The sequence below is a fragment of the Acinetobacter sp. KAM396 genome (assembly GCF_021602765.1).
Classification (GTDB): Bacteria; Pseudomonadota; Gammaproteobacteria; order Pseudomonadales; family Moraxellaceae; genus Acinetobacter; species Acinetobacter towneri_A.
Genome location: NZ_BPPH01000002.1, coordinates 170978 through 271039 on the forward strand (window position 1 = coordinate 170978; position 100062 = coordinate 271039).

Annotated in this window: 86 protein-coding genes, 1 tRNA gene, 1 pseudogene and 1 riboswitch; of the genes and pseudogenes, 51 read left to right on the plus strand and 37 right to left on the minus strand. The window is 41.2% G+C overall.

Translation table 11 applies throughout. The features are described from left to right. The first annotated feature begins 87 nt into the window (after positions 1-87). The gene (locus L6C30_RS02260) at positions 88-741 is read left to right on the plus strand and encodes a 4'-phosphopantetheinyl transferase superfamily protein (protein ID WP_019836389.1); all 654 of its coding nucleotides are present in this window, start codon (positions 88-90) and stop codon (positions 739-741) included. A 94-nt stretch (positions 742-835) separates the two neighbouring features. On the opposite strand, the gene secF is transcribed toward L6C30_RS02260, so the two are convergent. From secF to tgt, 4 genes are all read right to left on the minus strand, one after another. Further along, complete coding sequence (secF, locus tag L6C30_RS02265) at positions 836-1813, minus strand: protein translocase subunit SecF (RefSeq protein WP_171066635.1); 978 nt, start codon at positions 1811-1813, stop codon at positions 836-838. 8 nt (positions 1814-1821) lie between these two features. Further along, a complete protein-coding gene (gene secD, locus L6C30_RS02270; RefSeq protein ID WP_019836391.1) occupies positions 1822-3717 on the minus strand; it encodes a protein translocase subunit SecD in 1896 nt (631 codons plus the stop codon). Between the two features lie 51 nt (positions 3718-3768). Beyond that, positions 3769-4098: a preprotein translocase subunit YajC gene (gene yajC, locus L6C30_RS02275; RefSeq protein WP_004974939.1), complete on the minus strand. Its 330-nt coding sequence runs from the start codon at positions 4096-4098 to the stop codon at positions 3769-3771. 102 nt (positions 4099-4200) lie between these two features. Next, positions 4201-5331, minus strand: a complete 1131-nt coding sequence (tgt, locus tag L6C30_RS02280; protein ID WP_019836392.1) for a tRNA guanosine(34) transglycosylase Tgt — start codon at positions 5329-5331, stop codon at positions 4201-4203. Between the two features lie 366 nt (positions 5332-5697). Between tgt and L6C30_RS02285 the strand changes: the two genes are divergently transcribed. Next, entirely contained in the window at positions 5698-6648 is a 951-nt protein-coding gene (locus tag L6C30_RS02285) for a sensor domain-containing diguanylate cyclase (protein WP_019836393.1), read from the plus strand. A gap of 61 nt (positions 6649-6709) precedes the next feature. Here the strand turns inward: L6C30_RS02285 and L6C30_RS02290 are convergent, their stop codons facing one another. From L6C30_RS02290 to queA, 3 genes are read right to left on the minus strand one after another with little or no spacing between them, the layout of a single operon-like run. Further along, positions 6710-7276 carry a LemA family protein gene (locus tag L6C30_RS02290; protein WP_230245371.1) on the minus strand — a complete coding sequence of 189 codons (567 nt, stop codon included), beginning with the start codon at positions 7274-7276 and terminating at the stop codon, positions 6710-6712. Positions 7277-7299: 23 nt separating this feature from the next. Then, positions 7300-8328, minus strand: a complete 1029-nt coding sequence (locus L6C30_RS02295) for a hypothetical protein (RefSeq protein ID WP_236162580.1) — start codon at positions 8326-8328, stop codon at positions 7300-7302. Positions 8329-8353: 25 nt separating this feature from the next. Next, positions 8354-9391, minus strand: a complete 1038-nt coding sequence (queA, locus tag L6C30_RS02300; RefSeq protein ID WP_070152800.1) for a tRNA preQ1(34) S-adenosylmethionine ribosyltransferase-isomerase QueA — start codon at positions 9389-9391, stop codon at positions 8354-8356. Positions 9392-9567: 176 nt separating this feature from the next. Here queA and L6C30_RS02305 point away from each other — a divergent pair. Next, positions 9568-9654, plus strand: a tRNA-Leu gene (locus L6C30_RS02305). A 261-nt stretch (positions 9655-9915) separates the two neighbouring features. Here the strand turns inward: L6C30_RS02305 and L6C30_RS02310 are convergent. Together L6C30_RS02310 and L6C30_RS02315 are read right to left on the minus strand one after the other, a co-directional pair. Then, a complete protein-coding gene (locus tag L6C30_RS02310; RefSeq protein WP_236162581.1) occupies positions 9916-10215 on the minus strand; it encodes an HNH endonuclease in 300 nt (99 codons plus the stop codon). Positions 10216-10406: 191 nt separating this feature from the next. Continuing rightward, positions 10407-12641, minus strand: coding sequence for an NADP-dependent isocitrate dehydrogenase (locus tag L6C30_RS02315; RefSeq protein ID WP_236162582.1), 2235 nt, complete (start codon positions 12639-12641; stop codon positions 10407-10409). Positions 12642-13455: 814 nt separating this feature from the next. Between L6C30_RS02315 and L6C30_RS02320 the strand changes: the two genes are divergently transcribed. Further along, positions 13456-14724 carry a sensor histidine kinase KdpD gene (locus tag L6C30_RS02320; protein WP_236162583.1) on the plus strand — a complete coding sequence of 423 codons (1269 nt, stop codon included), beginning with the start codon at positions 13456-13458 and terminating at the stop codon, positions 14722-14724. A gap of 96 nt (positions 14725-14820) precedes the next feature. Here L6C30_RS02320 and L6C30_RS02325 read toward each other — a convergent pair whose 3' ends face one another. The 3 genes from L6C30_RS02325 to L6C30_RS02335 are packed head-to-tail and all read right to left on the minus strand — an operon-like array spanning position 14821 to position 19589. Continuing rightward, entirely contained in the window at positions 14821-16257 is a 1437-nt protein-coding gene (locus L6C30_RS02325) for an efflux transporter outer membrane subunit (RefSeq protein ID WP_236162628.1), read from the minus strand. Positions 16258-16279: 22 nt separating this feature from the next. Next, complete coding sequence (locus tag L6C30_RS02330; RefSeq protein ID WP_236162584.1) at positions 16280-18253, minus strand: MacB family efflux pump subunit; 1974 nt, start codon at positions 18251-18253, stop codon at positions 16280-16282. Position 18254: 1 nt separating this feature from the next. Beyond that, positions 18255-19589, minus strand: coding sequence for an efflux RND transporter periplasmic adaptor subunit (locus L6C30_RS02335; RefSeq protein WP_230245365.1), 1335 nt, complete (start codon positions 19587-19589; stop codon positions 18255-18257). Between the two features lie 414 nt (positions 19590-20003). Here L6C30_RS02335 and L6C30_RS02340 point away from each other — a divergent pair, with 414 nt between their 5' ends. Then, positions 20004-20453 carry a bacteriohemerythrin gene (locus L6C30_RS02340; protein WP_236162585.1) on the plus strand — a complete coding sequence of 150 codons (450 nt, stop codon included), beginning with the start codon at positions 20004-20006 and terminating at the stop codon, positions 20451-20453. A gap of 54 nt (positions 20454-20507) precedes the next feature. Here L6C30_RS02340 and holA read toward each other — a convergent pair whose 3' ends face one another. The 4 genes from holA to L6C30_RS02360 form a co-directional block, all read right to left on the minus strand. Then, a complete protein-coding gene (gene holA, locus L6C30_RS02345; protein ID WP_236162586.1) occupies positions 20508-21506 on the minus strand; it encodes a DNA polymerase III subunit delta in 999 nt (332 codons plus the stop codon). A gap of 21 nt (positions 21507-21527) precedes the next feature. Beyond that, positions 21528-22058, minus strand: coding sequence for an LPS assembly lipoprotein LptE (lptE, locus tag L6C30_RS02350; RefSeq protein WP_004974973.1), 531 nt, complete (start codon positions 22056-22058; stop codon positions 21528-21530). A 196-nt stretch (positions 22059-22254) separates the two neighbouring features. Next, positions 22255-24876, minus strand: coding sequence for a leucine--tRNA ligase (gene leuS / locus L6C30_RS02355; protein WP_236162587.1), 2622 nt, complete (start codon positions 24874-24876; stop codon positions 22255-22257). Positions 24877-25030: 154 nt separating this feature from the next. After that, complete coding sequence (locus L6C30_RS02360) at positions 25031-25378, minus strand: DUF4124 domain-containing protein (RefSeq protein ID WP_236162588.1); 348 nt, start codon at positions 25376-25378, stop codon at positions 25031-25033. A 715-nt stretch (positions 25379-26093) separates the two neighbouring features. Between L6C30_RS02360 and L6C30_RS02365 the strand changes: the two genes are divergently transcribed. The 3 genes from L6C30_RS02365 (at position 26094) to ilvC (ending at position 29452) form a co-directional block, all read left to right on the plus strand. Further along, positions 26094-27821, plus strand: coding sequence for an acetolactate synthase 3 large subunit (locus tag L6C30_RS02365; RefSeq protein ID WP_236162589.1), 1728 nt, complete (start codon positions 26094-26096; stop codon positions 27819-27821). After that, a complete protein-coding gene (gene ilvN, locus L6C30_RS02370) occupies positions 27818-28309 on the plus strand; it encodes an acetolactate synthase small subunit (protein ID WP_004974986.1) in 492 nt (163 codons plus the stop codon). The genes L6C30_RS02365 and ilvN overlap by 4 nt, the downstream gene beginning before the upstream one ends. A 126-nt stretch (positions 28310-28435) precedes the next feature. Further along, positions 28436-29452 carry a ketol-acid reductoisomerase gene (ilvC, locus tag L6C30_RS02375; protein ID WP_004974988.1) on the plus strand — a complete coding sequence of 339 codons (1017 nt, stop codon included), beginning with the start codon at positions 28436-28438 and terminating at the stop codon, positions 29450-29452. 284 nt (positions 29453-29736) lie between these two features. Here ilvC and L6C30_RS02380 read toward each other — a convergent pair whose 3' ends face one another. Next, positions 29737-30906: a nucleotide sugar dehydrogenase gene (locus tag L6C30_RS02380; protein ID WP_236162590.1), complete on the minus strand. Its 1170-nt coding sequence runs from the start codon at positions 30904-30906 to the stop codon at positions 29737-29739. A 193-nt stretch (positions 30907-31099) separates the two neighbouring features. Between L6C30_RS02380 and L6C30_RS02385 the strand changes: the two genes are divergently transcribed. The 4 genes from L6C30_RS02385 to L6C30_RS02400 are packed head-to-tail and all read left to right on the plus strand — an operon-like array spanning position 31100 to position 34632. Then, entirely contained in the window at positions 31100-31870 is a 771-nt protein-coding gene (locus tag L6C30_RS02385; protein WP_236162591.1) for a glycosyltransferase, read from the plus strand. A 27-nt stretch (positions 31871-31897) separates the two neighbouring features. Beyond that, complete coding sequence (locus L6C30_RS02390; protein ID WP_008303438.1) at positions 31898-32893, plus strand: Stealth CR1 domain-containing protein; 996 nt, start codon at positions 31898-31900, stop codon at positions 32891-32893. 14 nt (positions 32894-32907) lie between these two features. Next, complete coding sequence (locus L6C30_RS02395) at positions 32908-33666, plus strand: glycosyltransferase family 25 protein (protein WP_236162592.1); 759 nt, start codon at positions 32908-32910, stop codon at positions 33664-33666. Positions 33667-33720: 54 nt separating this feature from the next. Then, complete coding sequence (locus L6C30_RS02400; protein WP_100834014.1) at positions 33721-34632, plus strand: glycosyltransferase family 32 protein; 912 nt, start codon at positions 33721-33723, stop codon at positions 34630-34632. Between the two features lie 3 nt (positions 34633-34635). Here the strand turns inward: L6C30_RS02400 and L6C30_RS02405 are convergent, their stop codons facing one another. The 3 genes from L6C30_RS02405 to L6C30_RS02415 all read right to left on the minus strand — a co-directional run bounded on the left by L6C30_RS02405 (position 34636) and on the right by L6C30_RS02415 (position 38555). After that, a complete protein-coding gene (locus tag L6C30_RS02405; RefSeq protein ID WP_236162593.1) occupies positions 34636-36564 on the minus strand; it encodes an acyltransferase family protein in 1929 nt (642 codons plus the stop codon). Between the two features lie 74 nt (positions 36565-36638). Continuing rightward, positions 36639-37586, minus strand: a complete 948-nt coding sequence (locus L6C30_RS02410) for a hypothetical protein (protein WP_004697717.1) — start codon at positions 37584-37586, stop codon at positions 36639-36641. Between the two features lie 60 nt (positions 37587-37646). Continuing rightward, the gene (locus L6C30_RS02415; protein ID WP_236162594.1) at positions 37647-38555 is read right to left on the minus strand and encodes a glycosyl transferase; all 909 of its coding nucleotides are present in this window, start codon (positions 38553-38555) and stop codon (positions 37647-37649) included. 158 nt (positions 38556-38713) lie between these two features. On the opposite strand from L6C30_RS02415, the gene L6C30_RS02420 reads away from it, so the two are divergent. Then, complete coding sequence (locus L6C30_RS02420) at positions 38714-39529, plus strand: glycosyltransferase family 25 protein (protein ID WP_125280189.1); 816 nt, start codon at positions 38714-38716, stop codon at positions 39527-39529. A 76-nt stretch (positions 39530-39605) separates the two neighbouring features. Here L6C30_RS02420 and L6C30_RS02425 read toward each other — a convergent pair whose 3' ends face one another. From L6C30_RS02425 to L6C30_RS02440, 4 genes are all read right to left on the minus strand, one after another. Further along, complete coding sequence (locus L6C30_RS02425) at positions 39606-40487, minus strand: lysophospholipid acyltransferase family protein (protein WP_236162595.1); 882 nt, start codon at positions 40485-40487, stop codon at positions 39606-39608. Between the two features lie 5 nt (positions 40488-40492). Continuing rightward, the gene (locus tag L6C30_RS02430; protein ID WP_166139008.1) at positions 40493-40714 is read right to left on the minus strand and encodes a hypothetical protein; all 222 of its coding nucleotides are present in this window, start codon (positions 40712-40714) and stop codon (positions 40493-40495) included. 113 nt (positions 40715-40827) lie between these two features. Continuing rightward, on the minus strand, positions 40828-42612 hold the full coding sequence (gene aspS / locus L6C30_RS02435) for an aspartate--tRNA ligase (protein WP_004975017.1): 1785 nt from the start codon (positions 42610-42612) through the stop codon (positions 40828-40830). Between the two features lie 195 nt (positions 42613-42807). Continuing rightward, positions 42808-43572, minus strand: coding sequence for a DUF4184 family protein (locus L6C30_RS02440; protein WP_236162596.1), 765 nt, complete (start codon positions 43570-43572; stop codon positions 42808-42810). Positions 43573-43720: 148 nt separating this feature from the next. Between L6C30_RS02440 and znuD the strand changes: the two genes are divergently transcribed. Both znuD and L6C30_RS02450 read left to right on the plus strand, forming a co-directional pair. Then, entirely contained in the window at positions 43721-45856 is a 2136-nt protein-coding gene (gene znuD / locus L6C30_RS02445; RefSeq protein ID WP_236162597.1) for a zinc piracy TonB-dependent receptor ZnuD, read from the plus strand. 105 nt (positions 45857-45961) lie between these two features. Next, positions 45962-47425 (plus strand): phospholipase D family protein, encoded by a 1464-nt coding sequence (locus L6C30_RS02450; RefSeq protein WP_236162598.1) that lies wholly within the window; start codon positions 45962-45964, stop codon positions 47423-47425. 68 nt (positions 47426-47493) lie between these two features. On the opposite strand, the gene L6C30_RS02455 is transcribed toward L6C30_RS02450, so the two are convergent. Next, a complete protein-coding gene (locus L6C30_RS02455) occupies positions 47494-47946 on the minus strand; it encodes a hypothetical protein (RefSeq protein ID WP_236162599.1) in 453 nt (150 codons plus the stop codon). A gap of 179 nt (positions 47947-48125) precedes the next feature. Between L6C30_RS02455 and L6C30_RS02460 the strand changes: the two genes are divergently transcribed. Further along, the gene (locus L6C30_RS02460; protein WP_236162600.1) at positions 48126-48596 is read left to right on the plus strand and encodes an RcnB family protein; all 471 of its coding nucleotides are present in this window, start codon (positions 48126-48128) and stop codon (positions 48594-48596) included. Positions 48597-48673: 77 nt separating this feature from the next. Here the strand turns inward: L6C30_RS02460 and L6C30_RS02465 are convergent, their stop codons facing one another. The 4 genes from L6C30_RS02465 to L6C30_RS02480 form a co-directional block, all read right to left on the minus strand. Continuing rightward, complete coding sequence (locus L6C30_RS02465) at positions 48674-49183, minus strand: phosphate-starvation-inducible protein PsiE (RefSeq protein ID WP_236162601.1); 510 nt, start codon at positions 49181-49183, stop codon at positions 48674-48676. 138 nt (positions 49184-49321) lie between these two features. Next, positions 49322-51103, minus strand: a complete 1782-nt coding sequence (locus tag L6C30_RS02470) for an acyl-CoA dehydrogenase C-terminal domain-containing protein (protein ID WP_236162602.1) — start codon at positions 51101-51103, stop codon at positions 49322-49324. 219 nt (positions 51104-51322) lie between these two features. Further along, on the minus strand, positions 51323-53125 hold the full coding sequence (locus tag L6C30_RS02475; RefSeq protein ID WP_230245652.1) for an acyl-CoA dehydrogenase C-terminal domain-containing protein: 1803 nt from the start codon (positions 53123-53125) through the stop codon (positions 51323-51325). Positions 53126-53434: 309 nt separating this feature from the next. Beyond that, positions 53435-54052: a hypothetical protein gene (locus L6C30_RS02480; RefSeq protein ID WP_236162603.1), complete on the minus strand. Its 618-nt coding sequence runs from the start codon at positions 54050-54052 to the stop codon at positions 53435-53437. Between the two features lie 140 nt (positions 54053-54192). Here L6C30_RS02480 and baeS point away from each other — a divergent pair, with 140 nt between their 5' ends. Further along, positions 54193-55848 (plus strand): sensor histidine kinase efflux regulator BaeS, encoded by a 1656-nt coding sequence (gene baeS / locus L6C30_RS02485; RefSeq protein ID WP_236162604.1) that lies wholly within the window; start codon positions 54193-54195, stop codon positions 55846-55848. Positions 55849-55868: 20 nt separating this feature from the next. Continuing rightward, positions 55869-56555 (plus strand): response regulator, encoded by a 687-nt coding sequence (locus tag L6C30_RS02490; RefSeq protein WP_236162605.1) that lies wholly within the window; start codon positions 55869-55871, stop codon positions 56553-56555. 213 nt (positions 56556-56768) lie between these two features. Here L6C30_RS02490 and L6C30_RS02495 read toward each other — a convergent pair whose 3' ends face one another. The 5 genes from L6C30_RS02495 to L6C30_RS02515 all read right to left on the minus strand — a co-directional run bounded on the left by L6C30_RS02495 (position 56769) and on the right by L6C30_RS02515 (position 63217). Further along, positions 56769-58214 carry a YdiU family protein gene (locus tag L6C30_RS02495; RefSeq protein WP_236162606.1) on the minus strand — a complete coding sequence of 482 codons (1446 nt, stop codon included), beginning with the start codon at positions 58212-58214 and terminating at the stop codon, positions 56769-56771. Between the two features lie 122 nt (positions 58215-58336). Then, positions 58337-59503: an acyl-CoA desaturase gene (locus L6C30_RS02500; RefSeq protein WP_236162607.1), complete on the minus strand. Its 1167-nt coding sequence runs from the start codon at positions 59501-59503 to the stop codon at positions 58337-58339. Positions 59504-59794: 291 nt separating this feature from the next. After that, complete coding sequence (locus L6C30_RS02505; protein ID WP_236162608.1) at positions 59795-60508, minus strand: glycerophosphodiester phosphodiesterase; 714 nt, start codon at positions 60506-60508, stop codon at positions 59795-59797. 168 nt (positions 60509-60676) lie between these two features. Next, positions 60677-61261, minus strand: a complete 585-nt coding sequence (locus L6C30_RS02510) for a cob(I)yrinic acid a,c-diamide adenosyltransferase (RefSeq protein ID WP_236162609.1) — start codon at positions 61259-61261, stop codon at positions 60677-60679. Between the two features lie 96 nt (positions 61262-61357). Then, on the minus strand, positions 61358-63217 hold the full coding sequence (locus tag L6C30_RS02515) for a TonB-dependent siderophore receptor (protein ID WP_236162610.1): 1860 nt from the start codon (positions 63215-63217) through the stop codon (positions 61358-61360). 35 nt (positions 63218-63252) lie between these two features. Continuing rightward, a riboswitch (cobalamin riboswitch) is annotated at positions 63253-63477 on the minus strand. A gap of 192 nt (positions 63478-63669) precedes the next feature. Here L6C30_RS02515 and L6C30_RS02520 point away from each other — a divergent pair. The 23 genes from L6C30_RS02520 (at position 63670) to der (ending at position 89151) form a co-directional block, all read left to right on the plus strand. Further along, positions 63670-64323: a phosphoribosylanthranilate isomerase gene (locus tag L6C30_RS02520; RefSeq protein ID WP_019836282.1), complete on the plus strand. Its 654-nt coding sequence runs from the start codon at positions 63670-63672 to the stop codon at positions 64321-64323. Further along, positions 64295-65539: a tryptophan synthase subunit beta gene (gene trpB / locus L6C30_RS02525; RefSeq protein ID WP_004975067.1), complete on the plus strand. Its 1245-nt coding sequence runs from the start codon at positions 64295-64297 to the stop codon at positions 65537-65539. The genes L6C30_RS02520 and trpB overlap by 29 nt, the downstream gene beginning before the upstream one ends. 174 nt (positions 65540-65713) lie before the next feature. Continuing rightward, positions 65714-66235, plus strand: a complete 522-nt coding sequence (locus L6C30_RS02530) for a DUF1543 domain-containing protein (RefSeq protein ID WP_230245341.1) — start codon at positions 65714-65716, stop codon at positions 66233-66235. 201 nt (positions 66236-66436) lie between these two features. Continuing rightward, positions 66437-67429 carry a DUF2804 domain-containing protein gene (locus L6C30_RS02535; protein WP_236162611.1) on the plus strand — a complete coding sequence of 331 codons (993 nt, stop codon included), beginning with the start codon at positions 66437-66439 and terminating at the stop codon, positions 67427-67429. 179 nt (positions 67430-67608) lie between these two features. Further along, complete coding sequence (locus L6C30_RS02540; protein ID WP_004975071.1) at positions 67609-68415, plus strand: enoyl-ACP reductase; 807 nt, start codon at positions 67609-67611, stop codon at positions 68413-68415. Between the two features lie 176 nt (positions 68416-68591). Next, positions 68592-71336: a bifunctional [glutamate--ammonia ligase]-adenylyl-L-tyrosine phosphorylase/[glutamate--ammonia-ligase] adenylyltransferase gene (gene glnE / locus L6C30_RS02545; RefSeq protein WP_236162612.1), complete on the plus strand. Its 2745-nt coding sequence runs from the start codon at positions 68592-68594 to the stop codon at positions 71334-71336. A gap of 34 nt (positions 71337-71370) precedes the next feature. Beyond that, positions 71371-72297, plus strand: a complete 927-nt coding sequence (locus L6C30_RS02550) for a branched-chain amino acid transaminase (protein WP_019836287.1) — start codon at positions 71371-71373, stop codon at positions 72295-72297. Positions 72298-73049: 752 nt separating this feature from the next. Continuing rightward, positions 73050-73595, plus strand: a complete 546-nt coding sequence (locus L6C30_RS02555) for a hypothetical protein (protein WP_236162613.1) — start codon at positions 73050-73052, stop codon at positions 73593-73595. A gap of 96 nt (positions 73596-73691) precedes the next feature. Then, entirely contained in the window at positions 73692-74408 is a 717-nt protein-coding gene (locus tag L6C30_RS02560; protein ID WP_236162614.1) for a molecular chaperone, read from the plus strand. Between the two features lie 3 nt (positions 74409-74411). Beyond that, complete coding sequence (locus L6C30_RS02565) at positions 74412-76730, plus strand: fimbria/pilus outer membrane usher protein (RefSeq protein WP_236162615.1); 2319 nt, start codon at positions 74412-74414, stop codon at positions 76728-76730. 31 nt (positions 76731-76761) lie between these two features. Continuing rightward, positions 76762-77187 (plus strand): hypothetical protein, encoded by a 426-nt coding sequence (locus L6C30_RS02570; RefSeq protein WP_236162616.1) that lies wholly within the window; start codon positions 76762-76764, stop codon positions 77185-77187. Between the two features lie 219 nt (positions 77188-77406). Then, positions 77407-78690, plus strand: coding sequence for a glycosyltransferase family 1 protein (locus L6C30_RS02575; RefSeq protein WP_236162617.1), 1284 nt, complete (start codon positions 77407-77409; stop codon positions 78688-78690). Positions 78691-78715: 25 nt separating this feature from the next. After that, positions 78716-79267, plus strand: a complete 552-nt coding sequence (locus tag L6C30_RS02580; RefSeq protein WP_004975087.1) for a phosphatase PAP2 family protein — start codon at positions 78716-78718, stop codon at positions 79265-79267. Positions 79268-79367: 100 nt separating this feature from the next. Further along, positions 79368-79568: a Fe-S cluster assembly protein IscX gene (iscX, locus tag L6C30_RS02585; protein WP_104852473.1), complete on the plus strand. Its 201-nt coding sequence runs from the start codon at positions 79368-79370 to the stop codon at positions 79566-79568. 162 nt (positions 79569-79730) lie between these two features. After that, the gene (gene ndk / locus L6C30_RS02590) at positions 79731-80162 is read left to right on the plus strand and encodes a nucleoside-diphosphate kinase (protein WP_004975092.1); all 432 of its coding nucleotides are present in this window, start codon (positions 79731-79733) and stop codon (positions 80160-80162) included. A gap of 138 nt (positions 80163-80300) precedes the next feature. Next, a complete protein-coding gene (rlmN, locus tag L6C30_RS02595) occupies positions 80301-81533 on the plus strand; it encodes a 23S rRNA (adenine(2503)-C(2))-methyltransferase RlmN (protein WP_168461613.1) in 1233 nt (410 codons plus the stop codon). A 54-nt stretch (positions 81534-81587) separates the two neighbouring features. Then, positions 81588-82397, plus strand: a complete 810-nt coding sequence (pilW, locus tag L6C30_RS02600) for a type IV pilus biogenesis/stability protein PilW (RefSeq protein ID WP_019836295.1) — start codon at positions 81588-81590, stop codon at positions 82395-82397. After that, a complete protein-coding gene (locus L6C30_RS02605; RefSeq protein ID WP_236162618.1) occupies positions 82388-83197 on the plus strand; it encodes a RodZ domain-containing protein in 810 nt (269 codons plus the stop codon). The genes pilW and L6C30_RS02605 overlap by 10 nt, the downstream gene beginning before the upstream one ends. A gap of 22 nt (positions 83198-83219) precedes the next feature. After that, entirely contained in the window at positions 83220-84341 is a 1122-nt protein-coding gene (gene ispG / locus L6C30_RS02610; protein WP_070154818.1) for a flavodoxin-dependent (E)-4-hydroxy-3-methylbut-2-enyl-diphosphate synthase, read from the plus strand. Between the two features lie 3 nt (positions 84342-84344). Then, on the plus strand, positions 84345-85640 hold the full coding sequence (hisS, locus tag L6C30_RS02615; protein ID WP_236162619.1) for a histidine--tRNA ligase: 1296 nt from the start codon (positions 84345-84347) through the stop codon (positions 85638-85640). 30 nt (positions 85641-85670) lie between these two features. Continuing rightward, the gene (locus tag L6C30_RS02620) at positions 85671-86372 is read left to right on the plus strand and encodes a tetratricopeptide repeat protein (RefSeq protein WP_236162620.1); all 702 of its coding nucleotides are present in this window, start codon (positions 85671-85673) and stop codon (positions 86370-86372) included. Continuing rightward, positions 86372-87520 (plus strand): outer membrane protein assembly factor BamB, encoded by a 1149-nt coding sequence (bamB, locus tag L6C30_RS02625; RefSeq protein ID WP_019836300.1) that lies wholly within the window; start codon positions 86372-86374, stop codon positions 87518-87520. Before L6C30_RS02620 ends, bamB begins: the two co-directional genes overlap by 1 nt. Before the next feature lie 218 nt (positions 87521-87738). Then, entirely contained in the window at positions 87739-89151 is a 1413-nt protein-coding gene (gene der, locus L6C30_RS02630) for a ribosome biogenesis GTPase Der (protein ID WP_236162621.1), read from the plus strand. 91 nt (positions 89152-89242) lie between these two features. On the opposite strand, the gene L6C30_RS02635 is transcribed toward der, so the two are convergent. Continuing rightward, entirely contained in the window at positions 89243-90016 is a 774-nt protein-coding gene (locus L6C30_RS02635) for an SDR family oxidoreductase (RefSeq protein ID WP_236093952.1), read from the minus strand. Between the two features lie 107 nt (positions 90017-90123). Here L6C30_RS02635 and mazG point away from each other — a divergent pair, with 107 nt between their 5' ends. From mazG to L6C30_RS02685, 10 genes and pseudogenes are all read left to right on the plus strand, one after another. After that, on the plus strand, positions 90124-90885 hold the full coding sequence (gene mazG, locus L6C30_RS02640; protein WP_236162622.1) for a nucleoside triphosphate pyrophosphohydrolase: 762 nt from the start codon (positions 90124-90126) through the stop codon (positions 90883-90885). A 16-nt stretch (positions 90886-90901) separates the two neighbouring features. Beyond that, entirely contained in the window at positions 90902-91369 is a 468-nt protein-coding gene (locus L6C30_RS02645) for a ComEA family DNA-binding protein (protein WP_236162623.1), read from the plus strand. A gap of 129 nt (positions 91370-91498) precedes the next feature. Continuing rightward, positions 91499-92965 (plus strand): polynucleotide adenylyltransferase PcnB, encoded by a 1467-nt coding sequence (gene pcnB / locus L6C30_RS02650; protein ID WP_236162624.1) that lies wholly within the window; start codon positions 91499-91501, stop codon positions 92963-92965. Beyond that, on the plus strand, positions 92962-93450 hold the full coding sequence (gene folK, locus L6C30_RS02655) for a 2-amino-4-hydroxy-6-hydroxymethyldihydropteridine diphosphokinase (RefSeq protein ID WP_178318752.1): 489 nt from the start codon (positions 92962-92964) through the stop codon (positions 93448-93450). The genes pcnB and folK overlap by 4 nt, the downstream gene beginning before the upstream one ends. Before the next feature lie 49 nt (positions 93451-93499). Further along, entirely contained in the window at positions 93500-94309 is an 810-nt protein-coding gene (gene panB, locus L6C30_RS02660; protein WP_236162625.1) for a 3-methyl-2-oxobutanoate hydroxymethyltransferase, read from the plus strand. Between the two features lies 1 nt (position 94310). Further along, positions 94311-95156: a pantoate--beta-alanine ligase gene (gene panC / locus L6C30_RS02665; RefSeq protein ID WP_019836308.1), complete on the plus strand. Its 846-nt coding sequence runs from the start codon at positions 94311-94313 to the stop codon at positions 95154-95156. Positions 95157-95180: 24 nt separating this feature from the next. Continuing rightward, positions 95181-96032: an RNase adapter RapZ gene (gene rapZ, locus L6C30_RS02670; RefSeq protein ID WP_180111768.1), complete on the plus strand. Its 852-nt coding sequence runs from the start codon at positions 95181-95183 to the stop codon at positions 96030-96032. Next, positions 96029-96298, plus strand: coding sequence for an HPr family phosphocarrier protein (locus L6C30_RS02675; protein WP_026438354.1), 270 nt, complete (start codon positions 96029-96031; stop codon positions 96296-96298). Before rapZ ends, L6C30_RS02675 begins: the two co-directional genes overlap by 4 nt. 2 nt (positions 96299-96300) lie before the next feature. Then, positions 96301-96834, plus strand: coding sequence for a ribosome biogenesis factor YjgA (gene yjgA, locus L6C30_RS02680; RefSeq protein WP_236162626.1), 534 nt, complete (start codon positions 96301-96303; stop codon positions 96832-96834). 110 nt (positions 96835-96944) lie between these two features. After that, positions 96945-97806: pseudogene (locus L6C30_RS02685) on the plus strand (IS982 family transposase). Positions 97807-97931: 125 nt separating this feature from the next. On the opposite strand, the gene L6C30_RS02690 reads toward L6C30_RS02685, so the two are convergent. Both L6C30_RS02690 and L6C30_RS02695 read right to left on the minus strand, forming a co-directional pair. After that, the gene (locus tag L6C30_RS02690; RefSeq protein ID WP_236162627.1) at positions 97932-99578 is read right to left on the minus strand and encodes an acyl-CoA synthetase; all 1647 of its coding nucleotides are present in this window, start codon (positions 99576-99578) and stop codon (positions 97932-97934) included. Positions 99579-99917: 339 nt separating this feature from the next. Next, positions 99918-100062 (minus strand): transposase domain-containing protein (locus L6C30_RS02695; protein ID WP_236162629.1); only part of this gene is annotated, 145 nt, incomplete at its 5' end.

Below are 100062 nucleotides of genomic sequence, written 5' to 3' on the forward strand. Positions count from 1 at the left end.
AGCATTGAGCTGGTTTTTTTCTATATGGCTTGGGGTGTAAATTTCAATTTGCTGTGGGTTAAAGCGAAAGGATTAGGTATATTCAGGATGGGTAAAACAGCTAAAAAAATTCATATAGATGTGTGCCGTATTCATAAAATTTTTGTTCCTGCTGCAACAGATTCACGAACAGAACAAATTCAGCAGCTAAAGCAGGCGATTTACCGTTATCGGAATCAATTGCTCTCAAAATATTTAGCACAGAATATTCAAAATAGTGATATTCAGCGCAATGTGCATGGCAAACCATTTTTGATGACATTCCCTCAATTGCAATTTAACCATAGTCATAGCCGCCAACATTATGCATTGGCAAGCAGTTTTGAGTTGTCAGATGTTGGGATAGACATTGAAGATTTAGACCGTAAGGTGCGTTTTGATGCCTTGGCGCAACATGCGTTTCATCCCAACGAACTCAAATACTGGCAAGATTTGGAACATGACGCCGATTATTGGTTTCGTGTCTGGACAACCAAAGAGGCGGTGCTGAAAGCATCGGGGTTGGGGATTCGTTTAAGCCTAAATGAGTTAGATACCCGGATGCATCCCAGTGCACAGGGCGGTCTTTGTCATCATCCACAGATTGGACATTTTGCTTATCAAAACTTTCGTTTACCAGATTGTATGCTGACTGTAGCATGGCGAGCTGCACCCTCCTGCGCAGGCTTTCAGTTTCCACAGATTGATATTATTCGGCATTAGCATCGCAATATCAGAGCAAATGTCGCAACGTCTAGCCACAAAAAAGCCTATCCAAAGATAGGCTTTTTTTTTTGTTGGTGTCAGTAGAAATATATTAAGGAATTTCTTGCTCTTCACCCTCAAATTCTGGTTTAACTTGAACAATGAAGTCCTGACGGTTCAAACCGCGCCATAAGGCAAAGGCTGTACCAATGTAAATAGATGAATATGTTCCGACAAATACACCGACAAACATGGCAATCGAGAACCATTTCAGACCATCACCGCCCATGAGCATCATTGCGACTACAACCAATAATAAGGTCATAGAGGTGTGAATGGTACGACGTAAAGTTTCTGTCAGTGCAATGTTCACCACTTCAAGCGGTGTTGCACCACGGATTTTACGGAAGTTTTCACGAATACGGTCAGATACAACAATGTTATCGTTAAGTGAGAAGCCAATAATTGCCAATAACGCTGCCAATACAGTCAGGTCAAATGGCCATTGCATCATGGCAAAAATACCCAGTGTCACAATAATATCGTGGAACAATGACAGTACCGCACCCATTGCCAGTTTGAATTCAAAGCGAATGGTGACGTAAACCAGCATCAATAATAGCGCTAAAGCGACAGCGCCTGCAGAACGGACATATAGCTCATTACCGACTTGACCACCCACCACATCTACCTTTGGCACAGTTGCTGTGTTATTTGGTAGTTGTACTGCAGCAGTAATTGCTTTGGTTAGGTCTTCGGCTTCTACATCGTCTTGCACAGGCATACGCACCATGAGGTCGCGGTCAGAGCCCAGTGTTTGTACCACAGGGTCATTGAAGCCTGCTTTGACCAATGCGTTAGAAACATCGGTGGCTTTAACAGGGTTGCTATAGTTAAGTTCTGCCGCAATACCGCCAGTAAAGTCCAAACCTAAATTTAAACCTTTAGTGGCAATAAAGAAGATGCTAGCAACCGTAAGTAGAATAGAAAGCAATGCCGCTGGCAAAGCAATCTTCATAAACGGAATCACGCGCTCATCATCAGGGCGACCGTATTTTTTTGAAGGCAGTTGAGTATTCTCAGTCATCAGTGATCTCCTTAAATGCTCAACTTTTTCAAGTTACGTTTTTTGCCATAAATGATTTGTACAATTGCACGGGTGACTGTAATAGCAGTAAACATCGAGCAGACAATACCAATCATGAGCGTCACAGCAAAGCCTTTGATTGGGCCTGTACCAATCGCAAACAGAATGAATGCCACCAAGAATGTGGTTAAGTTCGAATCAAAAATAGTGTTATACGCTCGGTCATAACCTGCCACAATGGCTTGTTTTGGCGAGGCGCCCCACTTAATTTCTTCTCGTATTCGCTCACAAATCAAGACGTTGGCATCCACCGCCATACCAATAGTGATCACGATACCCGCAATACCTGGTAAGGTGAGTGAAGCACCAATCCAAGACATGACGGTTAAAATCATGGCTAAGTTAAACACTAAAGCGAAGTTGGCAATCAAACCAAACAGGCGGAAGAACACCACCATCCAGATTGCCACCAAAATGAAGCCAATTTGAGTCGACAATACACCTTTATCAATGTTTTCTTGACCCAAGCTAGGACCAATCACACGTTCTTCGACAAAGTACATTGGCGCTGCCAAGGCACCTGCACGAAGCATTAAGGCTAATTCAGAGGCTTCTTGTGGAGAATCTAGACCTGTAATACGGAACTGTGAACCCAATACCGCCTGAATGGTTGCAGCATTAATGACGACAGATTCGGTGTAAGGGGTACGCACTTCAGTTTGTGTACCATTTTCATCGGTCACATAGCTAATGCGTTGTTTGTTTTCAATAAACAATACCGCCATACGTTTACCCACAGCGTTACGTGTTGCATCTGCCATGAGCTTGCCGCCCGCAGCATCTAGGGTAATGTTAACTTCTGCACCGCCTGTATCTTGGCTAAAGCCACTTGACGCATTTTGAACACGTTCGCCCGTTAAAATACGGCTACGGTTCAATAATAATTGGCGCCCACTGTCTAATGATTCAAAGGCAAAAGCTTCTGTGCCAGGTGGTACTGGACCTGTAACCTGACCTGTGTATGGATCAATATATTGATCATTTAAGTCAGACACCAAGCGGAATTCAAGGTTCGCAGTTCGACCGAGTACACGCTTTGCTTCAGCTGTATCTTGTACGCCTGGCAATTCCACTACAATACGGTTACTACCTTGGGTTTGTACCAAAGCCTCAGCTACACCTAACTCGTTAATACGGTTACGTAAAGTAGTTAAGTTTTGATTGACTGCATACGACTGAATTTCCTGTTTGCGAACATCGGTATAGTTCAAACGTAAGCTAGAGCCTTCTGTGGTGGCTACAGCTTGCTGCGTGTACTCATTGCCATTACGGCGCAAGAAATCCATCACCGCATCACGGTCTGCATTATTGGCGAACTGTAGGGTGATCGTGTTGTTATTCAGCGAAAGGCTATTAAATTTCAGCTTGTTGTCACGCAATTGACGGCGTAAATCTGTGGCTGAAGTTTCCATACGTTGGCTGATGGCCTTGTCCATATCCACTTCTAATAAGAAGTGCACACCACCACGTAAGTCCAGACCGAGCTTCATTGGTTTTGCACCAATTTTTTGTAGCCATTCGGGTGTGGTTGGCGCAAGGTTCAGCGCTACGACATAGTCATCACCTAAACCGCGACGTAAAGCTTCTTTAGCTTTGAGCTGCGCTTCTGAGGTGTCTAAACGCAACAATGCGGCATTGTTGGTAAAGCTGTTGTCATGACTGGCAATATTTTCTGATTGTAAAATTTGCTCTGCTTTTTGTATGATGCTTTGATCAATTTGGGTACCAGCTTTGGCACCTGAAATTTGAACAGCAGGTTCATCTGGATACAAGCTAGGCAGGGCATATAATGTACTCACCACAAGAACAACGAGGATGAGCAGATATTTCCATGCTGGGTAACGCATTTATTTTCTTCTTAAAATGAAAGAGTCGTGCGTGAGCACGACTCTTTTTGATTAGAGGTTGTTTAATGTGCCTTCAGGAAGAACTGAAATGACACTCGCGCGTTGTACTTTTACTTCTACACCACGGTTCAGCTCTACCACTGCAAAATCACCTTCAATTTTAGTGATTTTACCCATAAGACCACCTGCGAATACCACTTCACTGCCTACGCCTAAGCTTTCAATTAGTGTGCGATGTTCTTTGGCACGCTTTGATTGTGGACGCCAAATCAGGAAGTAGAAAATTGCAATAAATACTGCAATCATTAAAAGATTTGCCACAAGGCTTGGTTGTTGTGCAGCTTCACCTGCTGCGTGAGCGGTCGAAATAAAAAGGCTCATTTCATTTTCCTAAACTAAAAACTGGCGATCAGTGATCTGATAATAAATGGGTTTGTTCTGCAATTTACCTTGTCTTTTTACTCAGCGCAAATACTGAAAAGACTAATCTTCAGGACAAGGTGGTACTTCTAGGCCACGGCGGGCATAAAAGTCCTGCACAAATTCATGGAAAGTGCCGTTATCTAAGGCATTGCGAATATCTTGGGTAAAGCGTTGGTAATAACGTAAGTTGTGAATCGTGCCCAACATTGAACCCAACATTTCGCCACATTTTTCTAAATGGAACAAATAGGCACGGGTGAAATTCTGGCAAGTATAGCAATCACAATGCGGATCGAGCGGGCTTTGGTCATGACGATACTTACTGTTACGAATACGCACTAAGCCATCGGTGACAAAGTAATGACCATTACGCGCATTGCGGGTTGGCATTACGCAATCGAACATATCCACACCACGACGAATTGCTTCAACAATGTCTTCTGGCTTGCCCACGCCCATCAAATAACGTGGTTTATCTTCTGGCATTTTAGCGGGTAAATAATCCAGGACTTTGATCATTTCTTCTTTCGGTTCACCCACCGAAAGACCACCAATGGCATAACCATCAAAACCTATTTCAAGTAAGCCGTTTAAAGATTCGTCACGTAAATCTTCATACATACCACCTTGAATAATCCCGAACAGTGCGTTGCTGTTTTGTAGTTCATCATGGTGATGGGTTTTACAGCGTTTTGCCCAACGTAAAGATAATTGCAACGATTTTTGTGCTTCTTCATGCGTTGCAGGATAAGGCGTACATTCGTCAAAAATCATCACGATGTCAGAGTTTAAGGTTTTTTGAATTTCCATCGAGATTTCAGGCGAAAGAAAAACCTTTGAGCCATCAATAGGCGAGCGGAAGGTCACACCTTCTTCTTTAATTTTACGCATTGCGCCTAAGCTAAACACCTGAAAGCCACCAGAGTCAGTCAAAATAGGCTTATCCCATTTGATGAATTCGTGTAGACCGCCGTGTTGCTGAATCACTTCAAGTCCTGGACGCAAATATAAATGGAAGGTATTGCCTAAAATAATCTGTGCCTGAATTTCTTCGATATCACGTGGCAGCATGCCTTTGACTGTGCCATACGTTCCGACAGGCATAAACACAGGAGTTTCTACTACACCATGAGCAAGCGTTAAACGACCACGACGGGCACGCCCCGACTGACCTAATTTCTCAAACTTCATATATGTTCCAAATCAAGGCGAAAAAACAGTTCGCTGATTGTTCATGCTAAAAGTGCACTATTTTCCTAGATTCTGCACGGAATTGCCAGTTGAGATACGTTTTCCTTGGTAAAAATTACGAGTAAATATTTTGCTCAAATCCATTGCGTTGACATGGCGTTAAATTGCTGAATATGCGGGTAATTTATTCTTTATCGGCTTACTCTTTATTTTGGATTTTATATTTTGAGCAAGTTTCTTTATTTTTGCTCAACTACATGGTTGTATCAAAGCTGAAGAAGAAAATGTCAATAAGACAGAACAAATTGTAGTCAAAGCTCACTTAAGTTGTTACATTGTAATTAAAATAAATTCATAGGGTAGGCTATGAGTGAAATAAACAGTGCATTAAAAGAAGACCAATTCTATAAAACGCTTTTGGAAACCACGAATGCAATTCCGTGGCAGATTAACTGGAAAACCAAAGCTTTTAGCTACATCGGTCCACAAATTGAGTCTTTACTGGGTTGGACGCAAGACAGTTGGAAAACTGCACAAGATTGGATTGATCGGATGCATTCTGAAGATCGAGACAAGACCGTAAATATGTGTGTGAGTTTGTCTGATCAAGGTACAGACCACGAAGCTGATTATCGTGCCTTAACCGCTACAGGAGATTATGTCTGGATTCGTGATGTGGTGCATGTGATTCGTGAAAATAACGAAACTGTGGCGATTATTGGGTTTATGTTTGATATTTCTGCACGTAAACAGATGGAGTTGGAACTTGAAGCGCTGAGTCGTAAAAATCTGGCTTTGAGCTTACAAGACCCGCTGACCTTGGTTGCTAATCGAAAGGCGCTCAGCGAGTGTATAGAGAATGAATTTAAACGTGCTTCACGTCATCAACATGACTTGTCTATGCTGTTTATCGACATCGACCATTTTAAGCCTTATAACGACAATTATGGGCATTTACAGGGTGATCACTGTTTGATTAGCGTGGCGCAGTTGCTTAAACAACACTTTGCGCGTGCATCTGACTTTGTGGCTCGCTTTGGTGGTGAAGAATTTGTGGTGCTATTGCCTGAAACGCCGCTGGCAGATGCCGTGCAACTTGCTGAAAACTTTAGGCAGGCAGTATATGCACTGGAAATTCCACATACCAAGACTGGGGAAATCACCCAAGTCACTGTGAGTATTGGCGCAAATAGCTATCATCAAAATCAGCAGTATCACAATGTGGTCGATTTTCTGCACTCAGCCGATGAATTATTGTATTTGGCAAAAAATAAGGGGCGTAATCAGGTGCAGTATCTGACACAGTCAAGTGTTTAGTTGAAATCTGAAAAAACAGCAAGCTTCGTGCTTGCTGTTTTATTGACCTATCAAAAATAACTTAAAAGTTTGGACGATAATCAAAACTTTGCGCTGCACTGTTATCACGAAAAGCGCGCACTGGTTTTTTGGCTATGGTTGCAGTATTGATCATGTTGTTAGGAAAAACCTGTATATAATTATTAAATAGTTCAACATTGCGGTTATAAATTGTAATTGCAGCACCGACATTTTCATTCTGCTCATCAATTTCATGCATCATTTTTAAGTACAGTTGATCGGCTTTTAACTCAGGATAATTTTCGACCACCACATTCAAGCTGCGCATCAATTCTTTGCTTAAGGCTTCAACACGTTGTAATTGATGAACATCGGCATTGTTGATGTTTAGGTTCATAATATTTTGACGCAGTTCAGTCACTTTTTCTAAAGTGCCTTTTTCCATGCCTGCATATTGTTCGACCACTGGCGCAAGTTCTTCCAAGGTTTTTAATTTTTGACGCTCAAAACTGGTGACATCTGCCCATGCACGAATGGTGGCATTGAAATGACGCACGATATTGTTTCGAATCGTTATAACAATCAAGATGATAGCAATAACGACCAAAAGAAAAATTGCGATGCCCATAGTGTTGCCCCAAGACCATTTTCTTATTCAAGAAAATCAACTAAATCGGTTTGTAATTGTTCCAAATAAGGTAATTTAAAAGTGCGTAAGTGTCCACGTAATGCTGAAATATCTTGAATATTTTTTGCTTTACTGGAAATTTCAAACAGATTTTTGTTGCCTAAAAAACATAAGGTGTGTCGTTCAGGGTGAAACAATAAATCGCCTTGCTGCTGCTGGAAAAAATCATCCAGTTTTAACACCAGAGCAGGGCTGAGTGTGCGCGCCATTTGAATCGCATCACTACCAAAGAAATTGAGTTTTTGATTCATTCGAATGTCACTGGTATGCCACGGCACATGGTAGGGTGCACCAAAGGTTTTTTTATTGGTACTAATGGCTAAACCTTGAATTTTCACATCAAAGACAAAGACACCCGATAAATAGCGCACCACTTCTTTGACTTTATAATCATTGCCATTTTTGTCTTTAATGCGTATTTCACTGACATAGCGATATTCAAAAAGCAAAACCTGATGTTGTTTGCCCTGTTGATCAAGCCAAACGGTACTGGCATAGCGGGTAATGTCATTGGAAAGATTACCCAAATGAAATAAGGGGAACATCGCTTTTAAATGGGCAATAAAGTAAATGGGTTGTAATGTTTTGGCTAGGTGCTGCGGTGGTTGCTGCCATGCCAGTTGATAGCGCTGTGCAATGCTTTCTTGTTCTAAAAAGGTGATGACTTCTTCAATCGGGTCGTCTTGCTCATAGGTAATAAATGCCCAAAAAATACAGACTACACCAATCAGTAAACAAAATTGCAGCCAAATATTGCTCGGTTGAATCAAGAGCAATAAGCAGAACAACACCCCCATAATACCAAGCAAAATAGGCAAAACATTTTCAAACTTGAGGGTAATGTCATCTTGCCAAGGGTGCAAACCATCCAAAATTTCTTGATGGCTTTGCGCTTTTTTTCCTATATCCCATAACCGAGCGATATTGCGAAATACCCGCTGATTCTTCTTACGTCGAATATGAATGGAGTGTTTCACGGTATCGAGCGGCATGGCGATATCTTTTACAGTTTGAAAATTAAGACTGAGCTTGATCAATCAGCATGGCATCGCCATAACTAAAGAAACGATAGCGTTCAGCCACAGCATGTTGATACGCCCGCATGACATTTTCACGGCTCGAAAGCGCAGACACCAACATTAATAAGGTTGATTCAGGCAAGTGGAAATTGGTGATCAAACGATCCACCACTTTAAATTGATAACCTGGGTAGATAAAAATTTGCGTATCACCCGACCACGCCGCAAGTTCGCCTGCATGGGCTTGTGCCGCACTTTCCACAGCACGGGTGGCAGTTGTACCCACTGAAATAACTTTGTTGCCTCGTGCTTTGGTTTCACGAATCAGCGCTACGGCAGCCTCAGAAACCTCACACCATTCACTATGCATGATGTGATTGGCAATATCTTCAGTACGTACGGGCAGAAATGTGCCTGCGCCCACATGCAACGTCACAAAGGTTTTTTGAATGCCCTTAGCTTCTAACTGTTGAAGTAGAGCCTCATCAAAGTGCAAGCTAGCAGTGGGGGCGGCAACACTGGCGAGTTTTGTTGGGTCGTTAAATACGGTTTGATAACGTTCGGTATCAATCGCTTCGGCTTCGCGGTTAAAGTAGGGTGGAATTGGCAGCTGACCATAGGCATCTAACACGTCTAAAATAGGCTGTGAAAATTCGACAATAAATAAATTTTCATGACGTCCTTGAATAGTCACTTTTACAGCATCAGGCCCAATAAACAGTTCTGCACCTGCTTTTGGTGAGTTGCTGGCTTTAATATGACAATGGGCAATAAATTGATCTTGCAGACGTTCAACCAAGACCTCAACCGCACCGCCTGTGGCACGTTTACCTTTAAGACGTGCTTTCATGACTTTGGTGTCGTTAAGTATCAGTAAATCGCCTGCTTCGAGTAAATTCAGCAAGTCAGTAAATTGGTGGTCATGATATTGACCTTGAGCATCAAGATGCAGCAGGCGAGAGGCACTACGACTGGCTAGCGGGTAACGAGCAATGAGTTCATCGGGGAGATTAAAATTAAAGTCAGAAAGTTGCATGATAAAAAAAGTTAGATCACTGGAATAACTGCGCCTAGTATATGCTTTTTTAGGTTTTATAGATGAAATTGGTCGATTATAAGTCAAAAAAATGACAGCTGATTTAATTTTAAGCAATTGCAAAAAACTTGCGTTGACAAGCTGTCAAAAAAGTTTATGATACCCATCAACACCTACCCGAGGTGGTGAAATTGGTAGACGCGGCGGACTCAAAATCCGCTGTCAGAGATGACGTGTCGGTTCGAGTCCGACCCTCGGGACCATATAAAGGAAAAGCCCTCAAGCATATTAAGACTTGGGGGCTTTTTTATTGTCTGAAATTAATAACTTATATCAAATCCCTAGAAAATTTTCGATGATTCTATTAGCCACATATCAGGTGGTCACTTCGTAAAAAGAGTACCAGATCTTTGTTTGGATACTCATGGTGGAATCAGATGCTAAGCTTAAATTATTAGATCAATACAATAATCAAATGTGATTGATCGGGTGTCTTATAGGGCTTGTAGTACTTAAAAGCTTTATTAACTATCTAAAGCTACTTTGATGACATCTGCAATTGTCTCAGTGGTGACGCCTCTTTTTCGAGCATTCTCAGAATGGAGCCAAGTTGCTAAGTCTTTATTGCCTTTAGATGCATTGCAGCCAACACAGCACAATGCAATATTGGATAAGGTTGTAATTCTTATATCGTTGATAATGTGTTCCCAAGACTTCTTATTAGCTCTTTCAGTGCCAAATTTTTTGCCGCAATATACACAGCACAGGTTTCGCTCCAAGACCGCATCTTCAATGTGCTTTGGTATTCCCCATGAATTTGCCATTTTAGGTTTTCCTTATTTTATGGCTATAGTTGAATGAAAAATCCTAACCTTTGATAACTCACATTCATAAAATTTAGATCTAAGCATAAAATGAAATAGTTGTCATAACACTATATAAATGAGGGTGAAAAAAAACCAGCGCCGAAGCGCTGGTTTTTAACATTACTAACTTAGGTTAGTTTTGCATCAACTTATTGAGCTGCATCAAGAGCAGCATTGAATGTTGGGCTTGGACGCATCACGGCATTCACTTTAGCTTGATCTACCGCGTAGTAACCGCCGATATCAACCGATTTGCCTTGTACTTCAGCAAGTTCAGCAACAATTTTGTCTTCGTTTGCAGCTAAAGTTTGTGCAAGCGGTGCAAACTTCGCTTTTAACTCAGCATCTTCGTCTTGAGATGCAAGTGCTTCTGCCCAGAATTTTGCCAAGTAGAAGTGGCTGCCACGGTTATCCAATTCGCCAGTACGACGTGATGGAGACTTATCGTTGTCCAGTAATTTGCTGGTCGCTTGATCAAGGGTTGATGCAAGTAATTTCGCACGCGTATTGTTTTCTTTAATGCCCATTTCTTCTAAAGAAGCAGCAAGTGCAAGGAACTCACCCAAAGAATCCCAACGTAAATGGTTTTCTTCAACAAGTTGTTGTACGTGTTTAGGCGCAGAGCCACCCGCACCAGTTTCGTACATACCGCCACCCGCCATTAACGGAACGATGGACAACATTTTGGCAGAAGTACCCAATTCCATAATTGGGAACAAGTCAGTGAGGTAGTCACGTAAAATGTTACCTGTTACAGAAATGGTATCTAAACCACGTACAACACGCTCAAGTGTATAGCGCATCGCACGTACTTGAGACATGATTTGAATGTCTAAACCAGTCGTGTCGTGATCTTTTAAGTATTTTTGCACTTTTTTGATCACTTCGTTTTCGTGCGGACGGTACGGGTCTAACCAGAAGATTGCAGGCATACCAGAGTTACGTGCACGAGTTACTGCAAGTTTAACCCAGTCGCGAATAGGTGCGTCTTTCACCTGACACATACGCCAGATATCGCCTTCTTCCACGTTTTGAGTCATCAACACTTCACCTGTGTCAATGTCGGTGATGTTTGCAACACCCGCAGCAGGAACTTCAAAAGTCTTGTCGTGTGAACCGTATTCTTCAGCTTTTTGCGCCATCAAACCTACGTTTGGCACAGTGCCCATCGTACGTGGGTCGAAGTTACCATTCCACTTACAGAAATTGATCATTTCTTGGTAAATACGCGCGAAAGTAGACTCAGGCATTACAGCTTTACAGTCGTAAGGCTTGCCGTCAGCACCCCACATTTTACCGCCACCACGAATCATTGCAGGCATAGAAGCATCTACAATTACGTCATTTGGAGAATGGAAGTTGGTGATCCCTTTTGCAGAATCCACCATTGCAAGTGCAGGGCGGTGTTCTTGGCATGCGTGTAAATCTTCGATGATTTCTTCACGTAAAGAAGTTGGTAAGGTTTCGATCTTTTCATAAAGACCTGCCATACCGTTGTTGACGTTAATGCCAAGTTCTTCAAACAATTTACCGTGTTTTTCAAACGCTTCTTTATAGTAAATTTTCACACAGTGACCAAATACAATTGGGTGTGAAACTTTCATCATGGTCGCTTTTACGTGTAAAGAGAACAAAATGCCTGCTTCTTTACAATCATCCAATTCTTTTTCATAGAAGTCGCAAAGCGCTTTCTTGCTCATGAACATAGAATCGATGATTTCGCCGTCAAGTAACTCTACTTTTTCTTTCAGTACAATGGTTTCACCAGAATGAGTGATGAGTTCCATTTTTACATTACGTGCGCGGTCAAGCGTCATTGATTTTTCGCCATGGTAGAAGTCGCCTTCATCCATGTGTGAAACGTGAGTTTGTGACCATTGCTTCCATTCACCCATAGAGTGAGGGTGTTTTTTTACATAGTTTTTCACTGCAGCAGGTGCACGACGGTCAGAGTTACCTTCACGTAATACAGGGTTTACTGCTGAGCCTAAGCATTTACCAAAACGAGCGAGTAAAGCTTTCTCTTCTTCAGTATCCGCATTTTCAGGATAGTCAGGAATTGCATAGCCTTTTGCTTGTAATTCCTTGATACATGCAACTAACTGAGCAACTGAAGCACTGATGTTTGGAAGTTTGATGATATTGGTATCTGGATCTTGCGTGAGACGTCCAAGCTCTGCGAGGTTGTCGGCTACCTTCTGTTCTTCGGTTAGGTATTCCGAGAATTCAGAGAGTACGCGTGCTGCGACAGAGATATCACTCTTGACAATCTCGATGCCGGCAGGCTTAGTAAAGGTCTCAATGATCGGCAGTAGAGAGTAGGTCGCCAACAATGGCGCCTCATCGGTCAGTGTATAAATGATTTTTGACTTTCCACCAGCCATATATAGCCCCTTGCTTTGATTGAGTTTTTTAGGAGCGAGATAATGACTCAGCCCCTGCGAACCGATTTGCCTAATTTAACCTTGAGAGTATCGACTCTCTATGCATTTCAGTCAACGTAATTACAGTGATGACGCCATTTCGATACGAAATGATGTGTCGCATTTGTGCGAGTCAAGACACGGCTTAATGTGAAAACGAGCCTGTTTAAACCTAAAAATCGCCTTGAGTATTTAGTGTTGAAATACTAATCAAATCGTATGATGAAGATATGACATCAAAAATATATGTATATTTTATTATAAATTAACCAGTTGAGGGTCCGACTTAAGTCGTATGTTTGATAAATAATCGATGAAAATGATAGGTAGATATATTTATTCTATTTATTTTGTAAATTTATCAATATTTTACATTATTTTTTTACAGTATGATGTAATGTAAATTCTTGTATAGAAGTTGAGATTTTCTTTAAAAACGGCTGCAAATCTACAGATAAAAAGCCTGACTGATATTTTAAAAGTTTAGATCTATTTTTAAGGTCTAAATTTTACAAAAATTGGCGTATTTTATTTGGTGGTTTGAAGCACAGTTTGATCCCTCTGAAAGCATGGTTCATCATGATCTTAACTCTTTTCATGCATAGATGAAAAAACAAGCATGAAAGAAGAGGTGCCGATTTGTGGCACAGTTTTTTAATGGGTTTGAAAGCTTGTATTTTGTGTTAAAATTTGTAGGTTAACTCTGAATTCAATGGACGAGTTTTGCAGAAAAAATAATTCATAAGGCAGCACACTTTAAATTAACGAGGCAAAAATGAAAATACAGTTGCTGGAAATTGGTCCTGAGACGGAGCAACTCAATGCTTGCAAACTCTCGTTATTATTGGGCGTACATACGCCAAGTAACCAAATTGATGGTTTTTTGAAGTTTGCCCGTCAAATGCTGCAAGTCGATCATGCCATTTTAACTTTTAAAAATGAGCCCTATTTCTGGTATTCCACCAATCAAGTTTTTAAAGCTTTTCATGCCAATCCAACCGCACAGTTAGACGCTTTCTTTCAAGGTCAGCAACTGATTGAACCTCAACATTCTCAATATGCGAAGTTTGTGCAGCATATTGCAAGTTTGGGGATAGAAGCCGCGCGTTTAATTGCGCTGGATTTACTCAAGACTGATGGTGATTCGATTGGACAGTTGCTGCTATTTGATCATCGTGAAGAGGCGTTTAGTTTAGGTGCTGTGCCGACAGTGGCGGAGTTTGCTGCAGGTTTGGTACGTTATATAGAATTAAAAGTTGATTATACTGACTTAAAAGAAATGTATGAACAGCAGTCTGCATTGAATTTTAGTAAAACCAAGTTTTTCCAGATTATTGCGCATGATTTGCGTGCGCCATTTCATGGATTGTTGGGTTTTTCCGAGGTTTTGGCGCAAGAGCGCGAAACTTTGGATGATTCTAGTATTCAAAATATAGCTGATTATTTATTCGATACAGCACAATCGACTTATAACTTGTTAGAAAGTTTATTGAATTGGGCAATGGCAGAGGGTGGACGCTTTGTTTATCACCCTATTAATTTTGAGTTAAAGCAATCGACCAAAATTGTTTGTAATGTTTTGAAAAGTTTGGCAATTAAGAAAAATATTGAACTCATTGATCAAGTTGAAGAAGGCATTAAAGTCTATGCTGACATCAATATGATTACCTCGGTGATTCAAAACTTGGTCTCGAATGCGCTGAAATTTACCTTAACCGATGGTACAGGCAAAGTCATTTTACGTGCAGAACAAACAGAAACCAGTGTGGATATTTATATCCAAGACACAGGTTTAGGCATGACTGTACAACAAATTGAAACGCTGTTCGAGCCTAAACTGACTGTTAGTTTTAAAGGCACTGCAGGTGAAAAGGGCACCGGTTTAGGTTTGGTCTTGTGTAAGCGTTTTGTCGATTTGAACCACGGGCAAATTGTGGTGGAATCGAAAGAAGGTGTGGGAACGACTTTTAAAGTCAGTTTGCCTATTGCGACCAGTGGCCATCAAGTATTAAGTAAAGAAGCGTTATTATCTGAGAAAACTTAATTTCAAAGTTTATATACAAAGCAAGCAAAAGCCCGTGGATGTTTAAAATCATCCACAGGCTTTTTTTATCGTGATCAATTTAGATCAACTCTTGCATTATTGAATGTTTTGAATCGGACTACCACCCAACGCTTGCAATAAAGTCACATAGGCGTTGTATTGGTTTTGCTTGGTCTGCAATAAACTTAAACGTGCATTGCGGGTGGTTTCTTGTGCATCTAGCAGGTTTTTTAAGGCAATCGCACCATGCCGATAACGCACCTCAGTTAAGCGTTCAGTTTTCTCTGCCAGTGCTAAATTGCGGCTTTGCAGCGCGACTTGTTGATTCAGCGCGGTTCGTGCTGACAGTGCATTTTCGACATCGGCAAAGGCTTTATATAAAGTTTGTCGATATTGCACAATGGCTTTTTCATATTCCAAAGCATTCACTTTTAGATCGCGCTGCATATCATTCCATTGCAAAAATGGCAGGGTTAAACCTGCACCTAAAGTGGCAATTGGGTTTTTTAGGGCATCGCTTAAAGAGGTATGCGCGCCTGTACCGACACCTGTACTGAGTGTGCCTGTAAGACTGATAGATGGGTAATAACTGGCTTGATTGGCATCTTTGTTGGCTAAGGCTTTGCGTAAACGTAATTCAGCTGCACGTAAGTCGGGACGACGTGATAGCAATTCTGCAGGTAATCCCGCAATAATATTGGGTAGACGAACAGCAGCTAAACTCTGTGGTTCCTTGATATTTAGCATTTGTACAGGTTGATGCAGTAAAACTGCCAAGGCGGTACGCGTTTCAACTCTTTGCTGTGCAATTTGGCTCAAGGTCGATTTTTGGCTTTGTAAGGCTTGCTCGGCTTGATTTAAATCTAGCCCCGAAACTGCACCCGCGCGATATTGCGCACTGACCAATTGATACGTTTTTTGCGTACTGGCAAGGTTTTGTTGTGCGACAACATAGCGTTCATTTAAATAACCCAATTGCCAATATAAATTGGCAGTGGTTGCAATCAGGCTTTGTGCGGTGGCTTGTAAGTCTTGTTCGGTGGCTAAGGCTTCCCAACGTGCAGCTTCAGTCTGATTGGCAAGTTTACCGAATAAGTCCAATTCATAGCTCAGTCCGGGATAATTCAGCGAAATCCCACGCGCTGTATCACCATTGCCCTCTAAACTAAATTGATGCCCTGTAGAAATACCTGCATTGCCAATCCGGACACCTTGCTGACTTTGGCTTTGTTTTGCTTGTAATCTGGCTTGTTGTAAATTCAGTCCTGCAACCGCGAGGTCACTGTTACGCGCCAAGACTTGTTCAACCAATTGATTTAAAGCAGCATCGTGAAAGAGTGTCCACCAACGGTCTGTATTTAGTTGTGCAAGGGCTTGCTGGCTTTTTTGCTGCTGCTCAAACTGTTGAGGAATATTTACAGCAGGTGCCTGATAAGGTGTTTTGACTACGGCTGCACAACCCACTAAGCTGCTGCCAAGAAAAAGCGCAGTGACGAGTTGGCTGAATTGTCGTGACTTCTGGTTAAATCGCATCATCATTCCTTACTCTAATTCCTTATTCTCTAGATAGCGCATCGACAGGGTTCAGTTGGGCAGCATTACGTGCAGGAATAAAACCGAACACAATCCCAATTAGGCTTGAACATACAAAAGCGGCTACAATCGAGGTGGTGGAGTACGCCATTTGAAAGGTTCCACCTGCCACATGATTAATCAATTGCCCAATTCCGAGTGCGAGCAAGACGCCAAGTACACCGCCTAAAATACACACTAAAATGGCTTCAATTAAAAATTGCTGCAAAATATCGCTTTGTCGTGCGCCGACTGCCATGCGTACCCCAATTTCTTGGGTGCGTTCTGTGACAGAGACCAACATGATGTTCATTACGCCAATTCCACCCACCACCAGTGAAATCACTGCAATAGCAGAAACCAGTAAGGTCATGGTGGCGGTAGTTTGTTGGATGGTTTCGCGAATACTGTCGGCATTTTGAGTAAATACATCCTGCGCACCATGACGCTGTACCAACAGACTCAGAATGGCATTTTCTGCTGCAGCACTTGGATATTCATCTTTGACTCGTACAATAATGTTGCGCACATGGCTTTGACCGAGCATGCGACTCATTACCGTAGAGTAAGGCAAATACACATTTAAGCTGTCGGCATTGCCCATCATGCTTTTTTGTTCTTCGACCACGCCAATAATACGGCTGGGTACAATGCCCAATAAAATTACTTGCCCAACTGGGTTGCTGCCATCACTAAAGAAAGTATTTTTGGTATTGTGATCAATCACCACATCTTGCGCTTGTTCCAGTACGCTGTGTTTGTCAAAAGGCTGACCGGACTGGAAATTCATGCCGCGTACATAGAAAAAGTCTTCACTCACACCATTGACTGTGGCGGACGCTTCTGTGTCTTTAAAGCGTACTGTGACGTTGCTATTGACCGATGGGCTGACCCCATCCACATAAGGTTGTTCTGCCAAAGCATCGGCATCTGCAGGAATTAGGGTTTGGAGCTGAGATGAGCGTGAGGTATCGCCAAAACCACGCCCCTGAAACACTGTGATGGTATTGGTGCCTAAACTGCTGATATTCTCTAGAATTTGTTTCTGTGAACCATTGCCGAGTGCCACAACAGATACAACTGAAGCAATCCCGATAATAATCCCGAGCATGGTTAAAAAGGTGCGCATGCGATGTGCATTCATCGCCAGTAGCGCCATGCGGAAGGCTTCACCTAAACGATCAAATACAGAGCGCCAAGCTGAAGTTCTTTTTTGTGGTGGATGTTGCAAGGTTTGTTGGGCAATATCATCCTGGTTGGCAGGTGTGTTGGGCTGATCAGAAATAATAAGCCCATCACTGATTTCAATAATCCGTGTGGCATTTTTAGCGACATTATGGTCATGTGTGACCAAGATGATAGTGTGACCTTTGGCATTCAGCTCACGCAAAATCCGCATCACTTCAATACCGCTATTCTTGTCGAGTGCACCTGTGGGTTCATCGGCAAGAATCACATCACCACCATTCATCAAGGCACGTGCAATCGATACACGTTGTTGTTGTCCACCTGAAAGCTGACTTGGGCGGTTTTGAGTTTTATCGGCTAGACCTAAGTCACTGAGCAACGCAGTCGCGCGTGCTTGTCGTTCTTCAACATAGGCACCTGCATAAATTGCAGGCACTTCGACGTTGCCCGCAGCGCTTAAATCGCCCAATAAGTGATAGCGCTGGAAAATAAAACCAAAATATTCACGACGGAGCTGTGCCAGTTCATCGGCTTCAAGTTGTCGGGTTTCACGTCCTTTGACTTTATAGCTGCCCGTGGTGGGTTGATCAAGACAGCCCAAAATATTCATGAGGGTGGATTTTCCCGAACCCGACTGACCTACAATGGCAACCAATTCACCTGGGTAAATTTTCAGATCAATGCCTTTGAGAATCTGCACTGTAGATTCACCCGCAGGGAATTCACGGGTCAGATTGGTGACCTCTAACAGAGGTTGTGACTGACTCATCTTACATTCTCACTGATGGGCCAACACGACCACCACGCTTCGCCGCATCGTTTGAGGTATCAGAACCATCGGCAATAATGACTTGATCGCCCAGTTTTAGGCCGCGAATGACTTGTACCGTTGCACGGTTGTTTAAGCCAAGCAATACCGATTGTGGTCGAGCTGAACCATCGGCTTGTAGCACGCGTACCATGCCTAAAGAGGCTTTACCTTGATCAACCAAGGCTTTTTCATTGGCTGTCAATTCCAAACGGGCAGGGCGTTTGGCAGAGCTGGCATCGGTATTGTTGCGTTCAGTACGTGCGTTGCTGTCTGAGTTATTGCTGTTGCTACGACTGCGTGAACGGTTTGCACCTTGAACTGCAGCAGCAGGAATGGTCAGTACATTGCGTGCCTCTGCCAAAACAATGGACACTTGTGCGGTCATATTGATGCGTAGCTTGCCGTCTTCATTTGGTACGTCAAATAAAGCGTTGTAGTACACGGCAGAACTTGAAGATGATGAGGTGTTGTTATTGCTTTCGGTATTGATGGATTTGGGTGCAGGTTCTACCTGACGTAAAGTAGCGTAATGTTTTTTCTCGCTGTTGCCCAAGGTAGTGAAATAAACTGTTTGACCTTCTTCGACCTTCATCACATCTGCTTCAGAAATTTCTGCTTTCACGGTCATGGTGTCAAGTTTAGCTAATTTAACAATCGTGGGTGCGCTTTGATTAGCGTTCACGGTTTGACCTTCTTCGGTCACAATTGCGACGACAGTGCCATCCATCGGGGCAAGAATACGGGTGTAACCTAAATTTTCTTTAGACGTGTCTAAAGTTAGGCGTGATTGTTCAATTTGAGCGTTAATGGCAGCAATTTCTGCTTGCGAGGTTTTATAGTTAGCTAAGGCCGTTTCAAGTTCGGCGCGTGATGTCGCATCTTGCGCATACATGGCTTGTTGACGTTGATACTCTGCTGCGACTTTAGCGAGATTGGCTTGTCGAACCGCCAATTGTGCCTGTTGGTTTTTAATATTGGCTTGAGCTGTTTTAAACTCATTTTCCTGTCGTACGGAGTCAATTTGGGCAATCAACTGTCCTTGTTTGACCTGATCGCCTAACCGAACATACATTTTTTTGACTTGACCCGAAACTTGCGCACCAACACTGACCATTTTGGTGGCTTCAAGCACGCCTGTTGCTAAAACCGCACTTTCAATATCACCACGACTCACTTCGGCAGTAATGTATTGTGGTTGTTCTTGTTTTGGTTTTAAAAAATACCAAGCGGCAAATGCCAGCATCAGCGCAATGAGAATTCCCACAATAAGTTTGGTCGATTTTATTTTTGGCATGAGTCAAAAAACAGAAAAAAGAAATTAAAAAGAATTATAGAAGTGAAATAAGGATAAATCGTGAATTTTTTGAAGAAACTGCAAATGAGAATTATTTATTGGTGGTTTGAGCTAGATTTAACACAATCTGAATACTGTATTACATCCATAAAAAAAGGAAAATAGCATCTGCGAATGGGGTGGGGTATTTTGTTTCATCTCTATGATAATTTTATGAAATTTTATAATAAATACTGAAAAATACAACTATGGTCTAAGTTGATTAAAAACCTTATTTTTTATATGGATTTAAGAATTAAAAGCAGATAGTATTAAATTCCATAAAATAATTATGGATTTAATCATTAGGATAATACGGCATCGGGATGATGCAATAAGACACGATTTTAAGCAAAAAATCTGAGGGGGTACATCATGGAGTGGAGTGAGAAATTTAATATCGGAATTGATGTGATTGACAATCAACATCGACAAATTCTGGACTATATTAATGCGCTAGAAAAAATTCGGGCGACAGGTGCGCGGGAGCAAATCAAGGAAGTTTTGGATGACTTGATTGACTATACGCAATCGCATTTTAGCTTTGAAGAAAACTTGTTGTCACAGGTCAATTATCAATACTTACCATCGCATCGCGGTATTCATGAACTCTTTGTGAAGCGTTTGAATGATTGCCGTCAGCGTTTTGCCAATGGCGAATCGGTAGAACATGACTTGTATCGTTTGTTGTCTAAATGGTTGATTAACCATATTCAGCATGATGATCAGGATTATGTCGATGCAGTACGCGACAATATGCTGCATTATTTGCGTTCGCAGGAACACAAAAAAGGCAAAAGTTGGTTTGCACGTTTCTTTAGCTAATCCGCTGAAAAGCAGACAATTTTAAAAATTATTTTGATGAAGAAGTCTGCTTAATTAAGCTGAGTGAGAAGCAAACAGCGTTTTACCACAGAGTTCTGTAATGGCTTGTAGCACTAAGTGTTCGGGGTTTTCCTTAGACATCCCTTTAATGGCGGCATCAATACGCAATAATAGGGCGGGCCATTGCAAGAAACTATTTGGATTTAAACGTCGCAAAGCTTGCTGATAAACACTGACTTTGTTTTTCCAGATACCCAGTTGCAAAGCATTTTGTGGTTGTTCAAATAATTGCATCAGCAGGCGCATTTCTTTGCTGATGCTCCACAAAATTAAACTCATGGCTTCACCCGAAGTCATGAGGTATTGAAAAATTTTCATAGCTTGCGCTAGATTTCCCGTCAGTAAAGCATCATTTAAATCATAAGTGCTATAACGAGATTGATCTTGTAAACAGGCATGTAAATGTTCAATCTGAATCTGCTGAATTTCAGGAAAGGTGTCACTGACCCGCATTAAGCTATTTTTGGCAGCCAAAAGGTTGTGTTCATGATGTTGTTCCAACCATTGCCACGCATCATGGCCCAATTGAATACCCAGCTTTTGTGCTTCTAAAGCTAAAATCTGCTGCCGATCTTTAGGGTAGTTTGCGGTGAGTGCAACATTGACCCCATTGGCATCAATCAACTGAAAAAAACTAGATTTCAGGCTATTGCTATCTTGTTTTGGCATCACCACCAATAGCAAGTTTTGTTCATTGTGCTGAATATAACTTTTCAGTTGTTTGAGTGTGCTGGCATCGGGTTTGATATTGCCGTGTACTTCAACTGCCAATTGACTCGAAAACAGTGACAAACTGTTCAAAGCATTGAATACATTTTTCCAGTCGCTCACGCTATTTAAGTCATAACGCTGGCGTTCAATCTCTTGTTTCTGCCAACTGGCACGAAAAGCATCAAGCAGGTTCTGTTCGAGCAGAGGTTCTTGACCATGCAAAATCCATGCGCCCCGTGCTTCATCGACACGTTTGAGGGCTTGTAGATAGTCAAGTTTCATAAAAAATTCGCACTCGAAAACTTATTTAGGGTTTGAATACACAGGTGGGTTGACCAAAGGTAAACGATTAGATGAAATTTGACGCACAATTTGCTGTGCTACATCATCAATAATGACTTCTTTTAAGAATTTTTGTTCCTGATCATCGGTATTCACAGTTGCGACATCGTATTGATAACTGCGCGTTGCCATGACGGTACGAGGTTCGGTGATCGGGTTGCCTTGCGCATCTTCAATACGGAAAGTCACGCTTAAACGCAACAAGGTTTCCACCAGTTTGCCATTCAATTCCAAGCGACGTGGTGTATAGTCAAGTACACGTAGTACATAAGCATTCGGGTCATTGCTGAGTTGTACGCCCGCTGTACCCATGTGAATGGAAAGTTTTTCTTCTAATTCTTCAGCATTGCTCGGTAAAGCCAGACTCATTTTTGAATAAGCCACTGGTGCAATGCTTGGATTGGTGCCTTTAAGATGAAAACCACAGCCGACTAAGCCAGCACTGAGTCCACAAGTTAAAACAATGACTGCTAGACGTTGGCTAAAGTGCATGTGCTGTCCTCTGTAATATTCTTGAAAGTTTAAAAGTGGAAGTTGAGAATATCTTGATTGTAGGTGCAAAGCCCATTGACTGACAACGGGCTTTGTTTGGAAATTGTTTTAATTCCTTTTTTGTAGGAGGGTTTAGGGGGATTGTTTTATAAAATCCCTCCAAACCTCCCTTTAAAAAAGGGAGGTTTAAAAGCACTTAAACCACCAAATTCACTAACTTATTCGGTACCACAATTTCTTTCTTGGTTGGCCCAGTCAAGAATGGTTGTACTTCAGGTAAGGCTTTGGCAAGTGCAAGAATATCTTCTTTAGAAGCATCTATCGCGACATCGAGCTTGCCACGTAATTTACCATTTACTTGTACCACAATCGTTTGAGTACTTCGGGTTAATGCAGACTCATCGACGACAGGGAACAGGGTAGTGGTTAATTCAATTCCGAACTCTGCCAATAAGGTCTGGCTTAAGTGAGGTGCAAATGGTGCAAGCAAGGTTAATAAAGTCACAATCGCTTCGCGTTCAACTGCAAGGTCTTGTTCGCTCTGTGCTTCAAACTTGTTGCAAGCATTCAAGAGTTCCATCAATGCTGCAATTGCAGTGTTGAACGCATGACGACGCTCAATATCATCCTCTACTTTTTGAATGGTTTCATGGGTTTTGCGACGTAAGTCTTGTGCTGCTGTAGTAAGTTTACTGCTGTCAATTGCAGTTGCATTGCTGCCTTTTTCAAGGAAACCTGCCGCTAAACGCCAAACACGTTTTAAGAAGCGGTTAGCACCTTCAACGCCCGCATCTGACCATTCTAAAGACTGATCTGGTGGTGCAGCGAACATCATAAACACACGTGCAGTATCTGCGCCGTATTGATCAATAATGGCTTGCGGGTCGATACCATTATTTTTCGATTTCGACATTTTTTCCTGACCGCCAACAATCACAGCTTGACCATCACCCCTATATTTGGCAGAAAGAACACGACCTTTTTCGTCTTTTTCAAGCTCAATATCGGCAGGGTTAAACCAAGTTTTTTTACCGTTTTCTGCTTCACGATAGAAAGTATCTGCCAAGACCATACCTTGAGTCAGTAAGTTGGCAAATGGTTCATTGCCTTGTACCACGCCTTCATCACGCATGAGTTTGTGGAAGAAACGCGCGTACAATAAGTGCAAGATGGCGTGTTCTACACCACCAATATATTGATTGACTGGCAACCAAGTTTGTGCAGCTTCAGGCTTGACCATGCCACCTGTAAAGTCTGGAGATGCGTAACGTGCGTAATACCAAGATGACTCTACAAAAGTATCTAAGGTATCGGTTTCACGACGTGCTTCGTCACCACAGCATGGGCAAGTGGTTTGATAGAATTCAGGCATTTTATTTAACGGGTTGCCTGAGCCATCTGGCACAACATCGGTAGGTAAAATGACAGGTAGCTGATCTTCTGGAACTGGAACTTGTCCACATTTTTCACAGTTGATCATTGGAATTGGACAACCCCAATAGCGTTGGCGTGAAACACCCCAGTCACGTAAGCGGAATTGTACTTTTACTTTGGCTAAGCTTTGTGGCTCTAATTTCGCTAAAATTGCATCAAAAGCCGCTTGGAAATCTAAACCATCAAATTCGCCTGAATTGACCAGTTTGCCTTCTTTAGAACCGTACCATTCTTGCCATTGGGTGGTATCAAACTCAGCATCATCTGCACCCTTGGCATCAATCACCTGAAAAATCGGCAATTGGAATTTATTGGCAAATTCAAAATCGCGCTCATCGTGAGAAGGTACAGCCATCACTGCGCCAGAACCGTAAGACATCAACACGTAGTTGGCAATCCATACAGGTAGCTCTTTACCTGTTATAGGATGCTTCACAAATAAGCCAGTCGCCATCCCTTTTTTCTCGGCAGTGGCAAGATCAGCTTCCGCAACAGAACCCATACGGCATTCTTCAATAAAGGCTTTTAATTGTGCATTGTTTTCTGCTGCTTTTAACGCCATTGGATGTTCTGCTGCCACAGCCACATAAGTTGCGCCCATTAAGGTATCGGCACGCGTGGTAAAAACAGTCAGACCCTCTGCATAAACTTCTGGATTTGCCGATGGGAATGTGATTTCCATCCCTTGCGAACGACCAATCCAGTTGCGTTGCATGGTTAAAACTTGCTGTGGCCAACCATCTTTTAAGGTTTCTAAATCATCTAATAGTTCTTGGGCATAATCGGTAATGCGGAAGTAGTACATTGGAATATCACGTTTTTCTACCAATGCACCTGAACGCCAACCACGACCATTTTCGACCTGTTCATTGGCCAACACTGTTTGATCCACAGGATCCCAGTTGACTGTCGAGAGTTTGCGATAAATTAACCCTTTTTTATACAGTTGCACGAATAACCATTGTTCCCAGTGATAATACTCTGGGGTGCAGGTGGCAAATTCACGATCCCAATCTACCGCCAAGCCCAATTTTTTCAATTGGTCACGCATGTAGGCGATATTTTCAAAAGTCCATTTAGCAGGGGCAACCTGATGCGCAATCGCTGCATTTTCTGCAGGTAAACCAAAAGCATCCCAACCCATAGGTTGTAAAACGGTTTCACCCTTCAAACGGTGAAAACGACTAATTACATCCCCGATGGTGTAGTTACGCACGTGACCCATGTGCAGTTTGCCGCTTGGGTAAGGGAACATCGAGAGGATATAACGACGTGGACCTTCGACAGTGTCGGCAACTTTAAAGGCTTTGCGAGATTCCCAGTCGCTTTGGACTTGAGGTTCAATCGCACTGGCTTGATATTCAGGGTCAATGTGAGTAGTCATAAGGTTAAATCAGGAATAAACGGTTAAAAAAGTGTGTCACACAGCATAGCGCAAAATGCAGCTAAATTGAATTTTGCGCGTTGGATTGTGCAGGAAAATTTAAGCGAGTCGAATTTTATGGCTTAAAACATCAAACTTGTGGACTGGCACGTTCTTATTGTGCTTGATTTAAAGCTGCATTGGCTTCACGTTGTTGTTGATCCATGGCTGGATTTCCTAAAGGTTGATTTGTAGTCGGTGTCGCTTGTGGGTTTGTTGCACTAGGTACTGGGTTCACAGCAGGATTTGCAGGAGTAGCAACAGTCGGTGCCGAATTTTTCCAGCCATAGGTATCGACTTTACCTTTTTTCTTGGCAGTTTTTGGTGGCGGTGTTGTGGTGTAATGGGTTGAACCATTTGCATCGACCCACTTGTAATATTGTTTTGCAGAAACGGCACTGGTGGCAAAAATTAAAATCAAGCTTGCAGAAAGACAACTCAAGCGGATAATTGGTGTTTTCATGTTTGGACGTCCTGAGCAAAAAGGTAAATGGCAGAAAACCAATTACAAAAATCATGTTGGCTAAATTTTAGCAATAATTACCCATGAAGCTAGGATTTATTGACAATTTTTTGATGATTTTTATCTGCAATAGTGCTTGTTTAAAATTGGGGCATGGACTTGTCTATTTGCGATTTAAAATAAGCTGAAATACGTTGGTGAATCATAACCAAGAGCTTTATATAATTTTTAACTCATTCTTTATTTTTATGAATGTAATATGAAAAAATTATAAAAAATTCATCAAATATCAGAAGTTATTTGTTTTATATGGAAATATTAGACTTTGGATTAAATTGTGATGAGTGATACAAAGCTTAAAAAACACCCAGTTTATCAATAAAGCAGAAAAAGCCGATTTTTAAACTTGACTTTAGTCAGGTAAACTACAAAAATGCACACTTTAGTTTTATGTGCCTTAGATCGATCACCCTTCGAATAAGTGTCATGTCATGCAATGGGCAACTTCTCTAGCCGAGAAGCTGAACAAAGCTTATAAAATGTGTTTACCCCAACACGTTTTAGATCTCATATTGCTTATACGGTAATCAGATCAGAAATTTTTCCTATTGCCATGAAAACTATGAAATATGTGTGCTATAACAGTGCAGGAATTAATGAACAAAACACTGCAGGTGTCTCCCATTTTGCAGTGACAAGACTAGGGTGAATCACGTTGGAACTTTTATCTGGTGGTGAAATGCTCGTTCGCGCATTGGCGGACGAAGGCGTTGAACATGTTTTTGGATACCCAGGCGGCGCAGTACTTCATATTTACGATGCGTTCTTTCAACAAGACAAAATTAATCATTACCTTGTGCGTCATGAGCAAGCTGCTGGTCATATGGCAGATGCCTACTCGCGTGTAACAGGTAAAACTGGTGTGGTGCTAGTGACTTCAGGTCCTGGTGCAACCAACACAGTAACTCCAATTGCAACTGCGTATATGGACTCAATCCCAATGGTGATTTTGTCTGGTCAGGTTGCAACACACTTAATTGGTGAAGATGCCTTCCAAGAAACCGATATGGTGGGTATTTCACGTCCGATTGTAAAACACAGTTTCCAAGTGCGTCATGCAAGTGAAATTCCTTCAGTGATTAAGAAGGCTTTCTATATTGCATCTTCAGGCCGTCCGGGTCCTGTTGTGGTTGATATTCCAAAGGATGCAACCAACCCAGCGGAAAAATTTGCGTACGAATATCCAGAAAAAGTGAAGATGCGTTCGTATCAACCGCCGCATCGTGGTCACTCAGGTCAAATTCGTAAAGCAATTGATGAATTGTTGAATGCAAAACGCCCTGTGATTTATTCAGGCGGTGGTGTGGTTCAAGGCAATGCCTCTGAGCAATTGACTGAACTTGCGCACGTCTTGGGCTTTCCTGTAACCAATACATTGATGGGCTTGGGTGCGTTCCCGGGTAATGATCCACAATTTATTGGTATGTTGGGGATGCATGGCACGTATGAAGCTAACATGACCATGCACAATGCCGATGTGATTTTGTGTATTGGTGCGCGTTTTGATGACCGTGTAACCAATAATCCAGCAAAATTCTGTCCAAATGCCAAAGTCATTCATATTGACATTGACCCAGCGACCATTTCAAAAACCATCATGGCGCACATTCCAATTGTAGGTGCAGTTGAACCTGTACTTCAGGAAATGTTGGTTCAATTGAAGCAATTAAATGTGTCTAAGCCAAACCCTGAAGCGATTGCTGCATGGTGGAATCAGATAAATGAATGGCGTAAGGTTCATGGTTTGAAATACGACAAACCAACCGATGGCACGATGAAGCCGCAACAAGTGGTTGAAGCTTTAGATAAAGTGACCAATGGTGATGCAATTATTACATCTGACGTTGGTCAGCACCAAATGTTTGGCGCGAACTACTATAAGTACAAGCGTCCACGCCAATGGTTGAACTCTGGCGGTTTAGGAACGATGGGTGTAGGTTTACCGTATGCAATGGCGGCTAAACTGGCATATCCAGATCAACAGGTTGTATGTATTACAGGTGAAGCATCGATTCAGATGTGTATCCAAGAGCTTTCTACCTGTAAGCAATATGGTTTAAACGTTAAGATCTTATGCTTGAATAACCAAGCTTTAGGTATGGTTAAACAATGGCAAGATATGAACTATGAAGGTCGTCACTCAAGTTCTTATGTTGACTCATTGCCTGACTTCCCTAAATTGATGGAAGCTTATGGTCACGTTGGTATTCAAATTAACCATGCCGATGAGCTTGAGTCTAAGCTTGCAGAAGCGATGGCGATTAATGACAAATGCGTATTCATTAATGTCATGGTTGACCGTACAGAGCACGTTTATCCGATGCAAATTGCGGGTCAATCCATGAAAGATATGTGGTTAGGTAAAGGGGAGCGCACAGAATGAGACACATTATTTCCGTTCTCGTTGAAAACGAATCAGGTGCGCTTTCTCGTTTAGTGGGTTTATTCTCTCAACGTGGTTATAACATTGAGACTTTAAATGTTGCACCAACTGAAGACCCAACACTTTCACGCTTAACGCTTACGACTTATGGTGATGATCATAAAATTGAGCAAATCACCAAACAACTGAATAAATTGGTTGAAGTGGTTAAAGTCGTCGACTTGTCAGAAGGTCCACATATTGAACGCGAATTGATGCTAATTAAAGTCAAAGCATCGGGTGCTGCACGTGCTGAAATTAAACGCACTGCTGACATCTTCCGTGGACAAATTGTTGATGTCACACCTACGACTTATACCGTGCAGCTTGCGGGTACAACTGAAAAATTAGATGGTTTTATTGATGCGATTGCAGAAAACACTATTTTAGAAGTTGTGCGTTCAGGTGTGTCGGGAATCGCACGTGGCGAAAAAGTTTTAACCATTTAACTAATTTTATAGTTAATTTTATTCATCGAATTCATTCCATCCCTAAGGATGGAACGCTTACTTTAGTACTGAATAGACAAGTACTTGAGTAAGATAGGAATCCAAAGCATTTTAGCGGAGACAGCAATGCAAATTTTTTACGATAAAGACTGCGACTTATCTATCATTCAATCTAAGAAAGTAGCGATCATTGGTTACGGTTCACAAGGTCACGCGCACGCGCTTAACCTGAAAGATTCTGGTGTAGACGTCACTGTAGGTTTACGTGCTGGTTCTGCTTCATGGAAAAAAGCTGAAAATTCGGGTCTTAAAGTTTCTGAAGTTCCTGCTGCTGTTGCTCAAGCTGACTTAGTTATGATTTTGACTCCAGATGAGTTCCAATCACAACTTTATCGTGACGTGATTGAGCCAAACATCAAGCAAGGCGCAACTTTAGCATTTGCTCACGGTTTCTCTGTACTTTATAACCAAGTTGTCCCACGTGCGGACTTAGACGTCATCATGGTTGCACCTAAAGCACCTGGTCACACTGTACGTTCTGAATTCCAACGTGGTTCAGGTGTTCCTGATCTTATCGCGATTCATCAAGATGCTTCTGGTAATGCACGTAACGTTGCGCTTTCTTACGCTTCAGGTGTGGGTGGTGGTCGTACAGGTATCATCGAAACTTCTTTCCGTGAAGAAACAGAAACAGACCTTTTTGGTGAGCAAGCAGTTCTGTGTGGCGGTGCTGTTGAATTGGTTAAAATGGGCTTCGAAACTCTTGTTGAAGCGGGTTATGCACCAGAAATGGCTTACTTCGAATGCTTACACGAGCTTAAATTGATCGTTGATTTGATGTTCGAAGGCGGTATCGCTGACATGAACTATTCAGTATCTAACAATGCTGAATATGGCGAGTATGTAACAGGTACTGAAGTAATTAATGAACAATCACGTGAAGCAATGCGTAATGCACTTAAACGTATTCAATCTGGTGAATATGCGAAGATGTTCATCCAAGAAGGTGCGTTGAACTACCCATCAATGACAGCTCGTCGTCGTCAAAATGCGGCGCATGGTATCGAAGTTACGGGTAACAAATTACGTGCAATGATGCCTTGGATTCAAGCGAACAAGATCGTAGACAAAGAAAAGAACTAAGGTTGCGTTACGTGCCTTAAAAAATGGGAAAGCAGTGCTTTCCCATTTTTTCGTACTTTGGATTCAAGCGAACAAGATTGTAGACAAAGATAAAAACTAAGTTTTAGTTTAATCTTTAAAAAAACCTTATTTGATATAAGGTTTTTTGCGTATGAAGTAAATATTGCTACGTGCCTTGCGCTTCATTTAAAGCAGTGTTTTGAATTCCTTGCGCTTCGCTCAGAACAATGTTTTCGCTCCTTGTGCTTCATTCACAGTAGGGTTTTGGGTCCTTATGCATTATTCTAATCATCCATTCCAAATACATCACGTGTATAAACCTTATTTTGTACATCTTGCAACAATGAACATTTACGGTTACAGACAATTAAATCGGCACGTTGTTTAAACTCGGATAAATCATGAATGATTTTAGAGTTGAGAAATTTTTTCTGCTGTAGCCCCGGTTCATAAATAATTACTTTAATCCCGTAGGCTTTGAGATATTGCATTACGCCTTGTATTGCCGAGGCGCGAAAATTGTCTGAACCGCTTTTCATGGTAAGTCTATAAATTCCGACTACTTTGGGTTCACGCTTACGAATGGATTCTGCAATAAATTCTTGGCGGGTTTGGTTGGCGTCTACTACTGCTTTAATCAAATTACTCGGAACTTGTGCGTAATTTGCGAGCAGTTGTTTGGTGTCTTTAGGGAGGCAGTATCCGCCATAACCAAAGGATGGATTGTTGTAAAACTGACCAATACGTGAGTCTAAACATACACCATCAATAATTTGTCGCGTATCTAGATTATAAATTTGAGCATAAGTGTCCAATTCATTGAAGTAGGCGACACGCATGGCCAAGAAGGTGTTAGCAAATAACTTGATGGCTTCGGCTTCAGTGGAGTCTGTAAAAAGGACAGAACAGTCCTTTTTGATAGCACCTTCTATAAGCATATTGGCGAATTGTTTTGCACGTTCGGATTTTTCACCTACGATAATCCGTGATGGGTAGAGATTGTCATGTAGGGCTTTGCCTTCACGTAAGAATTCAGGCGAAAAAATAATATTTCCAGTGTGATATTTTTTCTTAATCTGCTGGGTAAAGCCTACAGGTACAGTGGATTTGATCACCATGGTTGCCAAAGGATTAATAGCCAATACATCCTGAATGACTGCTTCAACACTTTGCGTATTGAAGTAATTGGTATCTGGGTCGTAGTCAGTAGGCGTAGCGATAATCACAAAATCTGCATGCTGATAGGCATCGACTTTGCAATGTGTGGCTTGAAAATTTAATTCTGATTTTGTTAAAAACTCAGAAATTTCAGGATCACGAATAGGAGATATTTTTTGATTAAGTAATTTAACTTTTTCTTCTAAGAGATCATAAGCCACGACCTGATGATGTTGAGCAAAAATCATGGCATTAGATAAACCGACGTAACCTGTACCTGCAATCGCAATTTTCATATTTAATATAGATTTTTGTAGATTTTATATGCCTTTAATGTGGTTAAAAATTATTCAAGCTCGATGACGGTTTGGTGAAGTTTATATTTCTATGAAAGATTTGCGTTAAACTGTGCAGAAATGAAAAGCAAGCATCTCAGTTATGCCGTGTTAATGGTATGATATTGAAATTGCACGGGTGGATAATGGATGCATGAACATGAATCAAAATGACCTAAAGGCTCAGGTAGATAATTTGACTGAGCAGAATGTTGTGATCTGTATGAAATGGGGCACAAAATACGGGTCTGAGTATGTGAATCGTCTTTATAATATGGTGAAGCGACATACCACAGTCGATTTTAAAATGGTGTGTTTGACGGATCGTACTGAAGGTATTGATTCAAATGTAGAGTGTTTCCCAATTCCACCACTTGCATTGCCTGAGGGTGCACCTGAACGTGGTTGGAACAAGCTTTCAACCTTTGAGCCAGATTTATATGGTTTAACAGGTAATGCCCTGTTTTTAGACCTAGATGTGGTGATTGTTGATAATATTGATGGTTTTTTTACCCATCCAGGTGATTTTTTGATTATTCATGACTGGAAGCGTCCGTGGCGTATTACGGGTAACAGTTCAGTATATCGTTTTAAGTTAGGTGCATTTCCTGGTTTATTGCCATATTTTCGTGAACATTTTGATGAAATTCGCCAAAAGTTCCGTAATGAGCAAGCATATTTATCTTGGTATGTGGATCAAGAGAAAAAGTTAACTTACTGGCCAGACAGTTGGTGCAAAAGTTATAAATATCATTGTTTGCAAAAAATTCCGATGGCTTATTTTAAGCCACCTGTAAAGCCAGATGGTGTAAAAATTATTATCTTTCATGGTGAAATTAACCCGCCTGATGCAATTCATGGTGGTGGGGGTAAGTGGTATCGTTATGTATTACCATCGGATTGGATCAAGGATGCTTGGCAGTAAATCTGTATTTATGGAAGGTTTTGATTTATGAATCAGGGTTTGCATCCGCTTGATATCGTCATCGCATGGGTCGATGGGAATGATATCTCTCTGAAAAATAAACGCCGTCAATTTATGAATCAAAACGAACCATCAAATGCTTTGGATGATACTCGTTTTGCAAGTAACGATGAAATCTATTTCTGCATCGCCTCAATTCTTAAGTATGTTCCATATGCAGGCACGATTTATGTCGTGACGGATCAGCAAACACCTTTGTGGTTAGACCAATTTTCCCAGCAAGGTTTATGTCCTGTTGGAAAAATAAAAATCGTTGATCATCTAGAATTATTTCGTGGATATGAGTTTGCTTTACCGACATTCAATTCATTAAGTATTGAAAGTATGTTGTGGAATATTAAAGGGATTTCAAATCATTTTATTTATCTGAATGATGATTTCTTTTTCAATCAACAGTCTGATTTAAGTGATTTTCTTATTGATGGTCAGATGGTGATATATGGACATTGGCAAGCAACACTCATCAAGAAAATGAAATATATTTTCCGAAAATTCTTACAGCAGAATTTTGGAATGGTAGCTGAAGCGAAATATTCAACGGCTCAAATGCTGAGTGCAGATCGTGTGGGAATGACTAGATATTACGAAATTCATCATCGCCCTCATATTCTCAGTCGTGATTTGCTCAGTACTTACTTTAAGAATAATAAAGAGCTTTTAGAGCAGCAAATTCAGTTCAAATTTAGGAACATTGATCAACTGTTACCAGTGGGATTGTCTAATCATTTAGCAATTCAATCTGATCAAGCCATTTTAAAAGATGATATTGATATTGCTTATTTAAAAGATGGTCGTGATTTGGAAAAATTTATATTAGCTTTATCTAATTCTGAGATTAAATTTGGCTGTATACAAAGTCTAGATCAATTGGAATCATTAGCTGAAGGACGCATCCGAGCCGCACTGATTCAAAAATTTACAGGGTTTTTACCCAGCCAAATTCAACCGACTACTGTGGTCTAAACGAAGGAAAGCAAATGAAAGTTGTGACTTATCTTATTAATTTAGACGGCAGTGATCAACGTTTAGCAAGTGCGACAGCTCAGCTCAATCAAGCGGGATGGGATTTTAGCCGATTCTCTGCTTATGATGGGCGAGGTAAAGCCTTATCTGAATTTGAAAACTACGATGATCTTGCTGCTCAGAAAATATTAGGGCGTAGTTTAATGAATTCTGAGTTGGGTTGTTATCTAAGTCACTACGGTTGTGCTGAAAAATTTCTAGAAACGGATGCCGATTATTTAGTTGTCTTAGAAGATGACATTGAAGTGTTGCCTAACTTTAAACAGAAGCTTGAATCTTTAATAAGTTATTTAGATCAACATAAAGAGTTGGATTGGTATACCGTCAATATTGCTGCTAAAAAGAAAAAATTAGCAAAAGACATTGTTGAGTTTGATCATTATACCTTGTGGCATGCATATTATTTCCCAATACGTGGTGTAGGCTTGGTTTGGTCTCGAAAAGGAGCTGAACAGTTTGTACAACTGGGTAAAATCATGACCGTTCCAGTCGATATTTTCTTCCAAAGTTGGTTAAGTAAAACAGGAAAAGGGCTTGGCGTTTGGCAGCCATTTGTGCAGCCAGCAGGTCTGGATAGTGATATTTTAGGTACTGTTGCTGCTCAAGGTATCAAACGGAAGCAACTTGAGAATCGAAGTGCTTCTCATGGATTTAAGAAACAGAAGCGTATGTGGCGTGATCGCTTTTATGCAATTAAACATTTAATGTCTTGAGTCCTAGTTATAGACTGTAATAAATAATTTTCTTTATTTTGTTGAGTACATTTTATGAAGTTTTTTAAGAAGCTCTTCTATCTTTTGAAATTTTATACAATGTATTCAAACCAAAAAAGAGAAATCAATGAGTCAATAGATAACTACGCGGACCTGATCGTTCTCAATCCTGGTCAGAAAAATGCAGTTATTCCCAAAATTATCTGGATGTATTGGGAAGGCTCACTCCCTGAGTTTGTGCAGAAGTGCGTTGATAATATAAAAAAGAACAATCCAAACTATGTTGTAAACTTTCTAACACCTAATAATGTCAAAGAGTTTTGTGATATTGATTATGGTCGTTTAAAGCATGCGACACCACAACAGAAAGCTGATCTCATTCGATTTGAATTAATTTATCAACACGGTGGGATATGGTTAGATGCCAGTACAATTGTTTATGAAAATCTAGATTGGATTGAAAGGTTAGTTACTCAACATCAAACTAACAGTTTTGCCTATTATCGAAAGAAAAATACGACTTGCCCAGACTTTCCTGTTTTAGAGAATTGGTTATTGGCAAGTTCTGCCAAAAATATGTTTTTTAAGTCTTGGTTTGAGGAGTTATTAAAAGCTATAGAATTAACACCAAAGGTTTATATTCAGCAGATTAAAGAAAATAACGAAAATTATCAGGACTATTTTCAAGAGATAGGCCGTTTAGAATATTTGGTTGCTTATGTTGCCTGCCAAAAAATTATGCGTACAACTTTACCGAGTATGACCTTGATTAACTGTGATCGGAATGCTTTTTTCTATCAAGTAAATAATAAATGGATGAAAGAAAAAGTGTTGATTGATCTTGCCCTCAATTATCCGCCAGTTGAAAAGCCTAAGCTGATCAAACTGGCAGGAAAAGAAAGGGGAATATTAAGTCGTTATTACAGTAAAAAAATGTATTTTAACGACTCGTTTATTGATATCTAATCACTACTTTTTAGCAATAAAGTTTTCTAATACTTTAAATTTTGGTCGTGTTTCAAAGTATTGTTCAGATGCTAATGACCCAACAATTGAGATATGACGTCCATCAAATGAATACGGTGTGTTTTTGGTTGCCATATGATCTGATTTAAATAGATCTGCTTGGCTTAACAAGAGTGTATTCGGATGTTCTGAAACGATTTTATTAATCACACTCGTTGCATATTTTTGCTTTGTAGCGAGTGGATTGTTCATATACTCATTTAGATTAAAGTCTCGCTCTAACCATATTGCACGTTTGAAAATTGAGCTGATGTTTTGATCAAAAGTATATGGTTCAGACATTACAATCACTTTCTTATTATTCATTTGTGCAACTTTGAGTAGCTCACTAAATGAATTCTGCTGATTTTGACGAACAATATCAGTCCAACGACCAGCAAAAATAAGAACGTCATACTTAGCTATATGATTCTTCAGATAGTTTCGGTTGATTAAGCACTGCTGATAAGCGGTAGATGACTTGTCACCTGTAAATTCTTTATCAAGACTTGGATAGCACCAATTCGTACTGATCGTATGGATGTTCAAGTTTAGCTTTTTGCCTAGATGATCCCAAAATGGAATATTGTGACCTGCAAATGAATCTCCAAACAAAAGAGCTGATTTAGCATTTGTTGAGTTAGATGCTATATGACATTTTAATCCATTTTCTCCAACAGTCAGACTATGATCATCTTTAATGTTATAGAAACACCAACCATTCGAGACCATAGGCATCTGTATTTTCTCAATACGCTTTAGGTATTCTGCATCGGCTCGATTTTCTAACCCATCCTTACCTAGAAACTTATAAAATGGATAGAGAATCGCAATACTTAAGATAAAAAGTAGATAAACATACTTTTTATTGATTTTATTCAGATGAATACGACAGGGTTCAATATGTTTGTAACTCAACCATCCTAAAATAAAAGATAATAAAAGAGCAAAACTGATATTGATAATATTTTTTGGAATTAGGAAATAGCTCAATAAAAATGAGATCGGCCAATGCCACAAATAAATAGAATATGAAGCACTGCCTAAACTCTGTATAAACTTGGGTTTCGTTAGTATAGAGTTTTGACGGTTGGCGATTAGAATTAAAACTGTACCCAAAACAGGAAGGGATGCAGCATAACCAGGCCAAGGCGTATCTTTGGTTAAAAAAATCAAGCTTAGCGCTAAAAGTCCAAAACCTGTATATTCAATAATTTTTTGCTTAATCGATGATAAAGAATATTGGTTAAAATAAAAGTACACCAGTCCACCTGCAATTAACTCCCATGCACGTGTTGAGAGTTTAAAGAAAGCATATATCGGATTTTCTGGTGTAAGTTTTACAGACAACAAAAATGAGCAAGAAAATAATATTAGAAGTAATATGCCTATATATTTAGTTTGTTTTGTAAGCTTTTTAAATGTGTACAAAATGATGGGAAAAAGGATGTAGAACTGCCATTCAACAGCTAAAGACCAGGTATGCAGTAATGCTTTATCATGTGAACTAGTTGCAAAATAGTCTCCTGATTGTTCATAGAAGAGATTATTTGATAAGAAAGTGAGACTGTATCTCGCATCTTTAGCAAAGTTTTTTAGATCTTCTGGGATAAACACAAATAGCCCCAAAGCCGTTAAAACTAAGACTAAGAATAATAGTGCGGGATAAATACGAATAATTCGAGATAAGTAAAAATCAACAAAAGAAAAATTATTGTGTTCAAGCTTTTCCACAATGATTTTTGTCATCAGATAGCCTGATATCACGAAGAAAACATCAACGCCCAAGTACCCAGCAGAGAAACCGAATACATTGAAATGGAAAAGAACAACAAAAACTACAGCATATGCTCGAAGTCCATTAATATCAGTTCTAAATTGATGATTATTCATATATTTGGGATGACTACAGAAAGACTTGAGCGTTCACATAAGGATGGAAGGAAATTACAGGTGAATTGTAAGTTCTACTCACCACTTTGTGTCAATAGAGTATTTTGTAATTGTTCAGGAGGTATTTTTTCAAAAGCTTTTACTGCACTGTTCTGAGATAAATTATAGACATTTATTTGCTGAGATTTTAGAAAGCGGGCAGCGGCATCGAATGCAGGCAATGTTACATCTAAATACTGATTCAACATAGTGGGTTGTTTATTTTCTTTATTTTCATAGAATCTGGGTTGGGAAAAATTATTCATATCCAAACCTGCAATATAAATGTCTTTATATTTCAAATGATAAGTGATTTGAAGTGCAACATAAGCCACTGTAAAATAGTCAAAAACAGCATTAAAAATGTGACTAGAAAACCCTAAGCGGTCATAGATATGAAAATAATTTGGAGTTTCAGTCACGCGTATCCGCTCACCTAAAAATCGCTCAATTTCACCTTCAGTTATAGGCTCAACAACTTTAATGTCGCAAAGAATATTTTCTAATTTTATTTTTCTTAAAATCAGGTCTAAACAACGTGGTGTTGTAAATAGTGTACAAAAGGAAGTTTTAAGTACATTTTCAATTAGATCAAAACGATTGTTGGTGAAATTGTGATCAATGATCACATAATATTTAAATTTGACACCACTTAAGGCAATTGCACCATTTACACCAATATAATCAATATCCGATCGCTGTAAATATGACGTTTCTAGTTGATGCACAGATGGACCTGTTGCAATTAGCATACATTTTCGATTGGGACTAAAATTTAATTGGGAATTATCGACAATAAGTTGTTTTTTAAAATAAATTTTTTGCAAATCACCATCGGGACTACGTTCTACTTGATAGTATGGCCAATAGCGACGATTGTGTTTATATGATTTTGGATGACTATACTTGTAAATAAATTTATACAGATTTCTAAGGATATAATTTGAAAAAAAACGTTGGGCTGAGATTATTGGTTGAGACATAAAGATCAAATTCTATGTAAGAAAATATGAAACAGGATACAACGTAGCCTGCTACCAATTTTAGTCATCTAAAGTAAAATTAGGTTTTTTACTAAACTTTGATTTTATGGCTTTGATGCTAGCTGTAAGCCAAGTTGTCCCTTTGACAGGGCGTGTAACTTTATTGCCTTGATAATTGATTTGAGTCGCTTTTTGAAATGGACCATAAGCTTTTACTAAATAGTCTTCAGGTTTATAACCATTATCCAATGCTTCTTGATAATATTGATCAAATAACTCAACTAAGTCTTGTCTTGGATGAGGCATGATTTTTCCATCAAACCAATGTTTTTGATTGTTTTTTTCTAGGCGCGGTAACGAGTATTTATGGCTAAACTGAGTACCCATGTCGGAGTAATGTAGAATTTTGATGTCTTCTATTTTTAAGCCTTCACCATCAATACAGTTATATGAATTATTGTAGTTTTGGACTAAATGAGGTTGGTCTTTGATTAGTTGCATTAACTTCTTGTGACCATCTGGATCCGATTGCAACGTTTTAAGTGAAGGTAAATATTGTTTAGCTTTTTTACAATCCCAAACACAAGTACATAAACGAGCTGAACTTTTGCCACCTTTGGCGATGACGATTGCATCATCTTTCATCGGATGCGACCATAACTCTGCGATATCACATAAAACGATGACATCAGCATCCATATAGATCGAACGCCCTTCAAAGTTGGATGATTCAGGAATTGCCCAACGGAAACCAGAAAATGGGGTTGCCCATTTCTCAGTATGCCATCCTTCATGCGTTTCTTGATTGGTATACCACGGACTAGTAGGATCATGGCTCAACTGCATCCATGTAATTTCAATTGGGTGCTGTGTATTTTTACGGATGCTATAATCAAGCACCATCATTTGTTCTAAATCACAGTTATTTGGATCACAGCCAACAAAAATTTTAATTGTTTCTTTGGGCATTCTGATTCTCGTCACGCAGAAGATAGCAAGCAGTTTGATAAGTATAATCTGAAAGCAAATAATATAAAACCTTTGTTAAAATGAATTCAAATAATGTCTAGTTTAATTTTATAGAAAATTGTTATTATTGAATTTAAGAATAAATTTAGCCTTAGTTTATGAGAAATTTTGTTATTAGTTTGTCTAGCGCGACTCTTCGACGAGCGCATATAAGTTCGGAGTTTGCTAAAGAAAAGGTCGATTTCGAGTTTTTTGATGCAATTACCCCTGTGACATTACAAGCAACTTCATCTGCAATAGGCTTAGTAACTAAGCAAACTGATTTACATCAGAATGAAGTTGCTTGTCTATTGAGTCATGTGGTGTTGTGGAAAAAAGCAGTAGATGAACAGTTAGACTATATTGCTATTTTTGAAGATGATATTTATTTGGGTAAACAGGCTGTTTCGTTTCTTACCAATGTTGCGTGGATACCATCTTTCTGCGGCATCATTAAATTAGAAACCTTAAATAAAAAGATTCAACTTCCTAAGATGCAATCAATTATTCCTTTGCATTTGAATAGAAAACTCATGTTATTGGGCGAGCCACATATGGGTGCAGGTGGTTATATACTTTCATTAAATGTCGCGAAGGAATTATTGGAGTATGTATTGCGAAGTCCAAAACTAATACCAATTGATCATATTCTTTTTAGAGAATTCCCTGAGTCCTCAGGCGAAAAGATTTTTCAATTGTCCCCAGCAATATGTATTCAAGATGTGATTTTAACCAAAGGCAAGACAAACTTTCCAAGTTCACTTGAAAACGTGAGAAATGCGCGAAAGGGTGAGGATAAAAGTAAGAAGAAATTAACTTTATTGGGCAAAATGAAACGTGAAATGAGTCGTTTAATCTTGCAAGTTCATGTATTTTTCCAAGAAAGAATTCAATCTATCAAGGGTAAGGCTTTGATTAAAATAAAATTTAAGTAATACGGCGGCGGTTATGAGTGATGAACAGACTTCTGAGTCGATTATTTGCTTAGTTAAATTTAGGAAGGAATGATTATTATTGAGATGATGGTTGGTAGTAATTTTCAAAATTAGGATTTCCCTTAAACCGCTTATATCCCCACATATATTCAGCAGGAAAGCGGTTGATCATTTGCTCTACCGCTTTATTTAATGCAGTTGTCGCAACTTCTATATCTCGATCATAAAGTTCAGGATCATTGAGATCATCACAGTAGACCTCAAAACCTTCACCATCCTCTCTACGGAAACAACTTAATCCCACTAAGCGGCATTGAGTTTTTTGTGCCATTTTGCTGGCTAAAGTACTGGTTAAGCAGGGAATTCCAAAAAAAGGAACCACGACACCACCAGAGGGTTGAGGGACATGATCAGGCAAAATCACGCTGAATCCACCTTGCTTTAGGTTTTTAAACAGTGCTTTTACCCCATTGGCATCAGTAGGAACCAGTGTTGCATTGAGCCGCTGGCGGGCATGTAAGGCAAAGGCATTAAAACCACTATCTTTCATGGGTTTATACATAATAGTCGGGGTGCCATATTGGTTTACCCACGCATTCATCATTTCCCATGTACCCAGATGTGGAGTAATAATCAGTGCACCTTTCGGGTCTTTTAGCGCATTCGTCAGGACTTCTAAGTTATGCACAGTATGGATTTGCTGGATACTCCATTCGGGAGGCATAGCCCAGCATTTTCCAGACTCAATATAACTGAGACATTGTTTGGTGACGCTTTCCCGTGCCAATTGTTCTTTTTGTTCTAGGTTGAGTTCTGGATAGGCGAGAGCAATATTGACGCGGGTTTTCCACAGCATACTTTTACTAGGATTTTGATTGATAAAGTAGGCTGCCACTTTTGCGATACTACGCAAAAATGTTAAAGGTAGAATACGTAGTAGGGTAATGTAAAACGACATGACCATCAGTCTTGCTTATCGGTATTGCCCTTGAGCACCATATAAATCAGCCCCACAAAAATCACAAAAGCACCACCAATACTACTTAAGCTAAAGTATAAAATACGGTCATTAGTGTCTAAGGCAAATAGGTTATTGGCTAGAATGTAACGCATGAATAACCATTGAGCGACAGCAAATACAATTAGCATAATGCCACGATTACGAACTGCAGGACGCATAGCCATAGTAACGCTCAACTAAAAATTCAAAACGAAGCGCTATTATGCCACTAGCTTGGCTTTATCTCAATTCATAAAAAAACCCTGCATTTGCAGGGTTTTTCTTAGAGTTTCAAAAATTATTCTTGAGATTCTGCTTTTGGTTTTTCACGTAAGCGAATACCCAAGTCACGCAATTGAGTGGCTTCAACTGGTGCAGGTGCTTGAGTCAATGGACATTCAGCTGTCTTAGTTTTCGGGAAGGCAATTACATCACGAATAGACGATGCGCCTGTCATCAACATCACCAAACGGTCTAAACCAAATGCCAAACCACCGTGCGGAGGCGCACCGTATTTCAACGCATTCAGTAAGAAGCTGAATTTCTCTTCGGCTTCTTCTTCTTCAATACCTAAAGCTTCAAAAATCGCTTTTTGCATTTCTAAAGTATAAATACGCAGTGAACCACCACCAATTTCAGTACCGTTCAATACCATGTCATACGCGACAGATAAAGCTTCACCTGGGTTGCTCTTCACATCTTCAACGCTTGATTTTGGCAAAGTGAATGGGTGATGCACAGAGGTCCATTTACCATCATCAGTTTCTTCAAACATTGGGAAATCAACCACCCAAAGCGGTGCCCATTCGCAGGTTGCAAGGTTCAAATCGTGACCGATTTTGACACGAAGTGCGCCCATCGCATCGTTTACCACTTTGGCTTTATCTGCACCAAAGAATACGATGTCGCCATTTTCAGCGCCTACACGTTTTAATAAATCAAGCACGATTGGCTCAATAAATTTCACGATTGGAGATTGTAAACCTTCGATGCCTTTTTCAAGTTCATTGACTTTAATATACGCCAAACCTTTTGCACCGTATATGCCAACAAATTTAGTGTATTCATCAATTGCACTACGTGGCAATGAACCCGCGCCAGGAACACGAAGCGCAACAATACGACCTTTCGGATCTTTCGCTGGGCCAGCAAACACTTTGAACTCAACGTCTTGCATTAAGTCTGCTACGTCTACCAATTTCAGTGGAATACGCAAGTCTGGCTTATCAGACGCATAATCACGCATCGCTTCCGAATATGGCATACGTTGGAATTTGTCGAATTTCACGCCTAGAAGCTCATCGAACATCTTCACGGTCATGCCTTCCATCAAATCCATAATGTCATCGTCACTCATGAACGATGTTTCAATGTCGATTTGAGTAAATTCTGGCTGACGGTCTGCACGTAAATCTTCGTCACGGAAACATTTAGCGATTTGGTAATAACGGTCAATACCGCCCACCATCAACAATTGTTTAAATAATTGTGGAGATTGTGGCAGCGCATAGAAGCTACCATTAGATACACGGCTTGGCACTAAATAGTCACGTGCACCTTCAGGCGTTGCACGTGTCAAAATTGGTGTTTCAACATCCAAGAAACCATGATCATCTAAATAGTTACGAATCAGGTTGGTGACTTTTGAACGGAAACGTAAGCGATCTAACATTTCTGGACGACGGATGTCCAAGAAACGGTATTTCAAACGAATTTCTTCTGAAATGTTGGTATTTTCATCGTTTAATGGGAACGGAGGCGTTTCAGATGCTGCAAGAACTTCAATTTCCTTGCCTAAAACTTCAATTTGTCCACTGACCATATTGGCATTTTCTGTGCCTGCATAGCGACGACGTACACGACCTGTGATTTTTAATACAAATTCTGAACGTGCTTTATCTGCAGTTGCAAATGCTTCTGGGGTATCTGGGTCAATTACGACTTGCACAAGACCATCACGGTCACGCATGTCTAGGAAAATTACACCACCGTGGTCACGACGACGGTGTACCCAGCCACACAGGGTCACGGTTTGATCAATTTGAGCTTCGGTTAAAGAACCGCAATAATGAGTTCGCATCATAGCGTTAAAAATCCAACTATATGGGTTAAGGAAGCGAATACGTAAACAGCGCACCGCCTTTAGCAAAGGTAGGATTATGCCTCTTTGGGCATGTGGCGACAAGAACTTGCCGCAAAAACAGTGGGTTTTTAGCGGGAATCTGCTTGAAACTGAAGAATGTCGGCAGATGAAAGCGAAAGTAGAGCGATAGAGTTTTTATTCCATCCGCCTTTGAAAATCTAAAATCAGAAATAGCAGGCAGCCCAAACTCAATATAAGTAACGTACCTTGGCTAAACTCATTGATGGCACGTCCCATAAAGTAATACAGTTCGGCTTGCCAAGTCGCATCGGGGATATAACGCGCATAATCCCAAAGTGAAAAACCACCACATACAATCGACAAGAGAATGAGAGCGATGGCATAAACGCGAATTTTTTTGCTTACAGAACTGACCTGCCGATGCTTGCGATAATAATGCAGGCTCATGCATAACAAAAAAGGCAGCGCCAAAATAGAACTGCCAATTTGCAGTATGCGATGCATCGGATAAATACCTGTGCCTAACTGTACCGATTGCGCTAAAAAATCCTGAAAGGCAAAACTACGAAAGTCGTGATGGGTTAAACCATCCCAAATTAAATGGGTGGCATTGCCAATCAGTAAGGCGAGAATCAAGCCACCAACAAACCCAAGTGCAGATTTTATTGTGTTTAGATTTAAAGGGTGATGCACGCCCACAAAGCGATACAATGCAGGGCGATAAAGCAAATACCACAGTGCACAAAAGACAAGACCCAATAATAAATTCGGATACAGCAATGCCGACCATAAATGTGGAGTGGGATCGTGACGCAAAGTAAACAGGCGGTGTAAATCTGGCAACATCGTGCCTATAGCGAGTGCAGCGATGGGCAGACGTTGTCCTGAAAGCTTGGCGAGTGGTGGGGCAAGTACCGCATGTGAGAGCGTAAAGGGCATACCAATTCAAAGTAAAGAATATAAAAAATCAAAATAAATTGTGCTGAATAGCTTAATTGAGAATACAGAATAACAATGTTTTTTATTGCAATGTTAATGAAATGTTATATTATAACATTAATTATTTTTACTAATTTGAGCATGGGTCATGTCGTTCCATAAAAATTTAATAACAGTTTCCATTTTTTCAGTGCTGACACCTGCAGCATTCGCCAATACTGAAAGCAGTAGCACACAACTGGCAACCATTCAGTTACAAGCACATCCTTTGGTGCAAACTGCTGCAGACTTTGCAGTGGCAGATCATGTGATTGATCAAAAAACGTTGGCAGAGCGCAGTACCACCATTGGTGATGCGATGGCAGATGAGCTAGGTGTATATTCCAATCAATATGGCTCAGGTTCTAGCCGCCCTGTCATTCGTGGACAAGATGGCCCACGGGTTAAAGTGCTGCAACATGCTTCAGAAACTGCCGATGTGTCTATGCTTTCACCAGACCATGCTATCACTGTAGATCCGATTTTAGCCAAACAAGTTGAAATTATTCGTGGCCCATCAACATTACTTTATGGTGCAGGAACGGTTGGTGGCTTAGTTAATGTGACTGATCAAAAGATTCCAACTCAAATGCCAAATAATGGTTTAGAAGGACAGGTAGGTTTACGTTACAACACGGGTAGCGATGAAAAGTTGGCGAGTGCGGGGGTAACTGCAGCACTCAGTGATCAATTTGCGCTGCGTATTGAAGGTTCAAAACGTAAAGCCAATGATTACATCACGCCAAATTATTGGGTAGAACATCATGATGATGAAGCAGGGCATGAAGATCATGATCATGATGATGAAGGCACACATTTAGATAAAGCACGCCGTGTAGACAATACCTTTGCTGAAGGGCAAACCGTGAATATTGGTGGATCATGGATTCATGATCGTGGTTTTGTAGGTGTGTCTTACAGTAACCGTCAAGACAAATATGGATTGCCAGGGCATAGCCATGAATATCATGATTGCCATCCCCATGGAAATAAATTGCATTGCGGAAGTCATGACCCTGCACCACAACCAGATCCACATGACGAACACGAACATGCACATGGTGGCCCGTGGATTGATTTGGAATCACACCGTTATGATTTACGTACTGAGTTTGATCAACCCTTTGCAGGTTTTGATAAACTTCGTGCGCACGCCAGCTTTACCGATTATGAACATGATGAATTAGAAGAAAATAAAGTTATCAGTAACTTTAGAAGTAAAGGCTACGATGCTCGATTAGAGTTGGTTCATCAACCTATTGCGGGTTGGGAAGGGGTGTTTGGTACACAGTATAGTCAGCAAAAAATTGATTTAACTGGACAAGTAGAACAACACGGCGATCATTCTCACGAAACCGTACCTATGCCTGATACCAAAACTCAAAAATATAGTTTATTCGGTTTAGAGCATAAACAATTTGGCGATGTGCATGTTGAACTCGGTGCACGGGTTGAACATCAAAAAATTGATGTCGATGCTCAGAAAAAAGATTATTCAGATACAGGTGTATCTGCTTCTGCCGCAGCCAACTGGCAGTTTGCACCGAACTATAAACTATCCCTTACAGGTTCACATCAGCAGCGTTTACCGTTGGCACAAGAGCTTTATGCAAATGGCATCCACTTTGCAACAAACACTTATGAGCGTGGCAATGCAAATTTAGATGTGGAAAAGTCGAATAATTTAGAACTTGGTTTGCACTATGAAGCTGACAAACTGGATTATTCGTTGCATGTCTATCATAACTGGTTTGATAACTATATTTATGGTGCAACTACTGACCATAAGGAAACTTTCCGTTTAATTGATTATCAACAAGACAAAGCCAAATTCTACGGTACAGAAGCTAAGTTAGGGTATCAGATTAGCCCTGATTATAAACTCAGTGTGTTTGGTGATTATGTGCGTGGTGAAATTGACAATCAAAATGCACCACGTGTACCTGCAGGGCGTTTGGGGACTAAAGTGGATGCCAATTTTGCCGATGGTTGGTCGGGTATGGCGGAATATTATCGTGTCTTTAAACAAGACAAGGTTGCTTATTTAGAGCAAGAAACAGCAGGCTATAATATGGTCAATGTTGGTGTGGCTTATGCAGGCAATTATGCCAACAAACAAGATTACCGTGTGTATTTTAAAGCTAACAACTTGCTCGATGATGAAGTGTATTCACATGCCTCATTCTTGTCGAATATTCCACAAGTGGGTCGTAACTTTACAGTAGGCGTGGAATTTGGCTTCTAAAATTCAATTTGCTTTGAGCAGGATGTCTGCGTGAAAACACAGAAATCCTCTTGAAAATCCAAACAATTAAACCTAGTCTGAGCGCATCGGACTAGGTTTTTTGTTATGCGTATCTTTCAGCGAATTCATCAAAAATTGAATTGGTCGCCTCGGGCGTATGTGGGACTTATTATAAGTTTTCTGGCTTTAGGTTATTTGGCGTCTGCGACCTACCACAGCTTAAAACCATTGCCTGAAGGGCTGAATTACACTGGAAAGTTACGTCATGCGCCTATTAAATTTATTGCCGATCAGACCTATATTGATGCGCAAGGCGTTCAGCAACAACAGCATCAAATTTTTAATGAAATTTTAGGACTGATTGATGCAGCACAAAGCACGATTGTATTGGATATGTTCTTATTTAACTCTGAAGTGGGAACATCTAAACAGCAGCATCAGCCACTGACACAGCAACTCACCGATGCTTTAATTCATAAACGTCAGCTGCAGCCAAATATTGAAATTAAAGTCATTACTGATCCCATTAATTCGGTATATGGTGGCATCGCACCTGAGCATTATCGCCAATTGCGTCAGGCGGGTATTGATGTGATTGAAACAGATTTAACCCCGCTGCGCGCATCGAATCCGCTGTGGTCGGGGTTTTGGTATCTCTGCTGTCAGGGCATTCCAAATAATGCCGAAAAGGGCTGGCTGCCAAGTCCTTTCGGCAAAGATAAAATTACCTTGCGCAGTTATTTTAGCTTGCTTAATTTTAAAGCCAATCACCGTAAAACCATGGTGGTCGATACCGCCGAAGGCTGGAAAGCATTGGTCACGTCGTTTAATCCACATGATGGCAGTTCACGTCATTCCAACAGCGCGTTATTGGTGACGGGCAATACTGCAGTAGATGTATTGAAAACAGAACAAGCCGTCGCGCGGATGTCGCAGGGCAATCTGTCTGGGGTGATTGTGGGGGAGTTTGAGGCAGATTCGTCTTATCCTCAAGTGCAAGTCATCACTGAACAAGCCATTTTAGAGGCCAGTTTGACACTGATTCGGCAGACCAAAGCGCAAGAACATCTTGATTTGGCGATGTTCTATTTATCGGAGCGACAAATCATCAAGTCACTGATTGCTGCACAACAACGTGGCGTACAAGTGCGAGTATTACTGGACCCGAATAAAGATGCTTTTGGACGTGAAAAAAATGGCATTCCAAATCGACAAGTGGCAGCAGAATTGCATGCTGCAGGGGTGAAGGTACGTTGGTGTAATACCCAAGGTGAGCAATGCCACAATAAAATGCTGATAAAATCGAATGCCACACAGGCCGAATTGATTTTAGGTTCTGCCAATTTCACGGCACGTAATTTAAAAAACTATAATTTAGAAAGCAACTTGCGTGTGGTCGGACAGGTGCAAGACCCTGTATTTCAGGATGCTCAACACTATTTTAATACCGCATGGTCAAACCTTGAGGGCAAAAATATGAGTGTGGATTATGCGGTGTATGCCGATGAGTCGAAGTGGAAATATGCGCTGTATCGCTTTATGGAATGGAGTGGTTTATCGACCTTTTGATTTTTAAATTCTATGCCTTGAACTCAAAAATCCCTCTTGTTGTAAGAGGGATTTTTTTGAGCCGAATATTACTTTACAGGATTTGGCGGCACCATTTCATCCAAATCTTTATCACTCATTTGATCTAACTCGGCAATATCGGTTTTGATTTTCCATTGTGCTTCATCATCCACAGGATTGGGTAAACGCGCTTCTAACCAATCACAAACCACATCTGGGCTAAATTCTGGATGGTTACATTGAATTACCCACGATAAAAAATCTTTGGCTTCACCATTCATATACGGTGGCGGTGAAACAGGTAAGAATTGAGTCGGCAAGCGTTCATTTCTGGAAATATAATTCAGCACATGTCCCAATTCCTGCACAGTTTGCCATGCCAATGGATGTTCTACATCAATTTGAAATTTGAACCACCATGCATGCTGACCGTCTGAACCATAAGCGTCTACACGGGCTTGCTGTACACTTGGAACTTTGCAGAAAAACTGATGAAGGCGGTCAAAATTTAATTCAGGCACGAGGTTTCATCCAATTTCAAAAAAAATGTATCTTAGCATAGGGGCTGGAGATATTTCATAAATGGCGAGCCATGTCGGTGAAATCTGCGGAGACGAAAGTTTAAAATTGCTGATTTTTTATTCATTGTTTATCCTTAATTGGAGCTTAGAATAAAAATATGAAAATAGGAGTGCTAGATATGAAAGTGGCGATTTTAACTGCATTGAGTGGCATGCTATTTTTAGGTGTGTCGATGCAGAGCTTGGCCGAAACCAATCGTTGGGCAGGTTATACAGGCGTCAATACACAGCGTGATCAGCATCGTCCTTATTCGCCACAGCATCGTCCTGCTTATCCGCAGCATCGACCTTATCATTCACAGCAACCCTATCCCTATTCACCACATTATCCATACCATCAAGGACCTGTGCCGCAGTGGGGGCAGCCCACGATTCGTAGTGGCATCAATATCCAATATAATGCGCCAAGTACTGTGCAATATAACCACCAAAGTTACAGTTGGGTAAATGGTGAGCCGAGTAGCGCACATATTGAAAGTTCGACCTATCGTGTGGTGACCGACTGGCAGCACTTGGGTTTACCCGCTCCGCCACGAGGTATGTACTGGATTTTTGAACATGGGCGTTATGTGTTGGTGGCAAATCGTTGAGAAAAAAGTGAAATCATAGAGATCAATGCTTCTAGATATTGAGTATCTAGAAGCATTTTTTGACCTATTTTAGATTTTTACGCCAATTCATCATCTTCTGGGCGAGGGGTTTTGCCTTGTGCTAAAGGCTTTTCACTGTGCTTGTCTCGAATAACGGAAGGGTAATGCCAAGATGCAAAACGCACCACTAAAATTGCAGCGGCTAAAATTAAAATTGAACCAGTAATAATCACTAAATCGAGATCAGCTTTATGGTCGTGTTGAATATCTGAAATTAGCAAACGGGTTAGTGCGGTAATGGCAATATAAATTAAAAAACGTACAGGCATGTGATTGGTTTTAAAATAAATACCAACCATTGCTCCTAGTTCTAAATAGATAAAAAGCAATAAGATGTCATCAATAGTGGCATATTGTTTGATGGTGAAAATATCAATTACCGTATGTCCAGCAGACCAAATGACCATACAGCCAATGATAAAGAGCGCAAGATAATGAAAACTTTCTACTGCCCAATTGCCATATTTGTCTAATAGGCTTTCAACTGCTTTAATATTTTTATCTATTTTTGAACGACGTACTGCCATTTTCACCTCCTGTTTGAGTATGGATATTCAGACTTCAACAAAGGTGATGCAAATTTCATGCACAAATTAGAATAGGGATATAAAATTTAGTATAAAAAAACGCCTGATGATTCAGGCGTTTTTGCGATACTGTATGAATTAAGACTGGTTGGTGAAGTAATCTTCACTGAAGTTCATTACCACTTCTGCGCCCGCTTTCACTTTGGTAATGCGTAAAGCTAGTTCTGGCAAAATACGTTGTACAAAGTACAGTGCTAATGACAATTTGTTTTGATAGAACTCACCCTCTTTTTGTTTAGCTGCATTGGCAATGCGCGCAAACATATATGAGAAGCTGAGCAAACCTACCGCATGTAAATAATCAACCGCTGCTGCGTTCGGGAAATCTACATTTTCTTTAGCTGCATTTAAAATGTATTGGGTCACAGATTCAACTTCAGTCGCTGCATCTAAAGTTGCATCTTTAATGAAGTTGAGGTCTGCATCTAAACCATTGGTGAAATCACGGATTTCTGCAATGTATTCTGCAATAAATTCGCCATTACATTTAATGGTTTTACGACCAATCAAGTCTTGCGATTGTACGCCGTTGGTGCCTTCATAAATTTGGGCGATACGTAAATCACGAACACATTGCTCCATACCCCATTCACGGATATAACCATGACCGCCGAAGACCATTTGTGAATCAATTACAGCGTTAAATGCAGTATCGGTTAAGTAGGCTTTGGCAATTGGAGTTAACAATGCAACACGGTCATTGGCTTTTTTCACAGCTTCTGCATCGGTAGAGAATTTAGTGATATCCAATTGTTGACCCACATATACCGCAAATGCACGCGAAGCTTCATTATTGGCACGCGCATTAAGTAACATACGACGTACATCGCCATGTACCAAAATGCTGTCTGCAGCTTTGTTTGGTGATTTTACACCCGATGCACTACGACCTTGGATACGGTCAGTCGCATATTGTGCAGCATTTTGATAGGCAAATTCTGATGCGCCTAAACCTTGAATCCCCATTGATAAACGTTCATAGTTCATCATCACGAACATTGCTGCAAGACCTTCGTTTTCTTTACCAACGAGATAACCTTTTGCAGCATCAAAATTCATCACGCAAGTTGCAGATGCCTTGATCCCCATTTTGTGTTCGATTGAGCCTGGACCTACTGGGTTGCGTTCACCCAATGAACCATCTTCATTCACCAAGAATTTTGGCACGATGAATAAAGAAATACCGCGTGAACCTGCAGGAGCGTCTGGTGTTTTCGCTAAAACTAAGTGAATGATGTTTTCTGCGAGGTCGTGATCACCACCTGTAATGAAGATCTTAGTACCTGTAATGTTATAAGTACCATCTTCGTTGCGTTCAGCTTTAGTTTTAATAATCCCTAAATCTGTACCTGCATGCGGTTCAGTTAAGCACATGGTACCTGACCATTCGCCAGAGTAGATTTTAGGTAAATACGTTTCTTTCTGTTCTTGTGATGCATAACTGCTTAACGCCATGCCTGCACCGACAGACAGTAGTGGATACAATAAGAATGATGGGTTGGTGGCAAAGAGCATTTCATCTGACAATACTGTCAGCATTTTTGGCATGCCTTGACCGCCCCATTCTTCATCTGCGCCTAAACCAATCCAGCCGCCTTCGGCATATTGTTTAAATGCTTCTTTAAATCCAGCAGGTGTGGTGACTTCGCCATTGTTATAGGTCGCGCCTTCTTCATCACCGCTACGGTTAATAGGCAACGTCACATTTTGGGCAAATTTTGCCATTTCTTCCAAAATTGCTTCAGCCGTTGCAGCATCAAGGTGAGCGAGGTTTTCATTGTTTTGCCAGAATTGTTCTGCATTGAATACATCATTTAAGATGAATTTCATATCGGCAAGTGGGGCATTATAAATTGGCATGTGAGTTCACCTGTTTATTGTTTGAATCTTGATTCGTTGAGTTCAGTGTAATCTACAATTGTGAATGTTGTAGGCGACTAAAGCGAAAGAATGCTTTATTTATAAAGAAAAAGGACTGTCAATGCTATGACCGTCCTTTCTCAATTTCTGTACTCAAGAGTACAACATTTTGAATATCCCGCTAAATATGTTCAATATTTAGCGAGTTTTAATTTTCGCTTAGAAAGCAAAGTGTTCAGCATCTAATGCAAATAGTGGCTCTACACCTGTTGCAATCACGTCTACGTGTGAGCGAACACGTGGCAAGATTTTCTTGAAGTAGAAACGTGCAGTCGTCACTTTAGCATTGTAGAAGTCTACATCGGTTGTGCCTGCTGCAAGTGCTTCTTGAGCGACCAATGCCATACGTGCCCATAGGTAAGCTAGTGTTACATAACCAGAGAAGTACATGTAGTCTACTGCTGCAGCACCTACTTCCTCAGGGTTTTGCATTGCACGCATACCAATTTGCATGGTCAAATCGCCCCATTCTTTATTGAGCGCTGCGAGCGGTTCAACAAATTCTTGCATTGCTGCGTTGTCTTTGTTGGCTTCTGCAAATTTATGGATGATTTTGGTGAAGTCTTTCAACATTGCACCTTGTGTACCCAAAACTTTACGACCTAACAAATCGATTGCTTGAATTTCAGTTGTACCTTCGTACAAGCATGAAATACGTGTATCACGCACAATTTGTTCCATGCCATGCTCAGAAATGAAGCCATGACCGCCGAAGACTTGCACACCATGTTTTGCAGATTCAGAACCTGTTTCAGTTAAGAATGCTTTTGCAATAGGCGTCAATAAAGACAAGATGTTGTCAGAGAACTTACGTTCTTCTTCAGTTGCACCTTGTTCAACGATATCTGCGTGTAGAGACAACAGATACACTAGTGCGCGACCACCTTCAGCAAACGCTTTTTGAGTCAATAGCATATTGCGTACAGCAGGATGCACAATAATTGGATCTGCTTCTTTTTCAGGAGCTTTCGGACCAGAAAGTGAGCGCATTGCTAAACGGTCTTTGGCATAAGTCAACGCACCTTGGAAAGAACCTTCAGATGCTGCAAGACCTTGTACCGCTGTACCGATACGTGCAGTGTTCATGAACGTGAACATGCAGTTTAGACCACGGTTTTCAGGGCCAATCAAGAAACCTTTCGCATTATCAAAGTTGATGACGCAAGTTGCATTGCCATGAATACCCATTTTGTGTTCGATTGAACCACAACGTACACCATTACGCTCGCCTAAAGAGCCATCTGCATTTACATTGAACTTTGGTACGATAAATAAAGAAATACCCTTAGTACCTTTAGGTGCGCCAGGTAAACGTGCCAATACGATGTGCACGATATTCTCTGCCATGTCATGTTCACCAGCAGAGATAAAGATTTTCTCGCCAGAGATTGCATAGCTGCCGTCTGCTTGTGGTTCAGCTTTGGTACGGATAATACCCAAGTCAGAACCTGCATGAGATTCGGTTAAACACATGGTACCCGTCCACTCACCTGAAACAAGCTTTGGCAGATAGGTTGCTTTTTGTTCATCTGAACCGTGGTGTTCTAAAGTACGTACAGCACCATGAGAAAGACCTGGGTACATGCCCCATGCCCAGTTTGCTGTACCTACCATTTCTGAAATCACGTTACCTAGAGAAACAGGCAGACCTTGACCGCCATATTGCTCTTCAGCAGACAGCGATGGGAAACCGAGTTCGATATATTTTTGATACGCTTCTTTAAAGCCCGTTGGTGTTGTCACCACACCATCATTCCAAGTACATCCTTCACGGTCACCCACTTGGTTTAACGGAGATAATTCGTTTTCACAGAAATCTGCTGCAGCTTCCAAATATTGGTCAACCAATTCACGGCTTACGTTTTCTTGGAATGCAGGTAATTTTGAATAGTGATCTTCGGCATTTAATAATTCATGCAAAACAAATTGCATATCACGTAAAGGCGCTTTGTATTGTGGCATATCGGTTTCCTCAATACTGGTTTGACCAGCGTTATATTTTAAATGGATTTCAGCGCATGCCTTATTAGACATGCCGTGTTGCATTGGTTGTAATCGTGCAACATCTTCTAATTCGGTACAAGCATCTGCATAGCATTTCTTGGTGACTGTAAAGTCAAAGATTTTTACCTTGAAATGGCTAAGTTGTTTGAGTGTAAATAGTTTTGCTGAATTTGAAATGAAACAAATAGTCAAAACCGTAAAGAGATATGTCCAATAAAAAAGGCGCAATTTGCGCCTTTTTTATCTATTTATGCTTTTTAGAGTGGTTTAAGCAGCCTTATCCGGTGCTGAAACAGGTGCATTAGGTTGGAAGTGAACGATACATTTGCCATCTATTGTTTGTATGCCGACTTTTAGTTGCACGGCTTTACCATCGGTTTGACCTTGGCAGGCTTTGGTCGCAGCTTGTTGACGCGCTTGACGTTCAGCTAAACGTTGATCGTATTGCTGGGTTAACTCAGCACGTTTCGCATCGGTTAGTGGTTCGCCACGCTGCATATGCATGCCACGGAATTCACCACGATCGGCTTTATCGCCACGCATTGGGCGATGTTCACCACGTTTCATTTTATCGCGGTTCGGTTTAAATGAAATCGCACATGTGCCTTCTAGTGTTTGTTCACCTGCTTTGACTTGGACTGCTGAACCCACCGCTTTGCCATCGCAGGCTTTTTTAATGTCTTGCATGACTTGTTTACGTTCAGTACGCATTTTTTCAAATTGTTTGCGTTGTTCAGGCGTCATGTGACGGTCTTTTTGATAATGACCATGCATATATTGCGACTGCTTCATATCTTTTGGTGCTTGTGTGGATTGACAGGCAGTCAACGCACCTACAGATAAAATGCTGGCAGTGGCTAAAGCAATTTTTGTCATCTTATTCATTCTAAATTCCCCCCATACAAGAGCATGTGATTTTGGATGATTAAAGATTAAATAATAAAGATGTAGAAACAATGGAGAGTTTTTTCTAGCACTGTTGGTTACAATGCTCAAAATCGACAAAAAAAGCTGAGATTGCGCTTTTGAAAATTCGCCGTATACCCATCGCATTACGCCTGTTCTTAACAGTACTGCTGACGACCTTGCTTATTACCACGGTCAGCTTGGGGGTATTGCATGTCAATATGCAGCGAAACTTCAGCAAATATGTGGCCGATGTCGAAATGCAAAAGCTGGACTTGCTCACTCAAAACTTGGCAGAAGTCTATGCGGTATATCACGATTGGGGCAATGCCATTCAGGCGCAAATTCTCCAAATTGAAGGTGAAGCTGCGCCTGATGATTATGACCGTTTATCGCGGTGGTGGTTGCGTCGTCAGTATGATATTGCTTTGCAGCAGCGTTATTTTCAGGAACACACCCTCGCCAATGTAAACTCAAGTGTAGTCGAGCCTGAGCCAGGCAAACGACAAGCCAATGCGGAAGAACTTCGCTGGTTAGAGCTGAATTTACCTTCACAATTTCAGCCATTTGAAGGTTTAGTGTTTCCTTTGAGTGCCAATCAGAATGCTTTCCGTCCTGATCGTAAAAATGAAGGACATCAAAACACGACAGAATCATCTGGAAAAAAACAATTTATTTCGATGCCTGACCGTTTAGGCTTGAGTTCACGCTTATCTTTATATGATGCCCAGCGGCAATTTGTAGTGGGAGAGCCTGCTGAAACTCAAATTTCCTATCGTCCAATTATGGTCGGTGAAAAAATCGTGGGTTATCTGGGCTTAAAACCTGTGTTAGATCAGGAAGATGCTTTAAGTATTAACTTTTTTAGTAAACAAACTCGTTATTTATTATTGGTTTATGTTTTAAGTATTTTGGCGAGCTTGGTTGCTGCGTTGTTATTGGCGACCTATTTTAAAAAGCCAATTCAGCGCTTATTAAATGGTACACGTGAATTAACCAAAGGCCATTATCAGCATCAGGTCAAGGTCAATCGTAATGATGAGTTGGGTGATTTATCTACCGAATTGAATCATTTGGCGGTGATTTTAGATCAACATGAAACTTCACGTCGTCAGTGGGTGGCAGATACTTCACATGAATTAAAAACTCCGTTGGCAGTGTTACAGGCGCAAATTGAAGCCATGCAAGATGGTATTCGCAAAGCAACGCCAGAACATTTGGCTGCGATGATGCATCAGGTCAATAATCTGAAAAAACTCACACAGGATTTATCGGACTTGGCGCAAGCCGAAGCCATGCAGCTGAAATGCTATTTCTCGAGCATTGATCCATGGCAAGTGATTGAGCAGGAAATCGAAAGCTTTAAGCCGAAATTTGAACAGGCACAGTTGGACTTGGTCGTGTCGGGTGAAGGCACACAATTACAATTGGATATAGACCGCTTTAAACAAATTATGCTCAACTTACTCAGTAATAGTATTCGCTATACCGAAGCAGGTGGGCAGGTGCATATTCACACCAGTCAAAGCCCAACCGAGTGGACGGTGTATGTAGATGACAGCCCGTTTGGCTTAAGTGATGAACAATTGGCACGTTTGGGTGAGCGTTTTTATCGTGTCGATGATTCGCGTACACGTGCCACAGGCGGTACAGGTTTAGGTTTGGCCTTATCGGTCAAAATTGCCAAAGCATTGGGCGGAGAGTTAAGTTTTGCTCATTCACCGTTGGGTGGTTTACGCTGTAAATTAAGCTTTCCCAAAACAATCAAATCTTGAAGGACTTTAAGGAATCGTGCATGAAACATATCTTGCTGGTTGAAGATGAAATTGAACTTGCCCAATTGGTGCGAGATTATTTAGAAGCTGCTGGTTTTGAAGTCAGTATGTTTCATGATGGGCAAGAAGCCTATGACAGTTTTTTGCAGCGTAAACCGAGCCTGATGATTTTGGATTTGATGGTACCGCGTATGGATGGCCTGACCATTTGCCGTAAAGTGCGTGAACAGTCTGATGTACCTATTATTATGGTCACGGCACGTACTGAAGAAATTGATCGGGTGCTAGGTCTAAACATGGGCGCAGATGACTATGTGTGTAAGCCTTTTAGCCCGAAAGAATTGGTCGCGCGCGTGCAAGCGGTGTTGCGCCGTTTGGAACGTAAGGCTGAGCCCGAAGATCAGTCTTTGTTCCGTATGGATAAAGCGCAGCAGCGTATTTGGTATCAGCAAAAAACCTTGAATTTGACCCCAACCGAATTCCGTTTATTGGAATTGTTTTTAGAGCATGTTGGGCAGGTGTATTCACGTGCGCAATTGTTAGATCATATTAACCCTGACAGTTTTGAAGTGGCAGATCGGGTGATCGATAGCCACATTAAAAACTTGCGCCGTAAAATTACTGAAGCTGCCGAAACAGGTAATCGACATGAGTGGATTCAAGCGGTTTATGGTGTAGGTTATCGTTTTGAATATCCTGATGAGTAGAAAAAATTAATCTAGTCCATCTTTAATACAGAGGGATGGGCTAGATAAAATATTTGTCATTTCACATCACAGCTAAATTTTGTAGTTTGTACAATCAATTGTTCAGCAGGACAAAGGCTTTGTTGCATAAACATTTTGCAAGACACTAATTTTTAAAGGTTTGTTGATATTTTTAATAAAATCATAGTGTTAGGCATTTGTGCAACAAGGCTATTAAGATGAGCAACTCACCATCACTTCTGGCACATCACTTGGTAAAGGTGCTAAATCTTCAGGTTTTTCCAATGCCGTTTGCTGAATATACGGCTGGCTGAGCAAATTAAATAAACGCTCAACTTCTGAAAAATCATCACGTTCTGCGTGCTCAATCGCCTTTTGTGCCATGTGATTGCGCAAAATATAGTGAGGGTTGACTTGTTGCATAGCAGTATCTAAGGCATCGGTATCCTGATGTTCACGAATTTGTAAATACTGTGCCAAGAAGCTTTCCCACTGACGACGATCTAAACAATCATCCAATATTTCAGTATATTGTTTATTTTGTAGGCTGATAAAACTTTGGGTGTAATCCAGTTGTTCACTTTGCAAAATGCTTAAGAAATTGGTTGCGCAATCAAAACTGTCTTTGTGGAAACTTGGCAGCCCCACTTTTTCACATAAACCGAGTTTATAATGCTCCAAAAAAGTGGGTTCAAAATGTTCTAAACATGCTGCCAGTGCTTGTTTCCAGTGTTCTTTTTGATCTTGGTTTTGCTCAAGCGGAATTAAATTATTCAGCCAAACCCATAAGTTCCAGTGCGCTACACTCGGTTGTTGTTGGTAGGTATAGCGCCCTTGGTAGTCCGAATGGTTGTTGATCCAGTTCGGGCGAAAACGCTCCATAAAACCATAAGGGCCAAAATCTAAAGTAGAGCCAGTGATATTTAAATTATCGGTATTCATCACACCATGCGCAAAACCGACCAATTGCCATTTCGCAATCATCACTGCTGTGCGCTGAATGACTTGGGTGGCAAAGGCGAGTATAGGCTGTTCGGCAGTCAGGCATTCAGGGTAGTGCCACTCAATACATTTTTGCACAAATTCAGGTAGTAGTTCAGGTTGATACTGATTGATCCATTCGAAATGACCTAAACGAATATGACAGTCAGAGGTGCGTAATAGCATTGCGCCAAGTTCTAATTTTTCACGTTGTACACCTTGAGTGGATGAGGTAAATCCAACAGCATTGCTTGATGGCACACCCAGCGCATTTAAAGCATGGCCTGCCAAATATTCACGAATCACGGAACGTAATACTGCACGTCCATCGCCCATACGTGAATAAGGCGTTGCCCCCGCACCTTTTAAATGCAGGTCAATGGTACGTTGTTGTGTGTCCAAAACTTGCGCAATGAGTAAACCGCGTCCATCTCCCAATTGACCTGCCCACTGTCCAAATTGATGTCCTGCATAGACCATTGCCAAAGCAGGAAATTCTTTAAACGTGGTTTGTCCGCTGCAAATTTCAACCCATTGCTGTTGTTCTTCGGCTGTCCATTGCAGTTCTTTTGCCAATGCAGCATTAAAGTGTCCTGCTTTTGCACCTTTTAAAGGTAAAGGCTGCTGCATGTGATAAAGACGGGCGGGCAGGGTCGGATAACGTGGATTAAATTGCATAGTGAGAGAGCTTTGGCACAAAGTGAGTTTGACTATAGCAAAATTAGGCTTTAAAAACTGTAGTCTAACATGCAGAAAGCCCTGAACAGATCAGGGCTTTCGCATTGCATCAGAGAGGGGGTTTATTCAGATACAGGATTCTTTTTCAGGTTGCGCATTAGTAAGTTCAACGTTTCACGATGGTGTGAAAGACGCTGTTCAACCAATTGGAATTCAACTTTTAATTTGTCATCCATTTGGTGGATTTTTTCAGCTACCGATGCTTTTTTCGCCTGAATTTCTTGCTCTTTTAACTTTGCCCAATCGTTCAGAGTTTGAGTAAAGGCATCATATTCTTGCGAAATACGGCTTTTAACTTGGCCAATGTCATCATTTACATTGTGTCCATAGACCGCCAAGTCTTGCTCTGCATATTTAAAACGCATCGCCAATTCTGCTTTTTTAATATTAAAGCTTGGAATACGGCGTAAGTTTTTCGCTAATCCCAACTTCGAGCATGACCAAATTAACCATTTAGTTGGGTCATATTGCCACCATTTTACGCCATTACGATAATCATACTGGAAAATGTGGTGATAGTTATGATAACCCTCGCCCCAAGTGGCAATTGCTAACCAGAAATTATCACGCGCGGTATTTTCGTCAGTATAAGGACGAGAACCCCACATATGACATAGTGAGTTAATAAAGAAAGTAACATGGTGGCTTAAAATCAGACGCATTAAACCGCCTAATAACAACACGCCCCAAATATCGCCTACAGCCCAACCTATTGGCACCAAAATACCAGCGTGAACTGCAATTACGAGCGGAATATAGTATTTGTGTTGGAACATCACCAACTTGTCATTTAACAAATCTGGTGCATTTTTAAAGTTCGGCTCTGCAGCAGGATAGTCACGTAACATCCAGCCCATGTGCGCATACCAGAAGCCGTTATTAATTGAATATGGGTCTTTTTCGACGTCATCGACATGACGGTGATGGGTACGGTGACCTGAACCCCAATACAGAATACTGTTCTGAACGGCAAATGTTCCCATAATCATTAAAATGATTTTCAAGGGAAGGGTAGCTTCATAAGCACGGTGTGCCCATAAGCGGTGATAACCTGCTGTAATACCCAAGCTACTTACGCCAAGTAATACAAACATGCTGATCCAAGCGGCAAGGCTAAAATCATGGTAATACGCATATAACGGAATCGCGATCACTGCAACAATAGGTAAGAAAACCAGTGCAAAGATGGCAATCCAGTTGATTGGGGCTTTGGGTAAGGGAGCATTCATCTCCAACAGCACTCCTAGAACCTTGGGAGGTATAAATGGACGCTTAATCCTTTATAACGCTATGACCAATCTGTAGATTGAAATCATAGTATTAAGTTTTATAGGGATTAATTTTTTCGCATATTAGCATGAGCGGATTCACGATCACAGCATTATTGTACAGTTGTATTGTACTGGGTGGTAACAGAATATAATGGCTTCTGCGAGATTTTTCGGAGATATGGTATTCGGCAGCCAAACAAGCACAATAAATCAATTATTTATCCATCAAAATATTTGAGGTTGTGCCGCTTACAAGTGTTGCATCATCAGTTTAGGATAATCGGTAATTAAACCATGAACACCCAAATCTTTAAGCTGTTTGGCACGTTCAATTTGGTTGACTGTCCAAACACTGATATTCAGTTGGGCTTGTTGTGTGGCCTGAATGAGTGCATTGGTTGCGAGTTCATTCATCCAACCAATTTGGCAACAGCCTAATGCTAAAGCCTGGTCAATGGCTTGATATTGCAAATTATCTTCAACCAATAAACCACGTTTAAAGCGTGATTTTTGTTGTTGCAAGGCCCAATGAATTTTTGTATCAAAACTGGTGATGATAGCGTTATGTTCAAAACCCTGTAAATGTTGCTCTAAACTTTGGGTAATTTTTTCGGCATCGGCATGCGAGTTGACCGCTTTGACTTCAACTTCAATATGATCAAAATTTTGAATAATGGTCATGGTTTGATTGAGTAGGGGAGTAGTTTCAACTTTATTCCAATCAGACCACGTCACCGCATGGTTATAATGGTTTAAATCTTCCAGACTACATTCATACAGTGCTTTGTCTTGTCCTGTGGTGCGGATGAATTGATCATCATGCATCACCACCAAGGCATTGTCTTTGAGTTGACGGACATCAAACTCGACTGCACGAATGCCAATATTTTGAATATATTCAAAACCACCGAGTGTGTTTTCAGGCGCTTCACCACGCGCACCACGATGACCAATTATGCGCATAATGTGCTCATGAATTGAAAGTTTGCTTTCATTTTGCAAGTACGACGTGACAAAGAGATGACAACTCATATTTTGGTCGGATGCTCTGAAAGTTCAAGCAGCATCCGACGTGATTTTTTAGATGCAAAATCAGGGTTTTATTTTAGTTTCCGATTTTAGTTTGCAATGTTAGCTACCAATACTGTCGTTGATATTCTTTTGCCAAAGTACTTCGCTGCCGCCTTCGGCACGTTGCAAGCTGCGAGATGCCACAAATAGCCAGTCTGACAGTCGGTTTAGTAATTGCAAAGAGGGTGTTTGAATATTTTGATCGCGAGTGTGGACGGTCATTAAACTTCGTTCTGCGCGGCGGCATACGGCACGGGCTTGATGTGCATAACTGCATGCCAATGTTCCTGCAGGCAGAATAAATTCTTTGAGCATTGGCAAGTTTTCATTCATACGGTCAATGTCTTGTTCTAGATACTCAATCGCAAGCGGTTGCACAAGGTGGTAATTGGGGATACAGACTTCACCACCTAAGTCGAATAGCCAATGCTGAATCAAACTGAGCGATTTGTCCCAAGTGTTTTTGTCTGGAATGTTGCTGTGTGTAATTTGTGAGCGTAATACGCCAATGCAGGCATTGAGTTCATCGACATCGCCCAGTGCATGAATGCGTAAATCGTCTTTGGCGACACGTGAGCCATCGCCCAGTCCTGTTGTGCCTGAGTCGCCTGTGCGGGTATAAATTTTGCTTAAACGGTGGCCCATAACTTTTCCTTAGGTTGAAATGAAAAAAAGGATAATGCCGGTCAAAACATTATCCATAAACTGCGCTGTTTTAAAGTTTTTGTTGTTATGCGGGTTTTAGTAGCGGAAAGTTACGCCTGCTGAAGCGAGGCGACCGCCGTTCACATAATAGTATCCGCTACCATAAGATGTCGTTTTGTATTCAACATCACCAATATTCTGAATATTTGTAAATAATTTAACGTTAGGATTTACATTCCAGAAAGCATTTACATCAACAGTAGCATATCCAGAAATTGTACTATTTTTAGGTCTAGATTTAGCAGAAAGTGATGCACTAATGCCATACACTTCATTTTGTAGTCCTGATGTCAAAGTGATACTTTGGCGTGAACGACGAGGCAGATCTTGATCAGTTTTCTTGTCTTTTGGCTGTACATAGGCATATGAAATATTTGTAAATAACTCATCTTTTGCCCAATCAAGGTTGAATTCTCCACCAGTAAAAGTTGCTTCCTTTACATTGAAATTTTTACCATTCTGCCAAGTAATTAAGTTATCAACTTCATTACGGTAAGCAGATAATCCCATTGTTAAGTGATCTGTAAGTTGTTGGTCTAGACCAATCTCATATGAAACACTTTCTTCTGGTTTTAACTCTGGGTTACCACCCCAGCTTAATGCATATAAGTCATTATTCGTTGGAGCACGGAAAGCAGTGCCAATATTGGTGTAAATACTAGTGGCTGGTAAAATTTGATAACGTGCGGCAGCTTGTCCTACTGTATGAGTACCAAATGTCTCATGATCTTCTACACGTACACCTAATTGGGTGTGTAGTTTTTCAGATTGGTATTGGTGTTGAACAAAATAACCTGTGCTACCAACATCTTTGTCATAGTCCACTGCATAATAACCACTACCTGAAAGAACGTCAGATTCGACATTTTTCGTTGCGACCCCAGCTAAGAGACTCTGAGTAGGGCTAAATTGCCATTTACTGTAAAGTTCAGCTTCTTTTGTTGTATTGTAGATTGAATCATGAGAATCATTTTGCTCAAGATCATCTTTGAATTGAGATAAGCGAGCATGAAGTGCAAAGGTATCGCTTAGGTTTACACGGCCTTTAACATTAAGGATTTCATTTTTAAAATCTTGAGAGACATTTTTTAAACCTATTAGATTCCAATTCGCATCATTTACACTTTCAACGTAAGTTGATGTACCTTGGTTCTCTGAATAATCAACAGATGCAGCATATTGTTGTTTTTCTACACCGAATTTTGCACTAAAGCCTTTCTGATCATAGGCACCAGCATTGACTTGAGCATCTTTAAAGTCTGTAACTTGCGTGCCATCCGATTCTAAGCGTTGTCCTCGAATTTGTGCATAAATACCATTCTCAGCTAAATCCGCACCAATGACAGATTTATAGGTATTGTGCTCACCGATTTCACCAGTTATAAAAGCCTCTGTTTTTTCTGGTGTTTTAGAAACTAACTGAACTACGCCACCAATTGCATCTGTGCCGTATAATACAGATGCTGGACCTTTCAATACTTCAATTTGTTTAATATCGGTAGTATCAATAAATGCCAAAGATGCAGATCCTACAGACCCAGTGTTTAGTCGAACACCATCACGTAATACAAGAGTATGGGTCGAATTTGTTCCACGTGTAAAGATAGATGCAGTTTGACCATAACCACCGTATTGCATCATATCAATAGATGCATCACTCATAAGTAAATGAGGCAATTCAGCAATTGGAGACTGATCGACAATTTGTGGTTCAATAATGGAGATACGCGCAGGCACATCACCAATTTTTTCTTCAGAACGTGTCGCGGTAACGACTAAAGTGTCTAAAGATGCATTGACAACATTAGAACTGTCTTGTGCAGATACAGACGTAGAGAAACCCATTGCAAGCGCAATTGCGCCCACTAAAGCAGTAGGCTGAAAAAGAGTAGACATGACTTTGCTCCATACATTCACCCCACGTGAATGATTGAGTTAAGGGCACAACAAGCAGGTCTCCGGACTACAATGTGCCAAGCATCTTCTAATTTATGATTGCTTCGCTGTATATCCACCTTCCCATATTGTTCATACAGTGGTGTAAATCATAAGATTTAAATCGATATACGTTTCATGGTTACCGTTGCGGGGGCAGTGTTGGACTTTCACCAACTTCCCTAAAGCTTAAAGCTAGAACTCGTTGCATTTGCGCGAAGTATAAAGTCTGTTCAGCATTTAAACAACGGAAATGTAGAATAATCCGCCTGAACTTCACTCAACCTCTGAAAATTGCATTACAATGATTCGCCCTAATATATGATTTTGTTTGTAAGAACAGACAATTTAAAAGTCACATACAGCAAGATCAGCAAAATGAAGATTGAAAATCAGGATTAGAGTGCAAAACGATGCGTACCCGTACCAAAATTTGCGGAATCACGCGAATTCAAGATATAAACAGTGTGGTACATGCGGGTGCAGATGCAATAGGCTTGGTGTTTTATCCTCCAAGTCCGCGCCATGTGAACATTGAACAAGCACAATGCTTGCTGCAAAACATTCCCGCTTATGTGCAAGTGGTCGGTTTATTTGTCAATGCAACGGCAGAAGAAATTGCCGCTGTACTCAAACAAGTACCTTTAGATATTCTGCAGTTTCATGGCGATGAAACACCGTTGCAATGTCTGCAAATAGCAGAGCAAGTTGGACGTCGATGGTACAAAGCCATTCAGGTCAAACCCGATTTAAATGTGTTGGATGCAATAAAAAGCTATCAACAAGCAGGTGCAAGCGCAGTATTATTAGACGCGTGGCATCCTGAGTTGAAAGGTGGTACAGGACACAGTTTTGACTGGTCAAAATTCCCCAAACTCGATATTCCTTTAATTTTGGCGGGTGGTTTAAACCCTGAAAATATTGAAGATGCAATTCAGACGACTCAAGCCTATGCTGTTGATGTCAGTGGCGGAGTTGAGTCTGCAAAAGGTATTAAAGACCAACAACTCATAGAAAACTTCATGCAAGGAGTCCAACGTGGATCAGCAAAGTACAAATCACAATAACTCAGTGATTGACTATACCCAATTCCCAGATGCAAAAGGGCATTTTGGGATCCATGGCGGACGTTTTGTGTCAGAAACGCTGATGGCGGCTTTACAAGATTTAGAAAAATTGTATTTCCGCATGAAAGATGATCCGCAGTTTTTGGCAGAATTCGACCGCGATCTCGCCTACTATGTAGGTCGTCCTAGTCCTTTGTATTATGCTGAGCGATGGTCAAAAGAGTTGGGTGGTGCGCAAATTTACTTAAAACGTGAAGATTTGAACCATACTGGCTCACATAAAGTGAATAACACCATTGGTCAGGCATTATTGGCAAAACTGTCTGGTAAAAAACGCATTATTGCCGAAACAGGTGCAGGTCAGCACGGTGTAGCAACCGCGACCATTGCCGCTCGTTTAGGCTTAGAATGTGTGGTGTTCATGGGTGCAGAAGACGTCAAACGTCAGGCCATGAACGTGTACCGCATGCGCTTACTCGGGGCAACGGTTGTGCCTGTAGAAAGTGGCTCTAAAACCTTAAAAGATGCCATGAACGAAGCTATGCGTGACTGGGTGACCAATGTCGATTCAACGTATTATGTGATTGGTACTGTGGCAGGCCCACATCCGTATCCGCAATTGGTACGTGATTTCCAATCTATTATTGGTCGTGAAGCACGTCGTCAAATTCAGGAGCAGGCAGGTCGTTTACCTGACGCACTTGTGGCGTGTGTTGGTGGTGGTTCCAATGCGATGGGCTTGTTCTATCCATTCTTGAATGATGCCGAAGTAAAAATGTACGGTGTTGAAGCTGCGGGCTTGGGCATTGAAACAGGCAAGCACTCTGCGCCATTGAATGCAGGACACGTGGGCGTATTACACGGCAACCGTACTTATTTAATGTCTGATGCACAAGGTCAGATCATCGAAACTCACTCTATTTCTGCAGGTCTGGATTATCCGGGTGTAGGGCCAGAACATAGCTTCCTGAAAGATATGCACCGTGTCGATTACGTGCCAATCAATGACCAAGAAGCATTGCAAGGTTTCCGTGATTTAACCCGTATTGAAGGGATTATTCCTGCTTTAGAAAGCTCACATGCTATGGCTTATGTGAGTAAGCTTGCGCCAACGATGGATAAAGATCAAATCATTATTGCGACTGTTTCAGGTCGTGGTGATAAGGATCTAATGACTGTTGCCCGCATTGATGGTGTGGAAATGGTGGATATGTAAATTTCAAGCTGCTTGAAATAAAGCATGCTGTATTTCAATTCAATCGTGCTGAAGCAATTCGGCACGATTTTTTATTTGGAGAATTAAAAAATTCTCGCTACTTTAAATGATCAAGCTTAAAAATCATCAACCCTTAAAGCGATCAAGCTTAGGATATTTGCGTAGGAGTTGGATATGCCCAGTTTATTTATCGTCATGTTAGGTGGGCGTCATGCGCGAGCCAATACTGAAGTGCATGATGTGGTACTCGCGGTAGGAGACTCTTTAGAAGAGACCTATCCTCAACTCAAGCAGGCTTGGTTTGCAGAACTGAAAGGTTTGCATATTGATGCATGGGCGCAAATTAACGGTGTTGAGTTTGAAGGCAAATCCTACTATTTGAAATTTACCGATGCGCAGCCGAATCAGGCAGAAAACCGACTGTATTTGATTAATTTAGGTGGATATGACCCACGTGAATTTGGTGAGTTGCATCGTTATGTGTTGGTGGTAGCACAAAATCCAATGGTGGCAAAACAGCGTGGTAAAGCCTATTTCGCTCAGCACTGGCAAAAACAACATACCGACCGGGTATTAGAAGTGGATGATTATATTGCGATAGATCAGGTGCATGGTCGCTATGTGCAATTGGTTGAAGGGTCATTTTCAGGCAATCGTTGGGAAAATACCTATCTGACTTTGAATGCTGATGCTTAAAAGTATTCAGAATATTAAGGCAGAAATAGATTAATTTATATTTTGTATATTTAGTAAGCGCTCAGGCCTTAAAATGGCAAAACAATCTATGTTTTTATAAGTTTTTCAACAAAATCATAAGCTGCGGGTTTTTTGTACATGCATTTGTAGGCATAATACGACCAAAGATGAATTGTTTTTAGACAATAGGGAATGTCTTCAATGGATTTAATTCAGGCGAATGGACAGCCGCATTATGGACGTTTTAGTGAACTTCCCAAAAAAATTGATTATCAGGCTTACCAATATAAATCACCGTATGGTGAGGTATTGTCAGGTTGGCGTAAACGCTTAAAATATAAAAAGTTTAAATTTTGTAGTATTCAACACGAACACTATACCATTGGGCTGGCAATTGCCGATATTGCTTGGGCAGGGCACGGTTTTGTCTATATTTATAATCACATGACGGGCGAAGTGCAGGAATGGAATGCGATTAATTTTTTATCGCGCAATACTGTTTTAGATGAGCAACCATTATTTAATCAAAGTTTTTTTGAAAAATCGCCATTTCAAATTGAAATTCAACATGCCAATGGTGTGCGTTATATCCGCGTGACCAAATATGGTGAAATTAAACTCAGTGCGAGAATATTTTGTGCAGGCACAGACCCGCTAAGTATGTGTAGCCCAACAGGTATTAATGGTTGGACTTATACTCAAAAACTGACTACGCTCGGCTGTGAAGGCTATTTTATCAATAAAACTGGACAAACCATTCAATTCCATGAACGCACCTTTGCCTCTTTATATGACACCTGCGGGTTTTTACGTCCTGAAACAGCATGGTTTTGGTTGTCGTGTAACTTCTGGGATACCGAAAACCGACGTGTAGGCTTGAATTTGGCTTCTGGTGTGAATGAAAGTTTTGGCAACGAAAACTGTTTGTGGATTAATGGCGTGCTGTATCCATTAACAGATGTGTTGTTCCAACCTGAAGATGACTGTTCGTGGAGTATTCGTTCACTGGATCATCGTTTGAATTTAACTGTCAGCACAGGTTGGCGCCGTTATGAAAATCTGAATTTACGTCTGGTTGGCAGTCAATTTAGTCAATGGCAAGCCAAAATTAGCGGTACTATTCAACAAGACGATACCGAAATTATTTTGTTAAACGAATACGGCTTGCTTGAACAGCATTATGCCAAGTGGTAGGGCAGATTTTTAATCACGATTGTAGTCACCGCTTGCAGATCAATCCTATAATTTTATCTATCACTCGCTTGAATCGCCATTGAGTTTTTACATAAACGGCAAAAAAAGGTGCATTATGCAATTTCACTATGCGTTGAGAATTGGCATGATATTGCGAAATATATCAAGGTGAGTTTCACATGGCACAAGGTCTTTTGGCGGGTAAGCGTTTTTTAATTGCTGGTATTGCAAGTAAATTATCTATCGCATTTGGTATTGCAGAAGCATTGCATCGTGAAGGTGCAGAATTAGCATTTACTTATCCGAATGAAAAACTCAAAAAACGTGTTGATGACTTCGCTGCACAATTTGGCTCAAGCATTGTATTGCCTTGCGATGTAGGCGTAGATGCAGAAATTGAGCAAGCTTTTGCTGACTTGGCAAAGCACTGGGATGGTTTGGATGGTTTGGTTCACTCGATTGGTTTTGCGCCTGCGCATACTTTAGATGGTGACTTTACCGATGTTACAGATCGTGATGGTTTCAAAGTTGCGCATGACATTAGTGCTTATAGCTTTATTGCGATGGCACGTGCTGCAAAACCATTATTACAAGCACGCCAAGGTTGCTTATTGACTTTGACTTATCAAGGTTCTGAGCGTGTGATGCCAAACTACAACGTCATGGGTATGGCGAAAGCATCTTTAGAAGCAGGTGTACGCTACTTGGCTTCAAGCTTGGGTGCTGACGGTATTCGCGTGAATGCAATTTCTGCAGGCCCAATTCGTACGCTTGCCGCATCAGGCATTAAATCATTCCGTAAAATGTTAGACCTCAATGAAAAAGTTGCACCTTTAAAACGCAACGTGACCATTGAAGATGTTGGTAATGCGGCATTATTCCTTTGCTCACCATGGGCGAATGGTATTACTGGTGAAATTCTGTATGTCGATGCAGGTTTTAACACGGTTGGTATGAGCGCAGAATTAATGCTAGATGCTGAATAAGCATTGCATCAAGCAGATAAAACCGAAGTTTAGGCTTCGGTTTTTTTATCGCTGCATTTTAAGCAAGAGGTATTTTGCAGATTGCTGTAATTTTATTTTCTTCTTTGGCGCATCTGCTGCTATAAATAGATGAGTTGACAATATTTCAAAATAAAACTGGGTTTTAGGTCTTAAAAATGAATGCGGAACAATTGCAAAAAACGTTACATGCCAGTCAATATGCAGAACAAGTCTTGGCAAATCACGAAAGCCTGTTACAGCAGGATTATGCAATTGACCAATTTCTAAAACCGCTGAGTGCAGAGTATATTCATCAACTGGTGATTTCCACTTTACAAGACATTCAAGATGAAACCTTGTGGATGAAAACTCTGCGGATTTTACGCGCCCGTTTAATGTTTCGCTGGATTTGGCAAGATGCCAACCAGCTCACCGATGTGGTGACGTTGACGCAGGAACTTTCAGATTTTGCTGATATTTGCGTGCAAGTTGCCAAAGATTTCGCACGGATTCCATTGGTTGCCAAACATGGCGAACCGATAGGATATAACGGAAAAGTCCAAGACTTAATTGTGGTCGCCATGGGCAAGCATGGTGCGCAGGAATTGAATTTATCCAGTGATATCGACTTGATTTTTGCCTTTGATGAACAAGGTGAAACCAATGGACGCAAGTGCATTGAAGTGCAGCAATTCTGCATCTTATGGGGACAAAAACTGATCTATCTATTAGATCATATCACCGCCGATGGTTTTGTTTTCCGTGTCGATATGCGATTACGTCCGTGGGGCGATGGTTCGGCATTGGCAATTAGCCACGTGGCATTGGAAAAATATTTAAGTCAGCATGGACGTGAATGGGAACGCTATGCTTGGATTAAGGCACGTATTATCACAGGCGGGCAAGAAGGTCATGAATTGCTGCAAATGACCCGACCTTTCGTATTCCGCAAGTATGTCGATTACACCGCTTTCGAAGCTATGCGCGAAATGAAAGCCATGATTGAGCGCGAAGTACAGCGCCGTAATATCGAAGACAATATTAAATTAGGTGCAGGTGGTATTCGTGAAGTTGAATTTATTGTGCAGGTTTTTCAGCTCATTTACGGTGGTTCAAAACTAGAATTACAAGACCGCCAATGTTTGGTCAGTTTGCGTCATTTGGGCGAAGCTGAATTGCTAGAACCGCAAGCCGTACTTGATTTAGAAGATGCTTATTTATTTCTGCGTCGAGTAGAACATGCCATTCAAGCCTTGAATGATCAGCAAAGCCAAGCTTTACCAACCGAACCTGAGTTACGTGCACGCATTAGCGATACTTTGGGCTTTGCCGATTGGGATAGCTTTATGCAGACCCTCAATGAAAAGCGTGTCAAAGTCATTTATCAGTTTGAACATTTAATTAAAGAGAATGAACCCGATTCTTTGTTGGAAAATTATAGTCAGCTAGAAAAACAGCTCGATGCTGTACTAGACGACCAAGCGAAAAATTTAGTGCATGAGTTCTGGTATGGGCATGGCATTAAAAAACTTACCGCCAAAGCTTTACAGCGTTTAAAAACCTTTTGGCCACACTTGATTGAAGCGGTGTTGCAGTCGGAAAACCCACAGATGGCGCTTATGCGTTTAATGCCATTGGTTGAATCTGTACTACGTCGTACCGTGTATTTGGTCATGCTGATTGAAAGCAAAGGGGCGTTACAACGCTTGGTGAAAATGGCCACAGTCAGCCCGTGGATTTGTGAAGAATTGACGCAATATCCTGTGTTACTAGATGAATTTTTATCCATGGATTTTGAATTGCCAAAACGCAGCGATTTGGAAGATTCTTTGCGCCAACAATTGCTGCGCATTGAACTCGATGAAGTTGAAGACCTCATGCGGGTGCTACGTTTATTCAAAAAGTCCAACGTATTGACAGTTGCAGCCAGCGATGTGCTGGCAGAAAGCCACTTGATGAAAGTGTCAGATGCTTTAACCGATATTGCTGAAGTGACCGTAAATGCAGCCCTGCAATTGGCCTATCAAATGATTGTCAAAAAACATGGTTACCCGCTAGACAGTGAAGGGCAGCGTTGTGGTTTGGAGCATAACGCTTTTGCCATTATTGGTTATGGCAAAGTGGGTGGCATTGAACTGGGTTATGGCTCCGATTTGGACGTGGTTTTTATTCACAACATGGATGAACAGGCCGATACCGATGGGATCAAACCGATTAGTGGCTTTGAATTCGCCATGCGGGTGGCACGTAAATTTGTATCTTTAATGACCACGCAAACTTTAGATGGTCGCGTTTATGAGGTCGATACCCGTTTACGTCCTTCTGGAGATGCGGGTTTATTGGTGACCAGTTTGCGGGCCTTTGAGCAGTATCAACTGAAAAATGCATGGCTGTGGGAGCATCAGGCTTTGGTACGTGCGCGCAGTATTGCAGGAGAGCAACAGTTACGTGATAAGTTTGAAGTGTTGCGTTGTAAGATTTTAACCCAGCCGCGTGACGAAGCGTATGTCCGCAGCGAAGTGCTGAAAATGCGTCAAAAAATGAAAGATCATTTGGGTTCATCTAAAGAGCAAAAAAAAGATGGAATTTTTCATTTAAAACAGGATGCAGGTGGTATCGTTGATATCGAATTTATGGCACAGTATGCGGTATTAGCCTGGAGTGGGTCGAATCCTGATCTCGCCCATTATTCCGACAACGTAAGAATCCTTGAAGATGCCGCAAAAACAGGTTGCTTATCCAGCGACGATGCGACAGCATTGATTCAAGCTTATCTCCGTGAACGAGCCGAAAGCCACCGCTTAGCCCTTGCAAATCAATCCATGCAAGTCAATGCTGCGGATTGGTACGCTACCCGTGAGGTCGTTTGCAAGTTATGGCAAAGATTAATTGATCCGACTGCAACGTCTGCGTTGGATTAAAATGACTATTGTATAAACATTTGGAGTGTGTGCCATGAATTTGGCTGATCGTGATGGTTTTATTTGGCAAGATGGACAATTGGTTGACTGGCGTGATGCAAAAATTCACGTTTTAACGCATACCTTACACTACAGTATGGGTGTGTTTGAGGGTGTCCGCGCTTATGAAACGCCAAACGGAACTGCGATTTTCCGTCTTCAGGACCATACTAAGCGTTTGTTAAACTCTGCAAAAATCTATCAAATGAAAGTCCCATTTGATCAAGCAGCTCTAGAACAGGCGCAAATTGATGTGGTACGTGAAAACAAACTTTCATCGTGCTATTTACGTCCATTAATTTGGATTGGTTCTGAAAAACTGGGTATTGCTGCAACCAATAACACCATTCATGCTGCGGTTGCGGCTTGGGGTTGGGGTGCATACTTGGGTGAAGAAGCGATGGCTAAAGGTATTCGCGTTAAAACTTCATCGTTTACGCACCATCATCCAAACGTGACTATGTGTAAAGCCAAAGCATCTGGTAACTACACCTTATCTATTCTTGCTCACCAAGAAGTCGCACAGGCGGGTTATGACGAAGCAATGCTGATGGACCCACAAGGTTATGTATGTCAAGGTTCTGGCGAAAACGTATTCTTAATTAAAGATGGCGTTTTACATACTCCTGACATTGCTGGCGGTGCTTTAGATGGTATTACACGTCAAACCGTGATTACGATTGCTAAAGACTTAGGTTATGATGTAGTTGAACGCCGTATTACGCGTGATGAATTCTATATTGCTGACGAAGCCTTCTTTACAGGTACAGCGGCAGAAGTTACCCCAATTCGTGAATACGATGACCGTGTGATTGGCTGTGGTTCACGTGGCCCAATTACCACTGAAATTCAAAAAACTTTCTTTGACGCAGTTCAAGGCAAGAATGACAAATATGCACATTGGTTGACTTACGTTAAATAAGTCACGCGTGTGTACCTGAGTCTATATTACTGACTCAGGTGTGATGACCCCATTCAGGCAGTGGCTTGAATGGGGTTTTATTTTATCTGCTATTGCGTTATTGAACGGCTAAACTTCTTGCGAGGTTTATTTCTCACGTTACAGTCATAGATGAATGATCAACTGTTTCTTCGTTGAGTAGGTGATGTAAAAATTTGATCTTTTGGATAAATTCAGTCGTTTAAAGCATCGGTTTTTATAGCGAAGGGCAATCCCTACAATTGGTGAGATTTGATTTTAAAAAACGCTCAGTCTGTCGAATGTGATAGGAGATAGTGAATTAAATGCGTGAAAAGTGTAATAAAAACCAGAGAAGAAACCAAATTTTGACCATTCTTTAAAAAATAAACCCATCTAAAATGTAACAAAAGTTAAAATAAAAATGTTGTTAAAGTTAAATAAAAACAATGTGTTGGTTTAAATGTAAGTAAATATATTTTTTTAGTATCCCTAAAATTTGGATCACAAATTTTAGGGAGTGAGCTGCTCCCTAGTTTTTTGTGATGTTATTTAAAACAGTACTTTAATCTCCTAATTTGCTGAAATTAAAAGTTTATTCAATATTGCGTGAAATAGCGCGTATAGATGGATTTTTGTGAGAAATACCTAAAATGAAGAAACTTGCTAAGGATTGAGTTTCAATAATTCTAACGACATCTCAAGCGAGTGAATGATTAAAAAATGTTTTTTTATAAGAGTTATGGAGAAATGACATGTCTAAATTTATTAAAACAGCTGCAGCTGTGGTGGTTTTCGGTGCTTTTTCAACGGTAACAATGGCAGGTGGTGGCGGCAATCAAGGTCCTAAACCAGACCCTAAGCCAACCCCAGTATGTAACGAAGGGCCGTGCACAGGAAGTATTCCAATTCAAGTGACTGTACCTAAGCGTTGTGAGCTGAATGTACTAACATCAAGTATCTCATTAAAAGATGGTGCGGAAACTTCAGGTCAATTTATGGTTGGAGCGAATGCAAATTACAATCTACTGGTAAATACCGACAACCGTTTGGGGGATAAATCAACAAAATCTAAAGCAAAATTAGGTGTTGGTATTAATGCACCTGCAGTGGGTCTCACAGTTGAAACCAAGCGTGCGGGTTCACCGTCTATTATTCTGTTAAATGATAAGCAAACCAATATTGCGCCAGGCAGCAATGGTTGGAACACTTACAATGTCTTTGTTAAAAGTGACAGCGTAGGTATTTCTAAACCAGCAGGTACTTATACCGATAATTACAGCATTGAAGTTTCATTCTAATACGTTTGAACTCAATCTGAATGAGTTGGCTTTGCCGATGGGTGGAGTCAACTTTTTAGTCTAAATAAATACAAATAAGACATTGCTGGGGGAAGCATGAAACGATTATTGAAATATATGCTGATTGCAAGTTGCTTATGTGTAGAAGCTGTTTATGCAAACATGGTGATTTCACCTACACAAATGTATTTAGGCGATAAAGCACGACAACGCAGTGCAACGGTTGTGATGGAAGCCACTGATCTTACCGAACCGAAAAGCTTTGAAATGTTTGCCTATAAATGGTCGCAAAATGCTCAGGGTGAAGATGTACTAGAGCCAGATCAAGACCTTTTAATTAATCCAAAAAACTTTGTTTTACAACCTAATACGCAACAAATTATTCGTGTGGGTTTTAGCCGACCACTTTCGAAGGAAGAAATGGCGCAAGAAAAAACTTGGCGCATTGTTTTTAAAGAAATTGCTCCTGTAGTGGAAGAAGACGCCTTACAATTTTTATTCTCAATTTCTGTTCCTTTATTTGTGGGTAAGCAAGAAGCCATTCAGGTAACAGCAACCCCACGTTATCAAAATAATCATTTATTTTTAGAGATAGAAAATCACGCTGCATCGCATGTGCAAATTTCTTCAATCAGTATTTTAAATCAACAAAAACAACCTGTCGCAACTACTCGTGAAATGAAATATTTGTTAAATCAACAAAAGCACAGCTTTGATATGGGGCAAATCAAACTCAGTGATTTGAAAAATTACATACTCAAACTTGAAACAGATAAAAGTGAGCAAGCCATTGAGTTGAAAATGAAGGGCTAAATCATGCATAGAACTCGACTGTTTTTTGCGCTGCAATGTGTCCTGTGGGGGATACCATTACCTGCCAATGCTGCCAATGCTGCCAATACTGAAATGGCATTGAATAGTGTTTGGCTGAATGGCGTAGATCGTGTCATTGAAAGTCTGGTGTTGCAGCAGGATGGGCAACGCTATATGGAATGTGAGGTCTTGCAACAACTCGGTTTACAGCAAGACCGTTTGCAAAAACACAGCGCACAAACTCAGTTTTGTTCTGTAACCACCAATGAAATTCAGTCTGAGCAAGACGCTGCGCTGCAAGCCATAAAACTAACTGTACCAGCTAGCTATTTTATTGATGCACAGTTTACCCAAACGCATGCGATTCCCTCAAAAGCGGACTTGGGTGGCTTTTTAAATTATGATGTGCTGTATGCACGTTATGATAATTACAATGAAATAAATGGCTTGGCGGAGCTTGGTGTTTTTAAAGATTACTGGATTTTTAAAAATGCCATGATGTATCGCAAAGAGGTAGAACAAGATCAAGATAAGCTACTGCGTTTGAATACCAGTTTTGAAATAGAGTTTCCATCACGTTATCAGCGTTTAACCTTGGGTGATAACACCAGCGTTTATAATCCATTATTAGATACATTTAGATTTGGCGGTGTATCTTTTGGTTCGAATTTTAGTAGTTATCCAGATTTTATTTATTGGAATGTACCCACCTTAAGAGGCAGTGCTGTACTGCCATCCACAGTCGATTTATACATTAATGGCATCAATTTATATCAACAACAGGTTACGCCTGGCCACTATAGCTTAAATACAGGTGCCAATATTCAGCAGTCGGGTGAGGCACAGGTGGTGGTGGAAGATGTATTGGGAAATCGTACCGTGCAATCTTTTCCAGTGTATGTCACCACGCAATTACTCAAACCAGGACTGAACGAATACAACTTTTCTGCAGGTAAGCTGCGTTATGACTACGACTACGTGTCGGATGATTATCGGGAGTTTTTTGGCAACCTTTATTTCAGACGCGGGATTACCGACAGCACGACCTTAGGCACTAATTTAAATTATAGCAAGGATGTGCAAAATGTTGGTTTGTTATGGACACAAGCTATCAACAAATATGCCTTGTTAGATACGCATGCAGCTTCTAGTCACAGTGAATGGGGCGATGGCTATACCTTTGGCGCTTCGCTAAGCCGAAGTGGAAGTAGGATTGCGCTTGGTGCAAGTCATAAATACTACAGTCCTGAATATCGCGGTTTGGGATATAGCAATACGACGCAAACAGTAGAATACGACAATTTAGCTTATGTCAGTATTTTCAATATTCCTTTAATCAATACCTTAAATGTGAACTATCTAGAGCGCCGTTATCATCCCAATGCAAATAATAGTTTTACAGATAGCCAAATGCTTACAGTCGGTTTTTCTCGTATGTTGGGACGTCAAACCTCAATGTCGTTTTCTTATTATAAAGACTTGAAAATGCAGGATAGCGACGGAGCCTATTTAACGCTGAATTATCAATTTGACCAACGCCGCAGTGCGCAGCTTTCACATAATTTTGAAGAACAAACCCAGTTACGTTATGCGCAAAGCAGCCTAACTCAAAATGGTGTGGATTACACGCTTGCTGTGCGCCATCAGCAAGCTGAAGGAGATATTGGTGTAAATGCTTATACCGCCCTGAAAATGCCGATGGGCAATTTATATTTAAGCCACGATGAAAGCGAGCGCTTTAGCTACAGTCAAGCCAATTATCAGGGTGCATTAGTGTGGTTAGACCGTAAATGGGCCATGACCAAATATGTAGACAATGCTTTTGCTTTGGTGAATGTTGGTGATATTCCAAATGTGGAAGTACTGCGTGCGTTAAGGCCTGTTGGTAAAACCAATCAACACGGCTATGTATTTGTGCATGACATTGTCCCTTACGTCAATTACGACGTGTCTTTTGATCAAGACCAGTTAGATATGTATGACAGCTTTGAATATTCAAGCCAAAAAGTGATTGGCATGAATCAACGTGGCTATAAAGTGAATTTCCCTGTTCAGCGTACAGGTTTGATTATATTGCGTTTACTTACGCCCGATCAGCAGACCTTTGTGCAGGGCAGTGAAGTGTATTTAAGTGATGATGCAACTGAGTTTGTACCTGTTGGCAGCGATGGAAAAGTACATTTATATGGTGTGAAAGCAGGCAGTTATATGCTTAAGGTTAAAACCAAAGGTGGAAAAGTTTGCCATAGCCAGCTTGAATTACCTCAAGTCAAAGCTGGCACTGTTCCACAAACCAGACAATTAGATTTGATTTGTCAGTAATTATATCAGCAGCATGATTGAGGATGAGAACATGAAAAGATTAGGGATCTTAAAAAAAATAAGTTTGTTGTTGTGTGGTTGTTGGGTCTGTGTTCCTACACAGGCCTGCACTATTGGTTCGGTGAGTGAGTCTTTATTGCAAATGAGCGCTCAATACCGTAGTCAGACGGCAACCAGTTTTAATGTGCACTGTGATCGGGGTTATAGCATTCAGTTTAGTAGTCGTAATTTACGGGACAAGCACGGCAGCAGTTTTGTAAGCAATGGTACACACCGTTTACGTACCAGTATGAGCATTATGGGTGCAAAAAATAATCTGTGGAACACACCAATTGAAGGGCAGACTTCTGCATCAGGGCATAAATACAGTGTAGCGGTACAGTTAGATGAACAGCCGAGTTTGACAACGCCAGCAGGACGCTATACCGATGAGTTATATGTTAACTTACTGTTTTAGATGTTTTGATTTATAACAGACTCAAGATGATGTATTGAGCAGGTTGGTATTGAATATCTGCTTTTTTCATCTGTTATTAGGCTAAATGACAGCAAATTATGGGGGTTGCTAGCTTTTTTAAATTGAAAAAAATGACAAACGTGTCACCAAAGCATCATATTACTGCAATGCAGCTGCTCTATGCTAGCAAGCATAAAATAAGAATTGAGCAGAAAGGCGATGAGCAATGTATTGGCAAAGCAGAGCAGTAAGTTAGAGCGTTACAGCGATGCGTTTAAATTTTATTTCAAACAAGATCAAAAACAAAAAAGCAGCCAGCCTACTTCTGAACTCTCAGAGCTCGTCCGCCCGCGGTTAAAAATTGCCCTTGTAACAGAAACTTGGCCACCTGAAATTAATGGTGTAGCACGTTCATTGCAGCAATTGTGCAAAGGCTTACAGGCACTTGGACATAAAATCCTGCTCATACGCCCTGAACAAAAACAGCACGACGGGCAGTTTCAGCCCTATAAAGAATGTCTAGTTAAATCCCAGGCGATTCCTAAATATCATAATTTACAATTTGGCTGGCCACAGTGGTCTAAACTTTCGCAGGCTTTAGATGAGTTTCAACCTGATGTGGTGCATATCGTCACTGAAGGCCCTTTAGGGCTTGCCAGTTTACATATTGCAAAATCAAAAAATATTCCAGTATCAAGTGGTTTTCACTCCGCATTTCAAGATTTTAGCCGTTTTTTCGATTTGGCATTTTTACTCAAGCCAATTCAGCACTATCTAAAATGGTTTCATAACAATACCTCGCTGACGTGTGTGCCAAGTAGCCATACTGAAAAATCATTGCGTCAGTTTGGTGTGCAAGGGCCTTTGGTGGTGGTTGGGCGTGGTGTCGATGTTGAATATTTTTCACCAGATTTTCGTTCTGCCCAACTGCGAGCAAGCTGGGGTGCGAGTGAAAATACGCGGGTGATGTTGTATGTAGGGCGTTTATCACCTGAAAAAGAAGTCAATCTTATTATTAATGCCTATCAGCGTATGCCAAAAAATACCGAACAGCCTGTGAAATTGGTGATTGTTGGAGATGGGCCAGACCGTGAGCGTTTAGAAGCCCTGAACACTCAGGGAGATATCATTTTTACAGGTAGTTTAAGTGGCACAGCACTTGCACAAGCCTATGCCAGTGCCGATGTATTTGCTTTCGCCAGTCAGGTCGAAACCTTTGGCAATGTAGTATTGGAAGCCATGGCCAGTGGTTTACCTGTGGTTGCTTATGACTATGCTTGTGCCAATTTACACGTTCGTCCAACTGAAACAGGCTGGCTCAGCCCACTGGGACAGTATACAAATTTAGTCGGTCATATTCACCGACTTCCAGATATTACAACCCTTAGACAAATGGGCGAAAAAGCCCGCAAAGCGACTTTAAATATTGGCTGGCAACACCCAGTCCAACAATTTGAGCAGGCGTTATATCAGGTGGCAGAGGAGCGATACATGCCATCTTAGCTATACGCCAAAGAGGAGAGAACTGATGAAGTTTAAAAATGCAAAAATAAGAATGCTGGATCTCGACTTAAAAGGCTGTTTGTATCTTAACCATTTTTCCCACTCTCAGCGGGTGGCACAATTTTTTAAAGTCATTAGCCGTTTGGGCGACGGTGTGTTCTGGTATGTCATGCTCGCAAGTGCATGGATGATGCAGGGCATAGGCTATAGTTTACAAATTATTTATCTGTTGTTAGGCGGTTCTGTCGGCACAGGTATTTATAAATATTTAAAACAGAAAACCGTCCGTCCACGTCCGTATCAGGTACACCAAGTGATCCGTTTGGGTGAACGTCCCTTAGATCATTTTAGCTTCCCATCAGGTCACACTTTGCATGCAGTCATGACCACAACGGTTTTGGGTTATATCCAGCCAGTATTGTTGATGTTGATGTTGCCCTTTACGATTTTGGTGGCCGTTTCCCGTATGATTTTAGGCTTGCACTATCCGAGTGATGTGGCAGTCGGGGCGATGATTGGCGGTTCAGTGGCGAGTGCGATTATCTTGGCTGCGCCTTATGTAAATATTGTTTTATAAGTCTGGATAAAACCAAATCGAAAATTCAGAGCAGAATGGCAGGCAGCCCATGCGAAATTTGTTAAAGTAGTCGCTATCTTGACTAAAATAGGAAGTACACATGGGTTTACGTTGGACCGACAGCATCGACATTGCCATTGAGTTGTATGAGGCGCATCCCGATGTCGATCCGCAATGGATTCGTTTTACCGATTTACACGCGTGGGTCTGCGCTTTACCTGAGTTTGAAGATAACCCAGAAAAATCGACAGAAGGTTTGTTAGAAGCCATTCAAATGGCGTGGATTGACGAAGCACGTTAAAAATAGTGCTGTGAAGCCAGACGGATTTATCCGATGTCGATCTGCATAATTTGCTTCATATCGAAAAAAGCAATTTTTTTACACATCAAAAGCAGAAAACAGCCCATTATTCGGTATAATGCGGCAAAATTTTCGCGTCAACATTGACTTAAGGAGCCAATCATGGCTATTGAACGTACTTTATCTATCGTAAAACCAGATGCAGTTGCTAAAAACCACATCGGTGACATCTTTGCTCGTTTCGAAAAAGCTGGTCTTAAAATCGTTGCGACTAAAATGAAACACCTTTCTCAAGCTGAAGCTGAAGGCTTCTACGCTGAGCACAAAGAACGTGGTTTCTTTGGTGACCTAGTTGCGTTCATGACTTCTGGTCCAGTTGTTGTTTCAGTTCTTGAAGGTGAAAACGCAGTTCTTGCTCACCGTGAAATTTTAGGTGCGACAAACCCTAAAGAAGCTGCTCCTGGTACAATCCGTGCAGATTTCGCTGTAAGCATCGACGAAAACGCTGCTCACGGTTCAGACTCAGTTGCATCTGCAGAGCGTGAAGTAAACTACTTCTTTGCTCAAACTGAAGTTTGCCCACGTACTCGTTAATACGCAGTATTCAAACCAGATAAGTGTTATTATGCTTATCTGGTTTTTTATTCTCCGAATTTTTATTTTCTGAATAAACCCTTGCTCACCTCTTGAGCATCTCCTTTCATCTTTAGACATGGTTTAGGTAATACACACATGAGTACAGAAGTCCTCGCTGCATCTGCGACAGATGTTCAGCAAGCATCTGCATCCGCTCCTGCACAGTCCAATACTGCAGAGAAAGTGAATCTCCTTGGCATGTCACGTCCACAAATGGAAAAATTCTTTGAAGAGTTAGGCGAAAAGAAATTCCGTGCAGGGCAGGTGATGAAATGGATTCACCAGTTTTTTGTCACAGATTTTGCCGAAATGACCAATATTTCTGGCAAGTTACGTGAAAAACTGGAAAAGATTTGTGAAATTAAAGCGCCTGAAGTGGTGCATAAAAATTATTCTAAAGACGGTACCCGTAAGTGGGTATTCCGTGTGGGTGAAGGCGAAGGCTCACTCGTCGAAACTGTCTTGATTCCTGCAGAAGATAAAACTGGCTCACGCAAAACCTTGTGTATTTCATCGCAAGTGGGTTGTGCGCTAGACTGTTCATTTTGCTCTACAGGTAAACAAGGCTTCCAGCGTGACTTGACTCAAGCCGAAATTATTGGTCAGTTGTGGATGGCAAACTATTCCTACATGGAAGATGTGCCAGTGGTAGAGCGTGAGCGTTCTGTGACCAACGTGGTGATGATGGGCATGGGTGAACCATTGCTGAATTACGATGCTGTTTTGAATTCTATGCGCATCATGTTAGATGACTTTGCCTATGGTATGTCTAAGCGCCGTGTGACCTTATCTACCTCGGGCGTAGTGCCTAAAATTGATCAATTGGCACAAGACATTGATGTTGCCCTAGCAATTTCTTTACATGCCACCAATAACCAATTACGTGATGAGCTGGTTCCAATCAATAAAAAATATCCGTTGGAACAATTAATCGCAGCTTGTCAGCGTTATATTGGCAAAGATGGCAATGAAAGTGCCCGTAAACACGTGACCATTGAATATGTCATGTTAGATGGTGTGAATGACCATCCTGAACATGCACAGCAAATGATTCAGTTACTCAAGAACCTGCCAAGCAAAATTAATTTGATCCCATTTAATCCATTTCCGCACGCACCGTATGGGCGTTCTAGCCGAAATCGAATTATTTCTTTCCAAAAAACTTTGTCTGATGCAGGTTTTGTGTGTACGATTCGTCAGACACGTGGTGATGATATTGATGCTGCCTGTGGGCAATTGGTCGGACAAGTCGCTGATCGTACCCGTCGTGCAGAGCAGTGGAAAAAGAAAGTTGCAGCGCAAAATGAAATTATACGCTCGCAAGGATAATGACTTGTATAGATAAGCGACTTGCATCGAATTAAGACGCAAAGGGGATGTCCATTGAATAAGCCTGTATTTAAATTCGCACAAATTACAACCGTTTGTATTTCGGCAATTTTTGCTGCAGCTTGTCAAACCACAGCGCCAACGCTCGGACAAAAAGACCCAGAAAAAGCAGTACAAGTACGCACTCAACTTGCCGCAGAATATTTAAAAAATGGCGACTTAGATTCTGCTAAGCGTGCGTTGGATCAAGCTTTGGAAAGCGATTCACGCGATTCATCTGCCAATATGATGATGGGAGTGTTGTTGCAGCAAGAAGGTAGCAAGCTGAATCTAGAAAAAGCCGATGCCTATTTCAAGCGTGCCATTGCTGCTGACCCTCAAAATGCACAAGCGCGTAACAACTATGGTACGTATTTATATCAAGTAGAACGTTATAATGAGGCGATTGAACAGCTCAGTATTGCTGGTGCAACACTGGGTTATGATCAGCGTTTTAGAGCATTAGAAAACGTAGGGCGTATTTATTTAAAGTTGGGTGATGTCGCGAATGCCGAAAAATCATTCAAACAAGCCTTGCAAGCCAACCGCGATTCTTATGTTTCAATGTTAGAGTTGTCTGAAATTTTATATTTAAGACAACAATTTGCACCCGCTCGACAATTGTATGAACAGTTTGTACGTGCGGTCGGGCAAAAAAATCAGGGTGCGCGTGCCTTATGGATTGGGATTCGTTTAGCACGTGCCAATGGCGATCAATTGGGAACTCAGGTTTTAGTGAACCAGCTGCGTGCATTATTTCCCAATAGCCAAGAATACCAACGTTATTTGCAATTACAGTACAGTACTGAGGCCGTATGGAAGTAAATCCTAATTCACCGCAACCATCACAGGGGAGCAATCAGGTACCCCATGCATTAGGAAATGTTCAACGTCCAGGTGAGTACCTTCGTCAAATTCGTGTGAATCAAAAACGCGATCTGGCTGATGTTTCAAAAGATTTGAAAATTCCATTGAAAACACTGACTGCACTTGAGCAGGATGAATATACCACCTTGCCAGAAGCGACCTTTATTAAAGGTTATTATCGTACCTATGCCAAATATTTGCAGGTCGATGCTTCTGCGATTATTCAGCGTTTTGATGAAATTTATGCCAACGATACAGGTTTGTTACCGAACCATGCCTTGAACAATTCACCCATCAAAATTATGGGGAAACTGCCTGGCTCTAACCGTGAGCGCAATAAAAAGTGGCTTACTCGTATCGCCATAATTGTGGCGGTATTACTGTTGTTGTGGGCATTGGTCTCGCTAATTCAAAACTGGATGTCATCTGGTCAAGAGGGGGCTGAACCTGAAATCGCAGTGCTGCAATCCGATGTGCAAATTATTTCAGACAATGCAACAGGCAGCACGCCTGTAATTGCTTCAGGCGATCAGCTGAATTTGCAATTTGCTCGTCCAACTTCAGTGCATATTGTTGACGCTACTGGCAAGGTTTTGGCAACAGGACGTCAAGCTTCTACTTTAAATTTACAAGGCGAAGCCCCGTTTCAAATTCGCTTAGATGATGCGACTGCTGTGTCATTAAGTTTGAACAATGAGTCGATTTCATTATCGCCATACACGGTGAACGGAAAAGCAGAATTCCGTTTATCTCGATAATACAGTAAGGTAAAGCGATATCATGATTGTAAATCCAATTCAACGCCGACCGACCCGTAAAATTCGTGTGGGTTCTGTTTATGTGGGTGGTGATGCGCCCATCAGCATCCAAAGTATGACCAATACAGAAACCTGCGATGTTGCTGCAACTGTGGCACAAATTCAGCGTTGTGTAGATGCGGGGGTAGACATCATGCGTGTTTCTGTACCCACAATGGAATCTGCCGCTGCATTTGGTGAAATTCGTAAGCAAGTCTCTGTGCCGTTGGTGGCAGACATTCACTTTGACTATAAAATTGCGTTGGCGGTTGCCGATGCGGGTGCGGACTGTTTACGGATTAACCCAGGCAATATTGGGTCGGAAGCCAAGATTCGTGAAGTGGTGGCTGCTGCTAAACATCATGATATTTCTATGCGAATTGGTGTGAACGCGGGATCGCTAGAAAAAGATATTCAGAAAAAATATGGTGAGCCAACAGGCGCAGCATTGCTGGAGTCAGCTATGCGTCACATTGATATATTAGACCGTCTAGATTTTCAGGAATTTAAAGTTTCAGTCAAAGCATCGAACGTGTTTTTAACGATGGATGCTTATCGTTTGTTGTCACAAGAAATTGATAATCCATTACATTTGGGCGTGACTGAAGCAGGTATTTACCGTACAGGTACCGTTAAATCTGCAATAGCCTTGGGTGGTCTGCTCATGGAAGGCATTGGTGATACCATGCGTATTTCGCTTGCGGCAGAACCTGAAGATGAAGTTAAAATCGGTTTTGATATTCTAAAATCTTTAGGTTTACGTTCTAACGGGATTAACTTTATTGCCTGCCCGAGCTGTTCGCGTCAGGAATTTAACGTCATTGCTGTAATGCAGGCGTTAGAAGAGCGTTTGGAAGATATTCGTACTCCAATGGATGTGTCGGTCATTGGTTGTAAGGTAAATGGTCCAGGTGAAGCCAAAGAAGCTGATATTGGTGTGGTGGGCGCAAGTCCGCGTTCATTGGTCTATCGTAATGGTGAAAAGAGCCACTTAATTGATACCAATCAACTTGTTGATGAAATCGAAAGTATGGTTCGTCAGCGTGTTACAGAGCTTGAAAAAGCTAAATCTAAAGAGATTATTCGTACAAATTTTTCTGAGTAAGACATGAGTTCAATTGTTGCAATTAAAGGTTTTAATGACATTCTTCCAACGCAAACACCAGCGTGGAGACGTCTAGAGCAACATTTAGCATCTTTAATGGATGCTTATGGTTATCAACAAATTCGTTTGCCAATGGTTGAGCAGACTAATTTGTTTAAGCGTTCAATTGGTGATGCCACCGACATCGTCGAAAAAGAAATGTACACATTTTTAGACAAGGGCAATCCCCCTGAGTCTTTAACTTTGCGTCCAGAAGGAACCGCAGGTTGTGTACGTGCCATGTTAGAGCACAATTTGCTGCGTGGTGCGACACCGCGGGTATGGTATATCGGACCAATGTTCCGTTATGAAAAACCGCAAAAAGGTCGTTATCGTCAATTCCATCAATTTGGTGTGGAAACTTTTGGTGTTGCAACACCCGATATGGATGCCGAACTTATTTTAATGACTGCGCGTTTATGGAAACGTATGGGCGTTGCCGATAAAGTTCGCTTAGAGTTGAATACGCTGGGTGAGTCGGATGAGCGCGCAGCTTATCGTGCCGCTTTGGTTGAGTTTTTGGAAGCGCACAAAGCCGATTTAGATGAAGATTCTCAGCGTCGTTTAAGTACCAATCCACTGCGTATTTTGGACTCGAAAGATGCTAAAACACAAAGCATCCTAGAAAATGCACCAAAATTGCATGATTTTATGGGTGAAGATACTTTAAATCACTTTGCCCAATTACAGCAATATTTAACCGATGCTGGCATTGAATTTGTGATTAATCAAAAACTAGTACGTGGTTTAGATTATTACAACAAAACCGTTTTTGAATGGACAACCACACATTTAGGTTCGCAAGGCACAGTTTGTGCAGGTGGACGCTATGATGGTCTGGTTGGGCAGTTGAAAGGTAAGGCAGATCAGTCTGTACCTGCCGTGGGCTTCGCCATGGGCATTGAGCGTTTGTTGTTATTGCTTGAACAAGTTGAAGATAATACGCCTGTACGTGATTGTGAAGTGTTCTTGTTGGCAGACCCAACAACTCAAGGCAAAGCGTTGGTTTTAGCTGAGCAAATTCGTGACCAATTGGAGCAAGCAGACAGTCCGATTCGCTTAAAAGTTGGTTCACAAGGCTCAATGAAAAGCCAAATGAAAAAAGCCGATCAATCAGGTGCAATCTATGCCTTGATTTTTGGTGAGCGCGAAGCAGAAGCACAGCAATTGGCAGTCAAAACTTTGGCAACTGCTGAGCAAACGACTGTTGCAGTGACCGAAATTGTGCCTTTCATCATTGAAAAATTTTCTTCACAATAAGCCAAATAACATAAGGAAAAGGGTAATCCAATGAGCGCATTGAGTGATGACGAACAACTTGATAGTTTAAAATCGTTTGCGAAAAAATATGGTTCAGCCATGATTAGCGGGATTTTAATTGCGTTGATTGCCTTTTTCGGATGGCAATATTGGCAGAAAAAAACCTTGGCAGAGCAGCAAATGAATACTGCGAAAGTGCAACAATTGATGGATGATGCACGTACAGCGGAAGGTAATCCAGATGCCTTTAGTCAATTGTCTGCAACTGCCGATAAAATTGTGAAAGAAGCCCCGGATTCTGCGCAAGCCATTCAAACCCAATTCTTAATGGCTAAACTCGCTTACGATCAGCAAGATTTTGTTGCCGCAGAAAAAGCCTTAAAGAAAGTTGAAAACTCTAAAGTAAAAGACCAAGGCTTAGTGCAATTGGTTAAGTTGCGTTTGGCTTATGCACAGTTGGCGCAAAAGAAATACGATGAAGCTATTCAAACTTTGGCCGCGGTGACTGATCCTGCATTTAAAGCGACTGCAGATGAAGCGCGTGGCGATGTTTATGTCGCGAAAAATGACCGTGAAAATGCCAAAAAAGCGTATCAAAGTGCATGGGATACTTTGGTGGAACGTAAACAAGAACGTCAAATTTTACAAATAAAACTCGAAAGTGTTGGTGTTTTGGTGGATGATCCTGAAATTGAACGCCCAGTATTAGAAACACAAGTGGATGAGAGCTAATGAATAGAAAGTATAAAATACCGTTTGCACTGACCGTTTTAACCCTCGCTTTAGTGGGGTGTTCTACCAATAAAATTAAAGTTGCAGAAGTTAAGCCAAATCCACTGCCAAAACTTGAGCAAGCACAAAGTCTAGTTCCTGTATTTTCACAAAGCGTTGCATCGACTACAGCAGCCGATCCATTGCGCCTGCAATTAGATGCAGAAAATGGAGTGGTTTATACCGTTGATCCTAAAGGTGAAATGGCAGCCTATCAAGGCAAGCAACGTCTTTGGCAAAAACAAGTGTCTAAGCAAGGCTTAACTGCAGGTGTCAATGCTGCTGATGGCATTGTGGTTGCAGGAAATGCCAAAGGTCAATTGTTTGCTTTAGATCAGCAAACAGGTGAACAAAAGTGGGTTGCAAAGTTAACAGGAGCAATTCTTGCACCATCGTTAATTCAGGCAGGTCGTGTGGTGACTGTAAGTAATGACGGCACGGTATATGCACACAATGCCGAAACAGGTCAATTGGTTTGGACTTATAACTTGCCAAACGTGCAATTTAGCTTGCGTGGTATGGCAGCACCTGTTGCGCTCGATTCACGTACTGTGCTGATTGCTTCAGCAAATGCCTATGTCTATGCACTGGATATTGTGACAGGTGTACCACGTATGCAGCGCCGTGTTGCTATAAGTGAAGGACGTTCAGACATTCAACGCTTAAATGACATTGATGGTGACCCTGTGGTTGCAGGTCAATTCTTGGTGACGACAAGCTACCAAGGTCAGGTCACTGTATTGGATTTGGCTTCACAACAAGTGATTTGGAGTGAAGATGCAAGTAGTACCAAACGCCCAGAAGTCGCGGGGAATGGTGTATTTGTCAGCACTGCAGATGGCAAAATTGCAGCTTATGAAATCACATCTGGGCAAGCACTTTGGGAAAATGACATTTTACTGAACCGTCGTTTATCTAATCCTGTATTGTTTGGAAAATATTTGGTGGTCGGTGATTTAGATGGTGTCTTACATCTCATTGATCCAAGCTCAGGGCAACTGGTTGGACGTTCAAAAACCAATGGCGAAGTCCGTTCTTTGCGTGTAATAGACAATCAACTCTATGTCGCAACGCAAAAGGGCGCATTAAGCGTTTGGCAGAACCGCTAATTTTGTTCTGACTTTTATGCTAAAATAGTTGTCCGTATTTTTACGCGGGGTAATTGAATCATCAATGCCCCGTGTTTTTATTTAATAGGGTGGTCGATGTTCTCTTTGTCGTTTGCGTGGTCGCAACGCTGAATCCAACATCCATACTCTGTTCTTTCTTCCACAGTTTCGGATGTACAGACCATTGAAACTGACTGATCTTGAATAAAGGTTAATCTATGAAACCCGTAATTGCGCTCATTGGTCGTCCGAACGTCGGAAAATCAACGCTGTTTAACCAGATTACCAAGAGCCGTGATGCACTTGTTGCCGACTTTGCAGGTCTGACACGTGACCGCAAATATGGTGATGCAAGCTATCAAAATAAATCTTTCATTGTGGTCGATACCGGCGGTATTGGCGAAAGTGAAGGTGGCATCGACTCTTATATGGCTGAACAATCTAAAACAGCCATCCACGAAGCCGATATCATCATTTTTGTGGTCGATGCACGTGCAGGCTTGTTAGCATCGGATGAGCAAATTGCGCGTGAATTGCGTACTTTGGGCAAAAAAGTATTCTTGGTGGCGAACAAAGTAGATGGCGTACATGCCGAAGCCGCTTTGGTTGAATTCTTTAAATTGGGAATGGGGGAGCCATTGCAAGTGGCTGCTAGTCATGGTCGAGGCGTTCAGCAAATGCTGGAAGACGTTTTGGCAGATGTTTCTGAAGATGAAAATCCAGATGCACATGATCAAGATACAGGTTTGCGTTTAGCCATTATTGGACGTCCAAACGTGGGTAAATCGACACTAGTTAACCGTTTATTGGGCGAAGAACGTGTGGTGGCATACGATCAGCCAGGAACGACCCGTGACTCTGTCTATATTCCGTTTGAGCGCAATGAACGTAAATACACCTTGATTGATACTGCAGGTGTGCGTCGTAAAGGTAAGGTCGATGAAATGATCGAGAAGTTCTCGATTGTGAAAACCTTGCAAGCCATGAAAGATGCACACGTGGTGGTGATTGTGGTGGATGCACGTGATGGCATTGTCGAGCAAGATTTGCATTTAATTGGTTACGCGCTTGAAGCAGGGCGTGCCATGGTAATTGCAATTAACAAATGGGACAATATGTCCGAATATGATCGCAAACAATGTAAATTAGATGTTGAGCGTCGTTTTGACTTTATTCCATGGGCAAAAATTCACCTAATTTCTGCCTTGCATGGTACAGGTGTGGGCGATTTATATCCTTCTATTCACCGTGCTTATGAATCATCGCACTTAAAAGTGTCACCTGCGAAACTGACCCAGATTTTGAATGATGCAACAGATGCACACCATCCACCTAAGGTGCAAGGTCGTGCCATCAAAATGCGTTATGCACACATGGGTGGACAGAACCCGCCAACCATCGTGATTCATGGGAATAAGGTCGATAAAACCCCTGCAGATTACCGTCGCTATTTGGAAAATGTGTTCCGTAAAGTCTATAAGCTAGAAGGTACACCTGTAAAAATTGAATTCAAAACCTCTGAAAACCCATTTGAAGGACGTAAGTCACAAGTAGATGAGCGCACAGCGGCACGTCGTCGTCGTTATGTGCAGAAGTTTAAGAAAGCCGAGAAGAAGTTTAAGCGAGGTTAAGGCTTAAACTTTGATGAGTTTGATTAAAAAATCCCGAATTCACATTCGGGATTTTTTTGAGCGACTTAATTTAAAAACGATAGATGTAGAATTAATGACGCTTCGCCAACAAGCTATTGGATAGACGATTTAACCATTGCGGACTAATACTCGAAAGTTGCATCAGGGTTTTGGCTTTTAAACCAACTGCACGATGCGTATTGGTCAGAATTGAATCTTTAACCGTCGCTTGTTGATATACCACCTGAGCAACATCTTCTGTTGATAAATGCACACCCATGTTTTGAATGGTGGCTGCATCCATATCTTTCACCATTGCAGTTTGTACAAATAGCGGCATGACATCTAAGACCCTAATACCGTATTTTTGCCACTCTATATCTAAACCTTCCGTAATGCCACGCACTGCAAATTTTGAGGCAGAATAAGAAATTAAATCGGCTTGTCCATAAATCGCAGATGCTGAAGATAAGTTAATTACCCGTGCAAAACTTGCTTGTTTTAAATAAGGCAAAGCTGAATGACAGCCGTTCAACACACCATTTACATTCACCGCCATAGTTCGATGATGCGCTTCTATAGGGGTGTTCTCAAATGCGCCTGAGTAGAGAATTCCTGCATTATTCACCAAAATATTCAGCTCACCTGCCCATTGGCAAAAATCAGATAATGCAGTTTGCCAACTCGCATAGTCCGCTACATCAAGTAAACCTGCATGTGCACGCTCACCCAATTGGTCTGCCAATTGCTGCGCTTGTGCGAGATGAATATCATAAATACCAACACGGTAACCTTGTTGATAAAACAATTGTGCGATTGCCGCACCAATGCCTTGTGCAGCGCCACTAATCAAGATACTGTGCATTTGAACTTGCTCCCTGATGTTATTTTTGTTGTGCATATCGTCTTTGCTGTCTGAGCATAACAAAAAATAGCTACATTCGTGCAATAAATTGAAATAAGGAAAAACCCATGCAGCAATTGCTTTCAATCATGCAACAGTTACGTCAACAATGCCCGTGGGATCAAAAACAAACCCCAGAAAGTTTGACTCAATATGCGATTGAAGAAGCGTATGAAGTTGAAGCGGCGGTACGCTCAGGCAAGGTGGATGATGTACGTGATGAGCTAGGTGATTTGTTGTTGCAAGTGGTGTTTCAGGCACAAATGTATAGCGAGCAAGGTGCATTTAATTTTCAGGATGTGGTGCAAGCCATTTGCGATAAATTGATCCGTCGGCATCCGCATGTGTTTCAGGCTGAGCAGTTTGCGAAGCTCAGCGCAGAAGATTTGGCTGCCTTATGGAAAACCATCAAACAACAAGAAAAACAGGGTAAAGCAAAGTCCCGTTTAGATGAAGTGAAACACGCACCCGCCTTGGTGCAAGCACAGCAAATTCAACAGCATGCGGCACAATTGGCCTTTGATTTTCATACTGTGCAAGATGCTTTTGGTAAGTTAGAAGAAGAATTGCAAGAATTACAACAGGCGATTCAGCAGCAACAATCCGACGAAATACGGGATGAATTTGGTGATTGTTTGTTTTCTTTAATCAATGTTGGACGTAAACTTGGCTTATCCAGTGAGATGGCATTATTGGGTACGATTCATAAATTTAGAACACGCTTTGCTTTCATTGAAGATCAGGCCAAATTACAACAAAAAACAATAGAAGATATGACTTTAGAAGAAATGGATCAACTTTGGGAGCAGGCAAAACAACAATTAGAATGACAGGTTTTGCGGCAACATGAATATATCGCAGCAGTTAAAAACATCTTTTCGCTTTTGTTCTTTCGGATGGCAGTACTTGCTTGCATTGCTGTTATGTAGTATCAGCATGTGGAGTACAGCACAAAATGTGCAGTCCAGGCCTGCGCAGGTCAGTGGGCATAGCTATGATCAAAACTATTTAAAATGGAAAGCACAGCAAGCCGCGCAAGATCAGCGTTTAAGTGTGACTCAAACCGCATCATCAAGCGAAGCACATTATTTAGCGCGTCCTACTCAGCAAAGTGCCCATTCAAATCAGGTGCGTTTAAATAGTGCTTCACTAGAACAATTGCAGCAATTGTCTGGGGTGGGTATGAAAAAAGCACAAGCGATTGTGGAATACCGAAAACAAAATGGAAAATTTCAAAGTATTGAAGAACTTCAGCAAGTCAAAGGGATTGGACCTGCCTTATTTGCCAAGAATAAGCATAAGTTGGCATTGTAGCTGCAAGCAGAATTTTAGCACTGCACATTGCAAAATTAGCGTGTGAATCAAATTGCCCTTTGATTGTGTTAGGGATATGATTAGCGACATCTTATCTGTTTTACGTTCAGACGTAGGAGACAGCGTCTTTTGCAAACTTTGCGCGCGTCAAAATGTGGTTTATCTACCGCTCAATTACCTTCTTCCATTTTAGATGTTCTAGATGCTTTAACCAAAGCAGGCTATGAAGCCTATATCGTCGGTGGTGGAGTTCGTGACTTAATGTTAGGGCTAAATCCGAAGGATTTTGATGCCGTAACCAATGCCACACCCTCACAAGTGAAAGAAGTTTTCGGACGACGTTGCCGAATTATAGGACGACGTTTTGAGCTGGCGCATGTCTATGTAGGGCGTGAACTGATTGAGGTGGCCACTTTCCGTGCGCCACCGAAAAAAGCTGTGACGTCTGCGGCGGGGATGATTCTGCGCGATAATAACTGGGGCACAATCGAGCAAGATTCTGCCCGTCGTGACTTTTCAATCAATGCGTTGTATTACCAGCCACGTAAAGGCATCGTGCTCGATTTTTGCAATGCGGTAGATGATATTAAGCACAGAAACTTGCGCTTATTGGGCGATCCAACCTTACGTTTTGAAGAAGACCCGGTGCGTATGCTGCGTACTTTGCGTTTTGCTGCTAAATTAAATTTCAATATTGATCCAAAAATTCTTAAAATTTTTACGCCTGAAATGACGCAGTTATTGCGTGATGTTTCGCCACACCGTTTATATGATGAGTCGCAAAAACTCTTTACGATGGGGCATTTAAACAAAGTCCTGCCGATGTTGATTGAGTTTGGTATTTGGCGTCAGTTATTTGCTGATATCAAACCAGACATCAACTCATTTATTGAGCGTGCAGCAAAAAATACCGATCAACGAATTGCGATTGGTAAAACCATCAACCCCGCATTTTTCTATGCGGTGCTGTTGTGGCAACCATTTTTAGAGCGTTGTGACTTTTATCTGTCTAAAGGTGTGGTGGCCGCCGAAGCGCGAGCACAAGCTGGTTTAGATGTACTAAAACGTCAGGCGACACGTACCATTATTCCGCGCTTTGCTGAAACTTTTATTCGTGAAGTCTGGGAAATGCAAACCCGTTTATTGCAACCGAAACCACAGCAAATTGAAGCATTGTCTGGGCATGCACGTTTCCGTGCAGGGTTTGACTTTTTATTACTGCGTGAAAAAGCAGGCGATAGCTCGACTTTAGGGATGGGACAGTGGTGGGATGCCTACCAACTCATGAGCACCGATGAAAAAGAACGTGCGATTGCTCAGTACAATCGACTACGAGCCAAGAGCCGCCGTAAAACAGCGCAAGAGCCTGTTGAAGTGACACCAGTAACACATGCTCGTGATATGCAGATTGAACCCTTGGTGAATGAGCCTGAGCCTCGTAGTCGTCGTGCCCGTAAAGCCAAACAGTATGAAGAAAATCGAGCGCAATTGACTGCGACAGCAAGCAGTTCAGGTATTGGTGCGGATCATCCAATTTTAAAACGTAAACGTGTGCAACGTGATTTAAGCCAAGTGATTTTTGGGCCAACACAATGAGCAACATCACCTATATTGGTTTAGGCAGTAATTTGGGCGATTCGCGTCAAATTTTGACTGAAGCGGTGCAAAAACTGGCAACACTGGGGCAAGTGCAGACATCTAAACTGTATCAAAGCCCACCCATGGGACCACAAGATCAGCCGAATTATTTGAATGCTGTGGTACGTTTAGATACCGAACTTGAAGCGTTGGCATTGTTAGATGAATTACAGCGTTTTGAACAAGAGTCAGGTCGGGTACGTTTACGTCATTGGGGTGAGCGTACGCTAGATTTAGATTTGTTGATTTATGCTGATGCCAATATTCAAAATGAACGTCTCACTGTACCACATGTGGGGGTGTTAGAGCGTGATTTTGTCGTCATCCCGCTGTTAGATTTAGATGCTAACTTAAGCGTCAAAGGACAATTATTAAAACACTCGCCATTGCTTGAACATCCGAGCTTAACTGTTGTGGATGCAGGCAATTGGGCAGGGCTATAAAGTTTTAAATTAAGCATGCGTGATGCTTTTTCCATAGAGGAATATTTTCATGATTAGTTTAAGTGACCTCAGAAAATTTAAAGCGGAAGGTCGAAAATTCTCCTGCCTGACTTGTTATGATGCAAGCATGGCGAAAGCAATGGAAATTGCTGAAATTGATACGATTTTAATTGGTGATTCTTTGGGTATGTCTATTCAGGGACGTGACTCAACCTTGCATGTCAGCGTGGCGGATATGGCTTATCACACTGCGGCGGTGCGTCGTGGTAATCGACATGCTTTTATTTTGACTGACTTACCATTTATGAGTTATGCCACCTTAAATGATGCATTGCAAAGCTCCAAAGAAGTGATGCAGGCGGGTGCGCAAATGGTCAAAATGGAAGGTGGTGCATGGCTCAGTGAAACCGTTGCAACACTGACCCGTAATGGTATTCCTGTCTGTGTGCATTTAGGTTTAACCCCACAATCGGTGCATGTATTTGGCGGTTATAAATTACAGGCACGTACCCGTGAAGCTGCAGACAAACTAATTGCTGACTGTAAAGCTGTTGTAGAAGCTGGTGCGGCGATTCTATTATTAGAATGTGTGCCAGCTCAGCTAGGTCAAGAAATTTCTGCCTTGTTCCCTGAAATTCCAGTAATTGGAATTGGCGCGGGCGCAGACACTGATGGTCAGGTATTGGTGGTGCAAGACATGCTGGGGCTGACTTTTGGTCGTGTCGCAAAATTCGTGCGTAACTTCATGAAAGAACAAGCGGGTGAAAATGCGATTTTAGATGCGTTTAAAGCCTATCATGCTGCAGTTCAAGATGGTTCTTTCCCAGCACGTGAACAAACTTTCCAAGTCGAGTTGTAATATGAAAACTGAAACCACAATTCAAGGCTTAGCGGCTTCATTACAGCCTGCACGCGCTGCACGAAAAACCATTGGTTTTGTTCCGACCATGGGCAATTTGCACGAAGGGCATTTAACCTTAGTGCGCGAAGCGAAAAAAATATGTGATGTGGTGGTGGTCAGTATTTTTGTCAATCCAATTCAATTTGGGCCTAATGAAGATTTTGATAGTTATCCACGAACTTTAGACCAAGACAGTCAATTGTTGGCAGAGGTTGGTTGCGACATTATTTTTGCACCTTCAGTTGAGCAAATGTATGGCAACAAACCACGTTTGACCAATATTTCAGTGAGCGAGATTACGGCAGACTTATGTGGTTTGCAGCGTCCTGGACACTTTGATGGTGTTGCGGTGGTCGTGACCAAATTATTCAATATGGTACAGCCAAACTATGCTTTCTTTGGTGAAAAAGACTATCAACAATTGGCAGTCATTCGCCAGTTTGTACGCGACTTGAATATTCCGCTAGAGGTGATTGGTGTGCCAATTGTTCGTGCGGCAGATGGTTTGGCACTCAGTTCACGCAATGGTTATTTGAGCGCAGAACAGCGTCAAATTGCACCGACAATCTATCAAAGTTTAAAGGCTGCTGCACAAGCATTACAACAAGGTGAAACTTTGTCACAAGTGTTAGCGAATATTAAAGCAACATTGACAGCGGCAGGCTTTGTTGTGGACTATGTAGAGGCGCGTACAACAGAACTGCAGAAAATTGAAGCATTTAGTGAAGATCTGGTGTTGTTCGTTGCGGCAAAATTGGGCAATACACGTTTAATTGATAATTTGCAGGTCAAACATTCTGCATAGCTGGCAATAGAAGGGTTGCATGCCATGAAACGTATTTTGATCGTAACAGGTCAATCGGGTTCAGGAAAATCTTCGGCATTACAAGTGTTGGAAGATTTGGGTTATTACTGTATTGACAATTTACCTTTGGCATTGCTTCCTGAAATTGTGGATAAACTGGATCAGGAAAATAACTTAGAACAGTTGGCATTGGGGGTAGATGTACGCAGTACCCGTGCCGACTTGCAAGAGTTTGATTTGGTATTTGAACAACTGCAAAAGCATGGTTCAGTCGATATTATTTTTCTGACCACGCAAGATCAGGAATTGATTGCACGTTTTAGCGCATCACGCCGTCCGCATCCACTCTCTAATCGTTTTAAAAGCTTAAATGAATGTATTCAAGAAGAAAAAAACTTGTTGATGCCGATTCAGTTTCGCTCTACGGTACATATTGATACCACTGACAAAAGTGTGCATGATCTAAAACACGTATTGTTGTCTAAGCTTGGACAAACCGACAATCTTATTGTAATTTTACAATCCTTTGGCTATAAGCACGGAATTCCTTTAGATGCCGATTATGTGTTTGATGTGCGCCATTTGCCCAATCCACATTGGGATCTGGAGCTCAGGAAATATTCAGGCTTAGATGCCCCTGTGCAGGAATTTTTGCAACAAAGTTCACAAACGCATGAAATGTTTCACGACATTCAGCAGTTTTTAGAAAAATGGTTGCCAGCCTTTGCCGAAGGGCATCGACACTACATTACCATTTCAATTGGCTGTACGGGTGGGCAACACCGTTCCGTTTATATCGTTGATAGACTAAAAAAAGCACTTGAGGCAAAATGGTCTATTCAAGTCTTACACCGAGAAATGAAGCACTGGTCATGATTGACACAACTGTTGACGTAATTAATAAACTAGGTTTACATGCACGGGCATCTGGGAAACTGATTGAAGTGACCACCAAATTCCGTTCGTCAATCCAAATTGGTAAAGGCGATAAATTGGTTGATGCCAAAAATATTATGTCCTTGCTCATGTTAGGTGCAGGCAAGGGAACTACTTTACGCTTGGTGATTGATGGTGCAGATGAAGAAAAAGCTTTATCTGATATTCAAGCACTGTTTGCAGCAAAATTTTACGAGGCAGATTAATCGTGGCACGTCGACCGCAACGTTTTACCGAAGATGACTTTGAATCTTTAGAAGGGCGTGCAAGTAAAACCGAACAGAAAAAAGCCGTACAACGTATGGCCGCGCTGGGCGAACAATTGGCGCAATTAAGCACCAAACAAATTCAGAAACTTCCAGTAGAAGAGCGTTTAATTGATGCTTTACTGGAATTGCAAAGTATTACTTCACATGAAGCACGTCGACGTCAGTGTCAGCGTATTGGTAAATTGTTGCGTAATGAAGATGAAAGCGTAATTTTGTCTTATTTGACGCCGCAGCAAGGTGCGAAAAAAACCGCACAGTTACAGCGTTGGGTAGAGCGAATTATTAAAGACGGCGACCCTGTGATTAATGATTTTAGTAAAACCTATAAAGCAGCTGAGCGTCATACGCTGCGTCAGCATGTATTGCGTATCCATCGTGATATGAAGCAGGAAATGTCTGCAGAAGAACTTGAAGCATCTAAACTTAAGTTGTTTAATTATGTGCAGCAAGTTGCTTTATTGTCAGAAAGCTAGATTAGCATTACTTATCTAACCTGAGTTCGATATAAAAAGAGTAGAAAAAAAGCCCTGAATTTATAACATATTGGTTCTCAAGACAAAATGTTATAAAACAAGGCTTCTCAATGGATCATATTACCGAATTATTTTGTATTTTGGACGATTTCTGCAAAACATTTAATGAATCTTTAGAAAAGGCTTTAATTTCTGATCAAAAATCCAGGCTGAAAAAGTCAGCTTTGAGCTTGTCTGAAGCAATGACCATTGTCATTTTATTTCATCAATCTGGGTTTAGATTCTTCAAATATTTTTATTGCCAAATGATCGTTCCATTCTGGAAATCCGCTTTTCCTCAACTTCTTAGCTACAACCGCTTTATTGAATTCATGCCCCGTTGTTTGCAAGCTTTGAGTAGTTTCTTCCATCGAATTAAAGGAAAAGATACAGGGATCAGCATTATTGATTCCACTAAATTGGTTGTTTGCCATAATCTTCGAATTAAAAAACATCGTGTATTTAAAGGCTTAGCGGATCGCGGGAAAAGTAGTACGGGGTGGTTTTATGGTTTTAAATTACATCTGGTTATCAATCATTTAGGTGAAATTATTAATCTCAAACTCACGTCAGGAAATGTATGATGTTGCTGTGTTGGAATCTTTAACTCAAGAATTAAAAGGAGTTTTACTCGGAGATAAAGGCTATTTGAGCAAAGCAAAAGCTGAAACTTTAGCAGCCAGAGGACTAAAAATATTGACCCCATCACGCAGGAATATGAAAAACAAACCGATTCATACTGAAGAAGAAAAACAATTGCTTTGTAAAAGAAGATTGATTGAAACAGTGAATGATCAGTTAAAAAATTTGCAGCAACTTGAACACTCACGTCATCGTTCGATCAACAACTTTATGGTGAATATTATGGCCGCTGTAGTGGCTTATTGTTTGAATCCCAATAAGCCAACTTTCCAAAATATGCTAAAAGGCTAAGCAGATTTCGTCGAACTCACGTTATCTAAGAAGATAGATAGCGTGAGCTGATGATTGCATAAAAAAACGACTCATGACGAGTCGTTTTTTCATTGGGTCTTTTATGTGTAGGGATTTTTCAAACTTTAGCTAAACTCACCGACTGAACGCTCTTTGGCCCATTCGCGGAGTACAAATTTTTGTAGTTTACCTGTCGACGTTTTGGGAATTTCAGTAATTACCACCTCCTTTGGCACTTTAAAACGCGCCAAATGTTGACTGCAATAAGCAATAATTTCTTCAGGGCTGACCTGTTTACCTTCTTTTAGTTCAATAAAGGCACACGGGACTTCTTGCCAACGTGGATCTGGTTTTGCCACCACTGCGGCGGTCAAAACTGCAGGATGCTGATACAACACTTCTTCGACTTCGAGTGAAGAAATATTTTCACCACCTGAAATAATTACATCTTTAGAACGGTCAGTAATTTTGGCGTAGCCATCAGGTTGGCAGACAGCTAAATCACCCGTATGGAACCAGCCACCTGCAAATGCTTCTGCGGTAGCTTCTGAGTTTTTCAAATAGCCTTTCATCACGATATTGCCACGGAACATAATTTCGCCCATGGTTTTGCCATCTTTCGGCACAGGTTTCATGGTTTCAGGGTCTAAAACTTTCATGCCGTCTTGCAACGGGTAAGGCACGCCTTGACGCGAATGTAACTGTGCCTGTTCCTTAATGGATAGGTCGCTCCATCCTGCTTGAGAAGCACATAATGCAGATGGGCCATAGGTTTCAGTTAAGCCATAAACGTGAGTCACATTAATGCCAATATTGCGCATGCCCTCAATAATTGCTGCTGGCGGCGCAGCACCCGCAACCATCACTTCGACACGGTGATCAAACTGGGTCTTTTTCTGTTCTGGGGTGTTGATGAGCATCGACAAGACAATTGGCGCACCGCAGAAATAATCGACTTTGTGCTCTGCGATTAATTTAAAAATCAGTTCAGGGTCGACTTTACGTAAGCAGATATTGGTGCCACCGTTGGCTGCCATCGTCCATGCAAAACACCAGCCATTACAGTGGAATAGGGGCAGTGTCCATAAGTAAGTCGCACGGGGTGTCATCCCGCAGGCAATAATATTGCTGGCTGCATTAATGTAAGCACCGCGATGATGATAGACCACGCCTTTCGGGTTGCCTGTCGTGCCAGACGTATAGTTCAGGCTAATTGCATCCCATTCATCTTGTGGCAAATGCCATTCAAAATTCGGGTCACCAGCAGCCAGCCAAGTTTCGTATTCAATCTGTCCGATGCTAAGGGCATTGGCGGCATGTTCATATTCTGTATCGCTGACATCAATCACATAAATTTCATGATTGACCATCTCTAACGCTTCTTGTGCTAAAGCTGCAAATTCAGGGTCTACCAAAAGCACTTTGGATTCTGCGTGATCAAGCATAAATGCCAGTGTTTTAGCATCTAGACGAGTATTTAAGGTATTCAGCACTGCACCTGCCATTGGTACGGCAAAGTGTGCTTCTAGCATGGCGGGAACATTAGGGAGCAGCACCGAAACAGTATCATTTTTGCTGATGCCTAAATTTTGAAGTTGATGCGCAAATTGGCAGCAGCGCAAATAAGTTTCGAGCCAGGTAATTTGACGTGAACCGTGAATAATTGCGTTTTGGTGAGGGTAAATATAAGCTGCCCGTTCTAAGTAACGTAACGGGGACAAGGCGACAAAGTTCGCAGGGGTACGCGGTAGTTCATCGTATGCGCTGACCATTATTTTCTCCATATGTGTCGTTATTTTATCCTGCCTAAAACGATAGGGACTTTATGGCCGTTATGCAGTTATGCTTTAGTCGAAAATCTGTTGTTTTTATTTTGAATCACTTGTAAGTACATTTAAAAATTAGTTTAAGTAAAATTAGCAGTTTTTTATCTATTAAAAATAATTACTTATTCTGTTATTTGTCTTTTATAGCGTAATAGGCGAAGTCCGTCCAATGCTAAAATGCATGGCTAAATTCACGTAATTCTCTAAAGTCAAGTTGTTAGTTAATTTAGTCCTGCTCAAAGACGAGATGTTATGTAAGCGTCCGCTGAACCCCATGCCTATTTTTTAATTCGGTTCAGGTTTCCAGCGGTGTGGTAGCAATTCTTCAATCTGAGTCACTTTATGTGTCGGCAACCTTTTCAGCACATCACTTAAATAGGCATAGGGATCCAGCCCATTCAGCTTTGCTGACTGGATTAATGTCATAATA

What these genes read in the sequence shown, in the direction of transcription:
- L6C30_RS02260 (WP_019836389.1), top strand. Translation starts at nt 88, where the DNA reads ATGGGTAAAACAGCTAAAAAAATTCATATAGATGTGTGCCGTATTCAT.
- secD (WP_019836391.1), bottom strand. Translation starts at nt 3,717, where the DNA reads ATGCGTTACCCAGCATGGAAATATCTGCTCATCCTCGTTGTTCTTGTG.
- yajC (WP_004974939.1), bottom strand. Translation starts at nt 4,098, where the DNA reads ATGAGCCTTTTTATTTCGACCGCTCACGCAGCAGGTGAAGCTGCACAA.
- tgt (WP_019836392.1), bottom strand. Translation starts at nt 5,331, where the DNA reads ATGAAGTTTGAGAAATTAGGTCAGTCGGGGCGTGCCCGTCGTGGTCGT.
- L6C30_RS02285 (WP_019836393.1), top strand. Translation starts at nt 5,698, where the DNA reads ATGAGTGAAATAAACAGTGCATTAAAAGAAGACCAATTCTATAAAACG.
- L6C30_RS02290 (WP_230245371.1), bottom strand. Translation starts at nt 7,276, where the DNA reads ATGGGCATCGCAATTTTTCTTTTGGTCGTTATTGCTATCATCTTGATT.
- L6C30_RS02295 (WP_236162580.1), bottom strand. Translation starts at nt 8,328, where the DNA reads ATGCCGCTCGATACCGTGAAACACTCCATTCATATTCGACGTAAGAAG.
- queA (WP_070152800.1), bottom strand. Translation starts at nt 9,391, where the DNA reads ATGCAACTTTCTGACTTTAATTTTAATCTCCCCGATGAACTCATTGCT.
- L6C30_RS02310 (WP_236162581.1), bottom strand. Translation starts at nt 10,215, where the DNA reads ATGGCAAATTCATGGGGAATACCAAAGCACATTGAAGATGCGGTCTTG.
- L6C30_RS02315 (WP_236162582.1), bottom strand. Translation starts at nt 12,641, where the DNA reads ATGGCTGGTGGAAAGTCAAAAATCATTTATACACTGACCGATGAGGCG.
- L6C30_RS02320 (WP_236162583.1), top strand. Translation starts at nt 13,456, where the DNA reads ATGAAAATACAGTTGCTGGAAATTGGTCCTGAGACGGAGCAACTCAAT.
- L6C30_RS02325 (WP_236162628.1), bottom strand. Translation starts at nt 16,257, where the DNA reads ATGCGATTTAACCAGAAGTCACGACAATTCAGCCAACTCGTCACTGCG.
- L6C30_RS02330 (WP_236162584.1), bottom strand. Translation starts at nt 18,253, where the DNA reads ATGAGTCAGTCACAACCTCTGTTAGAGGTCACCAATCTGACCCGTGAA.
- L6C30_RS02335 (WP_230245365.1), bottom strand. Translation starts at nt 19,589, where the DNA reads ATGCCAAAAATAAAATCGACCAAACTTATTGTGGGAATTCTCATTGCG.
- L6C30_RS02340 (WP_236162585.1), top strand. Translation starts at nt 20,004, where the DNA reads ATGGAGTGGAGTGAGAAATTTAATATCGGAATTGATGTGATTGACAAT.
- holA (WP_236162586.1), bottom strand. Translation starts at nt 21,506, where the DNA reads ATGAAACTTGACTATCTACAAGCCCTCAAACGTGTCGATGAAGCACGG.
- lptE (WP_004974973.1), bottom strand. Translation starts at nt 22,058, where the DNA reads ATGCACTTTAGCCAACGTCTAGCAGTCATTGTTTTAACTTGTGGACTC.
- leuS (WP_236162587.1), bottom strand. Translation starts at nt 24,876, where the DNA reads ATGACTACTCACATTGACCCTGAATATCAAGCCAGTGCGATTGAACCT.
- L6C30_RS02360 (WP_236162588.1), bottom strand. Translation starts at nt 25,378, where the DNA reads ATGAAAACACCAATTATCCGCTTGAGTTGTCTTTCTGCAAGCTTGATT.
- ilvN (WP_004974986.1), top strand. Translation starts at nt 27,818, where the DNA reads ATGAGACACATTATTTCCGTTCTCGTTGAAAACGAATCAGGTGCGCTT.
- ilvC (WP_004974988.1), top strand. Translation starts at nt 28,436, where the DNA reads ATGCAAATTTTTTACGATAAAGACTGCGACTTATCTATCATTCAATCT.
- L6C30_RS02380 (WP_236162590.1), bottom strand. Translation starts at nt 30,906, where the DNA reads ATGAAAATTGCGATTGCAGGTACAGGTTACGTCGGTTTATCTAATGCC.
- L6C30_RS02385 (WP_236162591.1), top strand. Translation starts at nt 31,100, where the DNA reads ATGAACATGAATCAAAATGACCTAAAGGCTCAGGTAGATAATTTGACT.
- L6C30_RS02390 (WP_008303438.1), top strand. Translation starts at nt 31,898, where the DNA reads ATGAATCAGGGTTTGCATCCGCTTGATATCGTCATCGCATGGGTCGAT.
- L6C30_RS02395 (WP_236162592.1), top strand. Translation starts at nt 32,908, where the DNA reads ATGAAAGTTGTGACTTATCTTATTAATTTAGACGGCAGTGATCAACGT.
- L6C30_RS02400 (WP_100834014.1), top strand. Translation starts at nt 33,721, where the DNA reads ATGAAGTTTTTTAAGAAGCTCTTCTATCTTTTGAAATTTTATACAATG.
- L6C30_RS02405 (WP_236162593.1), bottom strand. Translation starts at nt 36,564, where the DNA reads ATGAATAATCATCAATTTAGAACTGATATTAATGGACTTCGAGCATAT.
- L6C30_RS02410 (WP_004697717.1), bottom strand. Translation starts at nt 37,586, where the DNA reads ATGTCTCAACCAATAATCTCAGCCCAACGTTTTTTTTCAAATTATATC.
- L6C30_RS02415 (WP_236162594.1), bottom strand. Translation starts at nt 38,555, where the DNA reads ATGCCCAAAGAAACAATTAAAATTTTTGTTGGCTGTGATCCAAATAAC.
- L6C30_RS02420 (WP_125280189.1), top strand. Translation starts at nt 38,714, where the DNA reads ATGAGAAATTTTGTTATTAGTTTGTCTAGCGCGACTCTTCGACGAGCG.
- L6C30_RS02425 (WP_236162595.1), bottom strand. Translation starts at nt 40,487, where the DNA reads ATGTCGTTTTACATTACCCTACTACGTATTCTACCTTTAACATTTTTG.
- L6C30_RS02430 (WP_166139008.1), bottom strand. Translation starts at nt 40,714, where the DNA reads ATGGCTATGCGTCCTGCAGTTCGTAATCGTGGCATTATGCTAATTGTA.
- aspS (WP_004975017.1), bottom strand. Translation starts at nt 42,612, where the DNA reads ATGATGCGAACTCATTATTGCGGTTCTTTAACCGAAGCTCAAATTGAT.
- L6C30_RS02440 (WP_236162596.1), bottom strand. Translation starts at nt 43,572, where the DNA reads ATGCCCTTTACGCTCTCACATGCGGTACTTGCCCCACCACTCGCCAAG.
- znuD (WP_236162597.1), top strand. Translation starts at nt 43,721, where the DNA reads ATGTCGTTCCATAAAAATTTAATAACAGTTTCCATTTTTTCAGTGCTG.
- L6C30_RS02450 (WP_236162598.1), top strand. Translation starts at nt 45,962, where the DNA reads ATGCGTATCTTTCAGCGAATTCATCAAAAATTGAATTGGTCGCCTCGG.
- L6C30_RS02460 (WP_236162600.1), top strand. Translation starts at nt 48,126, where the DNA reads ATGAAAGTGGCGATTTTAACTGCATTGAGTGGCATGCTATTTTTAGGT.
- L6C30_RS02465 (WP_236162601.1), bottom strand. Translation starts at nt 49,183, where the DNA reads ATGGCAGTACGTCGTTCAAAAATAGATAAAAATATTAAAGCAGTTGAA.
- L6C30_RS02470 (WP_236162602.1), bottom strand. Translation starts at nt 51,103, where the DNA reads ATGCCAATTTATAATGCCCCACTTGCCGATATGAAATTCATCTTAAAT.
- L6C30_RS02475 (WP_230245652.1), bottom strand. Translation starts at nt 53,125, where the DNA reads ATGCCACAATACAAAGCGCCTTTACGTGATATGCAATTTGTTTTGCAT.
- L6C30_RS02480 (WP_236162603.1), bottom strand. Translation starts at nt 54,052, where the DNA reads ATGAATAAGATGACAAAAATTGCTTTAGCCACTGCCAGCATTTTATCT.
- L6C30_RS02490 (WP_236162605.1), top strand. Translation starts at nt 55,869, where the DNA reads ATGAAACATATCTTGCTGGTTGAAGATGAAATTGAACTTGCCCAATTG.
- L6C30_RS02495 (WP_236162606.1), bottom strand. Translation starts at nt 58,214, where the DNA reads ATGCAATTTAATCCACGTTATCCGACCCTGCCCGCCCGTCTTTATCAC.
- L6C30_RS02500 (WP_236162607.1), bottom strand. Translation starts at nt 59,503, where the DNA reads ATGAATGCTCCCTTACCCAAAGCCCCAATCAACTGGATTGCCATCTTT.
- L6C30_RS02505 (WP_236162608.1), bottom strand. Translation starts at nt 60,508, where the DNA reads ATGCGCATAATTGGTCATCGTGGTGCGCGTGGTGAAGCGCCTGAAAAC.
- L6C30_RS02510 (WP_236162609.1), bottom strand. Translation starts at nt 61,261, where the DNA reads ATGGGCCACCGTTTAAGCAAAATTTATACCCGCACAGGCGACTCAGGC.
- L6C30_RS02515 (WP_236162610.1), bottom strand. Translation starts at nt 63,217, where the DNA reads ATGTCTACTCTTTTTCAGCCTACTGCTTTAGTGGGCGCAATTGCGCTT.
- L6C30_RS02520 (WP_019836282.1), top strand. Translation starts at nt 63,670, where the DNA reads ATGCGTACCCGTACCAAAATTTGCGGAATCACGCGAATTCAAGATATA.
- L6C30_RS02530 (WP_230245341.1), top strand. Translation starts at nt 65,714, where the DNA reads ATGCCCAGTTTATTTATCGTCATGTTAGGTGGGCGTCATGCGCGAGCC.
- L6C30_RS02535 (WP_236162611.1), top strand. Translation starts at nt 66,437, where the DNA reads ATGGATTTAATTCAGGCGAATGGACAGCCGCATTATGGACGTTTTAGT.
- L6C30_RS02540 (WP_004975071.1), top strand. Translation starts at nt 67,609, where the DNA reads ATGGCACAAGGTCTTTTGGCGGGTAAGCGTTTTTTAATTGCTGGTATT.
- glnE (WP_236162612.1), top strand. Translation starts at nt 68,592, where the DNA reads ATGAATGCGGAACAATTGCAAAAAACGTTACATGCCAGTCAATATGCA.
- L6C30_RS02550 (WP_019836287.1), top strand. Translation starts at nt 71,371, where the DNA reads ATGAATTTGGCTGATCGTGATGGTTTTATTTGGCAAGATGGACAATTG.
- L6C30_RS02555 (WP_236162613.1), top strand. Translation starts at nt 73,050, where the DNA reads ATGTCTAAATTTATTAAAACAGCTGCAGCTGTGGTGGTTTTCGGTGCT.
- L6C30_RS02560 (WP_236162614.1), top strand. Translation starts at nt 73,692, where the DNA reads ATGAAACGATTATTGAAATATATGCTGATTGCAAGTTGCTTATGTGTA.
- L6C30_RS02565 (WP_236162615.1), top strand. Translation starts at nt 74,412, where the DNA reads ATGCATAGAACTCGACTGTTTTTTGCGCTGCAATGTGTCCTGTGGGGG.
- L6C30_RS02570 (WP_236162616.1), top strand. Translation starts at nt 76,762, where the DNA reads ATGAAAAGATTAGGGATCTTAAAAAAAATAAGTTTGTTGTTGTGTGGT.
- L6C30_RS02575 (WP_236162617.1), top strand. Translation starts at nt 77,407, where the DNA reads ATGAGCAATGTATTGGCAAAGCAGAGCAGTAAGTTAGAGCGTTACAGC.
- L6C30_RS02580 (WP_004975087.1), top strand. Translation starts at nt 78,716, where the DNA reads ATGAAGTTTAAAAATGCAAAAATAAGAATGCTGGATCTCGACTTAAAA.
- iscX (WP_104852473.1), top strand. Translation starts at nt 79,368, where the DNA reads ATGGGTTTACGTTGGACCGACAGCATCGACATTGCCATTGAGTTGTAT.
- ndk (WP_004975092.1), top strand. Translation starts at nt 79,731, where the DNA reads ATGGCTATTGAACGTACTTTATCTATCGTAAAACCAGATGCAGTTGCT.
- rlmN (WP_168461613.1), top strand. Translation starts at nt 80,301, where the DNA reads ATGAGTACAGAAGTCCTCGCTGCATCTGCGACAGATGTTCAGCAAGCA.
- L6C30_RS02605 (WP_236162618.1), top strand. Translation starts at nt 82,388, where the DNA reads ATGGAAGTAAATCCTAATTCACCGCAACCATCACAGGGGAGCAATCAG.
- ispG (WP_070154818.1), top strand. Translation starts at nt 83,220, where the DNA reads ATGATTGTAAATCCAATTCAACGCCGACCGACCCGTAAAATTCGTGTG.
- hisS (WP_236162619.1), top strand. Translation starts at nt 84,345, where the DNA reads ATGAGTTCAATTGTTGCAATTAAAGGTTTTAATGACATTCTTCCAACG.
- L6C30_RS02620 (WP_236162620.1), top strand. Translation starts at nt 85,671, where the DNA reads ATGAGCGCATTGAGTGATGACGAACAACTTGATAGTTTAAAATCGTTT.
- bamB (WP_019836300.1), top strand. Translation starts at nt 86,372, where the DNA reads ATGAATAGAAAGTATAAAATACCGTTTGCACTGACCGTTTTAACCCTC.
- der (WP_236162621.1), top strand. Translation starts at nt 87,739, where the DNA reads ATGAAACCCGTAATTGCGCTCATTGGTCGTCCGAACGTCGGAAAATCA.
- L6C30_RS02635 (WP_236093952.1), bottom strand. Translation starts at nt 90,016, where the DNA reads ATGCACAGTATCTTGATTAGTGGCGCTGCACAAGGCATTGGTGCGGCA.
- mazG (WP_236162622.1), top strand. Translation starts at nt 90,124, where the DNA reads ATGCAGCAATTGCTTTCAATCATGCAACAGTTACGTCAACAATGCCCG.
- L6C30_RS02645 (WP_236162623.1), top strand. Translation starts at nt 90,902, where the DNA reads ATGAATATATCGCAGCAGTTAAAAACATCTTTTCGCTTTTGTTCTTTC.
- folK (WP_178318752.1), top strand. Translation starts at nt 92,962, where the DNA reads ATGAGCAACATCACCTATATTGGTTTAGGCAGTAATTTGGGCGATTCG.
- panB (WP_236162625.1), top strand. Translation starts at nt 93,500, where the DNA reads ATGATTAGTTTAAGTGACCTCAGAAAATTTAAAGCGGAAGGTCGAAAA.
- panC (WP_019836308.1), top strand. Translation starts at nt 94,311, where the DNA reads ATGAAAACTGAAACCACAATTCAAGGCTTAGCGGCTTCATTACAGCCT.
- rapZ (WP_180111768.1), top strand. Translation starts at nt 95,181, where the DNA reads ATGAAACGTATTTTGATCGTAACAGGTCAATCGGGTTCAGGAAAATCT.
- L6C30_RS02675 (WP_026438354.1), top strand. Translation starts at nt 96,029, where the DNA reads ATGATTGACACAACTGTTGACGTAATTAATAAACTAGGTTTACATGCA.
- L6C30_RS02690 (WP_236162627.1), bottom strand. Translation starts at nt 99,578, where the DNA reads ATGGTCAGCGCATACGATGAACTACCGCGTACCCCTGCGAACTTTGTC.